The sequence below is a fragment of the Rhodococcus sp. ACT016 genome, assembly GCF_050477185.1.
In the GTDB taxonomy this organism is placed as follows: domain Bacteria; phylum Actinomycetota; class Actinomycetes; order Mycobacteriales; family Mycobacteriaceae; genus Prescottella.
On record NZ_JBEAET010000001.1, the window covers coordinates 794,452 to 907,190 of the forward strand.

At 68.6% G+C, this 112,739-nt stretch carries 113 protein-coding genes and 2 tRNA genes (2 of these 115 only partly in view); 64 read left to right on the top strand and 51 right to left on the bottom strand.

Annotated features, from left to right (window positions below; genetic code table 11):
• Both ACQ5DX_RS03745 and ACQ5DX_RS03750 read left to right on the top strand, forming a co-directional pair.
• A protein-coding gene (locus ACQ5DX_RS03745) for an amidase (protein WP_430331342.1) crosses the window boundary here: on the top strand, nt 1-638 show its end. It extends 781 nt beyond the left edge of the window; only the last 638 of its 1,419 coding nucleotides appear in the window; the start codon falls outside the window, past its left edge; its stop codon occupies nt 636-638.
• A gap of 20 nt (nt 639-658) precedes the next feature.
• A complete protein-coding gene (locus tag ACQ5DX_RS03750; RefSeq protein WP_430331343.1) occupies nt 659-1,354 on the top strand; it encodes a response regulator transcription factor in 696 nt (231 codons plus the stop codon).
• A 10-nt stretch (nt 1,355-1,364) separates the two neighbouring features.
• Here the strand turns inward: ACQ5DX_RS03750 and ACQ5DX_RS03755 are convergent, their stop codons facing one another.
• The 8 genes from ACQ5DX_RS03755 to rpmB form a co-directional block, all read right to left on the bottom strand.
• Nucleotides 1,365-2,291, bottom strand: coding sequence for an AEC family transporter (locus ACQ5DX_RS03755; RefSeq protein WP_430331344.1), 927 nt, complete (start codon nt 2,289-2,291; stop codon nt 1,365-1,367).
• 70 nt (nt 2,292-2,361) lie between these two features.
• Nucleotides 2,362-3,138 carry an ABC transporter ATP-binding protein gene (locus ACQ5DX_RS03760; protein WP_430331345.1) on the bottom strand — a complete coding sequence of 259 codons (777 nt, stop codon included), beginning with the start codon at nt 3,136-3,138 and terminating at the stop codon, nt 2,362-2,364.
• Nucleotides 3,135-4,169 (bottom strand): iron chelate uptake ABC transporter family permease subunit, encoded by a 1,035-nt coding sequence (locus ACQ5DX_RS03765; RefSeq protein WP_430331346.1) that lies wholly within the window; start codon nt 4,167-4,169, stop codon nt 3,135-3,137. Before ACQ5DX_RS03765 ends, ACQ5DX_RS03760 begins: the two co-directional genes overlap by 4 nt.
• Nucleotides 4,166-5,353 carry an ABC transporter substrate-binding protein gene (locus ACQ5DX_RS03770; protein ID WP_430331347.1) on the bottom strand — a complete coding sequence of 396 codons (1,188 nt, stop codon included), beginning with the start codon at nt 5,351-5,353 and terminating at the stop codon, nt 4,166-4,168. Before ACQ5DX_RS03770 ends, ACQ5DX_RS03765 begins: the two co-directional genes overlap by 4 nt.
• A 103-nt stretch (nt 5,354-5,456) precedes the next feature.
• Nucleotides 5,457-5,717 (bottom strand): 30S ribosomal protein S18, encoded by a 261-nt coding sequence (rpsR, locus tag ACQ5DX_RS03775; protein WP_430331348.1) that lies wholly within the window; start codon nt 5,715-5,717, stop codon nt 5,457-5,459.
• Nucleotides 5,718-5,726: 9 nt separating this feature from the next.
• Nucleotides 5,727-6,032: a 30S ribosomal protein S14 gene (gene rpsN / locus ACQ5DX_RS03780; protein WP_430331349.1), complete on the bottom strand. Its 306-nt coding sequence runs from the start codon at nt 6,030-6,032 to the stop codon at nt 5,727-5,729.
• Between the two features lie 4 nt (nt 6,033-6,036).
• Nucleotides 6,037-6,201 (bottom strand): 50S ribosomal protein L33, encoded by a 165-nt coding sequence (gene rpmG / locus ACQ5DX_RS03785; protein ID WP_430331350.1) that lies wholly within the window; start codon nt 6,199-6,201, stop codon nt 6,037-6,039.
• A 5-nt stretch (nt 6,202-6,206) separates the two neighbouring features.
• Nucleotides 6,207-6,443 (bottom strand): 50S ribosomal protein L28, encoded by a 237-nt coding sequence (gene rpmB, locus ACQ5DX_RS03790; protein WP_430331351.1) that lies wholly within the window; start codon nt 6,441-6,443, stop codon nt 6,207-6,209.
• Between the two features lie 85 nt (nt 6,444-6,528).
• On the opposite strand from rpmB, the gene mrf reads away from it, so the two are divergent.
• The 9 genes from mrf (at nt 6,529) to ACQ5DX_RS03835 (ending at nt 13,513) form a co-directional block, all read left to right on the top strand.
• On the top strand, nt 6,529-7,794 hold the full coding sequence (gene mrf, locus ACQ5DX_RS03795; RefSeq protein WP_430331352.1) for a ribosome hibernation factor-recruiting GTPase MRF: 1,266 nt from the start codon (nt 6,529-6,531) through the stop codon (nt 7,792-7,794).
• Nucleotides 7,791-8,060, top strand: coding sequence for a type B 50S ribosomal protein L31 (locus tag ACQ5DX_RS03800; RefSeq protein ID WP_430331353.1), 270 nt, complete (start codon nt 7,791-7,793; stop codon nt 8,058-8,060). The genes mrf and ACQ5DX_RS03800 overlap by 4 nt, the downstream gene beginning before the upstream one ends.
• Nucleotides 8,061-8,063: 3 nt before the next feature.
• On the top strand, nt 8,064-8,237 hold the full coding sequence (rpmF, locus tag ACQ5DX_RS03805; RefSeq protein ID WP_430331354.1) for a 50S ribosomal protein L32: 174 nt from the start codon (nt 8,064-8,066) through the stop codon (nt 8,235-8,237).
• A gap of 33 nt (nt 8,238-8,270) precedes the next feature.
• Nucleotides 8,271-8,882, top strand: coding sequence for a trimeric intracellular cation channel family protein (locus ACQ5DX_RS03810; protein ID WP_430331355.1), 612 nt, complete (start codon nt 8,271-8,273; stop codon nt 8,880-8,882).
• A gap of 67 nt (nt 8,883-8,949) precedes the next feature.
• Complete coding sequence (locus ACQ5DX_RS03815) at nt 8,950-9,636, top strand: response regulator transcription factor (RefSeq protein WP_430331356.1); 687 nt, start codon at nt 8,950-8,952, stop codon at nt 9,634-9,636.
• Nucleotides 9,636-11,099: an ATP-binding protein gene (locus tag ACQ5DX_RS03820; protein WP_430335535.1), complete on the top strand. Its 1,464-nt coding sequence runs from the start codon at nt 9,636-9,638 to the stop codon at nt 11,097-11,099. The genes ACQ5DX_RS03815 and ACQ5DX_RS03820 overlap by 1 nt, the downstream gene beginning before the upstream one ends.
• Nucleotides 11,100-11,262: 163 nt before the next feature.
• Nucleotides 11,263-12,678 (top strand): trypsin-like peptidase domain-containing protein, encoded by a 1,416-nt coding sequence (locus ACQ5DX_RS03825; protein ID WP_430331357.1) that lies wholly within the window; start codon nt 11,263-11,265, stop codon nt 12,676-12,678.
• Nucleotides 12,679-12,773: 95 nt separating this feature from the next.
• Nucleotides 12,774-13,268: a MogA/MoaB family molybdenum cofactor biosynthesis protein gene (locus ACQ5DX_RS03830; protein WP_280762657.1), complete on the top strand. Its 495-nt coding sequence runs from the start codon at nt 12,774-12,776 to the stop codon at nt 13,266-13,268.
• Nucleotides 13,269-13,297: 29 nt separating this feature from the next.
• Nucleotides 13,298-13,513, top strand: coding sequence for a hypothetical protein (locus ACQ5DX_RS03835; RefSeq protein WP_430331358.1), 216 nt, complete (start codon nt 13,298-13,300; stop codon nt 13,511-13,513).
• Between the two features lie 25 nt (nt 13,514-13,538).
• On the opposite strand, the gene mscL is transcribed toward ACQ5DX_RS03835, so the two are convergent.
• The 4 genes from mscL to ACQ5DX_RS03855 all read right to left on the bottom strand — a co-directional run bounded on the left by mscL (nt 13,539) and on the right by ACQ5DX_RS03855 (nt 15,830).
• Nucleotides 13,539-13,976, bottom strand: a complete 438-nt coding sequence (gene mscL, locus ACQ5DX_RS03840; protein WP_430331359.1) for a large conductance mechanosensitive channel protein MscL — start codon at nt 13,974-13,976, stop codon at nt 13,539-13,541.
• A 38-nt stretch (nt 13,977-14,014) separates the two neighbouring features.
• Nucleotides 14,015-14,719: an RcpC/CpaB family pilus assembly protein gene (locus ACQ5DX_RS03845; RefSeq protein WP_430331360.1), complete on the bottom strand. Its 705-nt coding sequence runs from the start codon at nt 14,717-14,719 to the stop codon at nt 14,015-14,017.
• Between the two features lie 102 nt (nt 14,720-14,821).
• The gene (locus ACQ5DX_RS03850) at nt 14,822-15,112 is read right to left on the bottom strand and encodes an FmdB family zinc ribbon protein (protein WP_430331361.1); all 291 of its coding nucleotides are present in this window, start codon (nt 15,110-15,112) and stop codon (nt 14,822-14,824) included.
• Between the two features lie 121 nt (nt 15,113-15,233).
• On the bottom strand, nt 15,234-15,830 hold the full coding sequence (locus tag ACQ5DX_RS03855) for a 5-formyltetrahydrofolate cyclo-ligase (protein WP_430331362.1): 597 nt from the start codon (nt 15,828-15,830) through the stop codon (nt 15,234-15,236).
• Nucleotides 15,831-15,890: 60 nt separating this feature from the next.
• Between ACQ5DX_RS03855 and ACQ5DX_RS03860 the strand changes: the two genes are divergently transcribed.
• From ACQ5DX_RS03860 to ACQ5DX_RS03880, 5 genes are all read left to right on the top strand, one after another.
• Nucleotides 15,891-16,814 (top strand): UTP--glucose-1-phosphate uridylyltransferase, encoded by a 924-nt coding sequence (locus ACQ5DX_RS03860; RefSeq protein ID WP_430331363.1) that lies wholly within the window; start codon nt 15,891-15,893, stop codon nt 16,812-16,814.
• 51 nt (nt 16,815-16,865) lie between these two features.
• Nucleotides 16,866-18,125, top strand: a complete 1,260-nt coding sequence (glp, locus tag ACQ5DX_RS03865) for a molybdotransferase-like divisome protein Glp (RefSeq protein ID WP_430331364.1) — start codon at nt 16,866-16,868, stop codon at nt 18,123-18,125.
• A gap of 7 nt (nt 18,126-18,132) precedes the next feature.
• The gene (locus ACQ5DX_RS03870) at nt 18,133-18,768 is read left to right on the top strand and encodes a GNAT family N-acetyltransferase (protein WP_430331365.1); all 636 of its coding nucleotides are present in this window, start codon (nt 18,133-18,135) and stop codon (nt 18,766-18,768) included.
• 439 nt (nt 18,769-19,207) lie between these two features.
• Complete coding sequence (sepX, locus tag ACQ5DX_RS03875; protein ID WP_430331366.1) at nt 19,208-20,029, top strand: divisome protein SepX/GlpR; 822 nt, start codon at nt 19,208-19,210, stop codon at nt 20,027-20,029.
• 188 nt (nt 20,030-20,217) lie between these two features.
• Nucleotides 20,218-20,290 (top strand) — tRNA-Ala (locus tag ACQ5DX_RS03880).
• Between the two features lie 144 nt (nt 20,291-20,434).
• On the opposite strand, the gene ACQ5DX_RS03885 is transcribed toward ACQ5DX_RS03880, so the two are convergent.
• The gene (locus ACQ5DX_RS03885; protein WP_430331367.1) at nt 20,435-20,851 is read right to left on the bottom strand and encodes a helix-turn-helix domain-containing protein; all 417 of its coding nucleotides are present in this window, start codon (nt 20,849-20,851) and stop codon (nt 20,435-20,437) included.
• Nucleotides 20,852-21,084: 233 nt separating this feature from the next.
• Here ACQ5DX_RS03885 and ACQ5DX_RS03890 point away from each other — a divergent pair, with 233 nt between their 5' ends.
• Both ACQ5DX_RS03890 and ACQ5DX_RS03895 read left to right on the top strand, forming a co-directional pair.
• Nucleotides 21,085-21,228, top strand: a complete 144-nt coding sequence (locus ACQ5DX_RS03890) for a hypothetical protein (protein WP_164877481.1) — start codon at nt 21,085-21,087, stop codon at nt 21,226-21,228.
• Between the two features lie 126 nt (nt 21,229-21,354).
• Nucleotides 21,355-22,194: an SDR family oxidoreductase gene (locus ACQ5DX_RS03895; RefSeq protein ID WP_430331368.1), complete on the top strand. Its 840-nt coding sequence runs from the start codon at nt 21,355-21,357 to the stop codon at nt 22,192-22,194.
• Here the strand turns inward: ACQ5DX_RS03895 and ACQ5DX_RS03900 are convergent.
• Together ACQ5DX_RS03900 and ACQ5DX_RS03905 are read right to left on the bottom strand one after the other, a co-directional pair.
• Entirely contained in the window at nt 22,178-22,897 is a 720-nt protein-coding gene (locus ACQ5DX_RS03900) for an ABC transporter ATP-binding protein (protein WP_430331369.1), read from the bottom strand. The two genes, ACQ5DX_RS03895 and ACQ5DX_RS03900, sit on opposite strands and share 17 nt — an antisense overlap.
• 31 nt (nt 22,898-22,928) lie before the next feature.
• Nucleotides 22,929-23,996, bottom strand: a complete 1,068-nt coding sequence (locus ACQ5DX_RS03905) for an ABC transporter permease (RefSeq protein ID WP_430331370.1) — start codon at nt 23,994-23,996, stop codon at nt 22,929-22,931.
• Nucleotides 23,997-24,125: 129 nt separating this feature from the next.
• Between ACQ5DX_RS03905 and ACQ5DX_RS03910 the strand changes: the two genes are divergently transcribed.
• The 3 genes from ACQ5DX_RS03910 to ACQ5DX_RS03920 are packed head-to-tail and all read left to right on the top strand — an operon-like array spanning nt 24,126 to nt 26,492.
• Complete coding sequence (locus ACQ5DX_RS03910; protein WP_430331371.1) at nt 24,126-25,334, top strand: sensor histidine kinase; 1,209 nt, start codon at nt 24,126-24,128, stop codon at nt 25,332-25,334.
• Nucleotides 25,331-25,957, top strand: coding sequence for a response regulator (locus tag ACQ5DX_RS03915; protein WP_430331372.1), 627 nt, complete (start codon nt 25,331-25,333; stop codon nt 25,955-25,957). Before ACQ5DX_RS03910 ends, ACQ5DX_RS03915 begins: the two co-directional genes overlap by 4 nt.
• 22 nt (nt 25,958-25,979) lie before the next feature.
• Nucleotides 25,980-26,492, top strand: coding sequence for a DUF2505 domain-containing protein (locus ACQ5DX_RS03920; protein WP_430331373.1), 513 nt, complete (start codon nt 25,980-25,982; stop codon nt 26,490-26,492).
• 2 nt (nt 26,493-26,494) lie between these two features.
• Here ACQ5DX_RS03920 and soxR read toward each other — a convergent pair whose 3' ends face one another.
• Entirely contained in the window at nt 26,495-26,956 is a 462-nt protein-coding gene (gene soxR, locus ACQ5DX_RS03925; RefSeq protein ID WP_430335536.1) for a redox-sensitive transcriptional activator SoxR, read from the bottom strand.
• An 87-nt stretch (nt 26,957-27,043) separates the two neighbouring features.
• On the opposite strand from soxR, the gene ACQ5DX_RS03930 reads away from it, so the two are divergent.
• Entirely contained in the window at nt 27,044-28,270 is a 1,227-nt protein-coding gene (locus ACQ5DX_RS03930; protein WP_430331374.1) for an arginine deiminase, read from the top strand.
• A gap of 8 nt (nt 28,271-28,278) precedes the next feature.
• Here ACQ5DX_RS03930 and arsC read toward each other — a convergent pair whose 3' ends face one another.
• On the bottom strand, nt 28,279-28,635 hold the full coding sequence (arsC, locus tag ACQ5DX_RS03935) for an arsenate reductase (glutaredoxin) (protein WP_430335537.1): 357 nt from the start codon (nt 28,633-28,635) through the stop codon (nt 28,279-28,281).
• An 81-nt stretch (nt 28,636-28,716) separates the two neighbouring features.
• Between arsC and ACQ5DX_RS03940 the strand changes: the two genes are divergently transcribed.
• The 3 genes from ACQ5DX_RS03940 (at nt 28,717) to ACQ5DX_RS03950 (ending at nt 30,324) form a co-directional block, all read left to right on the top strand.
• Complete coding sequence (locus ACQ5DX_RS03940; RefSeq protein ID WP_430331375.1) at nt 28,717-29,403, top strand: NAD(P)-binding oxidoreductase; 687 nt, start codon at nt 28,717-28,719, stop codon at nt 29,401-29,403.
• A gap of 96 nt (nt 29,404-29,499) precedes the next feature.
• Entirely contained in the window at nt 29,500-29,805 is a 306-nt protein-coding gene (locus ACQ5DX_RS03945; protein WP_430335538.1) for a GntR family transcriptional regulator, read from the top strand.
• Nucleotides 29,806-29,895: 90 nt separating this feature from the next.
• Nucleotides 29,896-30,324, top strand: coding sequence for a DoxX family protein (locus ACQ5DX_RS03950; RefSeq protein WP_430331376.1), 429 nt, complete (start codon nt 29,896-29,898; stop codon nt 30,322-30,324).
• Between the two features lie 173 nt (nt 30,325-30,497).
• On the opposite strand, the gene ACQ5DX_RS03955 is transcribed toward ACQ5DX_RS03950, so the two are convergent.
• A complete protein-coding gene (locus tag ACQ5DX_RS03955) occupies nt 30,498-32,057 on the bottom strand; it encodes a dolichyl-phosphate-mannose--protein mannosyltransferase (RefSeq protein WP_430331377.1) in 1,560 nt (519 codons plus the stop codon).
• Between the two features lie 23 nt (nt 32,058-32,080).
• Here ACQ5DX_RS03955 and rsmI point away from each other — a divergent pair, with 23 nt between their 5' ends.
• The gene (gene rsmI / locus ACQ5DX_RS03960; RefSeq protein WP_430331378.1) at nt 32,081-32,920 is read left to right on the top strand and encodes a 16S rRNA (cytidine(1402)-2'-O)-methyltransferase; all 840 of its coding nucleotides are present in this window, start codon (nt 32,081-32,083) and stop codon (nt 32,918-32,920) included.
• Nucleotides 32,921-32,981: 61 nt separating this feature from the next.
• Here rsmI and ACQ5DX_RS03965 read toward each other — a convergent pair whose 3' ends face one another.
• Nucleotides 32,982-33,155: a hypothetical protein gene (locus ACQ5DX_RS03965; protein ID WP_430331379.1), complete on the bottom strand. Its 174-nt coding sequence runs from the start codon at nt 33,153-33,155 to the stop codon at nt 32,982-32,984.
• 293 nt (nt 33,156-33,448) lie between these two features.
• Between ACQ5DX_RS03965 and ACQ5DX_RS03970 the strand changes: the two genes are divergently transcribed.
• Nucleotides 33,449-37,513 (top strand): NACHT and WD repeat domain-containing protein, encoded by a 4,065-nt coding sequence (locus tag ACQ5DX_RS03970; protein ID WP_430331380.1) that lies wholly within the window; start codon nt 33,449-33,451, stop codon nt 37,511-37,513.
• Here ACQ5DX_RS03970 and ACQ5DX_RS03975 read toward each other — a convergent pair.
• The 3 genes from ACQ5DX_RS03975 to metG all read right to left on the bottom strand — a co-directional run bounded on the left by ACQ5DX_RS03975 (nt 37,434) and on the right by metG (nt 41,658).
• Nucleotides 37,434-38,729 (bottom strand): aminodeoxychorismate synthase component I, encoded by a 1,296-nt coding sequence (locus tag ACQ5DX_RS03975; RefSeq protein WP_430331381.1) that lies wholly within the window; start codon nt 38,727-38,729, stop codon nt 37,434-37,436. The genes ACQ5DX_RS03970 and ACQ5DX_RS03975 overlap by 80 nt on opposite strands.
• A gap of 88 nt (nt 38,730-38,817) precedes the next feature.
• A complete protein-coding gene (locus ACQ5DX_RS03980; RefSeq protein WP_430331382.1) occupies nt 38,818-40,014 on the bottom strand; it encodes a DUF2786 domain-containing protein in 1,197 nt (398 codons plus the stop codon).
• A gap of 48 nt (nt 40,015-40,062) precedes the next feature.
• Entirely contained in the window at nt 40,063-41,658 is a 1,596-nt protein-coding gene (gene metG / locus ACQ5DX_RS03985; protein ID WP_430331383.1) for a methionine--tRNA ligase, read from the bottom strand.
• Nucleotides 41,659-41,678: 20 nt separating this feature from the next.
• Between metG and ACQ5DX_RS03990 the strand changes: the two genes are divergently transcribed.
• Nucleotides 41,679-42,518 (top strand): TatD family hydrolase, encoded by an 840-nt coding sequence (locus ACQ5DX_RS03990; RefSeq protein ID WP_430331384.1) that lies wholly within the window; start codon nt 41,679-41,681, stop codon nt 42,516-42,518.
• A gap of 64 nt (nt 42,519-42,582) precedes the next feature.
• Here the strand turns inward: ACQ5DX_RS03990 and ACQ5DX_RS03995 are convergent, their stop codons facing one another.
• Nucleotides 42,583-43,575 carry a pirin family protein gene (locus tag ACQ5DX_RS03995; RefSeq protein WP_430331385.1) on the bottom strand — a complete coding sequence of 331 codons (993 nt, stop codon included), beginning with the start codon at nt 43,573-43,575 and terminating at the stop codon, nt 42,583-42,585.
• Between the two features lie 201 nt (nt 43,576-43,776).
• Here ACQ5DX_RS03995 and ACQ5DX_RS04000 point away from each other — a divergent pair, with 201 nt between their 5' ends.
• From ACQ5DX_RS04000 to ACQ5DX_RS04020, 5 genes are all read left to right on the top strand, one after another.
• On the top strand, nt 43,777-44,904 hold the full coding sequence (locus tag ACQ5DX_RS04000) for a transglycosylase family protein (protein WP_430331386.1): 1,128 nt from the start codon (nt 43,777-43,779) through the stop codon (nt 44,902-44,904).
• 9 nt (nt 44,905-44,913) lie between these two features.
• Nucleotides 44,914-46,041: a transglycosylase family protein gene (locus ACQ5DX_RS04005; protein ID WP_430331387.1), complete on the top strand. Its 1,128-nt coding sequence runs from the start codon at nt 44,914-44,916 to the stop codon at nt 46,039-46,041.
• Nucleotides 46,042-46,070: 29 nt separating this feature from the next.
• A complete protein-coding gene (gene rsmA / locus ACQ5DX_RS04010; protein ID WP_430331388.1) occupies nt 46,071-46,970 on the top strand; it encodes a 16S rRNA (adenine(1518)-N(6)/adenine(1519)-N(6))-dimethyltransferase RsmA in 900 nt (299 codons plus the stop codon).
• Nucleotides 46,971-47,148: 178 nt separating this feature from the next.
• Nucleotides 47,149-47,763 (top strand): LppU family putative lipoprotein, encoded by a 615-nt coding sequence (lppU, locus tag ACQ5DX_RS04015; RefSeq protein WP_430335539.1) that lies wholly within the window; start codon nt 47,149-47,151, stop codon nt 47,761-47,763.
• A gap of 183 nt (nt 47,764-47,946) precedes the next feature.
• A complete protein-coding gene (locus ACQ5DX_RS04020) occupies nt 47,947-49,545 on the top strand; it encodes an ABC transporter substrate-binding protein (protein WP_430331389.1) in 1,599 nt (532 codons plus the stop codon).
• 67 nt (nt 49,546-49,612) lie between these two features.
• On the opposite strand, the gene ACQ5DX_RS04025 is transcribed toward ACQ5DX_RS04020, so the two are convergent.
• The 3 genes from ACQ5DX_RS04025 to ACQ5DX_RS04035 are packed head-to-tail and all read right to left on the bottom strand — an operon-like array spanning nt 49,613 to nt 53,021.
• Nucleotides 49,613-51,868 carry a heavy metal translocating P-type ATPase gene (locus tag ACQ5DX_RS04025; protein ID WP_430331390.1) on the bottom strand — a complete coding sequence of 752 codons (2,256 nt, stop codon included), beginning with the start codon at nt 51,866-51,868 and terminating at the stop codon, nt 49,613-49,615.
• On the bottom strand, nt 51,868-52,803 hold the full coding sequence (locus ACQ5DX_RS04030; protein WP_430331391.1) for a hypothetical protein: 936 nt from the start codon (nt 52,801-52,803) through the stop codon (nt 51,868-51,870). Before ACQ5DX_RS04030 ends, ACQ5DX_RS04025 begins: the two co-directional genes overlap by 1 nt.
• 8 nt (nt 52,804-52,811) lie before the next feature.
• Nucleotides 52,812-53,021, bottom strand: coding sequence for a heavy-metal-associated domain-containing protein (locus ACQ5DX_RS04035; RefSeq protein WP_430331392.1), 210 nt, complete (start codon nt 53,019-53,021; stop codon nt 52,812-52,814).
• A 333-nt stretch (nt 53,022-53,354) separates the two neighbouring features.
• Between ACQ5DX_RS04035 and cspE the strand changes: the two genes are divergently transcribed.
• Nucleotides 53,355-53,558, top strand: a complete 204-nt coding sequence (gene cspE, locus ACQ5DX_RS04040) for a transcription antiterminator/RNA stability regulator CspE (protein ID WP_005514750.1) — start codon at nt 53,355-53,357, stop codon at nt 53,556-53,558.
• 78 nt (nt 53,559-53,636) lie between these two features.
• Complete coding sequence (locus tag ACQ5DX_RS04045; RefSeq protein WP_430331393.1) at nt 53,637-54,191, top strand: nuclear transport factor 2 family protein; 555 nt, start codon at nt 53,637-53,639, stop codon at nt 54,189-54,191.
• On the opposite strand, the gene ACQ5DX_RS04050 is transcribed toward ACQ5DX_RS04045, so the two are convergent.
• Nucleotides 54,176-55,144, bottom strand: coding sequence for a helix-turn-helix transcriptional regulator (locus tag ACQ5DX_RS04050; RefSeq protein ID WP_430331394.1), 969 nt, complete (start codon nt 55,142-55,144; stop codon nt 54,176-54,178). The genes ACQ5DX_RS04045 and ACQ5DX_RS04050 overlap by 16 nt on opposite strands.
• A 108-nt stretch (nt 55,145-55,252) precedes the next feature.
• Between ACQ5DX_RS04050 and ACQ5DX_RS04055 the strand changes: the two genes are divergently transcribed.
• From ACQ5DX_RS04055 to ACQ5DX_RS04090, 8 genes are all read left to right on the top strand, one after another.
• A complete protein-coding gene (locus tag ACQ5DX_RS04055; protein ID WP_430331395.1) occupies nt 55,253-56,212 on the top strand; it encodes an ATP-binding cassette domain-containing protein in 960 nt (319 codons plus the stop codon).
• A 53-nt stretch (nt 56,213-56,265) separates the two neighbouring features.
• Nucleotides 56,266-57,009, top strand: a complete 744-nt coding sequence (locus ACQ5DX_RS04060; protein WP_430331396.1) for an ABC transporter permease — start codon at nt 56,266-56,268, stop codon at nt 57,007-57,009.
• 73 nt (nt 57,010-57,082) lie between these two features.
• Nucleotides 57,083-58,018, top strand: a complete 936-nt coding sequence (locus ACQ5DX_RS04065) for a 4-(cytidine 5'-diphospho)-2-C-methyl-D-erythritol kinase (RefSeq protein ID WP_430331397.1) — start codon at nt 57,083-57,085, stop codon at nt 58,016-58,018.
• Complete coding sequence (locus ACQ5DX_RS04070) at nt 58,018-59,808, top strand: ABC-F family ATP-binding cassette domain-containing protein (protein WP_430331398.1); 1,791 nt, start codon at nt 58,018-58,020, stop codon at nt 59,806-59,808. Before ACQ5DX_RS04065 ends, ACQ5DX_RS04070 begins: the two co-directional genes overlap by 1 nt.
• A 131-nt stretch (nt 59,809-59,939) precedes the next feature.
• On the top strand, nt 59,940-60,434 hold the full coding sequence (locus tag ACQ5DX_RS04075) for a nuclear transport factor 2 family protein (protein WP_430331399.1): 495 nt from the start codon (nt 59,940-59,942) through the stop codon (nt 60,432-60,434).
• Nucleotides 60,431-60,841: a VOC family protein gene (locus ACQ5DX_RS04080; protein WP_430331400.1), complete on the top strand. Its 411-nt coding sequence runs from the start codon at nt 60,431-60,433 to the stop codon at nt 60,839-60,841. Before ACQ5DX_RS04075 ends, ACQ5DX_RS04080 begins: the two co-directional genes overlap by 4 nt.
• Before the next feature lie 9 nt (nt 60,842-60,850).
• Nucleotides 60,851-61,555: a pyridoxine/pyridoxamine 5'-phosphate oxidase gene (locus ACQ5DX_RS04085; RefSeq protein WP_430331401.1), complete on the top strand. Its 705-nt coding sequence runs from the start codon at nt 60,851-60,853 to the stop codon at nt 61,553-61,555.
• Nucleotides 61,556-61,581: 26 nt separating this feature from the next.
• Entirely contained in the window at nt 61,582-62,616 is a 1,035-nt protein-coding gene (locus tag ACQ5DX_RS04090) for an enoyl-CoA hydratase/isomerase family protein (protein ID WP_430331402.1), read from the top strand.
• A gap of 56 nt (nt 62,617-62,672) precedes the next feature.
• On the opposite strand, the gene ACQ5DX_RS04095 is transcribed toward ACQ5DX_RS04090, so the two are convergent.
• Complete coding sequence (locus ACQ5DX_RS04095; RefSeq protein WP_430331403.1) at nt 62,673-63,968, bottom strand: hypothetical protein; 1,296 nt, start codon at nt 63,966-63,968, stop codon at nt 62,673-62,675.
• A gap of 85 nt (nt 63,969-64,053) precedes the next feature.
• Here ACQ5DX_RS04095 and ACQ5DX_RS04100 point away from each other — a divergent pair, with 85 nt between their 5' ends.
• Nucleotides 64,054-64,695, top strand: coding sequence for a TetR/AcrR family transcriptional regulator (locus ACQ5DX_RS04100; RefSeq protein WP_430331404.1), 642 nt, complete (start codon nt 64,054-64,056; stop codon nt 64,693-64,695).
• A 21-nt stretch (nt 64,696-64,716) separates the two neighbouring features.
• Here ACQ5DX_RS04100 and ACQ5DX_RS04105 read toward each other — a convergent pair whose 3' ends face one another.
• From ACQ5DX_RS04105 to ACQ5DX_RS04130, 6 genes are all read right to left on the bottom strand, one after another.
• Nucleotides 64,717-66,006, bottom strand: a complete 1,290-nt coding sequence (locus tag ACQ5DX_RS04105) for a sensor histidine kinase (RefSeq protein ID WP_430331405.1) — start codon at nt 66,004-66,006, stop codon at nt 64,717-64,719.
• Complete coding sequence (locus ACQ5DX_RS04110; protein WP_430331406.1) at nt 66,006-66,707, bottom strand: response regulator transcription factor; 702 nt, start codon at nt 66,705-66,707, stop codon at nt 66,006-66,008. Before ACQ5DX_RS04110 ends, ACQ5DX_RS04105 begins: the two co-directional genes overlap by 1 nt.
• Nucleotides 66,708-66,729: 22 nt before the next feature.
• Entirely contained in the window at nt 66,730-67,185 is a 456-nt protein-coding gene (locus ACQ5DX_RS04115) for a hypothetical protein (RefSeq protein ID WP_430331407.1), read from the bottom strand.
• 347 nt (nt 67,186-67,532) lie between these two features.
• Nucleotides 67,533-68,405 carry an LLM class F420-dependent oxidoreductase gene (locus ACQ5DX_RS04120; RefSeq protein ID WP_430331408.1) on the bottom strand — a complete coding sequence of 291 codons (873 nt, stop codon included), beginning with the start codon at nt 68,403-68,405 and terminating at the stop codon, nt 67,533-67,535.
• A gap of 28 nt (nt 68,406-68,433) precedes the next feature.
• Nucleotides 68,434-69,102 (bottom strand): nicotinamide riboside transporter PnuC, encoded by a 669-nt coding sequence (pnuC, locus tag ACQ5DX_RS04125; protein ID WP_430331409.1) that lies wholly within the window; start codon nt 69,100-69,102, stop codon nt 68,434-68,436.
• A complete protein-coding gene (locus tag ACQ5DX_RS04130; protein WP_430331410.1) occupies nt 69,099-70,781 on the bottom strand; it encodes a peptide chain release factor 3 in 1,683 nt (560 codons plus the stop codon). The genes pnuC and ACQ5DX_RS04130 overlap by 4 nt, the downstream gene beginning before the upstream one ends.
• A 164-nt stretch (nt 70,782-70,945) precedes the next feature.
• Here ACQ5DX_RS04130 and ACQ5DX_RS04135 point away from each other — a divergent pair, with 164 nt between their 5' ends.
• The gene (locus tag ACQ5DX_RS04135) at nt 70,946-72,574 is read left to right on the top strand and encodes a fatty acyl-AMP ligase (protein WP_430331411.1); all 1,629 of its coding nucleotides are present in this window, start codon (nt 70,946-70,948) and stop codon (nt 72,572-72,574) included.
• Nucleotides 72,575-72,592: 18 nt separating this feature from the next.
• On the opposite strand, the gene ACQ5DX_RS04140 is transcribed toward ACQ5DX_RS04135, so the two are convergent.
• Together ACQ5DX_RS04140 and ACQ5DX_RS04145 are read right to left on the bottom strand one after the other, a co-directional pair.
• A complete protein-coding gene (locus ACQ5DX_RS04140) occupies nt 72,593-73,084 on the bottom strand; it encodes a YfbM family protein (RefSeq protein WP_430331412.1) in 492 nt (163 codons plus the stop codon).
• 172 nt (nt 73,085-73,256) lie between these two features.
• Nucleotides 73,257-74,024 (bottom strand): ribonuclease H family protein, encoded by a 768-nt coding sequence (locus ACQ5DX_RS04145; protein WP_430331413.1) that lies wholly within the window; start codon nt 74,022-74,024, stop codon nt 73,257-73,259.
• 300 nt (nt 74,025-74,324) lie between these two features.
• On the opposite strand from ACQ5DX_RS04145, the gene ACQ5DX_RS04150 reads away from it, so the two are divergent.
• The 11 genes from ACQ5DX_RS04150 (at nt 74,325) to ACQ5DX_RS04200 (ending at nt 85,375) form a co-directional block, all read left to right on the top strand.
• A complete protein-coding gene (locus ACQ5DX_RS04150) occupies nt 74,325-76,403 on the top strand; it encodes a hypothetical protein (RefSeq protein WP_430331414.1) in 2,079 nt (692 codons plus the stop codon).
• 2 nt (nt 76,404-76,405) lie between these two features.
• The gene (locus tag ACQ5DX_RS04155; protein WP_430331415.1) at nt 76,406-78,022 is read left to right on the top strand and encodes a type I restriction-modification system subunit M; all 1,617 of its coding nucleotides are present in this window, start codon (nt 76,406-76,408) and stop codon (nt 78,020-78,022) included.
• Nucleotides 78,019-79,260 carry a restriction endonuclease subunit S gene (locus ACQ5DX_RS04160; protein ID WP_430331416.1) on the top strand — a complete coding sequence of 414 codons (1,242 nt, stop codon included), beginning with the start codon at nt 78,019-78,021 and terminating at the stop codon, nt 79,258-79,260. The genes ACQ5DX_RS04155 and ACQ5DX_RS04160 overlap by 4 nt, the downstream gene beginning before the upstream one ends.
• Nucleotides 79,257-79,727 (top strand): DUF6508 domain-containing protein, encoded by a 471-nt coding sequence (locus ACQ5DX_RS04165; protein ID WP_430331417.1) that lies wholly within the window; start codon nt 79,257-79,259, stop codon nt 79,725-79,727. Before ACQ5DX_RS04160 ends, ACQ5DX_RS04165 begins: the two co-directional genes overlap by 4 nt.
• Nucleotide 79,728: 1 nt before the next feature.
• A complete protein-coding gene (locus tag ACQ5DX_RS04170; RefSeq protein ID WP_430331418.1) occupies nt 79,729-80,568 on the top strand; it encodes a phospholipase D family protein in 840 nt (279 codons plus the stop codon).
• 45 nt (nt 80,569-80,613) lie between these two features.
• Nucleotides 80,614-80,772 carry a hypothetical protein gene (locus tag ACQ5DX_RS04175; protein WP_430331419.1) on the top strand — a complete coding sequence of 53 codons (159 nt, stop codon included), beginning with the start codon at nt 80,614-80,616 and terminating at the stop codon, nt 80,770-80,772.
• Between the two features lie 22 nt (nt 80,773-80,794).
• Nucleotides 80,795-81,250 carry a DUF6508 domain-containing protein gene (locus tag ACQ5DX_RS04180; protein ID WP_430331420.1) on the top strand — a complete coding sequence of 152 codons (456 nt, stop codon included), beginning with the start codon at nt 80,795-80,797 and terminating at the stop codon, nt 81,248-81,250.
• A 90-nt stretch (nt 81,251-81,340) separates the two neighbouring features.
• Nucleotides 81,341-82,105: a PASTA domain-containing protein gene (locus ACQ5DX_RS04185; protein WP_430331421.1), complete on the top strand. Its 765-nt coding sequence runs from the start codon at nt 81,341-81,343 to the stop codon at nt 82,103-82,105.
• 39 nt (nt 82,106-82,144) lie between these two features.
• Nucleotides 82,145-83,032, top strand: coding sequence for a hypothetical protein (locus ACQ5DX_RS04190; protein ID WP_430331422.1), 888 nt, complete (start codon nt 82,145-82,147; stop codon nt 83,030-83,032).
• 65 nt (nt 83,033-83,097) lie between these two features.
• Nucleotides 83,098-84,690, top strand: coding sequence for a DUF222 domain-containing protein (locus ACQ5DX_RS04195; RefSeq protein WP_430331423.1), 1,593 nt, complete (start codon nt 83,098-83,100; stop codon nt 84,688-84,690).
• A gap of 76 nt (nt 84,691-84,766) precedes the next feature.
• The gene (locus tag ACQ5DX_RS04200; protein ID WP_430331424.1) at nt 84,767-85,375 is read left to right on the top strand and encodes a DUF6642 family protein; all 609 of its coding nucleotides are present in this window, start codon (nt 84,767-84,769) and stop codon (nt 85,373-85,375) included.
• A 400-nt stretch (nt 85,376-85,775) separates the two neighbouring features.
• On the opposite strand, the gene ACQ5DX_RS04205 is transcribed toward ACQ5DX_RS04200, so the two are convergent.
• The 3 genes from ACQ5DX_RS04205 to ACQ5DX_RS04215 all read right to left on the bottom strand — a co-directional run bounded on the left by ACQ5DX_RS04205 (nt 85,776) and on the right by ACQ5DX_RS04215 (nt 88,767).
• On the bottom strand, nt 85,776-87,458 hold the full coding sequence (locus tag ACQ5DX_RS04205) for a hypothetical protein (RefSeq protein WP_430331425.1): 1,683 nt from the start codon (nt 87,456-87,458) through the stop codon (nt 85,776-85,778).
• A 235-nt stretch (nt 87,459-87,693) separates the two neighbouring features.
• A complete protein-coding gene (locus tag ACQ5DX_RS04210) occupies nt 87,694-88,365 on the bottom strand; it encodes a DUF4352 domain-containing protein (RefSeq protein WP_430331426.1) in 672 nt (223 codons plus the stop codon).
• Nucleotides 88,366-88,407: 42 nt separating this feature from the next.
• Nucleotides 88,408-88,767 (bottom strand): hypothetical protein, encoded by a 360-nt coding sequence (locus tag ACQ5DX_RS04215; protein ID WP_430331427.1) that lies wholly within the window; start codon nt 88,765-88,767, stop codon nt 88,408-88,410.
• Between the two features lie 315 nt (nt 88,768-89,082).
• Between ACQ5DX_RS04215 and ACQ5DX_RS04220 the strand changes: the two genes are divergently transcribed.
• On the top strand, nt 89,083-92,280 hold the full coding sequence (locus tag ACQ5DX_RS04220) for a type I restriction endonuclease subunit R (RefSeq protein ID WP_430331428.1): 3,198 nt from the start codon (nt 89,083-89,085) through the stop codon (nt 92,278-92,280).
• Nucleotides 92,281-92,301: 21 nt separating this feature from the next.
• On the opposite strand, the gene pth is transcribed toward ACQ5DX_RS04220, so the two are convergent.
• The 5 genes from pth to ACQ5DX_RS04245 form a co-directional block, all read right to left on the bottom strand.
• Entirely contained in the window at nt 92,302-92,880 is a 579-nt protein-coding gene (gene pth / locus ACQ5DX_RS04225; RefSeq protein ID WP_430331429.1) for an aminoacyl-tRNA hydrolase, read from the bottom strand.
• Nucleotides 92,881-92,980: 100 nt separating this feature from the next.
• Complete coding sequence (locus tag ACQ5DX_RS04230; protein ID WP_430331430.1) at nt 92,981-93,577, bottom strand: 50S ribosomal protein L25/general stress protein Ctc; 597 nt, start codon at nt 93,575-93,577, stop codon at nt 92,981-92,983.
• 253 nt (nt 93,578-93,830) lie between these two features.
• A complete protein-coding gene (locus tag ACQ5DX_RS04235; protein WP_430331431.1) occupies nt 93,831-95,306 on the bottom strand; it encodes an FAD-dependent oxidoreductase in 1,476 nt (491 codons plus the stop codon).
• A gap of 154 nt (nt 95,307-95,460) precedes the next feature.
• Nucleotides 95,461-95,985, bottom strand: coding sequence for a hypothetical protein (locus ACQ5DX_RS04240; RefSeq protein WP_430331432.1), 525 nt, complete (start codon nt 95,983-95,985; stop codon nt 95,461-95,463).
• A 127-nt stretch (nt 95,986-96,112) separates the two neighbouring features.
• Nucleotides 96,113-97,285, bottom strand: a complete 1,173-nt coding sequence (locus tag ACQ5DX_RS04245) for an aminotransferase class V-fold PLP-dependent enzyme (protein WP_430335540.1) — start codon at nt 97,283-97,285, stop codon at nt 96,113-96,115.
• Between the two features lie 87 nt (nt 97,286-97,372).
• On the opposite strand from ACQ5DX_RS04245, the gene egtA reads away from it, so the two are divergent.
• From egtA to egtD, 4 genes are read left to right on the top strand one after another with little or no spacing between them, the layout of a single operon-like run.
• Nucleotides 97,373-98,599 carry an ergothioneine biosynthesis glutamate--cysteine ligase EgtA gene (gene egtA, locus ACQ5DX_RS04250; protein ID WP_430331433.1) on the top strand — a complete coding sequence of 409 codons (1,227 nt, stop codon included), beginning with the start codon at nt 97,373-97,375 and terminating at the stop codon, nt 98,597-98,599.
• A complete protein-coding gene (gene egtB, locus ACQ5DX_RS04255; protein ID WP_430331434.1) occupies nt 98,596-99,888 on the top strand; it encodes an ergothioneine biosynthesis protein EgtB in 1,293 nt (430 codons plus the stop codon). Before egtA ends, egtB begins: the two co-directional genes overlap by 4 nt.
• Nucleotides 99,888-100,616 carry an ergothioneine biosynthesis protein EgtC gene (egtC, locus tag ACQ5DX_RS04260; protein ID WP_430331435.1) on the top strand — a complete coding sequence of 243 codons (729 nt, stop codon included), beginning with the start codon at nt 99,888-99,890 and terminating at the stop codon, nt 100,614-100,616. Before egtB ends, egtC begins: the two co-directional genes overlap by 1 nt.
• A gap of 50 nt (nt 100,617-100,666) precedes the next feature.
• The gene (egtD, locus tag ACQ5DX_RS04265) at nt 100,667-101,638 is read left to right on the top strand and encodes an L-histidine N(alpha)-methyltransferase (protein ID WP_430331436.1); all 972 of its coding nucleotides are present in this window, start codon (nt 100,667-100,669) and stop codon (nt 101,636-101,638) included.
• Here the strand turns inward: egtD and ACQ5DX_RS04270 are convergent, their stop codons facing one another.
• From ACQ5DX_RS04270 to ACQ5DX_RS04295, 6 genes are all read right to left on the bottom strand, one after another.
• Nucleotides 101,639-102,148: an N-acetyltransferase family protein gene (locus ACQ5DX_RS04270; protein ID WP_430331437.1), complete on the bottom strand. Its 510-nt coding sequence runs from the start codon at nt 102,146-102,148 to the stop codon at nt 101,639-101,641. It abuts the gene before it with no gap.
• 16 nt (nt 102,149-102,164) lie between these two features.
• Nucleotides 102,165-102,698, bottom strand: coding sequence for a hypothetical protein (locus ACQ5DX_RS04275; RefSeq protein WP_430331438.1), 534 nt, complete (start codon nt 102,696-102,698; stop codon nt 102,165-102,167).
• A 297-nt stretch (nt 102,699-102,995) separates the two neighbouring features.
• Nucleotides 102,996-103,622 carry a DUF2461 domain-containing protein gene (locus ACQ5DX_RS04280; protein ID WP_430331439.1) on the bottom strand — a complete coding sequence of 209 codons (627 nt, stop codon included), beginning with the start codon at nt 103,620-103,622 and terminating at the stop codon, nt 102,996-102,998.
• 65 nt (nt 103,623-103,687) lie between these two features.
• Entirely contained in the window at nt 103,688-104,668 is a 981-nt protein-coding gene (locus ACQ5DX_RS04285) for a ribose-phosphate diphosphokinase (RefSeq protein WP_430331440.1), read from the bottom strand.
• Nucleotides 104,665-106,143, bottom strand: coding sequence for a bifunctional UDP-N-acetylglucosamine diphosphorylase/glucosamine-1-phosphate N-acetyltransferase GlmU (gene glmU / locus ACQ5DX_RS04290; RefSeq protein ID WP_430331441.1), 1,479 nt, complete (start codon nt 106,141-106,143; stop codon nt 104,665-104,667). Before glmU ends, ACQ5DX_RS04285 begins: the two co-directional genes overlap by 4 nt.
• Nucleotides 106,144-106,407: 264 nt before the next feature.
• Nucleotides 106,408-106,478, bottom strand: a tRNA-Gln gene (locus ACQ5DX_RS04295).
• 173 nt (nt 106,479-106,651) lie between these two features.
• Between ACQ5DX_RS04295 and ACQ5DX_RS04300 the strand changes: the two genes are divergently transcribed.
• The 3 genes from ACQ5DX_RS04300 to ACQ5DX_RS04310 all read left to right on the top strand — a co-directional run bounded on the left by ACQ5DX_RS04300 (nt 106,652) and on the right by ACQ5DX_RS04310 (nt 111,712).
• Entirely contained in the window at nt 106,652-107,242 is a 591-nt protein-coding gene (locus ACQ5DX_RS04300; protein ID WP_430335541.1) for a TetR/AcrR family transcriptional regulator, read from the top strand.
• Nucleotides 107,243-107,384: 142 nt separating this feature from the next.
• Complete coding sequence (gene mfd, locus ACQ5DX_RS04305; RefSeq protein ID WP_430331442.1) at nt 107,385-111,026, top strand: transcription-repair coupling factor; 3,642 nt, start codon at nt 107,385-107,387, stop codon at nt 111,024-111,026.
• Nucleotides 111,026-111,712, top strand: coding sequence for a MazG family protein (locus ACQ5DX_RS04310; protein ID WP_430331443.1), 687 nt, complete (start codon nt 111,026-111,028; stop codon nt 111,710-111,712). Before mfd ends, ACQ5DX_RS04310 begins: the two co-directional genes overlap by 1 nt.
• A gap of 7 nt (nt 111,713-111,719) precedes the next feature.
• Here ACQ5DX_RS04310 and ACQ5DX_RS04315 read toward each other — a convergent pair whose 3' ends face one another.
• Nucleotides 111,720-112,739, bottom strand: partial view of an ATP-binding cassette domain-containing protein gene (locus tag ACQ5DX_RS04315; protein ID WP_430331444.1) — the 3' portion only. It continues 591 nt past the right edge of the window; 1,020 of the gene's 1,611 nt are visible here — the last part of the coding sequence; its start codon lies off the right edge, out of view — the gene reads right to left on this strand; its stop codon occupies nt 111,720-111,722.

The following is a 112,739-nucleotide window of genomic DNA, read 5'->3' on the forward strand; positions in this document are numbered from 1 at the left end:
GTCTGCGGGTCGCGTGGTCGCCGAACCTCGGCCTCGGCCACGTCGAACCGGACGTCGCGGCGGTGTGCGCCGAGGCGGTCGCGTGCTTCGAGGAGATGGGCGCCAAGGTCGTCGAGGCCACGCCCGACTGGGGCGATCCGTCGGAGGCGATGTGGCACGGCATCTGGGTGCCCGGCTTCGCCGGTGAGCACGACATGCTCGACTGGGACTCGCTGCACGGCCAGGTCGACGACAATCTGATCGAGCTCATCCACGAGGGGCGGCGACTGACCGGCGTCGACTACGGTCGCGCCGACGCCTTCCGGGGACGCATGTGGGACACCTGGACCGAGTTCATGAACGACTACGACGTCCTGATCTCGCCGACCCTCTCGTCCGCGACCTTCCCGTTGACCCAGTTCGCGCCCGACTGGCTGCAGGGCAAGTCGCTGCGCGAGCAGTTGCTCGACTGGCTGCTGACCTACCCCTACAACATGCTGAACAATCCGGCGATCACGGTGCCGGCCGGCTTCACTCCGGACGGCCGACCCGTCGGTCTGCAGATCGCGGCGCGGCACCGTCAGGATTCGCTCGTGTTGCGGGTCGCGGCCAACCTCGAGCAGGCGCGACCGTGGGCCGAGCGGCGCCCGGTGGCGTAGGTCACAGGTACATTCGGGCCATGAACGAGTGGTGCGAGACGGTGGCCGCGGATCAGGACCTGCTGGCGTCCCGAGCCCCGGTCACCGTCGCGCACGGCCTGCTCTCGCGGTGGTCCGCCGAACTCGGCTACGTCGCTGCGGCGATCACGTACCGCCGCCGCGGCGATCGGGCGCATCAGGTGCTCGCCAACGGCGGCTATGCGGCGCCGGTCGCGGAGTACCTCGCCGGCGAGTTCGTCGATGACGCCCGAATCTTCGACCACATCCGGGTGGCGTCCGGCAGGCCCGTGTGCTGGGAGGACGTCCCTGACTTCGAGCGCACGCCCGCGGTGGAGGACGTGCTGCGTCCCTCCGGATTCCGTGAGGGCTCGTCGGTGGCACTGGGTCTGGACCGCGGCCGAGTCACGAGCGTTCTGCACGTGAGCTTCGCCCGCCCACAGGTGGATTCGACGGCCCGCGCCGGAATCGAGGCACTCGCGCGCCAATGCCGCCGCATCGTCACGGATCAGGGCGATCGCGAGGCGTTCCGGCTCAGCAGCCGTGAACACGAGATCCTCGCGCTCGTCGCGCAGGGCGCGAGCAATGCCGAGATCGCGGCGGAACTACTGATCAGCAGGCGCACCGTGGCGACCCACCTGGAGAACATCTTCGCCAAGACCGGGACGCGGTCCCGGGTCCGGCTGGCGGTGCGCGCCACCGAACTGGGCATTCTGTGAGCCGAGCGGCTCAGGTCAGCAGCGTCGTGACGAGCGCGATCGCGGGGATCGAGGCGAGTGTCGTGACGAAGGCAGCGTCGCGCGAGAGGACCATGCCGCGCTGGTAGCGGCTGGCGTAGACGAACACGTTCTGTGCGGTGGGGAGCGTCGCCACGACCACGACGGCGAACAACTCGTGGCCGTCGAGGCCCAGCAGGAAGCGGGCCATCAGGTACGCGAGGACCGGCTGGACGCAGATCTTGAGGACCGATGCGAGCGCGACGTCGCGGCGCGGGCTCGCGCCCTTCTCGAGCACCCGGACCCCGTACAGCGACAGGCCGAACGCGAGGAGCGCGCCGGGAACCGAGGCGCCGCCGATCAGCCGGAACGGCTGCATGAGCGCCTCGGGTGGCGTCCACCCCGACACGGCCACAGCCAGTCCGGCGGCGCCCGCCAGCACGATCGGGTTCTTGAACGGCGCGGTGATCGTCTCGAGCCGGGAGGCGCCCTGGCGCATCGTGCTGACGTCGAGCACGGTCAGCGCGATCGGCGAGAAGATCATGATCTGGAACAGCAGCAGCGGCGCGACGAACGACGCGTCACCCAGCACGAACACCGCGATGGGGATACCGAGATTCGCCGAGTTGACGTACGACGACGCGAGCGCGCCGATCATCAGCTCGGGTAGCGGTCGTCGCAACCAGACCCTGGCGACGGCCAAGTAGATGCCGGCGACCGCGAAGGCGGTGGCCGCGGCGACCACGAGGGTCGGGGAGAAGACCACCGACAGGTCGGAGTTCGCGAGGGTGTCGAACAGCAGCGCCGGCGTCGCGACGAAGAACACCAGGCGGCTCAGGACGAACTGGCCGTGCTCGCCGAGGGTGCCCGTGCGACCGAGGAAGAACCCGATCGCGATGACGACGAAGATGACTGTGAAACCCGCGACTACACCCGACACGCCGCGGGGCACCTCCAAAAACCGAACCGAAACTCGGCGGAAAGTCTAGACCCGACCCTTGACCGGGAATTCAGGGAGTGTCGAGTCGGAAGATGCCGTCGTCCGGGTCGAAGCGGACGCGACGCGAGTCGAAGGCCTGCCGGATCGCGCCTGCCGCGACGAGGGACGCGGGGGTGCCGTCCACGACGGTGCCGTCCCCGGCGGCCAGCCACACGTGCCGCGAGGTGCGCAGCACCAGTTCCACGTCGTGGGTCGAGAGCAGCACGGTGATGCCCGCGTCGTCGGCGATCTCCTCGAGCAGCGCCAGGAGTTCGACGCGGGCGGCGACGTCGAGGAACGCGCTGGGCTCGTCCAACACCAGCAGCGACGGCTGCTGCACCAGTGCCCGCGCGATCAAGACCCGCTGGCGCTGGCCGTCGGACATCTGGTGCAGCCGGACGTCGGCGAGGTTCGTGGCGCCCATCCGCTCGAGGCTGTCGGCGATCAACTTCTTCTCGTCGGCGCTCAGACGGGACGCGAATCCCTGGTGTGGCAGTCGGCCGAGCGCGGCCACCTCGCCACCGGTGAGGAGGCCGCCGTCGACGCGGTCGGTGAGGACCACCGCGATCCGGCGGGCCCGCTGTGCCGGCGGCAGGGACGTGACGTCGGCGCCGTCGAGCAGTACCTTCCCGCCGAGCACCCGCTGCAGCCCGGCGACCGACCGGAGCAGCGTCGACTTGCCGGCGCCGTTGGGGCCGAGCAGAGCCGTCACCTGCCCGGCGTGCGCAGTCAGGTGCAGGTCGGTGAGCACCTCACGCGGCGGGCGGCCCGGGTAGCCGACCGTCACGCCGTCGAGCACGAGCGTCATGCCATACCCGCCTTGGCTCGGCGCGAGCGCAGCAGTACCAGGATCACGACCGGGGCGCCGACCAGCGCGGTCACGACGTTCAGTGGCAGCACGCCGTCGCGTCCGGGCAGCTGCGCCACCACCGAGCACAGCAGCGACACCGCCGCCCCCATCAGGACCGCCCCGGGCAACAGCAGCCGGTGATCCGACGTGCCCAACGCCAGCCGTGCCAGGTGCGGGACCGCGATGCCGAGGAACGCGATGGGTCCGCAGAACGCGGTGACGGCGCCCGCGAGCAGGGCCGACGCGGTGATCGCGACCGCTCGGGTGCGCAGCAGGTGCACGCCCATCGAGTTCGCGTAGTCCTCGCCGAGCAGCATCGCGTTGAGCGGACGCACGAGCGTCGCCGCGAGGACGACACCGACCAGCACCACCGGCACCAGCACCCGCAGGTCCGACCACGACGCGCCCGAGTACGAGCCCAGGCCCCAGAGAATGAACTGCTGCATCTGCGCAGGCTGGGAGAACGCGACCAGCAGCGACACCACGGCGCTCGTGACCGAGCCGACCATGACGCCGACGATCAGCAGCGTCACCACCGATTGGACCCACCGCGAGATCGCGAGCACCAGCAGCAGCACCGCGAGCGCGCCCACCGCGGCGGCGGCCGCGACGCCGAAGCGGCCGGTGCCGGCGACGGCCGCGAACACCCCCGCCCCGGCGCCCGACCCGAGCACGACCAGGGCCACGCCCAGGCTCGCACCCGACGACACCCCGAGGATGTACGGGTCGGCGAGCGGGTTCGCGAACAGTGTCTGCATCAGCAGCCCGGCGACCGCCAGCGCGGCGCCCGCGCATGCCGCAGTGACGACGCGGGGCAGCCGGATGTCCGCGATGAGGGTGGTCCAGCGGCTGGTGCCTGCGTCGCCGGTGAACAGATAGCGGACGGTGGCGTCGAACGGGATCGTCACCGACCCCACCGACACCGCCAGCACGGTCGCCGCGACGACGAGCGCGACGAGGGCGGTGACGGCGGCAGCGGTCCGGCTCACTGCAGCTGGCGGTAGAAGGTGAACTCGTGGCCGGGCAGCAGCTCCGGATGGGCGATCGCGATGAGGTCGGCCAGCACCAGGTCGGGGCGCAGCACGCCCTGTTCGTAGATGTCGAGGGCGCCGGCATCGGTCACGCGCGCGGACGACGTCCACACCTGCCCGTCGCGGAACGCCGCGAACTCGGCCAGTCGTGGCTCGGCGGCGAGCGCCTCGGCCTTGGTGGTGTTCGACGAGGTGCTGATCGCGAGCGGGAACGCACCCGCCTTCGCGAACACCGTCTCGAGGTCGGTCTGCAGGCTGCCGGTGCCCGGTTCGGTCATCCACGGGTGGGTGATGTGGGCGGTCGAGTACAGCGCGTTGGAGTAGCTGGCCAGCGGCACGGACCAGGCGCCCTGGTAGGGCAGACCCGGGACGATCGACACGGGCGCGGTGTCCGCGGCCAGGCTCGTGTACTTGTCGTAATCCGCGACGATGCCATCGAACGTCTCGGTGGCCTGCTTCTCGGTGCCGGTCAGCGCTGCGAAGAACTTGATCCACTCGGCGCGGCCCAGCGGATCGGTCTCGAGCCAGTCGTAGTCGTCGAGGACCGGGATCTTCGATCGCTCGATCACCGCGAACGCGGGGTCGGTGAAGCCTCCGGTGACGAATGCCTGCGGAGCGTGGGCGACGACGGCCTCGGCGTCCACCTGGCCGGCGGTCGCGAACTGCACGACGTCGGCGTCGGCGATGCGCTTGCGCGCTGCGTCGCTGTAGACGTAGTCGGCGCTCGCGAAGCCGGTGAGCGCGTCGAGCTTGCCGAGCGCCTCCAGGCTGGGCAGATGCGTCGTCGACTCGGCGAACAGGTCCGTCACCGGCGTGGTGACCTGCTGCGCTCCCGCCAGGTCACCCTTCATGTCGGGCGCCGGGGCGCCGCACTTGGTGAGCACGTACGACTCGTCGGGCTGGCCGGGCTGCCGGACGGTGAGCACCTGGTACGAGTTGTGGTACTCGATGTCGAAATTCTGCGCGTACTCGATCGTCTGCTTGTCCGGGAAGTAGTCGACGCTCGGGTCGAAATCGGTGATGCAGTCCGCGCCCGCGGCACCGGACACCGATGTCGAGGAATCGGAGGAGCAGGCGGCGAGGCCGCCCACGGTCAAAGCGGTCGCAGCGAGGACGGCGACGGTACGGAGCGAAATCGACACCCGGAGAATCTAGCGCGGCCAGGTGGCATCGCCGATGCACACCCGCGATGCACGAGGGGCCGCGCTGTCGGGTAGACGGCGCGGCCCCTCGTACGTCTGTCGGCTACCGACTGGTGATGAACGGCAGCAGCGCCATTTCGCGGGCGTTCTTCACCGCGATGGCGACCTGCCGCTGCTGCTGCGGGGTCAGGCCCGTCACGCGGCGGCTGCGGATCTTGCCGCGATCGGAGATGAACGTGCGGAGCAGGTTGACGTCCTTGTAGTCGACGTACTCGATCTTGGCCGCGAACAGCGGGTTCTTCTTGGGCTTACGGCCCGCGTCCGCGCCGCGGCCCTTCTTCGACGGTGCCCTCTTGACTGCCATTGCTCTTCCTTACCAGCTCGACTTGTGTACGCCTGGCAGTTCCCCGCGGTGGGCCATCTCGCGTACCCGCACGCGGGAAAGGCCGAACTTTCGCAGGTGACCGCGCGGACGTCCATCCGCGGCGTCTCGATTGCGCAATCGTACCGGACTCGCGTCCCGCGGCAGCCCTGCCAGCCGAAACTGTGCGGCCGCACGTTCATCGGGAGTGGAGGACGGACGGCGGATGGTCGCCTTCAGTTCCGCGCGCAGCGCGGCGTAGCGCGCGACGACCACCTTGCGCTGCTCGTTCCGAACGATCTTCGACTTCTTGGCCATGCGCTCAGCGCTCCTCTCGGAAGTCGACGTGCCGACGCACCACCGGGTCGTACCGGCGCAGCGTCAGGCGGTCGGGATCGTTGCGACGGTTCTTGCGGGTGTAGTACCGGTAGCCGGTGCCCGCCGTGGAGACGAGCTTGACCAGCGGGCGGATCTCGTTGCGTGCCATGGTTTTCAGACCTTCTCTCCGGCCGCCCGCATCCGGGCGACGACGGCCTCGATGCCGTCGCGGTCGATTGTTCGAATGCCCTTCGGGGTCAGGCGCAGGGTGACCCGGCGGCCCTCGCCCGGCAGGAAGTACGTCTTGGTCTGGATGTTCGGGTTCCAGCGTCGGCTGGTCCGTCGGTGGGAGTGCGAGACGGACCGACCGAAGCCGGGTCGTCTGCCGGTCACCTGGCAGCGAGCGGACACGGGTGCTCCTTTCCGGCCGGGAGTGGCCAGTTAATGAAAACGGTTGTCGTTAGCCGACGGCTGAGTGTAGTCTCGCTAATCGTTAATGACAATCGTTTTCGAAAGGGGCTGGATTGTGGCTGCGAAGCCGGACGGCCGCACCCCGCTGATCGTCGTGAGCGGGTGGAGCGGGCCGGTTCACGAGACCGCGCACTCGTTCCTCGGCGACCGGGAGACGCCCACCGTCGTGGTGCGACACGACCTCGCTGACCTCGGCCAGGGCGTCCTGCGTCGGACCCTCACGAGCGGGCCGGCGGATGCGCCCGAGGTGACCACCGAGGTCCTCGAACTGGCCCACGGGTGCGTCTCGTGCACGCTCCGCTACGACCTGCTGCCGTTGCTGCGGCGACTGCACGCCCGCAGCTCGGTCGGCCGCATCGTCCTCGAGCTCGACCCCGCGCTCGAGCCCGAGGCGGTGTGCTGGGCGGTCGAGCACGTCCCGGTGGTCGGCGTCGTCGGACAACTCGACGGACCCGCGGGCCGTGACGTCCGGGTCGAGGCCGTCGTGACCTGCCTGGACGCCGAGGCGTGGTGGGAGGCTGCGACCGGTGACGACGATCTCGACGACGACCGGACCGTCGCGCAGGTCGCCGTCGGGCAAGTGGCGTTCGCCGACGCGCTGGTCGTCGACGACCACGTCGCCGATCCCTGGGTGACCCACCGGGTGGCGGCGGTGCTCGCGAGGCTCGCGCCCGGTAGTCCGATCTCCGCGGCGGCCGACGGTCCGGCGCTGCTGGCGCGCGTCGGCGCCGACGCCCGGCGCGGTCGCGTCGACGGAGCCCACTCGCCGCTGCTCCGAGGCCGACCGCCGCTCGACGTCGACCACGGGGTCGCGCTGGTCGAGTTCACGGCGCGGCGGCCGTTCCATCCCGGGCGCCTGCACGAGGCGATCGACGTCCTGCTCGACGGCGTCGTCACCGCCCGCGGCCGGCTCTGGCTCGCGACCCGGCCCGACGTCGCGCTGTGGCTCGAATCGGCGGGCGGGGGACTGCGGGTCGCCGCGGCCGACCGCTGGCTCGCGGACATGACCGACGACGAACAGCGCGACGTCGACGCCGAGCGGCGCGCGCTCGCCGCCCTGCGCTGGGATGACCGTTTCGGCGACCGGGACACCTCGATCGTCGTCCTCGTCCACGACGCCGAACCCACCGCGATCACCGCGGCGCTCGATTGGGCGCTGCTCACCGAACGTGAACTCGCCGACGAGGAGGCGTGGCACACCTGGGACGACCCGTTCGGCGAGTTCCACACCGACCCCTGCGCGCCGACCGCTCTCGGCGCGCTCGAGAAGAATGGAGAAACGACATCGTGAAAACCGGAATCCACCCCGACTACCGACCCGTGGTGTTCCAGGACGCCAACACCGGCACGGCGTTCCTGAGCAGGTCCACGGCCCGCAGCGAGCGCACCGTGGAATGGGAGGACGGCCGCAGCTACCCGCTCGTCGTCGTCGACGTCACCAGCGCGTCCCACCCGTTCTGGACCGGCGCGGACCGCATCGTCGACACCGAAGGCCGCGTCGAGAAGTTCGAGCGCCGGTACGGACGCCGGGTCCGTCGCGGAAGTCGGGAGGGCTGAGCGGTGGCGGTACCGAAGCGGCGCCTGTCGCGCGCCAACACCCGCAGCCGTCGCGCGCAGTGGAAGGCGACTGCCCCGGACCTGGTCACCGTCACCGTGGGTGGGGAGAGGTTCCGGGTACCGCGCCGGCTCGTGCGCGCCGTGCGACTCGGTGTGGTCGATCCGACACGCCTGTGATCGTGCGCGCCGCCTCCGTGCGACCCTGTCCGCGTGTTGCTGAAGATCCTCGAACTGGTGGGCATCGTGGCGTTCGCCGCGTCGGGAGCCCTGGTCGGGGTGAGCAAGCGCTTCGACATCTTCGGGGTGTGCGTGGTCGGCGTGTTCACCGGCATCGGCGGCGGCATCGTCCGTGACGTGCTGCTCGGGATCCATCCGCCCACGTCGCTGACCAGTTGGCCGCTGTTCGGGACGGCCGCCGCGACGTCGGTGATCGTGTTCTTCGTGCACTCCGCACTGGGGAGACTCCGGCGCGAGATCCTCGTGCTGGACGCGCTGGGCATGGGGCTGTTCGCGAGCACCGGAGCGGCGATCGCCCTCGAGGCCGACGCGGGTCCGCTCGCGTCGGCCCTGATCGGGGCGACCGCCGCGATCGGCGGCGGCGTCCTGCGCGACGTCCTGGTCAACGAGGTCCCGCTGCTGCTGCACCGGGACCTGTACGCCATTCCCGCACTGGTGGGCGCGGCGCTGGTCGTCGTGGGATCGTCGGTCGGCATGAGCCACGACGCGTCCCTCGTGCTCGGCACGGTCGTCGCCACGACGTTGCGACTGGTCGCGATGTGGCGGCGGTGGAGCCTGCCGGGGCCCCGGATGCCCCGCGAGTGAGCGACACGCCGTCTGCTCACCGGGTACCTCTCAGCGGGATCTCAGTCGGCGGGGCCAAAATGTCGGCATGCGCATTTTGGTGGTCGACGACGACCGAGCGGTCCGCGAGTCGCTGCGACGGTCTCTCAGCTTCAACGGCTACACCGTCGACCTCGCCGTGGACGGTGTCGATGCGCTCGAGAAGGTGACCGCTTCGCGCCCCGACGCGCTGGTGCTCGACGTCATGATGCCGCGCCTCGACGGGCTCGAGGTGTGCCGACGGCTACGCAGCACCGGCGACGACCTCCCCATCCTCGTGCTCACAGCGCGTGATTCGGTGTCCGAGCGGGTGGCCGGCCTCGACGCCGGCGCCGACGACTACCTGCCCAAGCCGTTTGCGCTCGAGGAACTGCTCGCGCGACTGCGTGCGCTGCTGCGCCGCGCGGCCCCCGCCCCCGGCGAGGAGTCCGAGACGATGCAGTTCGAGGACCTCACCCTCGACCCGGTCACCCGCGAGGTGACCCGCGGCGGCCGTTCGATCAGCCTCACCCGCACCGAGTTCGCGCTGCTCGAGATGCTGATGGCCAACCCGCGCCGGGTGCTCTCGCGCAGCCGCATCCTCGAGGAGGTGTGGGGGTACGACTTCCCGACGTCGGGCAATGCGCTCGAGGTGTACGTCGGCTACCTGCGCCGCAAGACCGAGGCCGACGGCGAACCCCGATTGATCCACACCGTCCGCGGAGTCGGCTACGTCCTGCGGGAGACACCCCCGTGATGGTCACGCCCTTCAACCGGGCGGGCGACCGCCCCCACGGCCCGAACGCGCCGATCGGGCCGATGCCGCCGCCCCGGCACGAGATGCGTCCGCCGATGCCGCTGACGCGGTCGGTGTCGCTGCGGTGGCGTGTGACATTGCTCGCGGCGTCGGTCGTCGCCATCGCGGTGGCCGTCATGGCCGTCGCCGCCTACGCGGTCGTCTCTCGGGCCCTGTACGCCGACGTGGACAAGCAATTGCAGTCGCGCGCGTCGGCGATCGTCGACAACGACCTCATCACCTTCGACCCGCGGTACATCGCGGGCGCGACCCTGTACACGAGCGATATCAGTGTGGCGCTGATCTTTCCCGACCTGAACAAGTACATCCCACCGGGTTCGGCGGTGCCGATCGGCGCACCCGAAGTGGCGGTGGCGCGCGGCCAGCGGGACTTCTCGCTGCGGACGGTCGAGGACAACCGCGTCCTCGCCGAACGCACCCGCGACGGCAGCACCCTGGTGATCGCGCAGCGACTGCAGCCCACCAAGGACGTTCTCGACCGCCTCGCGTGGGTGCTGTTCGTCGTCGGCGGCTGTGGTGTGGTCCTGGCGGCGGCCGCCGGAACCACCGTCGGCCGGACCGGTCTGAGACCGATCGCGAGACTCACCGCGGCGGCCGAACGCGTCGCCCGCACCGACGACCTCACACCGATCCCCGTGACCGGCAACGACGAACTGGCCCGCCTGACAGACAGTTTCAACACGATGCTGCGTGCGCTGGCCGAGTCGCGGGCGCGGCAGGGCCGGCTCGTCGCCGACGCCGGGCACGAACTGCGCACCCCGCTCACGTCGCTGCGCACCAACATGGAACTGCTCATCGCGTCGAGTCGGCCCGGGGCACCGCACATTCCGGACCAGGACATGGCCGAACTCCGCGCCGACGTCATGGCCCAGATCGAGGAATTGTCCACGCTGGTGGGTGACCTAGTGGACCTCGCCCGCGAGGACGCGCCGGAGACGATCTTCGAACTCGTCGACCTCCGCGAGGTCGTGGAGCGCTCGCTGGAGAAGGCCCGACGACGGCGCAACGAGATCGACTTCGAGGCCGTCACCACCCCGTGGTTCGTCTACGGGGACCACGCTGGTCTGTCCCGGGCGGTGCTCAACGTCCTCGACAACGCGGCGAAGTGGAGCCCGTCCGGCGAACGCGTCGACGTCACCATGCGTCAGATCGGGGACCGACTGCTCGAGCTCACCGTCGACGACGCCGGCCCCGGCATCCCGGTCGAGGAGCGTGAACTCGTCTTCGAGCGGTTCTACCGGGCCACCGCGTCGCGGTCGATGCCCGGATCGGGGCTGGGTCTGGCCATCGTCCGGCAGGTGGTCGTCAAACACGGCGGCACGATCGCCGTCGAGACGTCCGATCGCGGTGGTGCCCGGATCCGCATCGTGCTGCCGGGCGAACCCGACGCCGACGCCCGCTGAACCGGTCGTTCGGGTCGTCCGGCGGAGCCGTGGTGGTATTCGCGGCAAGGACACGGGAAACTGAAAGCGGCGTCTCAGGGGCTTCTCAGCCGTGCCGGGCAGTCTGAAGTCAACGACCGGACCAGAGCCGCCCACCCAGGCGGTCATGAACGAAGGCGGTGCGATGAGCGACGACCGTAACCCCCACGGTGGCCCCGACCAGGGTGCTTCGCAGCAGGGCAACCCCCAGCAGGGCAACCCTCAGCAGGGCAACCCCCAGACCCCCCAGCCGGGTCACCCTTACCACGCGGCCGGACACCATTCCGCACCGCAGGAACCGTGGCGTTACCAGTCCCAGACCCCCGGATACCCGGGTGCTGCGAGCCACCCCGACCAGGGCTACACGCAGCCCGGCTACCAGGCCGGATACCAGCCGACCGAGCAGTTCCCCGGGGTTGGAACCACCGGCACCCTGCCGACCACGGGCGCGCCGGTGGCTTCCGAGCCGCGCCGGGTGGGCCGGACCACGCTGATCGCCGGTGCCATCGCGCTGGCCCTGGTCAGCGGCGGAATCGGCGGTGCCGTCGGCTCCATCGCGACGTCGTCGAACGGCGGCAGCAACGCCCCGGTGTCGAACGCGCTCAACGCCCCCAAGGTCAGCACCAGCCCGGCGTCGAACGCGCCGGAGGGTTCCGTGCAGGCGGTCGCGGCCAAGGTCGTGCCGACCGTCGTCCAGATCCAGGTGGCCGGTAGTCGAGGCGAGGGCGAAGGGTCCGGCGTGATCCTGTCGTCCGACGGCCTGATCATGACCAACAACCACGTGGTGTCCGGCGGCGGCTCCGACGGCAAGCTGATGGTCGCCTTCGCCGACGGCACCACTGCTCCCGCGACACTGGTGGGGACGGACCCGACGTCCGACATCGCGGTGATCAAGGCCCAGGGCAAGTCGGACCTGACCCCGATCGAGCTCGGCTCGTCGGACGGTGTCCAGGTGGGGGAGCAGGTCGTCGCGATCGGTTCGCCGCTCGGCCTCGCCGGCACCGTCACGTCCGGCATCATCTCGGCCCTCGATCGGCCGGTGTCGACCAGCGGTGAGACGGGCAACCAGAACACCGTCATCGACGCGATCCAGACCGACGCCGCGATCAACCCCGGCAACTCGGGCGGAGCGCTGGTGAACATGAACGGGCAGTTGATCGGGATCAACACCGCGATCGCGACCGCCGGTGGTCAGGGCGGATCGATCGGTCTCGGCTTCGCGATCCCGGTCGACCAGGCCCGCCGGATCGCCGACGAACTCGTCAAGACCGGCAAGGCGACGCAGGCGATCATCGGCGTGCAGGTGTCCGCCAAGGAGACCACCGACGGTGCGGCCATCGTCGACGTCACGCCCGGTGGGCCGGCGGAGAAGGCAGGCATCCCCAAGGGTGCGATCGTCACCAAGGTCGACGACCGGATCGTCACCACCGGTGACTCGCTGATCGCGGCCATCCGGTCCCACGCCCCGGGCGACACCGTCAAGGTCACCTACAAGGACAGCGCGGGCAACGCCAAGACCGTCGACGTCCAGCTCGGCACCCAGACCCAGAGCGGGCGTTGATGGAATCTGGTCACCACCGGCCCCCGGCTCGGAATCTCACGCCGCTCCCGACACTGTCGGGCGGGCTGCCGGGGGCTGCCACTACGGTAGGGGCCATGGAACTCGAAGCACCGCTCGCCGGACGCGCGCTCGTCGTGATCGTCGATGACCGAACCGCGCACGGCGACGTCGACTCGACCGGACCGCTCGTGACCGAACTGCTCACCGAGGCCGGCTTCCTGGTCGACGCGACGGTGGCGGTGACCGCGGACGAGGTCGAGATCCGGAACGCACTCAACACCGCGGTGATCGGTGGTGTCGACCTGGTGATCTCGGTCGGCGGCACGGGTGTCTCGCCGCGCGACGTGACCCCCGACGCCACCGCCGAGGTGCTCGACCGCGAACTGCCGGGCATCAGCGAGGCACTGCGGTCCTCCGGACTCGCGGCCGGTGCGGTCGACGCCGTCATCTCGCGGGGACTCGTCGGGATCTCCGGGAGCACCTTGGTGGTCAACCTCGCGTCGTCCCGCGCCGCGGTGCGCGACGGTATGGCGACGCTCACCCCGCTGGCGAGCCACGTCATCGGGCAGCTGTCCAGCATCGACGAATAAGAGGAACAAGTAGGGCGGCAGCAACACAAATGTCGGAAGGAAAGACGGACACCGGCTCGGAGGCAGCGAGCCGGGCGTCGTCGACGTCCAGGCGGACCCGCATCGATCGGGCCCGTCTGGACGCCATTTTCGGGACCGTCCTGCCGGAGCAGACGTCCGACGAACGCTCCCGCGACGGTGCCGCGTCCTCGGACGGTGGCCAGGACGAGTGGCTGCGACGTCAGGTGCCGCCGCACCACGGCTGACCGATCGCAGCCGCCCCGGCGCCCTCTAGTCGAGGACTCGGGTGTGCTTGCCGTCCGTGTCACCACCGGCGGACTCGCCGATGCGGCCCTCGGCCAGGATGTCTCGGATCTGGATCAACAGGTCCGCCTCGCTCGCCTTCGTGTCTTCTTTCTCCGTCGCGAAGCGGGCCTTGACGGCGTTCGCGGGCACGATGAGCACGAAGTAGACGACCGCGGCAATGATGACGAAGTTGATGATCGCGGTCACCACGGCGCCGATGTTGACGAATGTCTCGGGGTTCCCGGCGATGACGTTGAAGCCCCACGCGTGATCTTCGGAGCCGCCGACCGCGGCCACCAGCGGATTGACGATGTTGCTGGTGAACGCGGTCACGATCGCGGTGAACGCGGCGCCGATGACGACCGCGACCGCGAGGTCGATGACGTTTCCTCGGAGCAGGAAGTCCTTGAATCCCTTGAGCACGTGATGTCCTATCTGTCTGTTTCCCGACCCGGGCGAGGCTAGTGCAGCGTCACCGTGATCGCGTCGGTGAGCGACGCCGCCGCGACAGCACTTGCCTCGGGCGCCGGTAGCGCGAGCATCACCACCTGGTCCCGTCGTGGACCCGACTGCTGTTCGCCGGACACGAGGACGACTGTCGCACCGGACGCGAGGATCGTTGCCGCGCGCGGCTGGGACGTATCGGCCGCGCGACTCCCGTCGACGGTGAGGACGTCGACGCGGTCGCCCTCGCGAATGAACTCGGCGAGCCCGGCGTCGGACAGGCGGACGGGAACTACACGGGCATCGACCGACCCCACGGCCGCCTCGGCGAGGCGTGGCCCGAGCAACCGAACATCGGTGAAGATCTCGCCGGCACGGACGGGGGAGGACACCGTGCGCCCCACCACTGCGGTGGGGTCGTCGACGGAGCCGTCGGGAAGGTCGGCGCGCGACCGCGCAGTGGTGCGGACGTCGTCGGACGTCACGACGTGCCCGGGAGTGAGATCGTGCGCCGCTACGACGGCAGGTTCACCGATGTCACCGCGGTTGTCGCGGACGAAGAGAACGAAGGCCACGACGACCAGTCCCGCCGCGGCGATCCGCCGTGCGGCATCGGTCCGGGCCCAGCCGGGCCGCAGCAGCCGACCGAGTCGGTCACCGAGAGTCGGAGCGAGCGATCTGCTGTGGTCGGTCGTGCGCCGCCGGAACAGGTCGTGAGGCATGGCGGGAACGGTAGGCCCGGGAAGGGTGGTCCGATCCTGTCGGAACCGCGGTTTTCAGCCCGCCTGTGGATGAAGGAGGGGCTGTGGAGAACCTGTGGTGGATCAGCTGGCGGCGGCCGGCGCCGAGGAGCTCGACGACGAGCTGGGGGTCGAGGAGGACGACGTGGTGGACGTGGACTCACTCTTCTTCGCCGGTTCGCTGGCGGTGCTCGATCCGCCGCGGCTGTCGGTGCGGTAGAAACCGCTGCCCTTGAAGACGATGCCGACCGAGTTGAACAGCTTGCGGAGCTTGCCGGAGCACTCCGGGCAGACGGTCAGGGTGTCGTCGGTGAACGACTGCACGATGTCGAATCGGTTGTCGCACTCGGTGCAGGCGTACGAGTAGGTGGGCACTGAGTCCTCCGCAGGTGTAGCGCATGGTGTAGTCAAACCGCAGGTGTTGGCACTCTACAGTCGACAGTGCCAACAGCGCGAACCAGCCGACTATTCCGACGGCATCGGGCCCACCTGGCGATTACTCCGGATCGCCCGCCCCGAGACGCACCAGCCCGCGACCGGGTGTGAGCGCGTGGGTCATCGCCACGTCGTGCGGATCACCCGGCAGGCGCGGCACCAACTCGCTGTCGCGGACGACGGCGACGAGCATCGCGCCGCGGTGCGCCATCCCCAGCGTGCGGTCGTAGAAACCGGCGCCCCGACCCAGCCGGACGCCCGTTTCGTCGACGGCCAGCGCCGGCACGAGGACCACGGAAGCGGTCCCGACCTCGGCGGACGGCAACACCGGACCGCTCGGCTCGCGCAGCCCGTAGCCGGCCGCGACGAGGTCGTCTCGGCCGGTGTACTCGGCCCACTCCAGCGGTCCGGGAACGCCGGTCACCGGCAGCAGGACCCGACGTCCCGAATCGCGCAGCGCGTCGAGCATCTCCAGCGAGCCGGGCTCGGTGCCGACCGGGACGTACGCGCAGACCGTGGTACCGACCATCGGGTCGGTCGGCACCGATGTGACGAACTCGACCAGCGCCGCCGCCTCGGCACGCCTGGTCTCGGGCGGCACCGCCTTGCGCTCGCTTAGCACACGGGTCCGCCATTCCGCTTTGGTCGGCACATTCATGATCGCCACCTTAGGATCGCTCCGACCGGCCGCGGGGGCCGGTGGATAGGGTGGTGAGTTATGACAGATGCCGTCACCAATGACAACAGGTGCTTTCGGACGGCGGTCGTTCCCGCTGCAGGTATGGGAACCCGGTTCCTACCTGCGACGAAGACCGTGCCGAAGGAGTTACTTCCGGTGGTCGACACCCCCGGTATCGAATTGGTGGCGGGAGAGGCGGCGGACTCCGGAGCCAACCGTCTGGTCATCGTGACCTCACCGGGCAAGGACGGCGTCGTCGCCCACTTCGTCGAGGACCTCGTCCTCGAGAGCAAGCTCGAAGCCAGCGGCAAGTACCACCTCCTGGAGAAGGTTCGGAAGGCCCCGGGACTGCTCGAGGTGGAGTCCGTCATCCAGGAACAGCCCCTCGGGCTCGGTCACGCCGTCAGCTGCGCCGAGGCAGTCCTCGACGCGGACGAGGACGCCATCGCGGTCCTGCTGCCCGACGACCTGGTGATGCCGCGTGGCGTGCTCGAGACGATGTCCCGCGTCCGGGCCAAGCGCGGTGGCACCGTGCTGTGTGCGATCGACGTGCCGAAGGATCAGGTCAGTGCCTACGGCGTGTTCGAGGTCGAGACCGTGCCGGACACCACCAACCCGGACGTCCTGAAGGTCACCGGCATGGTCGAGAAGCCGGCCATGGAGGACGCGCCGTCGACGTTCGCGGCGGCCGGTCGCTACCTGCTCGACCGGGCGATCTTCGACGCATTGCGCCGGATCACCCCGGGTGCCGGCGGTGAGCTCCAGCTCACCGACGCGATCGCGCTGCTGATCGAGGAGGGACACCCGGTCCACGTCGTGGTCCACCGCGGAACTCGACACGATCTGGGAAATCCCGGCGGCTACCTGCGGGCTGCGGTTGACTTTGCGTTGAACAGCGAGGAGTACGGCCCGTCTCTGCGCGAGTGGTTGACCGAGCGTCTCCAGCAGCCGTCCGGCGATTAGCAGCCGGTAGTACAGGGTCGGGTCGACACGGTCGGGAGGACGAGGAACCACATGCGCTCGGTTGAGGAGCAGCAATCGAGAGTCACTGCTGCCGCGGTCGCGCCCCGGCCCGTCCGGGTCGCGATCTCCGAGGCACAGGGATTGCTGTGCGCCGAAGAAGTGGTGACCGAACGGCCACTGCCGGGCTTCGACCAGGCCGCGATCGACGGGTACGCCGTACGCAGCGTCGACGTCCTCGCCGCGGGAACCGACATCCGCGGTGAGGACGGCGAGCCCACCGAGCTCACCCTGCCCGTCGTCGGCGAGGTGACCGCGGGCTCGCGCCAGCCGATCCGCCTACAGCCGCGTCAGGCGGTGCGGGTCGACACGGGTGCGCCGCTACCGACGTTGGCCGACGCGGTGCTGCCCATGGATCGCACGGACGGCGGGCATGCCCGGGTCAAGGTCTACAAGCCGGTCCGGTCGGGCGACTACGTCCGTCGCGCGGGCGACGACGTCCAGCCGGGCGACGTCGCGGTGCGCGCCGGCACGATCATCGGCGCCGCGCAGGTGGGACTGCTCGCCGCGGTCGGCCGGGACAAGGTCCTGGTGCACCCGCGGCCGCGCCTGTCGGTCATCTCGGTCGGCGGCGAGCTCGTCGACATCGACCGAACCCCCGGGCCGGGGCAGGTCTACGACGTCAACTCCTACGCCCTCGCGGCCGCCGCCCGTGATGCGGGCGCCGACGTCAATCGGGTCGGCATCGCGACGATGGACCCGCGCCGTCTGCGCGAGGTGGTCGAGGGGCAGCTGATCCGTTCGGAGATCGTCGTGATCGCGGGGGCCGTCGGCGGTGGCGCCTCCGACGAGGTTCGCGATGCGCTCGCCGACCTCGGGAATCTCGAGGTGGAGCGGGTGGCGATGCATCCCGGCTCGGTGCAGGGCTTCGGGCAGCTCGGACGTGACGAGGTGCCGACGTTCCTGCTGCCCTCCAACCCGGTGAGCGCACTGGTGGTCTTCGAGGTCATGGTCCGGCCGCTCATCCGCATCGCGTTGGGTCGCCGCCAGCCGATGCGCAGGATCGTCACCGCCAAGACGGTCAGCCCCATCACGTCGATCGCCGACCGCAAGGGTTTTCTGCGCGGGCAGTTGATGCGCGACGAGGGGACAGGGGAGTACCTCGTCCAGGCGCTCGGCGGGGCTCCGGGTGCGTCGTCGCATCTACTCGCGACGCTGGCCGAGGCCAACTGTCTGGTTCTGGTCGAGCCGGACGTCACCGAGATCCGGGCCGGCGAACAGGTGGAAGTCGCCTTCCTTGCGCAGCGGGGCTGAGCGCTCGATGTCGGTGCATCCGGGCTGGCCCGCTCGGGTCGGCCCCCTACGGGTACCGGCGGGACGAGTGACACTGCGGCCCATCCGACTGCGGGACGCCGCCGTCTGGAGTCGGCTGCGGATCGAGAATCAGGAACACCTCGAGCCGTGGGAGCCGACCGGGCAGGCGTCGTGGGTGGACCGGCATCACATCACCGCGTGGCCGGGTTTGTGCTCGAGTCTTCGCGCGGAGGCCCGCAAGGGGCGGATGCTGCCCATGGCCATCGAACTCGACGGCAGCTTCTGCGGCCAGATCACGGTCGGCAACATCGTGCGGGGGGCCCTGTGCTCGGCGTGGATCGGCTACTGGGTGTCCAAGGAGGTCGGCGGGCAGGGGATTGCGACGGCGGCGCTCGCGCTCGGGTTGGACCACTGCTTCGGACCGATGATGCTGCACCGGGTGGAGGCCACCGTACGGCCCGAGAATCTGGCCAGCCAGGCGGTCCTCCGGCATGCCGGATTCCGCGAGGAGGGGTTGTTGCGACGGTATCTCGACGTCGACGGCCAGTGGCGGGACCACCTGTTGGTGGCGATGACGGTCGAGGAGGTACCGGGTTCGGTGTCCGATCGGCTCGTGCGCGAGGGGCGCGCCGACTGGGTGTAGCGTGGCCCGGCTCGCACTCGGAAAGGCTCGAGTTTCGGTAGGCGCCACCGCGGTTTGCGATATTCGATCTCGATCACTCGCGCGGATTTCGGCGACTTGTTCTTCGAGAATTCGACAGGCGAAGGCCGACAATTCGGATCGGCCGCGATCTGGTACCGATTCTCGTCGATGCGTGAATCGTCGGAATTCGTTTCCGAAGGGTGGCGGGGTGCGATCCGTGCCCGGGCGGGCGATCGGGTCCGTCGGATTGACGGTGTGACGGCGTCCACGAATCTCGAGGCTGCAATTTCGTTCTCGAGAGGTGATAATCGAGTGACGGGTGTGACACCTGCGAAAGCTGAGTCGGCGCGTCTGCGGCGTTGACGGGGTGGATGCCACTACCCTGAACTGGTCAAGGGCGTCATCAGTGCTGGTAGACGAATGGGAGGAGGTCGCCGGTATGCCGAGTTCCTCGATCATCTGGATCGCGCTGGTTGCCGTCTGGCTGTTCGTCCTCGTTCCGATGCTTGTCAGTAAGCGGCCTCGGATCCGGCAGACGACGGATGCGGCGCTCGCCACTCGAGTGCTGTTCCGTGGCGGCGCGACTCGGCCGGCTCGTGGTCCGGCGGCGGGACATCGCAGTGATCCGAACTGGGAACACGGACCGACTTCGCAGAGCAGTGACACACACGGCGACGACGACACGTACGGAACACACGCGGAGGACCGAATGGATGTTCACGCCGACTCCGAGATGATGGACGACGAGATGGACCGTGAGCGCGGCGCTTCGCGGGATTTCGTGCCGAATCGGCGCGGTCGCGGAGGGTTCGACCCCGAGGCCGACGCCATCGCCCGAGCGGCCCGGTACCAGTTCCGGCAGCGTGCCGTGCTCGGTCTCGTGTTCGCGGCGATCATCACGGCGGCGCTCGCGATCGCCGTCACCCCCGTCATGTGGTGGGTGTTCGCCGCCGCTGCGCTCGGGTTCGTGGGTTACATGGCGTACCTGCGGCGTCAGGTGCACCTCGAGCAGGAGATTCGTCGTCGGCGGATGGCGCGCCTCGGCCGCTCCCGCCTGGGCGTGGAGTCCGACACCGACGAGGAACTGCGTCTGGTGCCGTCGCGGCTGCGGCGCGCCGGGGCCGTGGTGCTCGAGGTCGACGACGGAGATCCGGCGTTCGACCATCTCGAGCACTACGACGTCGAGGCCGCCGAGTACGGCGACGGGCGCGGCTACGACGGCTACCGTGACGACGGGATGCGGCGCGCGTCAGGGATGTGATGCTCTCGCGGCTCCGCGTAGCCGCCGAGAACGCAGGGCGCCCGGCCACCAGTACGGTGGCCGGGCGCCCTTTCCTTTTGCCGAGTGCTCCGTACCGAGCGCCGACTGCGCCTGACCAGGCGATTCGTTATCCGGGGTGATGTCCTGTTACAGTTTCCGAGCGGTCAGCGAAAGCAAGACCGTGGTTCGGGGCTGTGGCGCAGTTGGTAGCGCGCTTCGTTCGCATCGAAGAGGTCAGGGGTTCGATTCCCCTCAGCTCCACAATGAGAAAGGCCCCCTCCTTCGGGAGGGGGCCTTTCTCGTGTCTGGAGCTTCGTCTGGGGGCTTCGCGTCGATGTCTCGATGTCCGGCGCCAGGTACGGTGACTGCGCTCGCGCCGGATCGGTCCGGTGGGTCGTGGTTCTACTAGCGGGATGCGTCCGGCGGGATCTCGGGGAGGCCCTCGGCGGCCCGCAGCTTCTCTGCGAGCGTGGTCAGGAGCGCCTGCGAATCCTCGGACAGGTCGAAGGCGCGGGTCGTGAGTCGGCGGAGCCCGTAGCCCTGCAGTTGCGACACCAGCTCGAGATCGTGGTCGACCTTGGACGCATAGACGTCGTTGAAGAAGTACGCCGGCTTCACCTTGAAGAACTTCGCGAAAGCCGCCACGGTCTCGTCCGACGGGTTGCACCGCTGGCCCGAACGCAGCTGCGAGATGTACGGCTTGGAGATCTGGTGGCCGTCGGCGATGAGGGCGTTCGCCACCTCTGCGTTCGTGTGCGGTTTCCGGCCGGGAGGGTGGACGGTATCGAAGAGCTTGTTGAGCCGTGCGGCGAAGTCAGACATCGCGACGATAGTAGCACCGAGAATAACCGGCGGGTAGCTCGAAAGGTGCAATTGGTCGACCGTTCGGAGGACGACTTCATTGCCCCGTTCGAGACGTTGGAACAGTGCCTTGGCACGCCAATAACCTTGTGATAGCTCGTTGTGTCGGTTGGCGGTAACGATGTTGGTCCGGGATCGTCGGATCCTGGAAAATGCGGGTGCCTCCGTGGAAACTGGGACCCATGGACCGCAGAATGAGCGACAACGAATTGCGCCGGGCGATTCGCGTGCTGCGTGAGCGGGCGGACGATGCGCGCAGCCATGGTCGTCCCGAGGACGCGGACGGGATCGAGAAGACCATCCGCGACTACCAGGACGAGATGACCCAGCGCCTGTAGTGCTCGTCCCACGACCTCCGGCGCCGCCGTCGTCGGCGCCGGACTCGTCGAGCGCGTAAGTGGCGTGCGCCACGTACACTGCCGACACGGACCGAACCGATCGGCGAAGGTGGGGGACTGCACGCGATGGCGATCAAGACGCTCGACGGCAAGAAATGCCTGATCACCGGGGCTGCCAGTGGAATCGGCCGGGCGACTGCGATCGCAGCCGGCGCCCGTGGCGCCCACCTGTTCCTCACCGACGTGAACGAGGTCGGCCTCGCCGAGACAGTCGCCGTCATCGGTGGCGCCGGCGGGACCGTCAGCTTCTCGCGTGCCCTCGACATCTCCGACTTCGATGCGGTCACGGCCTTCGCGGACGAGATCGACGACCAGTTCGGCAGCCTCGACATCGTGATGAACGTCGCGGGCATCTCGGCATGGGGCACCGTCGAGAACCTCGAACACCGGCATTGGAAGTCGATGGTCGACGTCAACCTGATGGGACCCATCCACATCATCGAGCGGTTCGTGCCGCCGATGATCGCCGCCGGACGGGGCGGGCACCTGGTGAACGTGTCCTCGGCGGCCGGCTTGCTGGCATTGCCCTGGCATGCCGCTTACAGCGCCAGCAAGTTCGGGTTGCGGGGAGTTTCCGAGGTGCTGCGGTTCGACCTCAAGCGGCACGGGATCGGGGTGAGCCTCGTCGTACCCGGCGGAGTCCGCACGCCGCTCGTGGGCACCGTGCAGATCGCCGGGGTGGACCGGTCCGACCCGCGAGTGGAGAAGCTCACCCGTCGGTTCGAGAAGCGTGCGGTCACACCCGAGAAGGTGGCAGCCTGCATTCTCGCCGGCATCGAGAAGAACCGCTTCATGGTCTACACCTCTCCGGACGTCCGATTCGGGTATTGGTGGGCGCGCAAGTTCGCTCCGCCGTACGAGTTCGTCATGCAGAAGGCCAACGACCAGTTCAGCAAGCTCCTGTAGCGGAGGCGGCAACGCCGGCGGGAACGGATGCGGCCCGGGGCCGCAGCGCCCCGCTGTGCATCTCGTACGCCGCGTCCACGAGGTCGAGTTGGCTGAGGTCGTGGGTCACCATGACCGTCGCGACCGAGCGTTCCCGACTGAGGTCCGCGAGCAGCGCGACGATCTCCCGGCTGCGGTCCTCGTCCAGCGCCGAGGTCGGTTCGTCGACCAACAGCACCGCCGGGTCGTTCACGAGCGATCGGGCGATCGCCACCCGCTGACGCTGTCCGCCGGAGAGCTGGTTCGGGCGCCGGTCCAGCTGGCCCTCCAGCCCGAGGCTGCTGAGCAGGTCCCGGGCCCGCCGGCGGCTCTCGCGGACCGAGCCGCCGTTCAGGTGGGTGATCATCTGCAGCTGCTCGGTCGCGGTGAGGGACGGCAGCAGGTTCGACTGCTGGAACACGAAGCCGAGCTTCTCGCGGCGCACGTCGGTGCGGGCCGCGCGGTCGAGGCCGGTGACATCGGTCCCGTCGATGGCCACGGTGCCGGAGTCGGGCGAGGTCAGCAGCCCGGCAACCGCGAGGAGGCTCGACTTGCCCGACCCGGACGGGCCGGTGACGGCGACCAGTTCGCCGCGGTCCACGCGGAGGCTCACGTCGTCGAGGGCGCGCATTCGGGTGTCGCCGTCGGGGTAGGTGAGGACGATGTCGCGGAGGTCGATGCTCATGGGGATGTCCTTTCGGGAGTGGTCGGCCGGCTCAGCGGGCGGTCGCGAGCGCAGCCTGCGGGTCGATCGAGACGATGCGGGCCAGGGCGGCGGTGGCGCCCACCATGCCCATGACGATCAGCGCGACGAACGGGACGAGCGTGCTGGACGGCGTCAGCGTGAAGGGCACGAACTGCGACGCGACCGCGCCCAGTCCCACCGCGGCGAGGGTGCCGAGGCCGGCGCCGATCACGAGGACGATCAGCGACTGGCCGAGGGCGTCCTTGAGCAGGTACTTCGTCGACGCGCCGACGGCCTTGAGGACCGCGAGGTCCTGGCTGCGCTGGATGGTCCAGACGGTGAAGAACGCGCCGACCACGAGGGCGCTGACGGTCATCAGCATCACCTGCATGAGCAGCAAGGACCCGCGCTCGGACGTGTAGGAGCCGATCGCGTTGAGGGCGCCCTTCTCGTCGGTGATCGATGTCTTGGTCGCGGCGGCGGCGCTGTCCGCGTCGAATCCGCCCGACGTGCGCAGCGCGATCACGGTGCCGTCGCTGCCGCCTGCGGACGGCAGCTGCGTCCACATCTCGTGGTCGATCCACACCACGGGCTGGTGGCTGTACAAGGAGTCGTCCACGAGCGCGGTGATGGTGAACGTCTGTGTGCCGATGGTGATTCGGCTGCCGACGTCCCATCCGTTGTCCTTCGCGAGGTCGGCGTCGACTGCGGCCGACCCGGCGTCGAGCGGGACCGGGGCGGCGAAGGAGTGGCCGTCGACGCCGAACGCGGACGCCGCCACCTCCCGGCTCCCCACGGTGATCCGGACCGGCGCGATGCCGATGACGGCGGCCTCGTCGACGCCGGTCGTAGCGGCGAGAGTGTCTCGCTGCTGTTCGGTGACGGTGGACTCGCCGAACGAGAGCGACTGGCCTTCGGCGGGCTCGCCGAATGCGAAACGATCGGCGCCGATGTGTTTCACGGCGGCGATCGATTGGTTGCCCAGTCCTGTGGTCAGCCCTGACAGCATGACGACCATCAGAGAGATCAGGAACAGAGCCGAACTCATGAGGGTGAATCGGCCCTTGGCGAAGCGGAGATCTCGAATACTGAGGAACATGTCATCCACCCTCGCGTGGAGGAGGGGTCCGGGGCATCGCACATCGGTTGAGTTCCCTGGTCCATCGAAAGTTGGAGATGGCGGTGCGCGGGCGGCTGAGGCCGTGTCGGCGGTGTTAGCGTGAGTGAAATGCAGACCTCTGACGCGTACCACCCGGGCGGTGTCGCCCCGGTGCTGCGCGCGATGCGGATCGGCGCGCACCTCCTGTTCGTGCTCCTGCTCGCCGTCGGCGTCGGACGGGTGATCGCCTCGCAGGGTCTCCACGGCTGGTGGATCGTGGTGCTCGCGGGCGCCGAACTCGGCTGGTACGTGTGCGGGGTCTTCTTCGTCGAGCGCGGCCGGGGTGGCGGCAAGGCGGACAAGGCGTCGGGGCGGGCGTGGCTCGCGATCCTCGTCCTCGGCTGGCTGGTGCTGGTGGCCTCGAACCCCGACTTCGTGTGGGTCTCGTTCGCGCTGTTCTTCCTGTGTTTCCATCTCCTGTCGATCCCGCGGGCGCTCGGCGCGACGGCGGCGCTGACGGCGGTGTCGATCGGGGCGAGCCTGTGGCACGGCGTGTCCAACACGATGGCGTCCATCCTGGGACCCGTGATCGGAGCGGCGGTCGCCGCCGGCATGGCGATGGTGTACGAGCAGTTGGTGCGAGAGGCGAGGGAGCGGCAGGTGTTGGTCGACGAGCTCACCGAGGCTCATCGTGAGCTCCTCGGTGCGCAGGACGAACTGGTTGCGCTGCAACGGGAATCGGGCGCACTGGCCGAGCGGTCCAGGCTGGCCCGCGACATCCACGACACGCTCGCGCAGGGGTTCTCGTCGATCCTGCTGCTCGCGCGCGCGGGGCTGCGTGGCACCGAGACCGGGCCGATCTTCACGCAGATCGCCGACACCGCGCAGCAGAATCTCGTCGAGGCCCGCCGGGTGGTGGCCGCTCTCGCGCCCGCCGACCTCGAGTCGGCACCGCTCGAGTCGGCACTGCGTCGATTGCTCGACCAACTGTCCGACCAGACCGGTATCACCGGGGAACTGGTCACGGATGGCGCGCAGGCAGCACTCTCGATGGACTACGACGTGGCCCTGCTGCGGGTGGCGCAGAGCGCGCTCGCGAACGTCCGCCTGCACTCGCAGGCGCGGCGGGTGCGGCTGACGCTGAGCTACGCGGCCGACGAGGTGCGCCTCGACATCGTCGACGACGGGGTCGGCTTCGACCAGCGCGAGGCCGGCGGGTTCGGTCTGCGAGCGATGCGGGATCGGCTCGCAGAGCTGGGCGGCACGCTGGTGGTCGAGTCCGCTCCGGGTGACGGAACAGCGGTTGCCGCAACGCTTCCCGTCGGGAGGCCGGCGTGAGCGAGGTCAGGGTCCTCCTGGTCGACGACCATCCGGTGGTGCGTGCCGGACTGCGTGCGTTGCTGGCGTCGCACGACCGGGTCGAGGTGGTGGCCGAGGCGTCGTCGGGCGAGGAGGCGGTGGCGTTGGCGGCGACCGCGAAACCCGATGTGGTGCTGATGGATCTGCGACTCGGTGCCGGCATCGACGGGGCGACCGCGACGGCGAAGATCACCGCGGTGCCCGAGCCGCCGCGGGTGGTGGTGCTCACGACGTACGACACCGACGCCGACATCCTGCGGGCGGTGGAGGCGGGCGCGTCCGGCTACCTGCTCAAGGACACCGCCCCGCACGTGCTGATCGACTCGGTGTTCGCCGCCGCGCGCGGCGAGACGGTGCTCGATCCCGAGGTGGCGCAGAGGCTGTATCGGCGGATGCAGCAACCGCGTGCCGACCTGAGTGCGCGTGAGATCGAGGTGCTGGCGCTCGTGGCCCAGGGGCTGTCGAATCGGGCAATTGCGAAGCAGCTGTTCGTCAGTGAGGCGACCGTGAAGTCGCACCTGGTGCACGCGTTCACGAAACTCGACGTCGACAGTCGCACGGCCGCCGTCGCCGCAGCCCGCGAACGCGGCCTCATCGCCTGATCGATCCGGTACCGTCGGCGGCATGCCGAAGCGATTCGAGTTCTCGGCCGAGTTCGATCATCCCGTCGAGCGCGTGCATGCGCTGCTGATCGACGAGGACTACTGGCGCTCGCGCGCGGCCGAGGGGGCGCGTGCGGCGGTGCGCGTCGACGAGACGATGGACGACGACGGGCAACCGGTCGTGACGGTGACGATGACCGAAACCGTCGATACGGACAACTTTCCGGCCCTGGTGCGCAAGGTGATTCGCGGTGAGGTGCGGATGGAGCGGGTCGACGCATGGCGGCCCGTCGACGCCGGCGCCGCGAACGGGCTGGTCACCGGGCGCTCCACCGGGATCCCCGTCGCGATCGACGGGCAGTACGCGCTGCGCCCGAACGGGGCGGGGTCGGTGCTCGACGTGCGCGGCACCATCACGGTGCGCATCCCGCTGGTCGGTGGGCAGATCGAGCTGCTGGCGCGTCAGATGGTGTCCCAGATGATCGAGCGCGACCGCAGCGAGGCGCAGAGCCGCCTGGACGGCGACGGCGCGTGACCTCAGTCCACCTCGACGTCGATCACGCGGGCGCCCGGACCCTCGCTGCCCAGTTCGTCGTGCGGGTTGGCCAGCGTGCAGCTCGCGAGTGAGAGGCACCCGCAGCCGATGCAGTTGGTGAGGTCGTCGCGCAGCCGGGTCAACTGCTCGATGCGGCGGTCGAGGTCGGCGTGCCAGCGGGTCGACAGGCGCGCCCAGTCGTTGCGGGTGGGCGTGCGGCCGTCGGGCAGGGTCGAGAGGGCGTCGCGGATCTCGGCGAGGGGGATACCGACGCGCTGCGACAACCGGATGAACGCGACCCGGCGGAGCACCTCCCGCTTGTAGCGGCGCTGGTTGCCGCTGGTGCGGCGGCTCGAGATCAGGCCCTCGCGTTCGTAGAAGTGCAGTGCCGACACCGCCACGCCGCTGCGCTCGGACAGTTGTCCGGGGGTGAGCTCCTTGGTGTTCCATTCGGGCTTGTCCACGATGTCCGCCTTTCCCGAGCCCACAACCTCGACCATAGTCGAGGATTGCGGGATGCCGACGGCCGCGCGCGGGACTACCGTTTACCCATGAGCGTGCGGGAGACGTCCGGCCTCGGTGTGGACACCGAGGTCGGGGCGCTGCGGGCGGTCCTGCTCCACCGCCCCGGTGACGAGCTCCGGCGCCTGACGCCCCGCAACAACGACCAACTGCTGTTCGACGGCCTGCCGTGGGTGGATCGTGCACAGGAGGAACACGACGCGTTCGCAGACCTGCTGCGCCGCCGCGGTGTCGAGGTGCTGCTGCTCTCCGACCTGCTCGCCGAGACCCTGACGACCAGCGGCGCGGCGCGGATGCAGGGCATCTCGGCCGCGGTCGACCCGCGCAAGCTCGGCCACGCGCTCGCGCAGGATCTGGCCGCGCACCTGCGAGGAGTCCCGGGTGACGAGCTGGCCACGATCCTCACCGCGGGGATGACGTTCGACGAGCTGCCGATCGGAACGGGGGCCGCGACACCGTCGCTGGTGCGGCTGATGCACCACGGTCATGACTTCGTCATCGATCCGCTGCCCAACCTGCTCTTCACCCGGGACTCGTCGTTCTGGGTCGGCGGGCGCGTCGCGATCACGTCGCTCGCGTTGCCCGCCCGGGTGCGCGAGGCGTCGCTCACCGACCTGATCTACGCGCACCATCCGCGATTTCGTGGCGTGCGGCGCGCCTACGAATCGCACACGGCTCCGGTCGAGGGCGGTGACGTGCTGCTCCTTGCACCCGGGGTGATCGCGGTGGGAGTGGGGGAGCGGACCACGCCGGCGGGTGCGGAAGCGTTGGCGCGCAGCGTCTTCGAGGACGGTCTGGCGCATACGGTGCTTGCGGTGCCGATCGAGCAGCGGCGCGCGTCGATGCACCTGGACACCGTGCTGACCATGGTCGACTCGGACGCGGTGGTGATGTATCCGGCGGTGCGGGAGACGTTGTCGGCGTTCACGATTCGACGTGAGGACGGGGTCGTCTGCATCGGTGGCCCGGAGCCGTTCCTGGACGCGGCCGCGGCGGCGATGGGTATCGGCAAACTCCGCGTGATCGACACCGGCCTCGACCACGTCACCGCCGAACGCGAGCAGTGGGACGACGGCAACAACACACTCGCGCTGGGGCCCGGTGTGGTGGTGGCCTACGAGCGCAATGTCGAGACGAATGCCCGGATGGAGGCGTCGGGCATCGAGGTGCTGCGCATCTCCGGGTCGGAGCTGGGGTCCGGCCGGGGCGGACCGCGGTGCATGTCGTGTCCACTCGCACGCGGTCCGCTGGCCTGACCGGTGGACTACAGGATCTCGCGGGCCTTCTCGTACGGCCGCGCGAGCACGGTGCCGAGGTCGGTCACCACGATGGGGCGTTCGATCAGGATCGGATTGGCGACCATCGCGTCGAGCAGTTCGTCCTCCGACGCCGTGGCCAGCCCGAGCTCCTTGTACAGCGCCTCCTTCTTGCGGATGGCCTCGCTGGGGCGCAGGTCGGCGTCGTCGAGCAGCTTGCGCAGGCCGTCGTGCGACGGCGGCGTCTCCAGGTACTTGACGACGGTGGGCTCGATGCCGGCGTCCTCGATGAGTTTCAGGGTGTTCCGCGACGTGCTGCAGCGCGGGTTGTGGTAGATCGTTGCGGTCTTCGCGGAGTCGTTCATGCCTGCCATGTCAGTCATTGTGCACGGGGACAATGGCAGAGAGCGCGCACGTCATGTCGAAACCAGTGTGAGGAGTCCACCATGACCGATCGACGCGTCATCATCGCCGGCGGGCACGGCAAGGTTGCCCGTCACTTGATCAAATTGCTGACCGCCTCGGGGGACCGGGCGGTGGCGCTCATCCGCAACCCGGATCACGAGGGCCCGGTCCGGGCACTCGGGGCGTTTCCGGTGATCGTGGACCTCGAACACGCGACCGTCGACGAGGTCGCGGACACGCTCCGCGGCGCCGACGCCGTCGTGTTCGCGGCCGGTGCCGGACCGGGCAGTGGTGCGGCCCGCAAGGACACCGTCGACCGTGGTGCGGCGGTGCTCCTGGCCGATGCGGCCGAGCGGGCCGGGGTCAGGCGGTTCGTGCAGGTCAGCTCGTTCGGTGCGGGGGAGTCGGTTCCGGCGGGCACGGACGAGGTGTTCGCCGCGTACCTGATCGCGAAGTCGGCCGCGGAGGAGGATCTGCGCCGGCGTGACGGGCTGGACTGGACGATCCTGCGGCCCGGCGGGCTCACCGACGACGAGCCGACCGGGGAGGTGACACTCACCGAGCCGCCGCTGGAGCGCGGGACGGTTCCGCGGGCCGACGTCGCGGCGGTGATCGCGGCCCTGCTCGGATCGAGGGAGGGTGACCGCGCGCCCCGGGCGGTGGGCCGCACATTGATGCTCACGGAGGGCTCGATTCCGGTTCAGGACGCCGTCGCCGCGATACCGTGAGTTCACGGGCTGGATCGGCAGGGACGAGGAACGGGGACGCCGGTGGAGATCGAGATCGACCACGATGCTGCGACACCGCCGTTCGAACAACTGCGCATGCGCATCCTCGAACTCGTGCGCAGCGAGGAGTTGGTCGCCGGGACCAAGATCCCGACCGTGCGCAAGCTGGCCGCCGACCTGGGAATCGCGCCGAACACGGTGGCCCGCACCTATCGGGAACTTGAACAACTCGGGGTGATCGAGACGCGCGGTCGGCTCGGTTCGTTCATCGCGGCGACCGGCGATCCGACGCGGACCAAGGCGCAGCAGGCCGCGACGGAGTATGTGTCGACAGTCCGTCGTCTGGGTATGTCCGACGAGGACGCGGCGGCTTTCGTCGCGACCGCACTCAAGGGCGCGTGACACGTTTAGTTGACGCTTCAACTTAAAAGTGTCAGAGTGGGGACACTCCAGCGCGCGACTTCGCGCGTCCGATCCACCCTGAGGACTCCCATGAATTCCACGGCCTTCCGCGATGCCACCGTGCTCATCGCCCGCGTCGGCATCGGTGTCATTTTCATCGCCCACGGCTGGCAGAAGTTCTTCGACTGGGGCATCTCCGGCACCCAGGCGGCCTTCGCCGGCATGGACATTCCGCTCGCCGACGTCTCGGCGATCGTCGCCGCCACGATCGAACTCGTCGGCGGCATCTTGCTGCTCATCGGGTTCGCCACCCGCATCGCCGGTGTCCTGCTGTTCCTGAACATGGCCGGGGCGTTCTTCCTCGTCCACGTCGGCAACGGCGTCTTCGTCGGTGACGGCGGCTTCGAACTGGTGCTCGCACTCGGTGTCGGATCGCTGCTGATCGCGGGCGTCGGCGCCGGCAAGGTCAGCGTCGACGCGTTCGTCGGCAAGAACTCGCGCATCCTGTCCGCGGCGTAGGCGCGCCCGGACAGAACTGCACCGAGCACCCGGACGCCGCCGCGAGCGTCCGGGTGCTTGCGCGTCTCTCGACCGTCATCGTGATGGTCAGAGGCGTCCTGGACATCCGGTGCACGCTACCGACATCGGGTCGCACGCGGACGGGTTTCGTCCGGTTCCGCCGGCGTTCCGGCTCAGCGCCAGCTCGGCAGCCACAGTTCCTGCTGCCACATCTCCGGGGTGATCGGCACGGCCGTCATGATCGGCCACAACCACACGAAGTTCGCGACCACCAGCCCCACGTACAGGCACACCGCGAGCAGCCCGGTGCCGCGCCGCTCGGTCGAACTGCGCACGGTACCGAGGATCTCGCCGAGGATCAGCGCGATCGCCATCACGAAGAACGGCGCCAGCGCGACCGCATAGAAGTAGTACATCTGCCGGTCCAGCGTCACGAACCACGGCAGGAGCGCGGCCCCGTACCCGGTCAGCACGGTCGCGTACCGCCAGTCGCGGCTCACGAACGTCCGCCACAGCGCCCAGCCGAGCACCGGCACCGCCAGCCACCACATCGCGGGCGTGCCGATCAGCATGACCGCCTTGACGCACGTCGGTCCGCCGCAGCCGGACACGTGATCGCCCTCGGCGTAGTAGTAGAGCATCGGCCGCAGGCCCATCGGCCACGTCCACGGCTTCGACTCCCACGGATGATGGTTGCCCGCCGAATTCGTCAGCCCCGAATGGAACTCCAGCACCTTCGCGCTGTAGTACCACAGCGATCGCAGCGCGTCCGGAACGAACGCGAACGGCCCGCCGGTGCCGACCTCGTTGCCCACCGCGTGCCGGTCCACCCCGGTCTCGCTGGCGAACCATGCCGCATACGTCGCCAGGTAGACGCCGAGCGGCACCAGCACCAGGGCGTACAGCGAGGGGCCGATGTCGCGGATCGCGGTCCCGACCCACGGGCGGCGCACCCCGTACGCGCGGCGGGCCGCGATGTCGAAGCCCACGCACAGCAGCCCGAAGAACGCGATGAAGTACATGCCCGACCACTTGGTGCCGCACGCCAAACCGAGCATGATGCCGGCGCCGAACCGCCACCACCGCACGCCGAGGCGCGGACCGAAATCCGTGACATCGATCCGGCCGTCCGACCGCACCCGGGCCATGCGCTCGCGCACCTGGTCGCGGTCGACCACGAGGCAGCCCAGCGCCGCGACGGTGAACAGCGCCAGGAAGATGTCGAGCATCCCCAGTCGGGACGACACGAACGTCACGCCGTCGGCGATCAGCAGGACGCCGGCGATCGCGCCGATCAGCGTCGACCGGGCCATGCGCCGCACGATCCGGACGACCAGCAGCACCAGGACGGTCCCCGCCATCGCCGACGCGAACCGCCAGCCCCACGCGTTGTAACCGAACAGCGCCTCGCCGATCGCGATCAACTGCTTGCCGACCGGGGGATGCACCACCAGGCCATAGGCCGGGTTGTCCTCGATGCCGCCGCCCGTGAGCACCTGCCACCCCTGCGGCGCGTAGTGCTTCTCGTCGAAGACCGGCGTTCCCGCGTCGGTGGGGTAGTTCAGCATCGTGAACCGGGTGATCGCGGCGAGCGCCGTCACCAACGCCGTCACGATCCAGCCGCGCCGCCGATCGGTGGGACCGAAGTCGGGAGCAGGCGCGAGCGGCGCCGGGCTGACCAGTCGGCCACTGCCGGACGGCGGTACGGGGCGCTCGTCCGTCAGCTGGGTCACGAGTCGATCGTAGGCTGTCACCCATGACTGGTCGCCTCGTCCTCGCCGCAACTCCTATGGGTGACATCGGTGATGCTTCCGATCGGCTGCGTAGCGCGCTCGGATCCGCCGACGTCGTTGCCGCCGAGGACACCCGTCGCACCAAGGCACTCGCGGCCGCACTGGGCGTCACGATCACCGGTCGGGTGGTGAGCTTCTACGACCAGGTCGAGGTCACCAGGTTGCCAGCACTCATCACCGACATCGAGGAGGGCCGGACCGTCCTGCTGGTCACGGACGCGGGGATGCCCTCGGTGAGCGACCCCGGCTATCGACTGGTCGCCGCGTGCGTCGAGAAGGAACTGCCCGTGACATGCCTGCCGGGGCCGTCGGCGGTGACGACGGCGCTGGCGCTGTCGGGGCTGCCGGTCGAGCGGTTCTGCTTCGACGGGTTCCCGCCCCGCAAGGCGGGGCAGCGCCGAGCGTGGCTGGAGATGCTGCGGACCGAACCGCGGGCGTGTGTGTTCTTCGAGGCGCCGCACCGGCTGGCGGCCTGCCTGGCCGACGCCGTCGACGTCCTCGGCGGGGACCGGCGCGCCGCGGTCTGCCGGGAACTGACGAAGACCTACGAAGAGGTGCGCCGCGGAACGCTTGCGGAGTTGGCCGAGTGGGCGGTCGACGGCGCCCGCGGCGAGATCACAGTGGTTCTCGAGGGTGCCCAGCCGGTGTCCGCCGATCCCGAGGATCTGGTCGAGGAGGTCGAGCGTCTGGTCGCGGACGGCGTCCGACTCAAGGACGCGTGCGCTCAGGTCGCCGCGGAGAAGTCACTGGGCGTGTCGAAGCGAGAGTTGTACGAGACGGTGCTCGCGACGCGTCGGGACTGACCCCGCGGTCGTCGCGGAGCAGGAACGGTAGACCGGCCCCCGCCAACCCCCGTCGAGCGAATCACCCGCGGGTGGGGGCTTCGACCGAGATCGAAGCCCCACCCGTCGGGTTCGCGGCCGCATCGGCGGGGGCCGCACCCAACAGCACCATCAGCCCCAGCGTCGCGGCGATGACGAGAGCGGCCACTACTGCCGGTGGTGTTCTCACCGTCAACTTCGTCGCTCGTTCGATCATCGCGCGCTCCTCCTCCATGGCGTGCGGTCGGCAGGGGCTACCCCTCGTTCTAATCCAGCCCCCACCGGCTACCGCGCCGCCGGCTCTGGGGCCGTTGTGCGTCGATGTCGACTTTGCCCCGCTTGACGGAACACGGAAACCAACGAGTCTGCTCGGGGCGCTATCATCGCAGTTCGCAGGCGGTGAGGAATTAATCCGCAGCGGAATTTGAGCGGTCGTCCATGTCCTTCACAGGTGCGGAAGCGGACGCGAATCGGACCAAATGTCGGGGCTGGAGGGAGAGGACGCGGGCAATGACGTCCGACACGGATCAGACGCCGGACGCCGAGCACTCGGGCTCGCAGGCGCGCCTGTTCTTCGCCGACCAACTGCGATTGCTGTTCGCGACCGCGGGCGGGCCGCCGCTGAAGAAGGTGGTGTCCGACGCCGCGACCCTCACACGCTCGATGGGTGGGGACAAGCCGGCGTCGGTCCAGCGCGTCAGCGACTGGCGCTCGGGCAAGCGGATGCCGGCGACGTTCGAATCGGTGCGCCCGGTCCTGGCCGTGCTGATCCGGATGGCGCGACCACTCCACAGCGGTCAGCCACCCACCGACGGTCTGTTCTCGATGCGACAGTGGGAGACGTGGTGGCGCAGTGCCAACGCGGTCCCCGCCGCGCGGACCACCGGCGGCAGCGCGGAGTCGACGGCCCCGGCCCTCCCCGCCGGTGTCCGGCCCTACCGCGGGCTCGCCCCCTACCGGGAGAAGGACGAACGGCTGTTCTTCGGACGCCGGCAGAGCCTGAGCGCCCTCGTCGCCGCGGTGCTGTCGGCGCAGGGGCAGGGCTTGGTGATCGTCACCGGTGCGTCCGGGGTAGGCAAGTCCTCGCTCGTACAGGCCGGCCTCATTCCCGAGTTGCGTGGGCACGATCGCGGTGAGGGGCGGACCGCCTTCGCACCGATCGTGTTCGCGCCCGGAGCGCACCCGCTGGACGCGCTGGTCGCGGCCGTGCCGGAACTGGAAACGTGTGTCGCCGCGCCGGACCACGAGCAGATCGACCTGGCCCTTCGACAGGCGGCGACCCGACTGGGGGCCGCCCAGGTTCTGCTGGTCGTCGACCAGATCGAGGAACTCTTCACCCAGTGCACCGATCCGCGTGAGCGGGCGCGCTTCCTGACGGTGCTCGATTTCGCGGCGACGGCCCCGTTCGGCCACGAGCCGAGCGAGGCGCCGTCCGTCGTGGCGACGATGCGCTCGGACTTCTACGCGCAGGCGCTGGCCTACCCGGTGCTCGCCCGCGCACTCGAACAGCGGAGCAAGGCCGTCGCGCCCCTGCTGCGCGAGGACGTCGTCGAGGTCATCACGCAGCCGGCCCGGATGATCGGCCTGAAGCTCGAGCCCGGCCTGGTCGATCTGATCCTCAACGACCTCGGGGTGCTCACGGCGTCGTCACCCAACCCGCCGGAGGGCAGCGGCACCGTGCTGCCGCTGGTCTCGCACCTGCTCGACACGATGTGGGAGCGGCGCCGCGGCGGCCAGCTCACGATCGCGAACTATCGCGGCACGGGCGGGGTGCTCGGCTCGATCGCCGCCGCCGCCGAGCGAGCCTGGGAACAGCTCGACGAACACGGGCGGGTGCTCGCGCGGGCGATGATGGTGCACCTGGTGTACGTCACGAGCACCGGCACCGACGTCAAGATCCGCCGCACCCTCACCCAACTGGTCGCCTTCGAGGGCGCCGACATCGGCACCGGTCGGCGCGTGATCGACCACTTCGTCAGTGCCCGCGTGCTGGTCGTCGACGGCGACGACGTCGAGCTGATCCACGACGCGGTGATCGCCACCTGGCCACGGCTGGCGACCTGGATCCAGGAGGACCGGTCGTACTCGGCGCTGCGGCAGCAGGTCGAGACCGATGCCATGCATTGGGACGACGCGAAGCGCAATCAAAGCCTCCTCTATCACCGCGGGCGGCTCGACCTGCTGGCCGAGCATGCCGCGAAAAGGGCCGACAACGCCGGCGCGCCCGATCCGGCGGGGACGTCCGCGGTCGCGGCCTCGCTCACGCCGGCGGCCGGGGACTTCCTCGACGCGTCCGTCCGCCAGGTTCGGCGGCAGTCCTGGATGGAGCGGGCCGTGATGGCGGCGCTCGCGTTCTCCGCGGTGATCGCGGTCGTGATGGGTGTGATGGCGCTGGCCGCGAAGTCTCGCGCCGAGAGCGAGCGCAGCGCAGCGCAGTTCCAGCAGGTCGTGGCGCTGGCCGACGCCCTGCGCGACAACGACCCCACGACGTCGGCGCAGCTGTCGCTCGCGGCGTGGCGGATGCGCCCCGGCAGCGCCGACGCGTACTCCCGGCTGGTGGCGACCGAGAACACGCCGATCTCCCGCGCCCTGCGCGGCCATACCGGGCCCATCTACGGCGTGGCGATCTCGGCCGACGGCCGGACACTCGCCACCGCCAGCGACGACCGGACCGTGCGCCTGTGGGATTTCTCGGACCCGACGAACCCGGTCCAGTTGGGCTCGGAGCTGACGGGCTCGCAGCAGTACATGGCGTCGGTGTCGTTCAGCCACGACGGTCGGCTCCTCGCCGCGGGCAGCGGCGACGGCGCGATGTGGATCTGGGACATCAGCGACCGCGCCGCGCCGCGCGCGCTGGTGGACGGTGTGCATTCGGTGCCCGGCGCCGTGCACAACGTGCGGTTCAGCCCGGACGGACGGCTTCTCGCGGTCCCGCACGACAACGGCACCGTCACCCTGGTCGACACGTCCGACCCCGACTCCGGGAAGTTCACGACCTGGACGCTGCAGGGGCACTCCGGTGCGGTGCGGACGGTGTCGTTCCGCGGGAGCTCTGTCCTCGCCACGGCGAGCGACGACCGCACGGTCCGCGTGTGGGACATCGCGAATCCCGCGCAGCCGCTCCAGCTCGGTCGCGAACTGTCGGGCTTCGACGACGTCGTGCACTCGGTTGCGTTCAGTCCGGACGGCCGTAGCCTCGCCGCGAGCAGCGACGACGGGTTGATTCGGATGTTCGACACCACCGATCTCGGGGCCATCCGTCCGATCGACACGCCGGTCCAGGCCCACTCGGGCGGCATCTGGACCATCGCGTTCGCCCCGGACGGTGCGACCCTCGCGAGTGCGTCGTGGGACGGCACCGCGAAGCTGTGGTCGGTGGATCCGGTGACGCGCATCCTCCGCGAGTTGAAGCCCGCGCTGAGCGGCAACGGCGGGGGAGTGCCCGCGCTGGCGCTCTCCCCGGACGGCGGCGCGATCGTCACCGGTGGACAGGACTCGGTCATCCGGGTCTGGACGCTGGCGCCCGGCACGGTGCCGGTGTCGGATTCGCAGGTGACGTTGCCGTCGTTGAACCGCGCCGGTTCACTGCTGGCGACCGCCGGGTACGACTCGGCGGTGCGGTTGTGGTCGGTCGACGACCGGGGAGAACTCACGAAGGCCGGATCGATCGACGTGCCGCGCCCGCGGGGCGGCGCGAACGTCGCGGTGCTCTCGCCGGACGGCCGCATTCTCGCGACCACCCAGACCTCGGGCGGGTACGTGCAGTTGTGGGACGTGCAGGATCCGGCCCGGCCGACACCGCTGGGGTCGGAGATCGTCACCGCGACGCGGTTCACGTGGGAGATTGCGTTCAGCCCGGACGGGCGGACGCTGGCCATCGGCGACGACGACTTCAGCGTCGCGTTGTGGAACATCGAGGATCCCCGCGCACCCGTCATCCGCGGCCGCAGCCTGACCGGACCGCACAACCTGGTGCGCAGCGCCCAGTTCAGCCCGAGCGGTGACCTGCTGGTGCTGGCCAGCGCCGACGGCGACATCCACGCGTGGGACGTCCACGATCCGTCGGCGCCTTCACCGCGGAAGCTGGAAGGCGAGGGCCATGAGGGCGGCGTCAACGCTGTCGCGTTCAGCCCCGATGGTTCGACGTTGGTCACCGCGAGCGACGACCACACGCTGCTGCTGTGGGATCGGGACGACAGTGGCGGATTCACCCAGCGGCCGGAACCCCTGCAGGGCCACACCGGCACCGTCTACAGCGTCGCGTTCACCGCGGACGGCTCCCACGTCGTCAGCGGCAGCGACGACGGTTCGGTCCTGTTGTGGAGCGTCGACGACGGTCACGAGGCCGTCGGTGGTCCACTGACGACGATCGGCAGGGGGCGCTGGCAGGTGACGTTCCTGCCGCGGACCGACATGGTGATCGCTGGTGGCGGCGACGGGGTGCTGCGTACGTGGCGACTCGACCCGGACACGATCACGGGACGGATCTGCGCCGCTACCTCGGAACTGATGCAGGATCGGCCGGCGCACTTCGAGATGCCGGAGTCGGGTCGGGGTGCGTGCGAGACGGAGTGAGCGTCACGATGCTGCGGGCCTTGTCGAGGCACTCCTGCCATTCGGCGGCGGGATCGGAGTCGATCGTGATGCCGCCCCCGACGCCGAGGCCGACGCGGCCGGCCGCGTCGAACTCGACGGTGCGGATCGCGACGTTGAGTTCGAGGCCGGCGACCGGGCTGTGCATTCCGACGGTGCCGCAGTAGACGCCCCGCGGATCCGGCTCCCACTGTGCGAGTAGCTGCCGGGCTGAGTGCTTGGGGCAGCCGGTGACGGATGCGGGCGGGAAGGTGGCGTCGAGCAGTTCGGTGGCGTTCACCGTGCCGGGGACCGTGGCCGCGACTGTGGAGACCAGGTGCCAGACGCCGGGTGCCGGCTTGACCCGCAGCAGGTCGGTGACCCGTACCGATCCCGGCTCGGCGACCTGTCCGAGATCGTTGCGGACCAGGTCGACGATCATCACGTTCTCGGCGACGTCCTTTACCGAGCGTCGGAGCAGTTCCGGATTCTCGTCGAGCGGGAGGGTGCCCTTGATGGGGCTCGACGTGACGGTGTCGCCGCGCCGCGCCAGGAACAACTCGGGGGACAGCGACGCCACGGCACCCCATGCGCCCTGCACGAAGGCGGCCCGGCTGGGGCGGGTCCGGTCGACGGCGTCGGCGAAGAAGTCGGTGGGCAGACCGGAACTCGTCCCGTGGAAGCGCGCGCACACGCACGCCTGGTAGACGTCGCCGCGGGCGATGGCGTCGAGGCAGTCCTCGACGCCGCGGCGATGTGCCCGCCGGTCCGGTTCGATCCACTCGATGTGCCACGGCCGCGGCCCGGCGTCCGGATGGCGCACCGCCTGCGCGAGGTCGTCGGGGCACGGCTCGTCGAGCAGGCTCTCGAACCACCAGCAGCCCGACTCGTCCAGCCGCACAACGTGATCGGTCCAGCCGCCGGCGGCCGCAGGCAGCATCCCGGTCCGGTCGGGGTAGGCGCGGTAGCCGATCCAGCCGCCGCCGATCAGCAGGCCGTCGGGCACCTCGGTTTCACGGGGGACCGACCGCGGGAAGCCGAAAGCCGCCTCGGGTTCGCACAGCGCCGCAGCCAGGCTCGGCGCAATAACGGCGGCGGTGTCGAACCAGCGTCCGGTCAGGCCGGCCGGCGGCGGTAGCTGCCGCGACCGAGCCCGCCGAGCCAGTGCGCGGAACACGTCGGCGGCGCTGCCACCGTCTCCGAGCCGCTCGATCCGCATTGGTCCAGCTTTCCATGAGCAGCAGTCGCCCCAGGCATCGGTCCGCGGTGACGTCCGTCGGCCCGGCACCCCGTGTGTGGCCGGTGCCTCATCGCGGGATCGCCCGCGCGCCCGCCGACAGCGAGGCGTCGTCGGCGGCGGATTGCCCGGCGTGCCACCCGTCGGCGTCGACGGTGCGACTCCGCGATGCCCTCGTGGTCGGGAACAGCCGCTCGAACTCGGCGTCCACGGCCGCGGACCTCGCCGCCAGCACCGGCAGCAGGTCGTCGATCCGGACGTCGGCGTCCACCGCGGCCTCGGCGGTGGCCCGACTGTCGGTCTCCTTGAGCCGCTGCCCGATGCGCACCGCGAAGCCGAACAGGAACGCCTTGCGGAACGACGCGGTCCGGGCGGCGCCCGCGTCGCGCGATCCGGCGGCCTGCATGGCTCGGGTGGCCTGGACCAGCAGCGACGTGAACAGCAGGTCGACCTGTTCGAGATCGAGCGGGGTGCCCACGACGGTCGCGATCGCGAACCGGTCGAACCACACCGTCCGCACGCGGTTGGCCTCGCCGATCGCGGTGAGCAGATGCACCTTCTCACGCACGTACGGGTTGTCGAGGTGGATCCGTCGGCTATGGACCGCGGTGGTCGCCGCGGCGCCGCCGCTCAGGAGAGCGGTGCCGATCGCGTACCGCGTCATGAGGTCCTGCGCCTTCGCGGTGAACGTCTCGGCTTCCTCGACGTACTCGGTGGCCTCCGCCTTGGCGAGCAGTCCGCGAATGCGGCTGAGCACCTTGGGGTCCGCGGTCTCGGCGCCGGGCACGTCGTGCTGCACCGGCACGCGCGACCAGCCGGACGGGGGTTCGCACAACTGGTTGAGGCGGGGGAACTCGAGCCACAGCACGGTCAGGTCGACCCACTCGCGCACGCCGATCTGCCAGCCGGCGGTGTCGAGTGCCGCCGCGAAGTCGTCGGGGTCGCAGCGCGACGGCAATTCCTCCGCGAATCGCGCGGCATCGGGTTCGCCGTCCGCGATCCGCGCGAGCTGGGCACGCCACTCGCGCGGGGCCGGACCGGGGGTGCTCGACGCCCGGGCCTGGAACAGCACGGCCGCGGCGGCGGTGGGTACGGTCGTCGCGCCCAGCGCACGCCGGGTCACGTGCATGACGTCGGCGGGCTGCCAGCCGCGCTCGTACGCGTCGGCGAGCGCGGTCATCAGCCCCGCCGCCGACCGTTGCCGGGGCGGCACGCAGTCACCGGCGAGGCGTTCCCGTGTTCGAAAGTATGTTCTATTGCTCCCCATGCGTGCGAGTGTGCACGAGGGGACCGACAACTTTCGATCGAGCGGCTGTCAGGCCTGTTCCGCCGCCGTCTCCTCGACGTACCGCGGGAACACGCCGACCGGCTTGGGCAGTGCCGTACCGGCGACGATGCGGGTGTCGAGGTCCGCGAAGGCGCGGGCCTCGGGCGCCTGGCCCAGCAGGTCGAGGATCTTCTCGGCCGACCCCGGCATCACCGGCTGGACGAGGATGCCGACGATGCGGACCACCTCGAGGGTCACGTACAGGACCGTGGCCATGCGGGCCGGATCGGTCTTGCGCAGCACCCACGGCTCCTGCTGCGAGAAGTAGCGGTTCGTCTCGCCGAGCACGTGCCAGATCGCCTCGAGGGCGAGGTGCAGGGCCTGCACGTCGAACTCGGCACGGACCTTCCCGAGCAGCGCGTCGGCCTGCGCGAGCAGCGCCCGGTCGTCGTCGGTCAGCTCACCCGGCGTCGGGACCTGCGCGTCGCAGTTCTTGGCGACCATCGACAGCGACCGCTGTGCCAGGTTGCCCAGCTCGTTCGCCAGGTCGGTGTTCATGCGGGTGACGATCGCCTCGTGGCTGTAGCTGCCGTCCTGCCCGTACGAGATCTCGCGCAGCAGGAAGAAGCGGACGGCGTCGAGGCCGTACTGCTCCACCATCGCGAGCGGGTCGACGACGTTGCCGACCGACTTCGACATCTTCTCGCCCTTGTTGAACAGGAAGCCGTGCACGAAGACCCGCTCGGGCAGTTCGACGCCCGCCGACATCAGGAAGGCCGGCCAGTACACGGTGTGGAACCGCGTGATGTCCTTGCCGATGATGTGCAGGTTCGCGGGCCAGTAGCGCTTGAACTCCTCCGAATCGGTGTTCGGGAAGCCCGCACCGGTGAGGTAGTTGGTGAGCGCGTCCACCCACACGTACATGACGTGCGCGGGATCGCCGGGCACCGGAACGCCCCAGTCGAACGTGGTCCGCGAGATCGACAGATCCTTGAGCCCGCTCTTGACGAAGCTGAGGATCTCGTTGCGACGCGTGGCCGGCGCGATGAAGTCCGGGTTCTCCTCGTAGAACGCGAGCAGGCGGTCCTGGTACTTGGACAGCCGGAACGTGTAGTTCGACTCCTCGGTCCACTCGACCGGCGTGCCGGTCTCGGTGGCGATGCGGGTGCCGTCCTCGAGGACGGTCGTCTCCTCCTCGGCGTGGAACGCCTCGTCGCGGACCGAGTACCAACCCGAGTAGGTGTCGAGATAGATGTCGCCCGCCGCGACCATCCGCTCCCAGATCGCCTTGCTGGACTCGATGTGGTCCGCGTCGGTGGTCCGGATGAACCGGTCGTACGAGATGCCCAGGACCTTGTCCATCGCCTGGAACACGTCCGAGTTGCGCGTCGCGAGGTCGCGGACGTCGATGCCTTCCTTGGCCGCCGTCTGCTGCATCTTCAGGCCGTGCTCGTCGGTGCCCGTCATGAAGAACACGTCGAATCCGTCGAGGCGCTTGAAGCGCGCGATCGCGTCCGACGAGATGTACTCGTAGGCGTGTCCGATGTGCGGGACGCCGTTCGGGTACGCGATCGCGGTCGTCAGATAGAACGGCGGCCGGTCCGTCGGGGCAGGCATCGGGTTGGGCGAGGAAGGCACAGTCATGGTGCGCCTACTCTATCGACGTGAGCAAAGATCGTCCCGCCCCGGACCTGCCCGAGCCGCTTTTTCCGCTCGTCGACGCGCACACGCACCTCGATGCGTGCGGTGCCACCGATGCTGCGAGCGTGCGCGAGATCGTGGATCGGGCGGCGTCGGTCGGCGTCGAGCGGGTGGTCACCGTCGCCGACGATCTGTCGGCGGCACAGTTCGCTGTCGACGCCGCGAACTGGGACGACCGGGTCTTCGCGGCGGTCGCGATCCACCCGACCCGGGCCAACTCCCTCGACGACGCCACGAAGGCGGAGATCGAGCGGCTCGTGGCCGACCCCCGCGTGGTCGCGGTGGGCGAGACCGGGCTGGACCTGTACTGGCCGGGCAAGCTCGACGGCTGCGCGACGTCGGAGGAGCAGGAGGACGGCTTCCGCTGGCACATCGACCTCGCGAAGCGCCTCGGTAAGCCGCTGATGATCCACAACCGCGAGGCCGACACCGACCTGCTGCGCGTGCTGGATTCCGAGGGCGCGCCCGAGACGGTGATCTTCCACTGCTTCTCGTCCGACGCGACCATGGCGCGCGCCTGCGTCGACGCCGGCTACGTGCTGAGCTTCTCCGGCACCGTCAGCTTCAAGAACGCGAAGGCGCTGCGCGAGGCCGCGCTGCTGGTGCCGGCGGATCAGCTGCTCGTCGAGACCGACGCGCCGTATCTCACCCCGCACCCGTTCCGCGGCGCGCCCAATCAGTCGTACTGCCTGCCGTACACGCTGCGGGCGCTCGCCGAGGTGCGCGGCGAGGATCCCGTCGAACTGGCGAAGGCGTCGACGGCGACCGCCGAGCGCGTCTACCGGCTGCCCGCGCGCGGCTGAGCCTCACCGCCCATTCTCGACGGCATCGTGCGGGATCCCGCGCGGGCGAGCGAAGAATGGGCGCTCAGGCCGACGGCGGGTTCTTCCGCGGCCTGATCCGGGCGTTGGGCAGCGGCGGCGCGGGCAGCCGCTGGACCGCACCGCGGTACCCCTCCACCGCGCCGAACCGGTCCGACTCGGCCTGCCATTCGTCGCGGAACTGCGCGATCTCCTCGTGGCTGCGGCCGACGAAGTTCCACCACATCACGATCTCCTCGCCGAACGGTTCGCCGCCGAGCAGTACGACGCGGGCCGGTTCGTCGGTGAGGTTCGTCAGCGTCAGCGTCGACGCCCCGATCCCGACGTAGCCGAGGTCGGCGCGGGCGAGGTCGATGTCCTCGAGTCGGACGGCGCCGGTGTCGACGAGCGCGCCGTGTTCGAAGGTCGGGTCGACGTCCAGGCGCACCCGGGCGCGCGGGTCGAGGGTGAGTTCCGCACCGAGCAGGGGAGTGAAGGTGTGGACGGGCGACCGGGATCCGACCAGCGAGCCGAGAAACACCCGGGCAGACGCACCCTCGACCGACACGACCGGCGGCACGTAGTGCGCGAAGTCGCGCGGGGCGTCGCGGGCCGCGTCGGGCAGGGCCACCCACAACTGGACGCCGTGCAGGATCGTCGTGTCCGGTGTCGAGACCTCGGAGTGGCAGATGCCGCGGCCGCCGGTCATGAGGTTGACCTCGCCGGGCCGGACCATCGCGTGCACGCCCATGCTGTCGCGGTGCTCGATCTCTCCGGTGAACAGCCAGCTGACGGTCTGCAGGCCGGTGTGCGGATGCGGCGCGACGTCCATGCCGCCGGTGAGCGCGACGTCGTCGGGTCCGTAGTGGTCGGCGAAGCACCACGCGCCGATCAGTGACCGTTGCCGTTGCGGCAGCGTCCGGCGCACCGGCATCGCGCGCGGACCGCCCAGTGGCACCTCGCGGGACGTGATGACCTCCGTCAGGGGTCGCCCGGCGACGGGTTCGTCGGGGCCGTGCTCGCACTCGATCTCGACCGGATCGGCTTCGACATTGCTCATGGCTTCACCCTTTCACGCCCTCGCAGGGTGGGTGCTCGCGAACTCGACGACCAAGGGGCCGTGACCGATTCGTGACTGACCAGCCGCGTTGTCGAGACGTTTGTGGCAGCGTATGTGCTGATCGACACGTTGCGGTTGCCAGATCACAGCCTCACCGTTACCGTGCTGTGATCGAACCTGTCGTCGGCCCCAGGACGTGTCGTGTCGCCTCTAGCTCGGATCAACACCGCCAGGTCGCCACTGCTCTACGTCGTGATCGCTGCGCTCTTCGCGACGCTCCTCGTCGGTGGCGGACTCGTCGTCTCCAAGCACAAGACGATCACCCTCGACATCGACGGCGAGGCCATCTCGCTCAGCACGCTGCGTTCCGACGTCGGGTCCGTTCTCGACAACGCCGGCTATCCGGTCGGTGAGCACGACGCCGTCGCGCCCAGTGCCGATGCGAAGCTCTCGGACGGCGACACCGTCGTCCTGCGTCGTGGCCGCGAGATCGCACTGACGGTCGACGGCGAGCGCCGGACGGTGTGGACGACGGCGCTGACCGTCGACGACGCGATGCGTCAGATGAGCATGGCCGGCGACGCGTACGTGTCGGCGTCCCGAGGCCAGCGAATTCCGCTCGACGGCATGGAGTTCGACGTCGTGAACGCCAGGTCCGTCAAGGTGTCCGACGGCGGTGCGGCACCGGTCGAGCTGCGGGTCGCCGCCCCGACGGTCGGCGAGTTCCTGACCGTGACGAAGGCGGGGCTCGAGCAGGCCGACACCGTCACACCGGCACCGGAGACGCCGCTCACCGACGGACTCGAGATCGTCGTGACGCGCAACCGCACCGACACCCGCACCGAGACGCAGCCGATCCCGGTCCCCGAGCGCCGCGTCGACGACCCGGAACTCGAGCAGGGCAAGACCACTGTCGAGAACCCGGGTGCGCCGGGCGAGCGGACGGTGACGGTGTCGGTGACGTCGATCAACGGCGCGGAGACGCACCGGCAGGAGCTCTCGTCCGCCGTGGTCCGCGAGGCGGCCCCGACCGTCGTGCGTGTCGGGACCAAGCCGAAGCCGGCTGCGCCGTCGGTGGCGAACGGCTCGGTGTGGGATTCCATCGCGCACTGCGAGGCCACTGGCAACTGGGCGATCAACAGCGGCAATGGCTACTACGGCGGCCTCCAGTTCAACCAGGGCACGTGGGCGGCGTACGGCGGTACCCAGTACGCCCCGCGTGCGGACCTGGCCACCCGTGAGCAGCAGATCGCCGTCGCCGAGAAGGTTCAGGCGGCGCAGGGCTGGGGCGCGTGGCCGGGTTGCACCAGCAAATTGGGTCTCGGATAAGGAAAAGCGATGTCGCCCCTGTCGAAGATCAACACCAGTCGGTCGCCGCTGATGTACAGCGTGGTGGCCGCGACGCTCGCGACCCTCACCGTCGGTGGTGGGGTGGCGATCACGCAGCACAAGACCGTCACCGTCGACGTCGACGGTGAGCTGATCCAGGTCGGCACGATGTCGTCGAATGTCAATGGAGCGCTTGCCGCGGCGGGCTACTCGGTCGGTGAGCACGACGCGGTCGCGCCCGCGGCGGACTCGGATCTGCACGACGGCGACACCGTGGTGTTGCGCCGTGGCCGCGAGGTCGCGCTCACCGTGGACGGCCAGCAGCGCAGCGTGTGGACCACAGCGCTCACGGTCGACGAGGCGCTCAACCAGTTCCGGCTCGCCGGCGACGTGCACGTCTCGGCGTCCCGCTCGCAGCGTCTGCCGCTCGAGGGCGCAGACCTCGACGTCGTCAACCCACGCACCGTCCATCTGGTCGACGGTGCGAAGGCGTCGTCCGACGTCCGGTTGGCGGCACCGACGGTCGGTGAGTTCCTCGCTGCGAACGGCACCCCGCTGGAGCAGGCCGACACGGTCGTCCCGGCGGCGGATGCCCCGCTCGCCGAGGGCATGGAGATCACGGTGACCCGGGGCCGCACGGAGACCCGCGTGGTCACCGAGTCGGTGGCGCCGCCGGAGCAGCGCATCGAGGATCCGACGATGAACATGAGCCGTACGGTCGTCGAGAACGCGGGCCGCTCGGGTGTCGCGGACGTCACGTACGAGGTCACGACGGTCAACGGGGTCGAGACCGGGCGCAAGCCGGTCGGCTCCACTGTCCGGGTTGCGCCGGAGCCGCGTGTCGTGCGGGTGGGCGCCAAGCCGGGCACCGAGGTGCCGCCGGTGCAGAACGGCGCGACGTGGGACGCGCTCGCGCAGTGCGAGGCGACGGGCAACTGGGCGATCAACACCGGCAACGGCTTCTACGGCGGCGTGCAGTTCGACCAGAACACGTGGGAGCGCCAGGGCGGACTCAAGTACGCGCCGCGGGCCGACCTCGCCAGCCGCGAGGAGCAGATCGCGATCGCGAGCCGCACTCAGGAGACGCAGGGTTGGGGCGCGTGGCCGTCGTGCACCAGCAAGCTGGGCCTGCGCTGACCGTTTGCCGCGTGGGTTAGGTTCTTGAGGTGTCAGACGCCGTGCCGCCCCCCATCCATCCGCGAGGACAGGCCGCCCTGCTGGGCCCAGCCGAGGTCCGGGCTCTCGCCGAAGAGTTCGGGGTGCGCCCCACCAAGCAGCTCGGTCAGAACTTCGTGCACGACGCGAACACGGTGCGTCGCATCGTCGCGACCGCGGGTGTCGGCCCGCAGGACACGGTGCTCGAGGTCGGTCCGGGGCTCGGTTCGCTGACGTTGGCGCTGCTCGACGTCGTCGACAAGGTCGTGGCCGTCGAGATCGATCCCAAGCTGGCCGCGCGGCTGCCGGCGACGGTCGCGGACCGGGCGCCGGAACTGACGGACCGGCTGACGGTCGTGGGCGCCGACGCCATGCGGGTGATGCCCGAGGACGTCCCGGGTGAGCCGACGGCGCTGGTCGCGAATCTGCCGTACAACGTGGCGGTCCCGGTCCTGCTGCATCTGTTCGCCGAGTTCCCGAGCCTGCGCACCGCGCTGGTGATGGTGCAGTCCGAGGTCGCCGACCGGCTCGCCGCGACGCCGGGAAACAAGGTGTACGGCGTGCCAAGTGTGAAGGCCAACTTCTTCGGCGCGGTCAAGCGCGCCGGCGCAGTCGGACGCGCGGTGTTCTGGCCGGTGCCGCAGGTCGAGTCCGGTCTGGTGCGCATCGACCGGTACACCGAGGAGCCGTGGCCGATGGACGCCGCCCACCGGCGCCGGGTCTTCGGGGTCATCGACGCCGCATTCGCGCAGCGCCGCAAGACTCTTCGCGCCGCGCTCGCGGGTTGGGCCGGCTCGCCGGCCGAGGCCGAGCGCCGGCTCGTGGCCGCGGGAATCGAACCGTCGACCCGCGGCGAGAAGCTCGATGCCGCCGCCTTCGTGCGGCTCGCCGCGACCCCGGAATCGGAGTGACGCCGAATCCTTCCTCATGACAGGGGGATTCGGGTATTCGCCGGAACCCGGACATCCGCCGATTCGATCGAGCGGGAGTTCTGGACCAGAATGGACCGGGCGGTCGCTGTCGGGGGAGATCGCCGCGGAACGATCCCTTCGAGTTGTGGTTTCGAGGAAAACGGTTGTGAACAAGCGAATGTGGGCTTACCTGCGACGGTCGATCGGGGTGGCGTCGGTGGTGGCTGCGACGGCGTTGGTCGCCGGTTGCGGTGGAACGGTAGAGGGTACTGCGGCGGCAGCCGACGGCGCGGGGTCGACGACGTCGTCGAGGACCACGACCAGTGCGGCCCCCAGTACGGTGGCCGGGCAGCAGGGCTCCGACACCGGCGGCTCGGTCGACATCGACGTGGAGATCGGTGACTGCGTGCGCCTGGGCGGCACGTCGGACGCCGCGACGATCGCCGAAGCCGCTTGCGGCGGTGGCAGGTCCAACTACAAGGTTGTCGCCAAGGCGGCGGCGAACGCGCAGTGCCCGTCGGACGTCGATCAGGTCTACTACGAGACCAAGTGGGGCAGTGAGCGTGGCGCCCTGTGCCTCGACGTCGACTGGGTGATCGGCGGCTGCATGAGCCTGCCCGACGGCGAGGACGAACCGCAGCGCGTGGACTGCGGTGACCCGACCGCGCCCAACATCGAGCGGGCGGTCGAGATCATCGAGGGCGCCACGGACGTCGAGGCGTGCTCGGAGGGCGGCTTCGTCCACGACGAGCGCCGCTTCACCGTGTGCACGGAGACAGTGAGCTATTCGTAGCCCGCGGCGAACGGCCCGGAGGGATCCCCTCCGGGCCGTTCGTGTTTCTGCCCCGGCGGCGGAGTGTCGGGACGCCCTCCGATCTCACTGAACGGGACCGGGCAGTCCGTACGAACTGGACTCGACCTACCCTCTCCGCAATCTGTGGCGGAGGTCACAGTTTCTCGAGTGGTGGGAGGCTGCGTGGGCAGTAGATCGGTATTCGGCAAGGGGCTCGTCGCGGCCGTGGTCGCGAGTGCGCTGGTCCTCGCGGGCTGTGCGAACTCGGACGGCGGCAGTGACTCCGGCGACACGCGTACCCCACCGGCCGTCGGCCTCGTGGGCGACCAGGACGGCACCCCCGGCCCGGTGCCCCAGCTGACGTTCAGCGTGCAGGCGCTCGCGGCCACCCTCGATCCGGCGAAGACCGCCGCACGCGGCGGCAGCGGCGGCGACGAGCTGGCCGCGGTCTACGACGTCCTGCTGCGCTACGACGACAAGACCGGCGAATTCGTGCCCCGACTGGCGCAGTCGTTCACGGCGGACGGCAGCGGCATGGTGTGGACGCTGAAGCTCCGCCCGGGCGTCACGTTCAGCGACGGCACGCCGTTGGACGCGAACGCGGTGGTGGCCAGCATTAACCGCTACAACACCAACCGGGGCAACGGTGCCGCCGTGTGGGTGGACGCCGTCGAGTCGACGAATGCGGTCGATCCGCAGACCGTCGAGTTCCGCCTGCGCAAGCAGTGGCCGACGTTCCCGTCCATGCTGGCCCTCGGCCACGGCATGATCGTCGCGCCCAGTGCGGGCGACGGTGAGGCGTTCAAGCCGATCGGCGCCGGTCCGTTCGTGCTCGAGCGGTACGCACCGAACGAGGAGCGGGTGCTCACCGCGCGGGCCGACTACTGGAACGGCAAGCCCAACGCGGACCGCGTCCGCTTCATCGCGCTCAGCGGTTCGCGGGAGAACCTCGAATCGTTGAAGACGAACGGCATCGACATCGGCTTCATGCGCGGTAACCCGCAGGCGATCTACGACGCCCTCGACGCCGACTACCCGGGTTCGTTCAGCATTCTCAACAGCGGCGGCGCCGAGTTGGTCAACAACCGTGAGGGCCGCCCCGGTGCCGACGTCCGGGTCCGCAAGGCGATCGCGCTGGCGATCGATCCGGAGTTGGTCGGCCAGCGCGGCGACAACGGTCTCGGGTTGCCCGGCAAGGCCATGTTCGACGAGCGGTCCCGCTGGGCCACCGATGTCCAGGGCCTGCCTTACGATCCGGACGCCGCTCGCAAGCTGCTCGACGAGGCCAAGGCCGACGGCTACAACGGCACGCTGAACTACATCGTGCTGCAGGAGCCCACCGAGGCGGCGATCGGCCTGGCCGTGCAGTCTCTGCTGCAGGCGGTCGGTTTCACCGTGAACATCATCAACGCGAACAACGCCGGCGACATCGTCAAGCAGGTGTACGTCCAGCACGACTACGACATGGCGCACGCCGGTATCGGCCTGTACGAGGCGATTCCGTTCCTGGGTCTGCAGACCACCCTGGCCGGCAGTTCCACGTCGAACTTCGCCGGGTACTCGAATCCGCAGATGGACGAACTGCTCGGCAAGCTGCAGGCGGCCGACGGCGACGACCAGATCCGGGGCGTGATCTCCCAGATCCAGACGCTGTGGAACGAGACGGTGCCGAGCGTGCCGGTCAGTTCCGTGATGATCTACGTGGCCTGGCAGCAGAACGTCCGGGGCGTGGTGCCCACCGCGACGGGCATCATGTTGCTGGACAAGGCCGGTCGCATCTGACCGCGACCGGCACGGCGACGTGACGAGGGCCCGGCGACCGAACGGTCGCCGGGCCCTCGTGCATCTCCTAGGCGGACGGGCTGAACCGCCGCAGCCGCAGGCTGTTGCTGACGACGAACACGCTCGAGAACGCCATCGCCGCGCCGGCCAGCATCGGGTTCAGCAGGCCCGCCGCGGCGAGCGGGATCGCCGCCGCGTTGTAGGCGAAGGCCCAGAACAGGTTGCCCTTGATGGTGCGAAGCGTCTTGCGGGACAACTCGATCGCGTCGGCGGCCGAGCGCAGGTCGCCGCGGACCAGGGTGATGTCGGCGGCCTCGATCGCGACGTCGGTGCCGGTGCCCATCGCCAGGCCCAGGTCGGCCTGGGCGAGGGCGGCGGCGTCGTTGACGCCGTCGCCGACCATCGCGACGACCTTGCCGCGGGACTGCAGGTCCTTGACGGCGTCCACCTTGTCGCCGGGCAGTACCTCGGCGATCACGGTGTCGATGCCCACCTGCGCCGCGACGGTCCGCGCGACGGTCTCGTTGTCGCCGGTCAGCAGCACCGGGGTGAGCCCGAGCGCCTTGAACCGGCGCACCGCGTCGGCGCTGGTGTCCTTGACCGCGTCCGCGACCACGAACACCGCCCGCGCCTGCCCGTCCCAGCCGGCCGCGATCGCGGTCCGGCCCAGCTTCTCGGCCTCCTGCTTCGCCCGGGCGAGCTCGCCCGGTAGGTGGAGCGACCAGTCCGCGAGCAGGCTCTCGCGTCCGGCGACCACGGCGTGGCCGTCGACGACACCCTGCACGCCCTTGCCTTCGACGTTCACGAAATCAGCGACAGCGGGTAGGTTTCCGACGCTGTCCGCGGCGCCCGCGGCCACCGCCTGTGCGATCGGATGCTCGGACGCGTTCTCGAGCGCGCCGACCAGGCGCAGTGCCTCGTCACGGTCGACGTCCTCGGCGGTGATCACGTCGACGAGCGTCATCTTGCCGGTGGTGACGGTGCCGGTCTTGTCGAGCAGGATGGTGTCGACGCCACGCGTCGTCTCGAGAACCTCGGGACCCTTGATCAGCACGCCCAGTTGGGCGCCGCGGCCGGTGCCGACGAGCAGTGCTGTCGGGGTGGCCAGGCCCAGGGCGCACGGGCACGCGATGATCAGCACGGCGACCGCGGCGGTGAAGGCCACCTGCAGCGGGTTGCCGGTGCCGATCCAGTAGCCCAGGGCGGCAACGGAGATCGCGATCGCGATCGGGACGAACACGCCCGCGATGCGGTCGGCCAGGCGCTGCACTTCGGCCTTGCCGTTCTGTGCGTCCTCCACCAGTGCGGCCATCTGGGCCAGCTGGGTGTCGCTGCCGACCCGACGGGCCCGCACGACGAGCCGGCCGCCCGCGTTGACGGTCGCACCCACGACGTCGTCGCCGACGCTCACCTCGACCGGCACCGATTCGCCGGTCAGCATGCTCATGTCCACGGCGGAGCTGCCCTCGACGACGACGCCGTCGGTGGCGACCTTCTCGCCGGGGCGCACCACGAACAGGTCGTCGACCCGCAATTGGTCTGCGGGAATGCGCGATTCGACACCGTCACGCAGGACCGAGACCTCCTTGGCCCCGAGTTCGAGCAGCGCGCGCAGTGCCGCGCCGGCGGTGCGCTTCGACTTGGCCTCGAAGTAGCGCCCGGCGAGCACGAACGTGATGACGCCGGCCGCGACCTCGAGGTAGATGTTCGCGGCACCGTCCATGCGGTTGATGGTCAGTTCGAAGGCGTGCGTCATACCTGCGGTGCCGGCGGTGCCGAAGAACAGCGCATACAGCGACCACGCGAACGCGGCGGACGTGCCGAGCGAGATCAGCGTGTCCATCGTCGCGGTGCCGTGCCGCAGATTCGTCCACGCCGCACGATGGAACGGCAGTCCCGCCCACACGATCACGGGAGCGGCGAGTGTCAGCGAGAGCCACTGCCAGTTGGTGAACTGCAGCGCCGGGATCATGGCCATGGCGATCACCGGCACCGCCAGGACCGTCGAGACGATCAGGCGGGTGCGCAGCGACGCCAGTTCGCGGTCGCGGGGATCTTCGGCGGTGGACTCGTCGACGGTCGGGGGAGCCGGCAGGGTCGCGGTGTACCCGGCCTTCTCGACCGCGCCGACCAGGTCGTCGGTGGTGATCGAGTCGTCGAAGACGACCTTCGCCTTCTCGGTGGCGTAGTTGACGGTCGCCGAGACGCCGTCGAGTTTGTTGAGTCGCTTCTCGACCCGCGCGGCGCACGAGGCGCACGTCATCCCGCCGATCGAGAGTTCGATGGTGTCACTGCGGCCGGTTGCGAGATCGGCGGTGGTCATCAGTGTCCTCCTTCGTGTCCGTCGTGTGCGGGTGCGGATTCGGCCGTCGGCGCCGCTGTCGGGCCCACCGGAACGGTGAACTCGGCGGTGCGGACGGTGCCCTCGTGCTGGAAGTCGAGGAACAGTCGGTAGGTGCCGACGCTGGGCGCCTGGGCGTGGAACGTGACGTCCGGTCCCGGAGCGGTGACGCCGTCGCCCGGCTCGCCCTCGGGGTGGACGTGCAGGTAGGCGAGGTCGCCGGTCCGCAGCGCCACTAGGTGGCCGTACGCCCCCAGGTAGGGATCGAGCTCGGTGACCGGGACACCGTCGCGGCTGACCCGGAGCGTCAGCGGGCCGCCGACGGTCGTCAGGTCGCCGTCGAGGGTGACGGTGTAGTCGTCGACGGTCGCGGTGCGCGACGCGGCGGGCAGCGGCGCCACCTGTAGATCGCCGGCGACGTCGACGCTCCGGCCGAGCGTGAGCTGGCGGGGTGCGCCGGTCGCCTGGAAGTCGGCGAAGACGCGGTACGTGCCGCCGGTCGGCCAGGTCCAGTCGACTGACCAGGTCCCGTCCGCGCCGAGCGTGGGGTGGACGTGCCGGAACTCGCTGGTGTCGGCGCGGACGACGATGAGATGCAGTTGCTTCTCGTGCAGCGCGTCGTACTCGCGGACCGGGTTGCCCGCGGCGTCGAGGATGCGGAAGGCCAGGGCGCCGGGCCCGCCGGCCCGGGTGGGCGAGGTGATCTCGCCGAGGGTGTATCCGTCCTGCGATACCTGCAGCCCGGCCGGAACGGTCGTGTCCGTGGTGGCGGTCGTCTCGGCGGCGGCCGCATGGCTGTCGGTGTGTGTGCTCGTCATGTCTATCGGGCTTCCCGTGACGGCGCCCACGCCGAGGGCCGCGGCGAAGACGACCGCGAGACCCCCGGTGTAGGCGATGAGCGTGGTGGACGTGCGCATCGGTTTCCTCAGATCGGTCGGGCCGTGTAGCCCGCTTCCTCGACGGCCGCGGCGACCGTGGATTCCGGGAGCGGGGCGGCGGACGTGACGGTCAGGCGGCCGGACTGCAGGTCGACGGCGACGTCGGAGACGCCCGCGATCGCGCCGACCTCCTCCTTGACTGAGCCGACGCAGTGTCCGCAGGTCATCCCGGTGACGGTGTATTCGGCGGTGCTCATCTCGGTCTCCCTCTGTTGTACCACTACCCCGTGTGGGTATGGCTCGAACAATTCGAAAGGTACCCCCAGGGGGTATCGAACGCAAGGGGTTGGAAGAGATCTTCGCCACGTCGCCGGGTTTCTTGTAGGTGGGGCAAGCGCGCCCGACGGTGCTGTGGTTGACTGGTCGCGGTCGTAGTTTTTGTGTTTGTGTTAGTCCACGCTCGCAAATCCTTAAGTTGCGGGCGGGCGAGTCTCCACTCGGAGTTCGACGACACCGCCGTGTGACATCGGCCCGGGAACCCCTGACCTGGAGTTTCCCGAGTTTGCACTGCGTAAGAGAAGGAAAGAAACATGGCAGAAGGCACCGTGAAGTGGTTCAACGCTGAAAAGGGCTTCGGCTTCATCGCGCCCGACGACGGCAGCGCCGACGTCTTCGTCCACTACTCGGCGATCCAGACCAACGGCTTCCGCACCCTGGAAGAGAACCAGCGCGTGCGCTTCGAGATCGGCCAGGGCAACAAGGGCCCGCAGGCCACCGACGTCACGGCTGTCTGAGCTCACTCGGACTTGCCCGGCTGAGCCGGGCGCATGACGAAAACGGGCCCCACTCCTTCACGGAGTGGGGCCCGTTTCGTGTCTCCGGCCCGATTCGTCGCACCGGCACCGAGTTCGGCGCTAGGGTTCGGCAACCGAGCCGACGAGACGGAGGGGGCCTACGTGACGCCCGAGGAGTTGAGCGACCGCGCCGAGATCGGCGACGTGCTGCACCGCTATTTCCGGGGCGTCGACCGGCGGGACTGGGCGCTGGTGCGGGGATGCTTCTTCGACGACGCGCACAACGACTACGCGCCGTTCTACCAGGGCGGGATCGACGACTTCATGCAGTTCCTGGCCGATCCGGCCGGCTTCGGGCTGTTCGACCGAACCTTTCACTTCTCGGGCAACCAGCTGATCGATCTCGACGGCGACAGTGCCGCCACCGAGATCTACGCGATGGCGCAGCACACAAGTGCCGCGGACGCGGGTAACCCCAGCCGCAACTTCCTCGTCGTCTGGCTGCGCTACCTCGACCGCTTCGAACGGCGCGACGGGCGGTGGGCGATCGCGGACCGGCGGATCGAGGTCGAGTGGATCCGCAACGACGTCGGCGGCACCTGGATGAGCGTGCCGGGTCAGGCCTCGCCGTAGCGTCTGGCCATCGCCGCGTGACGTTGCGCGGCCTGCCTGCACTCGTCGCGCAGTCCGGGTGGGTCCAGCACGGTGAAGTCGACGTCGAATGCGCTGAGCCATCGCGCGATCGACCGCAGCGAATCGCCGCCGAGGGCAACCACGCACTGGTCGTCGGGCCCGTGCTCGAGCGTGCCCCAGGCGGCGTCGACCATCGGAGCGATGTCGTCGATGGGGGCGTGCAGCAGCACCCGCGCGCGCACCTGGGTCACCGCCCGGTTGACGCCGCGCGCGACGAACTCGGCTGCGCCGCCGGGCGGTAGATCGCGCGGTGGGAACCGCGGCCCGGTCGGGATCTTCGGTTCCATGCGGTCGACGCGGAAGGACCGCCAGTCGTCGCGCATCGTGTCCCACGCGACGAGGTACCAACGCCACCCGGACCGCACCAGCCGGTACGGCTCCACCTCCCGCCTGCTCTCGCTGCCGTCGTGGGTGCGGTAGTCGAAGCGGAGGCGCTCGTGGTTGTGGCACACCGATGCGATCGCGGCCAGCACCGCGGCGTCGACGGCGCTCGGTGCCGGTTCGCGCTGCACCACGTCCACCTGTAGCGCCTCGAGGCGGTGTCGCAGCCGCGACGGCATCACCTGCCGCAGCTTGGTGAGCGCGCGCACCGACGACTCACCGATCCCGACGACCGATCCCGTCGCGCCGGATTGCAGGCCGAGGGCGACGGCGAGGACCTCGTCGTCGTCGAGCAGTAGCGGCGGCATCTCGGCGCCCGCGCCGAGTCGGTACCCGCCGCCGACGCCGACGGTCGCGTCCACGGGGTAGCCGAGGCCGCGCAGCTTGTCGACGTCGCGCCGGACGGTGCGTGGGGTGATGTCCAGCCGCTCGGCCAGTTCGACACCCGACCAGTCGCGTCGGGTTTGGAGCAGGGAGAGCAGCCGGAGCAGCCGTGCCGAAGTTTCCCGCATGCATCGGAGCATCCCAGAAATTGCGGACGCTAGGTGTCCTCAATAGCTCCTAACTTTCGTGGTGACCGACGAAGAAACACGAAACGGGGAGGCACGACGATGCACGCGATGATCCGCACGGAGGGGTTGACCAAACAGTTCAAGCAGGGCAAGAACACCGTCGACGCGGTCGTGGACGTCGACCTCGAAGTCGCCGAGGGCGAACTGGTGGCGCTGCTCGGCCCCAACGGCGCCGGCAAGTCGACGACCCTGCGGATGCTGACCACCCTGCTGGCGCCCACCTCGGGGCGGGCGAGCGTCGCCGGATTCGACGTCACCACCGATCGGGACGAGGTGCGGCGCCGGATCGGCTACGGCGGACAGGGCAGCGGCGCCGGACACAATCAGCGGGTCCGGGACGAACTGGTGACCCAGGGACTCTGCTACGGCATGGCAAAGCCGGAGTCGTCGGCGCGGGCGGACGAACTGCTCGACGCCCTCGATCTCGCCGAGCTGGCCACACGCAAGGTGAGCACGTTGTCGGGCGGCCAACGCCGACGGCTCGACATCGCACTCGGGCTCGTCCATCGACCACCGCTGCTGTTCCTCGACGAACCGACCACCGGCATGGACCCGCAGAGCCGCGCCAACCTGTGGGAACACATCCTGCGCCTGCGCGCACAGATGGGCACGACCATCGTGCTGACCACGCACTACCTCGAGGAAGCCGACGCGATGGCCGAGCGGGTGATCGTCATCGACCGCGGCACGGTGATCGCCGACGACACGGCGTCCGCGCTCAAGTCCGAGCTGGCGGGGGATCTGCTGACGATCGGATTCGACGATGCCGCCGCGGCGGCTCGTGCGTCCGGCCTCGCGGAAACGCTCGTCACGGTGCGCGAGGTGACGGCGAGCGGTGCCGTGATCCGGGTCCGCACCGGTGAGGGCGATGCCACGCTGCCGGCGCTTCTCCGCGCGGTCGAGGGGTCGGGCCTGCGCGTCGCGACCGCGGAGATGGCACGGCCGACGCTCGACGACGTCTTTCTCGGCCTCACCGGGCGCAGCCTGCGTGAGACCGCAGCGGCGTGAGCACGCGCCCCTCCACCCGATTCGATTCCCAGACCAGACCGAGGAGACCTCTCATGACCGGCATCGTCCGCGACAGCGGCATCGTCATGGCCCGTGAACTGCGCCCCACCCTGCGCGACCCAGTGAGCGTCGTGTTCAGCCTCGCCCAACCCCTGATCCTGCTCGCGCTGTTCGGCCCGCTGTTGAAGAGCGTGCCCGGCATGGGGGAGAGCGTGTGGAACTGGTTCATTCCCGGGGTACTGGTGATGATCGCGATCTTCGGCACGTCCATGACGGGGTCGAACCTGTTGATGGAGATGCGGCAGGGCTCGCACGAACGGATGCTCGTGACGCCCCTGCATCGCTCGTCGCTTCTGATCGGGCGGGCCGCGAAGGAAATGGTTCCCCTTGCGGCACAGGCAGTTCTGATCATCCTGGTGGCGCTGCCCCTGGGGCTCGACGTCGACCCGCTCGGTGCCGTCGTGGGCATCGTGTTGCTCGGCGTGTTCGGTGTGGGCCTCGGCGCGCTGTCGTACGCGTTGGCCCTGGCCGTCCGGAACCAGGACTGGATGTTCTGGGTGGTGCAGCAGACGCTGATGTTCCCGATGCTGATCCTGTCGGGCACGATGCTGCCGCTCGACGACGCCCCCGGATGGATGCGGGCGCTCGTCGCGATCAATCCGCTCGGCTACGTGGTCGAGGCCGAGCGGGCCCTGTTCGCAGGCGATCTGGTGTCCAGGTCGGTGCTGTCGGGTGTGATCGCCGCGGTCACTGTCGCCGCGGTGGGACTCGGTGTCGGCGTCCGATCGGTGCGGTAGGCGTTCGACCGAGGTAAGTGCCGCCTGAGGTGCGTTTTCGTCACCTCGGGCGCACCGCCTATTGTTGGAACCTGTGCTCTCCGTCGTTCCTCGCCCCGTCACCGTCCGGGCGCCGTCCAAGGTCAACCTGCACCTAGCGGTCGGTGACCTCCGGGAGGACGGCTACCACGAGCTGAGGACCGTGTTCCAGGCTCTCTCACTCACCGACGACGTGTCCGTCGTTCACGCCGATTCGCTCGCGGTGCGGGTGCGCGGTGAGGGTGCCGCCTCGGTGCCCACCGACGCCTCCAACCTGGTCTGGAAGGCCGCCGAGATGCTCGCCGCCGAGGCGGGCATCGCCCCCGACGTCGAGATCTCGATCCACAAGGGCATCCCGGTCGCGGGCGGCATGGCCGGCGGCAGCGCCGACGCGGCGGCCGCGATGGTGGCCCTCAACGAACTGTGGCGACTCGGTCTGGACCGGGACGCGCTCGGCGAGTTCGCGGCCCGGCTCGGCAGCGATGTGCCGTTCAGTCTCCACGGCGGAACGGCGTTCGGGACCGGGCGTGGCGAGAAGCTGCTGCCCGTGCTGTCGCGCAACACGTTCCACTGGGTTCTCGCGCTGGCGAAGGGTGGGCTGTCCACGCCCACGGTGTTCCGCGAGCTGGATCGGTTGCGCGCCGAGGGCAATCCGCCGCGGGTCGGCGACGCCGCCGATCTCATGCACGCCCTCGCATCCGGCGACGCCGCCGCGCTGGCGCCGCTGCTCGGCAACGACCTCCAAGCGGCGGCGCTGTCGCTGGAACCGGAACTGCGCCGCACGCTCCGGGCCGGGGTGACCGCGGGAGCCCTGGCCGGCATCGTGTCGGGCTCCGGCCCGACGTGCGCGTTCCTGTGCGCGGACGCCGACTCCGCCGTCGCGGTGAGCGCGGAACTCTCGGGTGCGGGAGTGTGCCGCACCGTGCGTGTCGCGAGCGGGCCGGTGCCCGGTGCACGCGTGATCGACTCCGAGCCGGAAGGCAGCCACTGATGGCGAATTTGATCAATCTCGAACAGGTTTCGAAGTCCTTCGGCATCAAGCCGCTGCTCGACTCCGTCTCGCTCGGTGTGCAGGAGGGGGAACGCATCGGCGTCGTCGGCCTCAACGGAGGCGGCAAGACCACGATGCTCGAGGTGCTCGCCGGGATCGAGGAGCCCGACTCGGGGCGCGTGAGCCGGGTCGGCGGGCTGCGGATGGCGGTGGTGACCCAGCGTGGCGTGCTGCCGTCTGGTTCGACGGTCGGTGACGTCGTCCTCGGGCCGCTGGGCGTCGCGGACCACGAGTGGGCCGGTGACGCCCGTATCCGCGGCATCCTCGCGGGTATCGGCATCGACAACCTCGGTCTCGACGCGAAGGTCGACGGGCTGTCCGGCGGCGAGCGTCGCCGCGTCGCCCTCGCCGCCGCCCTGGTCCAGGACCTCGATCTGCTAGTGCTCGACGAGCCCACCAACCATCTCGACGTCGAGGGTGTGCAGTGGCTCGCCGAGCACCTCGTGTCGAGGCGCTCGGCGCTGGTCGTCGTCACCCACGACCGCTGGTTCCTCGACACCGTCGCGACCCGCACGTGGGAAGTGGTGGGTGGCAAGGTCGAGAGCTACGAGGGCGGCTACAACGACTGGATCTTCGCGCGCGCCGAACGCGCCCGGCAGGCCGATGCCGCCGAGGAGCGGCGACAGAACCTCGCCCGCAAGGAACTGGCGTGGCTGCGCCGCGGACCGCAGGCCCGGACCTCCAAGCCGAAGTACCGGGTCGAGGCCGCCGAGGCGCTCATCGCGGACGTCCCGGCCCCGCGCGACAGCATCGCGCTCGCGTCGTTCGCGAAGCGACGCCTGGGACGCGTCGTTATCGAGCTCGAGGAGGCGAAGCTCACGACGCCCGACGGCCGCGAACTGGTCCACGACCTCACGTGGCGGCTCGCACCGGGCGAACGGGTCGGCCTGGTCGGCGTCAACGGGTCCGGCAAGACGACGCTGCTGCGGACCCTGGCCGGCGAAGTGGAACCGGCCGCGGGCAAGCGGATCCAGGGCCAGACCGTCAAGATCGGCTGGCTGCGTCAGGAGCTCGACGACCTGCCCACCGACATGCGGGTACTCGACGCGGTCAAGGACGTCGCCGAACGGATCACGCTGGGCGACAAGGAGATCTCGGCCGGTCAGCTCGCCGAACGGCTGGGATTCGCGCCGGCCCGGCAGCGCACCCCGGTCGGTGACCTGTCCGGTGGTGAGCGGCGCCGCCTGCAGCTCACCCGGGTGCTCATGAGCGAGCCCAACGTGCTGCTGCTCGACGAGCCCACCAACGACCTCGACATCGACACCCTGCAGCAGCTCGAGGACCTGCTCGACGGCTGGGCCGGCACGATGGTGGTCATCTCCCACGACCGCTACCTCATCGAGCGGATCTGCGACACGACGTGGGCGCTGTTCGGCGACGGCAAGCTGACCAACCTGCCCGGCGGCATCGAGGAGTATCTGCGCCGCCGTGCGGTGCTGGCGCAGAAGCCCGAGAACGTGGCGCAGTCGGTCGCGTCCAGCGCCGGCGCGGTCGCTCCCAAGGTGGCCCGGGACGGTGCCGCCGACCGCGCGGCCCGCAAGGAGCTGGCCCGGCTCGAGCGCACGGTGTCGAAGCTGTCCGAGCGCGAGGAGAAGCTGCACGCGCAGCTCGCGGAGGCGGCGACGGACCCGTCCAAGCTGATGAGTCTGGACGCCGAGCTCAAGCAGGTGGTGGCCGAGAAGGAGGCCGCCGAGGAGCAGTGGATGGAGCTCGCCGCCGAGCTCGAGTGACGCTCGATCGCTCGGCGGGGGAATGCCTCGTTCGGCTGCGCGTGCAACGATAATGCCGCTACCGCCCCATAGCGCTGCGGCGACGGTTAGCCTGCACTTGTACCGTACGCGCGGGGTGGAGGGCGGGCATCGTGGATCTGGAGGCGATAGCCGAGATCAGTCGGCTCAAGTACCGGTACGTGCGCGCCCTCGACACGAAGTCGTGGGCGGAATTCGCGGACACCCTGCTGCCCGATGCGACGGCCACCTACGCCGAGCATCTGCGCTTCGACTCCCGCGACGCGTTCGTTTCCTTCATGCAGGACACGCTCGGTCCGCACGTCATCACCGAGCACCACTGCGGCCACCCGGAGATCGACGTGCACGGCGATACCGCAACGGGCATCTGGTACCTGTCCGACACCGTGGTGGTGCCCGGTGACCAGATGTACATGCACGGCGCCGCGTTCTACCAGGACCGCTACGCCAAGGACGCTGCCGGTCGGTGGAAGATCGCGCACACGGCGTACGAGCGCACCTACGAGTCCGTGTACTCGCTGGCCGACATGCCGAGCTTCCGTCTGACGTCCAATCGCTGGTCGCTGGTCGGGTCGCCGCAGTCGGGGGTGCCCGGGGTGGCTCCGTGACGGACTTCCCTCCGGCCGGCGCCCTGCCGTACCTGACGGTTCGCGGGGCACGTGAGGCGCTGGAGTGGTACCGGAGGGCGTTCGGGGCCGAATTGGTGGGGGAGCCGATCGTGCTGGACGACGGTCGCATCGGGCACGCCGAATTGCGTCTGCAGACCGGGATGATCTATGTGGCCGAGGAGTTCCCGGAAATGGGGCTCACCGCGCCCGAGTCCGGTGCGACGTCGGTCAGCCTGATGTTGCCGGTCGACGACACCGACGTGGTGCTCGCGCGGGCCCACGACGCCGGGGGCACGGTCGAGCGGTGGATCTCGGAGAACTACGGCCGCCGCAACGCGACGCTCATCGACCCCTTCGGGCACCGTTGGATGTTGTCGGGTCCGGTGAAGGGTGGCACCGGAGGATAGGGTCGGCGGGTGACTGTTCCGCCCCGCGAGTCGTTCCCCGACACCCGCGGTTGGCTGCGTGCCTTTCCGGGTGCGCCGGCCTCGCCGCCGAGCAGCGGATTGCCGATGCCTCCCGACCCCGCCCTGCCCGCCGACCCCGTCGAGCTGTTCCTGTCGTGGCTCGAGGAAGCTGCCGCGGCCGGCGTCGTCGAACCCCAGGTCGCGACGCTCGCCACGGTCGACGCGTCCGGGGCGCCCGACGCCCGAACACTGCTGCTCAAGGACGTCACCGAGCGCGGATGGTGGTTCTCGAGCGACCTGAGGTCGCCCAAGGCCGGTCAGCTCGACGCCAACCCCGCCGCAGCGCTGACGTTCTACTGGCGTGAGCAGGGTCGACAGGTCCGGGTGCGTGGCGCGGTCCGACGCGGCGACCGCGAGGTGAGCGCACGCGACTTCCTGGACCGGTCGGTGACGGCGCGAGCGGTGGCGGCTGCGAGCCTGCAGAGCGAGATCCTCACCGCCGTCGGCGATTACGACGACGCCGTCCGGGTCGCGACGGCCCAGGTGGAGGCCGACCGATCGTTCGTTTCGACAACCTGGCAGGCTTGGTGCCTGGTTCCGGTGACAGTCGAGTTCTGGCACGCAGACCCGGGCCGACGGCACCTGCGTGTCCGCTACCGGCGCATCCCTCCCGGCGAGGGAGCCGGTTGGCACATCGACGCGTTGTGGCCGTGAATCGTTCGACAGGAAAGGGAGTCGCGATGACGTCGTTCATCCAGACCCATGTGCACGGAACCGTCGCGCAGATCGTGCTCGATCGGCCCAGGGCGCTCAATGCCTTGGACAACAGCATGATTCGCGACATGTACGCCGCATTGATGCAGTGGCGCGACGACGATGCCATCACCGCGGTGCTGGTGACCAGCGCGTCGGACCGGGCGTTCTCCGCGGGCGGCGACATCAAGTCCGTGCGCCAGTCCGCGCTCGACCGGGACCACAACTCGGTCCACGAGTTCTTCTCCACCGAATACCAGCTCAATGCGTTGATCGCGAACTACCCCAAGCCGTACATCGCGCTCATCGACGGTCATGCGATGGGCGGTGGGCTCGGCATCTCGGTCCACGGATCGGTGCGCGTGGTGACCGAGAAGGCTGCCCTGGCTATGCCCGAAACGGCGATCGGCTTCTTCCCCGACATCGGCGCCAGCTACTTCCTGCCCCGCCTGACCGGAGCGACGGGGATGTACCTGGGCCTGACCGGTGCCCGCGCCTCCGCCGCCGACGCAATCGCCGCAGGACTGGCCACCCACTTCGTGCCCAGCGACAAGCTCGCTGCGCTCGCCGACGACATTCGTGCGATGCGCGACGGCGAACTCGACGACGTGCTCGCCCGCCACACCACCGACGCCCCGGCGTCGGAGCTGGCGGATCGGCAGGGTGAGATCGACCGCGTCTTCGGGTCGGGCACCGTCGCCGACATGGTGGAGAAGCTGACCGGTGACGACGAGTGGTCCAAGCAGACCCGCGAGGCCCTGACGACGGTGGCCCCGAGCAGCCTGTGGATCACCGCCGAGTTGGTGCGCCGGGGTGCGGATCTGACCCTCGAGCAGTGCCTGGACCTCGAGCTGGTCCTCGGCGCCGAGGTCACCCGCAACGCCGATTTCATCGAGGGCGTGCGCGCCGTGCTGGTCGACAAGGACCGCAACCCGTCCTGGAACCCGCCGTCGATCGACGACATCGACGCGGAGGCGATCGAGGCGCTGTTCACCGAGATCACGGCCGAACTGGCGGAGTAGACCGCCGACCGACACTCACGAATGCGCCCGCCGTGTTTGCGGCGGGCGCATTCGCATCAGCTGATCATCCTGTCGGCGACGGCGATTTGTCGCGCCGCGATGGCTTGACGGTACTGCTCGGGTGAGATGCCTGCCTGCGCGTAAAACGGCAGTTTGCGGGGAAGTTCCGAAACTTTGACGACCTCGACGGTGGGTTTGTCGACATCGGTCAGAGGTTCGGTCTGGCCCTGCCAGCGCAGATGGATGTACCCGGTGTCGTGCCCGGTTGTCTCCAGCCAGTTGGCGAGGCCGGGGTCTTGGCGTGAGACGACGAATCGGAGCTGTCCATCCGGGTCTGTGCGGGCCTGGTCGGCGGTGAGGCTGGTGCTGTGGTTGATGTAGTCGAGTGAGACGTACCAGTCGCTGCCGAGCTGAATTCCCTGATACGGCGCGGCGGAGCGTGGCACGGTGACGATGAGCGCCTCGTCGTCGGCGAGGCTGTAGGTGCCGGTCGAGGAGTACTGGGTGGGGAGTCCGCCGGCGGTGGATTTTGGCTGCGTCAGCGTGTTGGGCGGGAGGGGCCCGTACATCTGGCTGGTGAAGTCGATCCACAGGCTCACCTGCCCCGTCAGGAAGTCTGCGGCGGCACGAAATCTGGCGGCTTCCCTATCCGGAGTGGTGGGTTCCGGGGCGGCGCCGATCCGGTCGCTGCGGCGGATGGTGATGCTGCCGCGACGCTCGGTGTCCCAGTCGGAATACACCTCGCGGGTGAAGAGAACGCCGGAGCCTTGGGGGAGAGCGACGCAGTCCCGGGCGCCCGAGCAGTGCGGGCTGAGGCGGAAGCTGTAGCTGCCGTCGGGGGCGATGGTGAACGAGTTGTCGCCGAACGCAGCCAGGCTCTGGGGGAAGGGGAGTGCCAGGTAGTCGCCGCTCAGAATCTGAAATGACAGGTCCTTGACTGTGGAACGGGTTCCGGTGACGACGTACTCGGCGTCGTCCCGTAGCGGTGCGCGCATGTAGATGGCATCGGGGTTGTCCAAACCGACCTTGCCGTCCGCAGCCGTGAGTTGTTCCATTCGCGGGAAGTCCGGGTCGTCGTTCCACGCCATGCGCACTGCGTTCTTCGTCAGTCCGCGCACGTAGTCGAGCCCTTCGGCCAATTCGGTCGCGGACCCGGCGAAGGGGGCATTCCGAACGGCTCGCTCGGCGGCGGTGACAGCCTCGGCGAAAGGCGCCATGGCCGACGCCGACTCGGTTGATGCCGACGCGGTGTCCGCGCCCGCGTCGCGGTCGGTCAGGACGGCCGCGGCCACGAGCACAGCGCAGGCCAGGGGCAGTGTGACGAGCAAGATCGGTGTTCTTCGGTTTGGCATGGGTCCTCCGTAATCCTGTTTTAATCTAGGGAATTAGAACAGACGGGTGGACGATGCTCAAGACCTGGCGCAGTAGGGTGTCGGCGTGCCTCGCGACGCGACATCCACCAGAGAAAGCCTGATAGCGGCGGCTGAGAGGCTGTTCGCCCGGCGCGGCGTGGAGGGGGTCGTCCTCAGGGAGATCAACCGTGAGGCCGGACAGCGGAACATGTCCGCGATCCACTACCACTTCGAGACACGCGACAACTTGCTGGACGTGATCATCGACCGTCACTCCGCGCGAGTCGATGCTCGCCGCGTCGCGCGACTCGACGCGCTCTCCGGCAAGCCGGGCGTCCGCGCGCTGGTCGAGGCAATCGGACTGCCGCTGATCGCCGAGTTGGAGACCGAAGCAGGGCGCAACTACCTGCGCATCCTCCTGTGGGTTCGGCACCGAAACAGAGCTCGCGAGCTCGGCCCACTGCCAGTCGCCGAGCCGGCGGGCCTCGCGCGATGCTGGGACGGACTGATGGAGCACCTCGACGCACTACCTGAGCCGGTGGCTCGCGAACGTCTTGCCGCGCTCGGCGACCTCTTGTCGGCCGCCCTTGCGGACCGCGCACGCCTCATCGAGGACAAGATTCCGATGGCACTCGCCGACAAGGACTTTCCTACCGCGGTGATCGACATGCTCACCGCCCTCGTCGCGGCGCCGGACACCACCAGGGCGGTCGGTGAGTCGGCATGACGACACCCTTCAGGAATGCCGTCAGTCGGTAGCAGGTAAGTCGAGTCGCAATCGCGCACCGCCGAGCGGACTGTCGGTCAGTTCGGCGGTGCCCCCGTGTAGGGACGCCTGCTGCGCGATGAGTGCGAGTCCCAGACCGGAGCCGTCGGGATGTGCCGACGAGCCGCGTGCGAACCGTTCGAAGACCGTCGTCCGCTCGTGCTCCGGAACACCGATTCCGTTGTCGTCGAATGTGATCGTGGCGCCACCGGAGTCGGGGGAGACGGCGATCTCGATGCGATCGGCGCGGCCGTGCCTGACCGCGTTCGTGACCGCGTTGTCGAGGACCGACCGCAGCCCGGACGGAAGCCCTCGCATCGGCATGGCCGCGGGTGCGGTAAGTGCGATGGTGACGTCCGGCAGGCGCCGGGACGATTCCTGGACGCACCGGTCGGCGAGTTCCACGAGATCGACGTCCTCGTGATCGGCGGCGTCGGACAGTTCGCCCACCGCCAGGCTTTCGAGGTCGGTGAGTGTCGACTCGATCTGCCGTTCGGTGGCCCGCAGTTCGCGCAGGATCTCGGCGCGCTGGGTTTCGGTGAGGGGCATCGTAGCGAGCACCTCCAGGTCGGTGCGCATCGACGTGAGCGGGGTGCGCAGTTCGTGCGCCGAGACCGCCGCGAAGTCGCGCGCTGCGCCGAGTGCATCCTGAGTTCTACTCTGGGCCTTTCCGATTCGATCGAGCATGTGCCGGATCGCCTCGCCGAGCTCCTCGGCCTCGCGGGCCCCTCGGACGTCGGGCAGCGACGCGGGCAGTTCGTCACCGACCGTGTGCGTGGCCGCCGCGAGTCGCTGGAGTGGGCGCACGGCACGGCCGGCGAGCAGCCAGCCGAGTCCGGCGGCGACGGCGATCGCGACCACCGCGACACCGGCCACCTGCCACTGCTGATCCCGGATCGCGCGGGTGAGCGCGTCCTCGGGAACCGAGATCCCCACGAACGTACCCGCCACCCCGGTGACCGGCACGTCGCGGGCGCGGACCGTGACGCCGTCGGCGACCTCGGTGCGGACAGTCTCCGTTGCGACGGCGCTGTCGGTGAGCATCTCGGCGGGGAGGGTGGGGGAGCCCATCGGCGACAAACTGTACTGGGTAGTGATCTGAGCGGGCATGCTCAGCGACACCGAGTCGAGCGTGCGGTCGAGCTGCTCGGAGCCGTTGACCCGCAGGAACACCGCGAACGCGACGCCGATCGCGGCGATCACGCTGGTCGCCGCCAGCGCGGACACGACGGCGACACGGGCACGCAGCGACAGCGAGCGTCGTCGCGCCATCACGGCTGCTCCCGCAGCACGAATCCGACCCCACGCACGGTGTGCAACACACGCGGCATTCCGTCTGCCTCCAACTTCTTCCGCAGATACGTCACGAAGACGTCGACGACGTTGGTGTCCGCGTCGAAGTCGTAGCCCCACACCAGTTCCAGTAGACGCACCCGACTGAGCACGATGCCCGCGTTCTCGGCCAGGACGCTCAACAGATCGAATTCCCGTTTGGTGAGGTCGACCCGTCGGCCGCCCATGTGCACGCGGCGCCCCGGCAGGTCCACCTCGAGCGCGCCCACCGTGACGACGCCGGCCGGTGCCGGGGTGCGGGGCGCCCGGCGCAGCAGTGCCCGCAGCCGCGCGACCAGTTCGCCGAGCTCGAACGGCTTGGTGAGGTAGTCGTCGGCGCCGGCCTCGAGGCCCGCGATCCGATCGCCGACGGTGCTTCGCGCGCTGAGTACGCAGATCGGGACGTCGTTGCCCATCGCACGCAGCGCCGTGACCACGCTGACGCCGTCCAGCACCGGCATGTTCACGTCGAGCACGATCGCGTCCGGGCGAGCTGCGCCGACGGCCCGGAGCGCGGAGGCCCCGTCGTCGGCGGTCTCTATGTCGAAACCGGACAGTCGGAGCCCCCGCGTGAGGGAGGACAGGACCTTGGGGTCGTCGTCGACGAGCAGGATGCGGGCGCTATCGGTCACTGCATCCATAGTGCCCGCGTCCCGGGAGTGCTCAGCAGGCGAGCGCTGTGATCGTCACTGCTGCCGTCGACTCGGTCGTCTCGAGCTCGCTCATCTCCGTCGCGCCCTCGATCCGGGTGGCGGGAACCGTCTCGGTTGCGGGGACCGCCTCGGTGGACACGGTCATCGCAAAGTTCCCCTCCTCGCCCGGCGCCGCGACGGAGACGGAGTCCTTCGTCACGACGCCGTCGTCGATCAGCTTCTGCAGCTCGGCGTCCGTCAGCGGCTTCACCGACACCGCGCAGTTCGCGCCATCCGCGTCGGTACCGGCAGTCTGTGTGTCGGGCGTGGCCTGCACGACCGGCGCGACGGTCACCGGCGAACCGGCAGGGATGGCGTTCTGTGCCCAGGCGACGCCGGGTACCGCGAGTGCGCCGGCCGCGCCGAGGCCGGCTGCGGCGACGATCATCCGACGGCGAGCCTTGTTGCTGAAGCTGGTGATTCGCATGTCTGCACTCCTCGTTCGGTGTGGGCCACGGTGGCTTCCACGCCGACGAAGTTATGCCCGCAGGATTCGGCGTTCGGTTGGCGAAGTCTTAGGGGTTGGTGAGAATCCCACCCCGCCGACGCCACTGCGGTGCGGGCAGACTTCGCGAAGCTGCGATCAGGCCGGAACGTCAGCTCGAGTCGGTCGGCTGGAGAGTCCATTCGAGGGGCGTGTGCCTGCCACAGCTCGCGGGTACGGCTTGTTCACGGTGTCGACGAGCAGCGTCGGTGTCCCGTCGTACAGATCCGTCACGCCTCGTGACGTCGTCGAGCCGGGACCCTTACCGGGAGGCCCCCGACGCAGTGGGTCTACCGGCTGCCCAACCCCAGCCGGACCGCCAGTTCCCGCAACGCCGGCAGCGGATCGCCCGCCATCGGGAGCACCTGCACCGCAACGTGATCGGCGCCGGCATCGAGGTGCGCGGTCAGACGGGCCGCGATGGTGGCCACGTCGCCGTGCGCGACGAGGGTGTCGATCACGCGGTCGCTGCCGCCGTTGTCGAGTTCCTCGGTCGGGAAGCCGAGCCGCTCGAGATTGCGGCGGTAGTTCCGCAGGTGCAGGTATGGGTTCTCGACCGCCTCGCGTCCGACTGTGCGGGCGGCGTCCGTTTCGGTGGACAGGACCACCTTCTGCTCGGGTGCGAGCAGGGCGTCCGGGCCGAGCACCTCGCGGGCCTGCCGCGTGTGCTCGGGCGGCGTCAAGTAGGGGTGCGCGCCGGCGGTGCGGTCGGCCGCCAGTTTCAGCACCTTGGGGCCGAGCGCGGCCAGTACCCGACGCTGCTTCGGGACGCCCGCGTCGTCGAGGACGTCGAGGTAGCGGACCAAGGCGTCGTAGGGCTTTTCGGCACCCATGCCCGGCACCTCGGGGTGTCCGACGCCGATGCCGAGCACGAACCGCCCGGGATGGCGGGTTTCGATCCGGTGGTACGACTTCGCGATCTCGTCGGCGGGTGCGGAGAAGATGTTGACGATGCCGGTCGCGACGGTGATGTTCTCGGTGCCGGCGATCAGGTCCTCGATCACCTGGAGGTCCGCGGGCGGCGATCCGCCGGCCCAGATCGCGCCGTAGCCGAGCCGCTCGATCTCGGCGCCTACCTCGGGTTGCAGGCCGAAGGCGTGGCGCCAGACGCCGAGCCGTCCGTACGTGGGGGTGTCTGCCGTGTCGTGTGTGACCTCTGTCATACCGGGTCCAACAGGACCGGTCGGTGGATCATTCCGAGGCGGGGACGGCCTCTTGCGTCGCGGAGCGCCGCTGGATCCGCACCCACACCGCGAACCCCCACAGCACGAATGCCGCGTAGACCAGATACAGGATCGCGGACGGGTAGTAGCCGCCGCTGAACAGGAGCGGGACACCGACCACATCGACGCCGATCCAGATCAGCCAGAACTCGGTCCACCCGCGGGCCATGCCGAAGGTGGCCAGGATCGAGCCGGTGAAGATCCAGGCGTCGGGCCAGGGCCCCCAGGAGCCCAGCATCTCGAAGACCTTCGCGAACCCGACGGTGCCCACCACCATCGTCGCGATCATTCCGGCGCGCGCTCGGGGGGAGGCCCAGCGGGGGAGCACGGCCCTGCCGGAGTCGTGCCGGGACTGCAGCCACCGCGTCCACCCGTACGCGCTGACCGTGATGAACAGCAGTTGCCGGCCGGCCTGGCCGTACAGGTTGAGGTCCTGCGGGGTGTGGAACAACGCGCCCATGAACACCGTGAACAGCAGGGCGTTGCCGATGATCCCCACCGGCCACGCCCACACGACGCGCTTCATCCCACCGATCGCGGATGCGATTCCGAAGGCGTTCCCGATGATCTCGCGCCACAGGATGGTGGCGCCTCCGATGTGCAGTTCGGCGTCGAACAGGGTCTGCAGCAAACTCACTGATCGCCTGCGGCGACGAGCGGTTCGAGCGTCAGCTCCGGCATCTCCTTCTGGATGTACTGGAGGCGCCACTTGTCGCTGAACAACGCCAGCAGCACGCCGTCGGTGCGGGTGAAGACCTCGACGCCGCGCTGGCGACCGAGCTCGACCGCGGACTCCGCGTCGGTGCGTCGGGCGAGCGCGTAGCCGAGCGGCTCCATCCGCGCCTCGACGTTGAACTCGGCCTTCATACGGGCCGCGACCACCTCGAACTGCATGGGGCCGACGGCCGCCATGACGGGGGAGGCGTCGCCGCGGATGTCGTTGCGCAGGATCTGCACCACACCCTCGGACTCGAGCTGGTCGACGGCGCGACGGAACTGCTTGTACTTGCTGGCGCTCTCGGCACGCAGCACCGAGAAGTGCTCCGGCGCGAACGACGGGATCGGCGGGAACTCCACCTTCTTGTCGGTGAACAGCGTATGTCCGGGCGCGAGCGCGTTGGCGTTGACGAGGCCGACGATGTCGCCGGGGTACGCGTTCTCGACCGTGTTGCGGTCGCGGCCGAACACCGTCAGCGCGTACTTGGTGGCGAACGGCTTGCCGGTCTGCGCGTGTGTGACGACCATGCCGCGCTCGAACACGCCGGAGACGACGCGCATGAACGCCAGCCGGTCGCGGTGCGCGGTATCCATGCCGGCCTGCACCTTGAACACGACGGCGCTGAACGGGTCGGTCACCTCGCGCGGCTTCTCGGCGAGGTCCTTGCGGGCACCCGGCGCGGGCGCGAGTGCGACGAGCGTGTCGAGGATCTGTCGGACACCGAAGTTGAGCATCGCGGACGCGAAGATCACCGGCGACGTCTGACCGGCCAGGAACATCTCCTGGTCGTGGTCCTGACCGCTCGCCGAGAGCAGCTCGCTCTCCTCGGCCGCGGTCACCCACTCGTCGCCCTCACGCTCGAGGGCGGCGTCGGCGTCCATGACTTCCTCAGGGGCGATCTTGGCGCCGCCCGCGGTACGGGTGAAGCGGACGTACTCGCTCGGAATCCCGTCCTCGCCGCGGCGAAGAAGTCCCCGGAAATCACCGGCGATGCCGACCGGCCAGTACAGCGGGGTGGGGGTGAGGCCGATGCGCTCGTCGATCTCGTCGAGCAGCTCCAGAGGGGTGCGGCCCGGACGGTCCCACTTGTTGATCACGGTGATGACCGGGATTCCGCGGTGGCGGCACACCTGGAACAGCTTGAGGGTCTGCGGCTCGAGGCCCTTCGCGGCGTCGATGAGCATGACGGCGGCGTCGACCGCGGTGAGGACGCGGTACGTGTCCTCGGAGAAATCGGAGTGGCCCGGGGTGTCGACGAGGTTGACGACGTTGATCTGATCCTCGGGGGTCTCGTCCGAGTGGTAGTTGAACTGGAGAGCCGTCGACGACACCGAGATGCCGCGGGCCTTCTCCATCTCCATCCAGTCGGAGACGGTCGACTTGCGGCCCGCCTTGCCGTGCACGGCACCGGCCTCCGAGATCATCTTCGCGTGCAGCGCGAGGGCCTCGGTGAGCGTCGACTTACCGGCGTCGGGGTGAGAGATGACCGCGAACGTGCGCCGTCGGGCGGCCTCGGCCGCGAGCGACTTCGGCGCGGTACCGGTGGTCGGCGCCTTCTCGACGGTGGTGAGTGCGGCCGAGTCGGGGGCGCTGGTCAACGGTGAACCTCTCAGGAGTCGGGGCCGGTGGAGAAAACGGTGATAACCGGTACAAGGGTACGCGGGCGCTGTCCTGCAGTAACAGGTCGGCACCGCTTGCGGATATACGTACGGGAGATCCACTGTGCAGTCGTAGTGTCCGGACTGAACCGGAGGAGCTTTCGATGAGCAAGTTCACCGATGAGATGTATGCCACGGCCGCGAGTAGTTCGCGGGCCCTGATCACGGGTGAACCGGACGCGCCGGTCCGTCAGGAATGGCGCGAGGTCCATGCGATCGCGCGCCGGATGGCCGGTGCACTCGCCGACGCGGGGATCGGACACGGCGATGCCGTCGCCGTCCTCGCCGGGATGCCAGTCGACATCGCACCGGCCTGCCAGGCGATTTGGATGCGGGGTGCGTCGATCACGATGCTGCACCAACCGACCCCGCGGACGGATCTGCAGGTGTGGGCGCGGGACACCGAGACGATCATCCGGATGATCTCGGCCGCCGTGGTGATCGTGGGCGACCCCTTCGCGGCGGCGGTGCCGCTGTTGGAGGAACGCGGCATCGCCTTCGTGACGATGGATGCGCTGCGCGACGGCCACGAGATCGATCCGGTCGACACCGACGAGACCGACATTGCACTGCAGCAACTGACGTCGGGGTCCACAGGCTCGCCCAAGGCCGTGCAGCTCACACACGCGAACTTCTACGCCAACGCCTACGCGATGATCGACCGGCTCAAGGTCAGCGCCGAGCGCGACGTCATGATCAGTTGGCTTCCGCTATTCCACGACATGGGCATGATCGGGTTTCTCGCCGTGCCCATGCAGATCGGCGCCCCCGCCGTCCACGTCACCCCGATGGATTTCCTCAAGACTCCGCTGTTGTGGGCGGAACTGATGGGTAAGTACCGCGGAACCGTCACCGCCGCACCGAACTTCGCGTACTCCCTGCTCGCACGTCGGCTCGCGCAATCGCCCGACGGCGAATACGACCTGTCCTCGATGCGTTGTCTGATCAACGGTGCGGAGCCGATCGATCCCGGCACGATGGTCGAGCTCGCCGAAGCCGGCGCCCGCTTCGGTCTGGATCCCATGGCACTCGCCCCCACATATGGAATGGCGGAGGTCACTCTCGCGGTGTCGCTCCCCGAGCCGGGACAGGGGCTGGTCGTCGACCAGGTCGACCCGGATCTGCTCGAGGCCGGTGGGCTCGCGGTGCGTTCCAACCGGAGCAACGCCCGCCGCATGGCGACGCTCGGACACCTCGTTCCCGGACTCGAGGGACGAGTGGTCGCCCGCGACGGGCTGGAGCTTCCGCGGCGCGCCGTCGGGGTGATCCAGTTGCGTGGAAAGTCCGTCACGCCAGGCTATCTCACGGCCGAGGGACCTGTCCCGACACAGGACGAGGACGGCTGGATCGACACCGGCGACATCGGGTACTTCACCGAGGACGGACTCGTTGTGGTGTGTGGGCGCGTCAAGGACGTCATCATCATGGGCGGCCGCAACATCTATCCCGTCGAGATCGAACGGGCCGCCGAAACCGTTGCTGGGGTACGCCCTGGCAACGCCGTCGCGATCCGCCTCGACGCCGGCGAAAAACGCGAGAGTTTCGCAGTTGCCGTGGAGACCAATGCAATCGACGACCTGGGCGAGGTCCGGCGCATCGAGCACGAGGTTGCGCACGCCGTCGTCGCCGAAGTCGGCGTGCGACCGCGCTCGGTAGCCGTCCTCGGCCCCGGCTCCATCCCCAAGACGTCGTCCGGCAAGCTGCGGCGGTCGAGTTCGATCGGACTGTTGTGAACGTCGAGTCGACTGTCGCTACTGGTCGACCGTGAAGATCACCGCTCGACCGTTCTGTGCCGCCGTGCGGTAGAAGTCCTTCAGGTCGGGAAGGAATGCCACGGTGTATGCGATGTCGTCCGCGTCGCCGGTGCCCTCGTAATCGTCGAAGGTGAGCGCGGCGAAGCGATCGCGCAGCCACAGTCCGTCGAGCGGTTCGAGGGCCGCGGCGACCTCGGGGACCTGCTCCGCGGTGACATAGCAGATGAGGTAGTCGTCTTCCTCGTGCAGCGGCTCCCCGCCCAGGATGACGTGCGACAAGGGGAAGTCGCCATTGTCGTAGGCCAGGTCGCCGTCCGTGAGGCAGCGGTGCATCGCGTCCCAGGACTTGTCGAGTTCGCAGAGATGATCCTCTTCCCAGCGCTCCTCGATCTCTCCGACGAGCCGGCTTCGCTCGTCGTCGTCCTGGCAGGCGAGCAGACGTTCGGAGTCGTTGGCATCCAAGGCGAAGAGCACCGCGCGAGCCGTCATTCGAGTCCTTCCCAGCAGATGTCGTTCGGGTGATCCAATCACACGGTCGACGGCCGGCGCGCGGAGCCTCTGTCCTGGTTCCTCCGCTACCTCGAGCACCCGGAGGCCTGCCAGGAACCGGCCGACGGACGTCCTGTCGGCCTGCTCCACAGTGGTGCACTCGTACCCTGAATCAGGCTGCGGTGAGCAGCGGTTCGACGATTCGATCGGCGATCGACTGTCGGGTTTCGGTCGGAATCTGGGCTTCGTACGCACGTCGGGCTGCGACGGCCAGTCGGTCGGCGGTCTCGTTCAGCAGATGGCCGTTGTGCCCGCGCACCCAGGCGAACCGCACTTCTCGACCGATCAACGAGTGCCGGATTCGGTCCGCCACCGCGGTGGCCTCCCCGTTGCGGGGCAGCGGCCGATCGGGATTCGTGACTCCAAGGTACTGCAGGGCGGCCTGGCTGTCGGTGAGGATGTGCAGTCGACGGTCGATGAACCGGTCGATCGCGAGTTCGATGGCGAGCAGTTCGCCGGCCACCACGGTCTTGACGTGCGGGACCATCTTCTGGTGGCGGTTACCTTCCTCGCTCACGCAGGCCACGCCGACTCCCCGGCGGCGTGACTTGGACGCGTCGGTGGCGACGGTCAGTTCCGGCAGTGCGGCGACCCGTTCGCGCTCGCGCTCCTCCTGCGCGGCCTGACGGTCGCGGTCGTCCGCATCCAGGACGTCGAGGGCCACGAGCGTGAGGTCCATGATCGCGCCGCGAGCGACTCCGGCGATCGTCACCGAGGGGAACGCATCCACCACAGCGCTGATCTCCTTGCGGAGTGTGTTGTCGGTGACGTGGAGCAGGATGGCTTCTGAAATGGCAACTGAGATCTCCAGGAGCAGCGCGAAGGCATCGAGGCCCGCGCCGAAGTAGCACTCGTCGGTGGAATCTTCGCGGACGAACAAGTGGGAATTGGATACATCATCGGTTCGCCATGCCGCGACCGAACGCGTGAGTTCGCCTGCGCCGCCCTGGTTTCGACGGATGTGGATCACTGCGAGCAACGGTCTCTCCATTCAATTCGTGTCGATGATCGAGACGTTGGACACGATGCCCGAGATGTGTGACAAATTGCCGTGGAGAATCCGATAACCCCGGTTATCAATGCCTGGATGGATTCGATGTCGAGAGTGTTCGCTCGATCGGCTAGATTCCTCGGGCAGCCATCGATCGATAGCGAAGATTCGTGGAGGGGGGTGAAGCGAGTGCAGCGTGCTGGTTCGTCGTCGACGCTGCTCCTCACCAAGCGGGATATCGCCACCCTCGCGAAGGTGCAGCGTCCGGTCGTCACGATGTGGATGCGGCGATACCGAGGCAGCGACCGGCCGTTCCCCCGCCCGGCAGCCGTCGACGGTCGGCTCGAGAAGTTCGACGCGAACGAGATCATCGAATGGGTGCAGTCGCGCGGGCTGGGTAATAGTGCCTCGTTTGCGCGCGACACCGCGATGCACGCGCTGTTCGAGCATGCCTCCGGAGTTGATCCCGCGGTCCTCACCGACGGCATCACGGCTCTGCTGTGCCTGAAGGCCGTACTCGGAGAGCAATTGAGCGAACTCGATCCGGGGGACCTGCTCGACGAGGTCGACGAGATCGACCCGGACAACGAGTTCCTGTACTCGGAGATCGAAGCGCTGGGCGACGACCTGGTCGCGATTGCGTCGCACGTTGACCGGATGGCCGACGCCGCGTTCGCCCCGGCCTACGCGCTCGAAGCGATCATGGACCGCCGCTTCAGGGGGCAATGGTCGACGCTCGCCGACACCACCCTCAGCGGTGGCGCGCTGACGCTGTGCGCGCGGGTGAGCGTCGCGCTCGCAGAAGACGAGCATCCCCTGTTCGTCGATCCAGCTCCGGAGAGCACGGACCTCGTGATCGCCCTCCGCCGGGCGCTGCCCGAGTACCGCGATCTCGTCGTCATGACGGGAACATCGGATTCGGCGGGCGCGCGACTCGCGAGGCGTCGCCTGACAGCGCATCGCGCGCACCGGGTGCCGCCGCCGGACAGCGGCTTCGGCGCCGGCTTCAGCCTGGCGCAGCCGGCGGTCTTCCTGACGCAGTACCCGTCGCCGTCCACGCTCGACTACACCGACGCGGAAATCCTGTCGGAAATCGACAACATCGCCATGCAGATGGGCCCAGGCCAGCATGCCGTGCTCCTCGGGCCCGCGGGAGCGCTCGTCGACCGCTTGCGCGATCGTGAATGTGAATCGATCCGGTCGGGCCTGTTGCGATCGGGGCACCTCCGCGCTGCGATCCGGCTGCCGGAGGGGCTACTGCCCGCGCGCCCCGGTCTGTCCATGGCGCTGTGGGTTCTCGGCGGCGTCGACCACACCGTGCCGGCGACGGAACGCAGCACCGTGCTGGCCGATCTCGGTGCTCTCGAGTTGACCGACGACGTGATCGATGGGGTGCTGGCCGATGTCACCGCGGCGATGGGGTCGTCGCGGACGGTGCGCGCGCATGCCTTCCGCTTCGGTCACGCGCGCCTGACGTCGGAACTGCTTGCGGAATCGGCGGCGCTGACGGCTCGGCCTCGTGTCCACCGGCCGCGATCGGACGCCTCGGAAGTCGCCGCCCGGGTACTGGAGTTGGTCGGCGACGTCGACATTGCTGCGGCCGGCATTGAAGCCGGTGTGGACCTGCGCGTCGAATACCAGTCGCCTGCAGTCAAATACACGCGCACTGCCGGTGAACTGGCGGATGCGAAGGAACTGCGTGTGGTGTCGGGGAACCGGCTCGATGCGGCCGACATCGAACCGGGTGGCACCGTCCCCGTCATCGGTGTCGAGGAACTCTCGGGGCGCTGCGCGGTCGGTAGCAGGGGGATCGACCGCCTGACGTTCAGCACGAAGTACCCCAGTGGCCGGTACACCGAGCCCGGCGACATCGTTTTCTGCACGGGGTCGTCCTTCGGTGCCCTCGTCGATCACGAGGGCACCTCGGTGGCGCAGTGGCCTGCGCGGGTCCTGCGGATCACCGACCCCATCGGATCGGGTATCGTGCCCGAACTTGTTGCACGGCAGATTCGTTCGCGTGGCGCCGCTGCAAAACCGCCGGGCGCGATCCGCAGTGGCGCGGCATGGCGGCAGTGGGAGATCCCGCGAGTGCCGCCAGACCAGGTCGCCGCGGTCACCGCGGCACTGAAGGACCTACGCGCGAGGCACACGGCCGCTCGCAGGCTGCTCGACACCATCGAAGGCTTGACCACCACCCTGGTGGACGGTGTGGCGCACGGCGCCCTCACCGTTGCAACGGAACCCGAGACCGTCACAGAGAAAGGCTGACGATGCCACCGAGGAAGAGGGCTGCGGTCTCCGCCGCGCCGTCGACGATGAAGGAACTCAAGGACACTCTGTGGAAGGCCGCTGACAAGCTGCGTGGTTCCATGGATGCCTCCCAGTACAAGGACGTGATCCTGGGACTGGTGTTCCTCAAGTACGTCTCCGACGCGTTCGACGAGCGTCGTGAACAGATCCGCGAGGAACTGATTGCCGACGGCTTGAACGAGGACCAGATCGCGACGCTGATCGACGACGAGGACGAATACCTCGGCAACAGTGTGTTCTGGGTGCCGGAGACCGCGCGGTGGACCTTCCTGGCGGAGAACGCGAAGGGCATCCAGGAGACTCTGGAGGTCGAGGGGCAGACGATCGGTCAGTTGATCGATGCCGCGATGCGCGAGTTGATGAAGACCAATTCGACTCTCTCGGGCACGCTTCCGACGATCTTCAACCGTGACAGCGTCGATCAGCGCCGGCTCGGTGAGCTGATCGACCTGTTCAACGACACGCGCTTCACTGGCCACGGCGCGACGAAGGCGCGCGACCTGCTGGGCGAGGTGTACGAGTACTTCCTCGAGAAGTTCGCCCGTGCCGAGGGCAAGCGGGGTGGCGAGTTCTACACACCGGCGGGTGTGGTGCGGGTGCTAGTGGAGATGCTCGAGCCGTACAGCGGCCGCGTCTACGACCCGGCCTGTGGTTCGGGCGGCATGTTCGTGCAGACGGAGAAGTTCATCGAGCGTCACGGCGGCAACCCGACCGAGGTCGCGGTGTACGGGCAGGAGCTCAACGAGCGCACGTGGCGGATGGCGAAGATGAACCTCGCGATCCACGGCATCACCGGCAATCTGGGGGACCGGTGGGAGGACACGTTCGCGCAGGACAAACATCCGGATCTGTTGGCGGACTACGTGCTTGCCAATCCGCCCTTCAACATCAAGGACTGGACCCGCAAGGAGGACGACAAGCGCTGGAAGTTCGGCGTTCCGCCAGCCGGCAACGCGAACTACGCCTGGATTCAGCACATCGTCTCGAAGCTGTCCGAGCGGGGCAGCGCCGGTGTCGTCATGGCGAACGGGTCCATGTCGTCGAATTCCGGCGGCGAGGGCGACATCCGCGCGCGTCTGGTCGAGGCGGATTTGGTGTTGTGCATGATCGCGCTGCCGACACAGCTGTTCCGCAGCACGGGAATTCCGGTCTGCGTGTGGTTCTTCGCGAAGGACAAGGCGAAGGGCCTCAAGGGGTCCATCGATCGTCAGGGCCAGGTGTTGTTCATCGATGCGCGGAACATGGGCTACATGGTCGATCGCGCCGAGCGGGCGTTGAGTGACGACGACATCGCCAAGATCGCGGGCACGTTCCATGCCTGGCGTGGAACGGAATCTGCGAACGGCATTGAGTACGCCGACGAGCCGGGATTCTGCTACTCGGCGACGCTCGCGGAGATCAAGGAAGCGGACTACGCGCTCACGCCCGGTCGCTACGTCGGCGCCGCGCCCATCGAGGACGACGGTGAACCGATTGCGGAGAAGTTGGAGCGGTTGACGAAGGAGCTGTTCGAGCAGTTCGACGAATCGGCGCGGTTGCAGGCAGTGGTGCGCGAGCAGTTGAGGAGGGTCTTGTGAGAACGCTGGTCCTCGGTGATGCACTCGAACTGCTGGTCGACAACCGGGGGAAGAACCCTCCATTCCAAGATTCTGGAGTGCCTGTGGTGTCGGCAGGCCTGGTTTCTGATGGGATCGTCGATCTTCGGGAAGCACGCAAGGTTTCGCTCGACGTTTTTCGGTCATGGATGGAAAGCCCCATGAAAGAGGGCGACGTCATCCTCACTAGTGAGGCTCCATTGGGTCGGGTCGCTCGACTCCGATCCAACGACGCAGTCGTTCTTGCACAAAGAGTATTCGGATTGAGAGGGAAGCCGGGCGTACTGGACACCGGGTTTCTCTACTACGCCCTTCAGAGCACACAGGTACAGGCGGACCTGGCGGGACGGGCGACCGGTACGACAGTCCTAGGCATTCGGCAGACGGCACTTCTTGCGGTTAAGGTTCCGGCACCCGACTATTCGGATCAGTGTGCCATCGCCGAGGTCCTCGGCGCCCTCGACGACAAGATCGCCGCGAACCACAAGTTGGTGCAGACAAGCGACTCGCTTGCAGATGCATGCTTTGCTCAACTCTCGCAGTCTTGCTCCGGATCTCCCAGTCCTGGACAAGTTGACGGTGCACCTGAGACGACGATCGGAGAATTGGCGGCGCAAGGCGCCTTGACCTTCAGTGACGGATACAGGACGAAACGGGCAGAACTGGCGGAGAGCGGCTTTCGGATCATTCGTGTTGCGGACGTCATTGGTGGGCAAGTCGCCGCCGAAGGCTCTGACTTCGTGTCCGTGGACCGAAGGTCAGCTATCGGGGTGAAGACAGGGCAGCGTGGCGATATCCTCCTGACAACCAAGGGTACGGTCGGCCGTATTGCTGTACTCGAGGATGCTGGGGAGGAAGTCGTCTATAGTCCTCAGATTTGCTTCTTTCGCGTACATCAGAATGATGCGATTGAGTGGGTGTACCTTCGGCGATGGTTGGCTTCTGATCAGTTCAAAAGGCAAGCTCTGTACCTCAAATCGAACACTGACATGGCGGACTACATCAACCTAGCCGACATGCGATCGCTGAAGTTGGCGTTGCCTGACCTTTCGAGGCAACGTGAGCTTGCTCAGGTGCTGGAACCGTTGGAGTCACTGTCGGCATCGACCCGCAATGAATCCCGCACTCTCGCCGCCACCCGCGACGCCCTGCTCCCGCGTCTGATGTCCGGCGAACTCCGCGTCCGCGACGCGGAGCGTCAGGTCGAGGAGGTGTTGTGATCGACGAAAGTCGATCGGACACAAACCAGGCCGAGGTTGTCGAATCGCCGGCCGAGCGAGCGATTGCAGACCTCGACCAGGATGCGTGGGCGCAGCTGCGATCGATCATCGCGCGGGTCAATACGCTTTGGCCCGTCAACGGATCGAGCTTCCGCGCCCCGTGGGACCGGGAATCAGGTGCCACCGATCCGCTCGTGGAGGAAGTCGTCGGCTTCCTCTACGACCAGGGCCTGTTCGTTCCTGGTTTCGACTGGGCGGGTTGGGATCGGGGGCGAGACCTGCTGAACCTGTGCGGCATTCGGAAACTCGCCCCACAACTCGGCCCCACCGAGGTGCTCGGCATGATCGGCAGCGTCGTCGGCGGTGACCGAACAGCCACGACAGCGCTCGCGAACTCCCTCGAAAACCGTTTCCTGCCGCCGCTTCTGGAGCGGCTACTCGACTTCGAGCTGAAGGAAGGCCAGTGAAGTGTCCGACGTACTCGGTGACCGCACCGCACGAGTGATTGCCGGCCGTGACGTCTGGGATGAGCTGACCCCGTTGCTCGCGCCGTATTCCACGTCGATCACCGCTGCCGTCTCCTACGTCGGCAGCGGTGCATCGGACATCGTGAAAATCCGGCGCGGATCGTCGATCATCGTCGACGCTGACCGCCGGACGGTCCGCGCGGGATCGACGGATCCGAAGGTCCTGCTTTTCTGGATCAACTCCGGTGTCAAGGTGTACTCCCTGAAGAACCTGCACGCCAAGCTGATCCTGGCCGAAGCCGTCGACGTGAAACACGACGCGTTCGCCGTCATCGGTTCGGCGAACTTGTCGCAGTCGTCGGCCACACGCCTGTTCGAGTCCGTGGTCCTCGCCGACGGAGAGTGCTTCGACGAAGTGCGCGACGCACTGATCGAATGGAAAAGCAGGGCAACGCTACTCGAGGCAGCTGACCTCGAGGACCTCGCCGACGAGTTCGGTGCCGATCGCACCATGCCCGAGGGCGACGCCGAGGGTGACGGCGATGAAGACAGCGACGACGATGACGGCGAGCGATGGTTGCGCCCCACCGTCCTGCATCTCGCGGTCGTCGACTCGGAGAGCGAACCCACCGAGGAAGCCGAGGCCATGGCCGAGGAGCTCTCCGGCGAGTACGGGCTGGATGAGAATCCGGACTACCGCATCGACATGTTCTGGTGGGACGACGCCGAAGGGATTCGGTACGGCGACGGCGAGCAAGTCATCCTCGTCGAGGGCACCAAGTCCGGGCGTCCTCGCCGCAACGGCGCGGTCGGCGAGCCCGGCAAACTCGTGCACACCTAGCTGGATTCGTTTGCCTCACCGCCGCGCCGGTACTACTACCTCCTGGTGCAGAACTCGGACTACGAGGTGAGGGTGCCCGACGTCGAAGCGGCGTTCGGCAAGCTGGGGGAGAAGCCGGACTTCAGAGACGGGAAGTACGTCCGCAAGGCCTTCGTCGGATCGCTCCTCGATCTCTGGCCCGACGTCGAGTACCACCAAGACTGAACAGAATAGGGGGGGAACCAAAATGACCGATCCGGAGATCCGTGTCCCAGAGGACGCTCTGGCCGAGCTCGATCGGAACGAGGTGGCCGAGCTGCGGGAGCTCACCGGCCGAATCAACTCGCACGATGGTCCGTTCGGATACGCCAAGCGTCCAGAGTCGACCGACGGCCGTGTTGTGGCTCTCGGCTACACCATCGAGGATCCGTTGGTCACCGAGGCAGTGCGATGGCTACACGAACACGGACTCCTGGTTCCTTCGTTCGCGAGTTTTTCCGAAGGTTCGATCGAGAAGCTGCGTGAGCGGGATGTGGACGTCCCCGCTGTGGTCGCACGTCTCGATGCCGGCGAGGTTCTCGGTCTGATGACCAAACTTGTTCTCGCCGATCGAATCTGCGAAGGCGCACTGGTCGGGGTATTCGACAACGGAACCATGCCGGCACTGTTCGACCGTCTGCTTGAGCTCGCATCCGCGTCGTAGGCGACAGGCCATCTACCTGTCAGTGGCGTCTGTCACAATCGCATCCAGTCGGCTCCCAACGCCGACCCAATCTGGCACACCAGGAAGACCATGAACATCATCCGTCCCTATCTCCGCGTCGTAGCCGGCTTCTTCGCCGGCATGTTCACGTGGTTGGCGATCGTCAGCCTCATCCAACTCGACATCGGTTTGCTCGTGTTCGTCCTGCTCTTCGCCGCCGGCCTGTGGTACCTCGCCGTCGGCCGGCTGATCCGTGATCACTTCGCCCGCATCAAGGCCGACAAGGACGCCCTCGCGGCCAGGGCGCAGGCCGGCCACGAGGCCTTCTTGGCGGGCGACACGGATGCGGCCTTCGCGGCCCCGCCGGAGCCCCCGGCGAGGAAGCCGATCCGCAAGGGCGTCGTCGCCGCGTCCCTCGTCGCGGCGGCACTGCTCCTGATCGGCATCATCGGCGACATCAGCAACGGGTTGGACAGCACATCGTCCGGGACGACGTCCAGCACCGCGGCGACAGCGGTGCCGACAGCCCCCGGTGTGTGGCCGCCCGTCCCCGCCGAACCTGGCCCGAACACTCAGCAGCCCGCGCTTCCTCCGGTGGCAGCCGGGTCGGCAGCGCCCGCGCAGGCCCTCATGCCGAACGTTATGTGTATGAATCTGCAAACGGCGCAGGACACCATCCAGGAAGCCGGCGTCTTCTACTCCCGCAGTCAAGACGCAACCGGTAAGGGTCGCATGCAGGTGTCCGATCGCAACTGGGTCGTCGTCGGGCAGAGTCCCGCGCCGGGAACATCGATCGGTGACGGCGACGCGATGCTGTCGGTCGTCAAGCACGGAGAACCGGGCGACTGCTCGTAACACATGGTCGCGTGCATCCACAGCAGGAGACAATCTGAATTGACCACGCCCACAGACAAGCTCGACGGCCTGCTCCGGCAGGCACGGACGGCAGCAAAGACGCTGGCCGACGAACTCGAATACGCGCTCGAACTCGTGCGGGAGGACGAGTCTCTCGAGGTCGATTTGCAGCAGCTCGTCCTGGACTGGAACCGTGCCCGTACGGAACTGGCGATGGCAGTGTTCGGTGAATCCAGGCTCCCGCCTGGTGGGTTGAGTGCCTGTGAGACCGCAATCGGACAACGTCGAAGAGTCGCCGATCTCGAGGTGGAGATCGCGCGAGCGCGGTCCGAACTCCGCTACCTCGAGCAGTCGCCGGGAGGCCTGGCTGCCCAGCTCGCCGATCTACTCGGCGGCAAACGCGATCTTGTGACGGCCCTCGTAGCGGAACTCGCCGCCATCGCGCCGAAACCGATGCCGACGGCATTGCCCGCCCCAGCGGCACCGCCGATCGCGGCGAAGCCGTCCGAGTCCAGCGCGGTTGCCGCTCCGAAGGCAATGCCTGTGGCCCCGCCTGGGGGGTGCGGTGTGTGCCAATCCACGAAGGGCCGGCTCGAACAGTTCGAAGATCGATGGTGCTGTACCGAGTGCCTTTGTCTCGAGAAGGAAGTCGCCTCCGCGAATAGATCCCTCATCGCCCTCAACGCTCGTCCGCTCGAACATTCGGTTTTGTCCGCGAGCGAGGTGCCCGGGATCGCAAAGATTCGCGCCGAGGGGCGAGAGGCGATGCATGCGCTCGCCGCGCGTCGTCGGCCGACAGGAACTGTGGCGTCGCAGTCGCAGCCCCGGACTTCAGGGAAGCCACCGCGCAAGGCGACGCCGACGAAGCGCGCAGCGGCGAACCCCACAGTGGACGACCTCCGGCAACGGTGGAACTCGGACTCCTGAGCAACGTACAACGACGATTCCGATTTCCCGGGTTCTTGTCGGTGGTGGAACCTATGCTCGAAACTATGTTCGATATGGGGGTGGTGAGTGTGGCCGCGGATGCGGATGTGTCCGCGGCGCTCGTCGTGCGCCATGCCCGGATCGCGCGCGAGCAGTTCCTCGAAATCGACATGGTGACCGACCTGTACGTCACGCGCTGCGAGGAGGATGCTCGCGTCGGTCGAAACGAGGCTCATCAAGGAGAGTTCGCACATGTCGAGGTCGCCGGGATCCTCGGTCTCACCGAGGCTGCGGCCCAGCGAATGATTGGCCTCGGCTGCGATCTCCGCTGGCGTCTGCATCAGGTGCGGGACGCGTTCGCGTCAGGCCGGGTCGACCTTGCGAAGGCTCACGCCCTGTCCGCGGCCCTGGCGAACGTGTCCGATGGCGTACTCGCCGAAATCGAACGACGACTGCTCGACGGGGCGGATCGCACCAGCACGACGAGACTCAAGGATCGTGCTCGACGACTCATCGCCCGACTGGACCCGGAGGGTGCCCGCGAACGCCGTCGCCGTGCCGGCGCGGATCGTGACGTGCGGGTCATCGCCCGGGAAGACGCGATGGCCGAGGTCGACGGATTGTTGCCTGCGGAAGGCGGCCAGATCCTCGCTGGCCGACTGCGCGCGATGAGCTTCGACGTGTGCGGCCGCGATCCCCGCACCCACGCGCAACGACGGGCGGACGCGTTGGTCGCCCTCGCCTCCGGTCGCACACACCTCGAGTGCCGCTGCGGGCGCGAAGACTGCACCGCGCGAACAGATCTCACCGGTGAACCACGGGGTGTCCAGGTTCAGCTGCTCGTGGGGGTCAACGTGTCGACGCTTCTCGGCCTCGACGACGCGCCCGGCTACCTGTCCGGCCACGGCCCCATCGACGCCGCCCTCGCCCGTGAGCTCGCCGCCGACACCACGTGGAAGCGGGTGCTGACGCTGTCCGACGCTGATCGGGCCAGGCTCGACACCGGCGCCGCCGCGGGCACGATCCTCGGGATCGGCCGGGCTCTCCCCACTCCAGAAACGTGCCCGGAGGATGTCACGGCGCGGACTCGGAAACGACTGTGGGAACAAACATATCGGCCGGCGGCCCAGCTTGCAGAGACAGTGCGAATCCGGGACGGCGCGTGCCGATTCCCGAACTGCACAGTCCCGGCCGCGTCATGCGACCTCGACCACACGATTCCGTTCGACCACGACGATCCGGCGTGTGGTGGGCTCACCGTGCCCGACAACCTGGCCTGCCTGTGCCGCAAACATCACCGGCTCAAGACGCTCGGTTACTGGACCGTCCACCAGATCGGGCAGGGGCGGCTGGAATGGTCCGATCCGTCGGCCCGAACCACCATCACCGATCCGCAGGGACCGTTCGCCGATGCGGTGCCCAATGACGACCTGCGAGCCGGCATCGACGACGAACTCCTCGCCCGGCTCACCGATGCCGGCACGCTCGCACGGCTCAACTACTCGCCCGCCGAACTCGACCTCGACTACCTCCTCGAGAGTCGAATCCCGCCGCGCCAACGTAGACGCCGCGGATATTCGCCCCGGCACCTCAGTCGCGATAACGTGACCGACACGGTGCCGACGATCGGCACCGCGAACGACGCCCCACCTTTCTGACGACTTCGGTGCTAGGCAAGGATGTCTCTCGGCTGATCACACCTCAGGTTGATCGGAAGAGGGGAAGGTCCACACGTTGTCGAAGCCGCCTGGTGTCCTGTGTCTCGAGGGGGATTGGGGTGACTCGCTGGAGGAGCGGATGAGCATCGAACCAGCGCTCCGATTGCTCGAACGCAGCGACATGATCTCGCTCGTTCACAGAGACGTCGCCACAAGTCGCGAGTTGGAGTATCTCCTCGACAAGTGGCTGCGTATGCGCAGCAAGCGATACAACCTGCTGTGTCTCGCCTTCCACGGTTCCGCGCAGACACTGCATCTGGGCGCCGACGACATTACCTTGGACGACATCGCCGAAATATTAGAAGGCCGGTGCCAGAACAAGACGGTCTATCTGAGCTCGTGCAGTACGCTCGCCGCCGACGACGACGTCCTGCGTGACTTCTGCCGTCGGACGAAAGCACGGGCGATCGTGGGCTACACGAAGAACGTCGACTGGATCGAATCCGTCGCGTTCGAGCTGATCCTGATCTCGGAACTCGTGCGCCGAACCAATATGAAGCCCGCCTACGATGCGATCGTGAAGAAGCATCGCGGCATGGCCTCTCGGCTCGGTTTCCGCATGGCCCATGCAGATTGGGTGTCGGCGCGGCGAATCGATCCCGTCGAGGAACTACTCAGCGTGTAAGCCCGGCCCCTGTTACAGAGTGCCGCAACCGCAGGTGCATCCGCTCATGTGCCGGTTGCCCGTGTGCTTCCAATCGAGCGGGACGTCGGGGATCCGGTCGCCGAAGGTCAGCGGCGCAGACAGTCCGCGGTCGACGACGGACTGCCAGGCGTCGCGGTACTTCGCGACGAACTGTTCCGAGGTGAGAGAACGACGCCGAGATCGGCGAATTCCTGGACGGTCATCCCTGCGCCAGAAGGGCTGGTGTACGTCCAGACGATCGCCGCTCGCTGCCACTGCTTCGCAACGGCAAGCGTGGCGATCGCATCCTGCGGGTACGGGATGCGATCGGTCGGCGGGGAAATCAGCGTGGGGCCTCGATTCGGTCGAGCGGTCGAGATCGTGCAGGCGATAGTCGGCGTCAGCGCGGACCCCACTTGCTCTCCGGATAGTCGCGAGCCGCCAGTTCCGAGAACACTTCGACAAGTTCGTCGTTGTCGGCGTCGTCGAAGAAGCCACTGAAGATGAGCTGCGCGACGGTGCTCATGAGGTCGATCGGCAGCGCAATGCCACACGCGGTCGCCACGTGCAGGCCGGCGAGGATCGCCTCGTACGGTTCGCCGCAGGAGGCAGCGTTCCGGACCAGGCGTACCAGCTGGACCGGTGCCGAATCCACTGCCTTGCACAGGTCGTTCGCCGTCGGAATCACCAGGTTCCTCGGATAGTCGTCCGGTAGCTCGTTGAACACCACCCCGTCGCCGCTGAGCGGATATGCAGTGACCACACGTGGCTCCTCATCGAGTGGGCGTCGCCACAACACACAGACCCAGACATCGTCGAACTCGCGTTCATCGAACACCGTCCGGCCGACGACTGTCCGCGACATGGGTTCGACCGTCGTACACTCGATCCGCTCCATTACTGTTTCCGTTGACCAGGTGGCCGGAAACTCCGTCTTCCCGGGAAGTCCGACACCCGATCCATGCCCGCCGGCTGGCGGCCGGTAGAGGGTTGCAACGAACTCCTCCGCGAGTTCCCGCGATGACGGCGTCGGTATGGGCTCGGGGTTTTCCTCGGTCCAGTCCTTGACTCCGTTGTCCCGCAGCCACTTCTGGGGGCCGAGTGTGCCGATCTCGTCCGCGAACAGACTGATCACCGGCAGCGGGTGTGCATACGCCGGCGCGCCCAGCACATCGCAGAGGGTGCGAATGCGCTCGTGCGGCACCACGATGCGGTACACCGGTTCAGACAGCACCGGGACGGTGTCGGACGCGTAGGCCGCGAACTCGAACCCGTCCCTACCAGAGCCGATGAAGAGCTTCCGACCATTCGGGTCCGGGCCGATCCCGAGGAAGGCGGCGTCCGTTTCGACGGGGGAGTGCACACCGAGGGTTTCGTGTCGCGTTGTCATCGATTGGCTACCAGAGGTTCGATCCGCCTGCCAGAGAATCAGATCGAGGAACAGTTCGCGCGCCAGGCGTCGATCGTCCTCATCCAGATCCAGTGCTCGCACCTGCGCGAGGACCGGGCTCGCCGCGTCGTCGACTCCCGGCCGTCGGAACAGTGCGTCGTGGGCGGCGCACCACCCCGCGACGGTGCCCCCGGCGCTGTCGATCACGGATTGGATGGCCGCTACCCGATCGGCATCTCGAAAGTTGTTCCGGCCCAGAGGTTCGATGCAGACGGAGTCTCCAGGAATCAGTCGCCATCCCGTGTAGGGTCCGATGCTCTCGGACACTCGACGATCGGTCGCGGTGAACGGGCCCGGCGAATCGGTCCGCCCCCCGGGCTTGACGAAGTAGTCCCAGAGATCGTGCGCACTCGCCGGCGGATTCTGCAGCAGGCCGCTGAGATCGTCGAGCCTGTCGAGAAGTTCGTCCAGTACGTCACGAGCCGGGACCACGGTGTAGCGGCGCGGATCTTCTCCGCGGTGCCAGGTGCTGTCGAGGCCGGTGACGTGGTAGATCACGTCCGGGTCGGGCGAGGCCACCAGCGCATCGTCATTGATCTTTGTGATCTCGATGCGATCGGACGCCGGCTGCGCGAGATGCAGCCAGAGCGCGCAGGCGTCGGAGTAGCGGAATACCGACGCCGCAGATTCCACAGCCGCAGCATGCGATAGGGGCATCGAACTGGGCCGAACCGCCCCGTTGGTACCCCAGTACGCAGGATTGTGCGTGTGGACGATTCTGCGCCGTGGACCCACGGCGTACTCGAGCGTGGCGATGCGTTCGGCGGCCGAACCGGGCATACGTGTTCCTCCCCTGATCTGTTTGTGTGAGATATGTCGGTGCGGGCGCGGGCACCCCCCAGCGCTCGCGCCCGCTCGATCGGGCTTCCTATCCGAGGGCGACGCGAGAGCCGCCCGAGAACATCGAGTCGTGCAGCTTCATCTCGGCGGGCACGGCGTCAGCCGGCATGTCGTAGACGACCTTCATCGTCACCTGGTTGCCGGGGTTGATCTGATCCCAGACCGACACATCCGAGTCGAGGGCGATCCCGGCCGACGTGTCCGAGGTGAACTTACGGCCCTGCGCGTCGTACATCTCTTGGTCGCTCGGGCTGAGACTCTTCGGCTTGTCGGAGGTGTTCGCCACCGTCATCGTCACGATCACGAACTGCCCCTGGGCCTTCTTGGTGAGGAACGGATTGTCACCGACGGTGCTGAGTCCCGATTCGACATCGGTGACGACGAACTCGAACTTGCCGTCGCGGACCGGGGTGTTCAGCCCGGGCAAGGCCTTCTTCGGTGCGGGTGCCGGGGCTGCGGCAGGAGCGGCGGGAGCGACTGCACCCGGTGCGGCGGGAGCGGCCGCGTCCACCGCGGCGACACCGGCAGGCGGCGTCGCGTCAGCCGACTTCTTGTCGTCCTCGCCGCCGCCGGCGACCGCGCTGATCACCACGATCGCCGCGATGGCGCCGACCACCCACGGCCACTTCTTCGACTTCTTCTTCGGCGACTGGGCCGGCGGCACCGGCTGAGCGGACATGGGCTGCTGGGGGATTGTCATGGTTGGACCTTTCGGGTTGAAACGGATTGGAGGAGTGGCGTGTCAGTCGCCGAGAGTGAGTGCGAGACCGTCCTCGGCCTCCGCCTCGGTGTACGACAGACCACCGCGATGCGAGATCTCGACCTCGTAGAACTTGATGCCCCGGGGCACGTCGGTGACGGTGAAGTCGAAGATGCAGTACCCGGACCTGCCGCTGCTGCCGGTCAGATGGCCCTTCGCCAGCAGCGTCCCGGATTCGTCCGAAACTTTCACCGCCGCAGCGGGAGACAGGTCGCTGTATCCGCCGGCCCCGGCACACGCGAAGCCGGTCGGCAGACCACTCGACGTGGTCTTGCCGGTGAGCGTGATCATTCCGGTGATGTCGAACGTCTCCGGTGTGCTCGCGGCCCGGACGGCCGTCACGGCCCCGATCGTGAGGCCGGCGACGGCGACTGTGGCCGAGATTCCTACGCCCAGTCCCAGCCAGAAGAGGCGCCGGGGCGACGGCTGCTGCCTCGGTGGAGCAGGCAGAACAGGCGGAATGTGGGGCTCGGTCGGAACAGTCACAGACAGACTCCCTGGTTCGGTCGAGGTGGTGATCACATCCTGTGGACCACGGCGATGCAAAGACAAGCAGACTCTTGATAACCGGAGTTATCGGAGATGCTCCTGTGAAGAATCTGGCCGCCTGGGCTCGGCCGGTACTGTTTGCCCTGTTGCGTTGTTGTGAGGGAGGACATGGCAGTGATCGAGAGCCGAACGCCGTCCGAGAACGACTGGGAGCAGATGGCTCTCGACGTCCTTGGGGAACTGGGTTGGCGGCCCACGTCCGGAACGGAGATCGCGCCCGGCAGTGGCGAGCGTGCGTCGTTCGACGAGCTACTGATCGTTCCGCGTCTACGACAGGCCATCGCCCGGCTCAACCCGAACCTTCCCGAGCACGCGCTGGAGCAGGCCGTCGCCGCGATCGAAACGGCGGGATCGACCGACGCGATCGCGGAGAACGAGGCGATCCACGAGTTCCTCACCGAGGGGCTGCGCAAGATCTCTTACGTCGACGAGTCGGGTGAAGAGGTCACTCCCACGATCCGACTCCTGTCGACGGATCCCGACGAGAACGACTGGCTCGCCGTCAACCAGGTGACCATCGTCAAGGGCGACCACCGGCGGCGATTCGACATCGTCCTGTACATGAACGGAATGCCGGTCAGCATCATCGAACTCAAGAAGGCCGGCGCCGAGAACGCCGGGTTGGTGCAGGCGCACGCACAGCTCAGGACGTATCTGAAGGAGTTCCCGCTCGCGTTCCGATTCGCCGTCCTCAACCTGATCTCGGACGGAATCACCGCGCGCTACGGGACGCCGTTCACGCCGCTCAATCATTACTCGCCGTGGAACGTCGACGACTACGGCAAGCCTGTCACGCTCGAGACCCTCGACGGTGCGACGCCCCTCGACACCGCGCTGCACGGACTGTTCAACCAGGAACGCTTCCTCCAATTGCTCCGCAACTTCACCGCGTTCGACCACGACGAGAACGGGCTGCTGAAGCGAATCGCCAAGCCGCACCAGTACTTCGCTGTCACCAAGGCCATTGGTGAGACCGTTAAGGCAGTCGGCACCAGCGGCAAGGCCGGCGTGGTTTGGCACACCCAGGGCTCGGGCAAGTCGATGGAGATGGAGCTGTACGCGAACCAGGTGATTCGCCATCCGCAGCTCGCCAACCCGACGATCGTGGTCATCACCGACCGCAACGAACTCGACGGTCAGCTCTACGAGACGTTCCTGAGGTCCCGGCTGCTCCCGGAACGGCCGAAGCAGATCCGCAAGCGGGAGGAACTGCGACAGGAGCTGTCCGGACGCACGACCGGGGGCATCTACTTCACGACGCTGCAGAAGTTCGGGCGCACCAAGGACGAAAAGCAGTCCGGTGCGAGCCATCCCCTGTTGACGGAGCGACGGAACGTCATAGTCATGGTGGACGAGGCGCATCGCAGCCACTACGACAACCTCGACGGGTACGCGCGGCACCTGCGCGATGCGCTCCCGCACGCCACCCTGATCGCCTTCACCGGCACCCCGATCTCGGAAGCCGACCGCGACACCCGGGACGTCTTCGGCCCGGATATCGACGTCTACGACCTGACCCGAGCCGTCGAGGACGGCGCCACGGTTCCGATCTATTTCGAGAGCCGGCTCGTGAAAGTGTCCTTCGCCGAGGATGTCTCAGAGGGGGATATCGACGCGTCGGCGGACGAGGCGACGCTCGGACTCGACGACACCGAACGGGACCGGATCGAGAAGAGTGTCGCGGTCATCAACGCGGTCTACGGAGCACCGACGCGGTTGAAGAAGCTCGCGGCCGACCTGGTCGAGCACTGGGAGGTCCGGCGCGCGGCGATGACGCCGTTCGTGAGTTCGGAGGACAACCCGGTAGCGGCGGGCAAGGCGATGATCGTCGGCGCGACCCGAGAGATCTGTGCCAACCTGTACCGGGAGATCGTCGCTCTGCGTCCCGACTGGCACACCGACGACCTGTCGACCGGCCGGATCAAGGTGGTCTACTCCGGCAATCCCAGCGACGTTGCTCCCATCAGCGATCATGTGCGCCGCGACTCCGAGAACGCCGCGATCAAGAAGCGGCTCAAGGACATCGACGACGAGCTCGAACTGGTCATCGTCAAGGACATGATGCTCACGGGCTTCGACGCGCCGCCGTTGCACACCATGTACCTCGACCGGCCGCTCCGGGGCGCACTGCTGATGCAGGCGTTGGCCCGAGTGAACCGGACGTTCCGCGGCAAGCAGGACGGGCTCCTCGTCGCCTACGCGCCGGTCGCCGACAACCTCGCCCAGGCGCTCGCCGAATACACGGAGACCGACCAGCAGCGTAAGCCGATCGGCAAGGACATCGGTGCCGCGGTCGACACGGCCAAGGACCTCATCCGGATCATCGAGAACCTTCTGGACGGCCTCGATTGGCGCGAGCAGTTGTTACGGCCCGGTCCCCGAGCCTTTGCCGACGCAGCCAACGCGACCGTCAACTACCTGCGCGACCCGCGCAACCCGGAGAACCGCGTGGAGGAGGGGCGGGAGACTCTCGCGGCCCGCTACCGCAAGTTCGCATCTCAGCTCTCGCGGGTGTGGGCGATCTGCGGCAGCCAAGAGGCGCTGCGCGAGCAGGTGAAGGAGGCGCAGTTCTTCGAGGAAGTTCGGGTCTACATGGCCAAGTGGGATGCCGAGGAGCGCTACGCGCGCGGCCAGGCGGTCCCGGAGGACGTGCAGAGGGCGCTGCGCCAGCTGATGGCAGCGTCCGTGGAATCCGGTGTGGTCCTCGACATCTACGACGCCGCGGGCATGCCGAAGCCGTCACTGAAGGACATCAACGTCGACTTCATCCGGCGGGCGCAGGAGGCGAAGAATCCGAATCTGGCGATCGAGGCCCTGCGCAAGCTGATCACCGACGAGTCACGGAAGGCAGCGAAGCACAACGTCGTCCGCCAGCGCGCCTTCTCGGAGAGGCTCCAGGCGCTGATGGTCAAGTACACCAACAGTCAGCTCACCTCGGCCGAAGTGATCGCCGCGCTCGTCGAGATGGCGAAAGAGGTTGCCGCCGAGTCCGACCGCGGGAGCCGCTTCACGCCGGCACTCGACGAGAACGAACTGGCCTTCTACGACGCGGTTGCCCAGAACGAGTCGGCGGTCGAGGAGCAGGGCGAGGGCAAGCTCGCCGACATCGCCCGGGATCTCGTGGCTGTGATGCGGCGTGACGCGTCCACCGACTGGACAGTGCGCGAGGACGTCAAGGCGCGGCTCCGATCACAGATCAAGCGGCTGCTCACCCGGCACGGCTACCCGCCGGACCGGCAGCCCGCCGCGATCAAGCTCGTCATCGAGCAGATGGAGGTCATCGCGCCCACGATGGCCGCCGCGTGACCCGACGGAGCCGGCCGCACCTCAGTGCAGCCGGTTCTGCGCCGCCTCGAGTCCGAGCTGGAGGACGAGTTCGACGGCGTCGGCGGCTTCCTCGCAGACGAGGTCGAGTTCCTTGCGTTCGACGGACGAGAACGGCTTGAGGACGTAGTCGGCGGGGTCCTGTCGTCCCGGGGGTCGGCCGATGCCGACGCGGGTGCGCAGGTAGTCCTTGGTCCCGAGCGACTGCGAGATCGAGCGCAGGCCGTTGTGTCCGCCCTCGCCGCCGCCCTGCTTGAGGCGGATGGTGCCGTAGTCGAGGTCGAGTTCGTCGTGGATGACGACGATGTTCTCCGGCTTCACGGAGAAGAAGCGGGCGAGTCCGGACACCGCACCGCCCGAAAGGTTCATGTAGGAGCGCGGTTTCGCCAGGATCACCTGCCGCCCGACGAGCCGGGTCTGCACGATCTCGGCGCCACTGCGCTTGTGTGCGCTGAACTTTCCGCCCACGCGCCCGGCGAGGACGTCGGCCACCATGAATCCGATGTTGTGGCGGGTCTTCTCGTACTGCGGTCCCGGGTTACCCAGGCCGACGACCACTGCGGTGCCGGTCTCGTCACTCACTGCTCGGGCGTCCTTTCGATGCGACGGTGCTCATACGACAGCGGCGCGCCGAACCCCGAACCGGGATCGGCGCGCCGCTGGGCGTTCAGCGCGGAGCTGATCAGGCCTCTTCGGCCGCTGCCTCGGTCTCCTCGCCGGCGGCGGGCTCGGCAGCCTGGGCGGCAACGACGTTCACGAGCAGCAGCTCGGCGTCGTCGGCCAGGGTCGCACCCTTGGGCAGCGCGACCGCGCCGGCCAGGATCTGGGTGCCGACACCGGCGCCGTCGATGGAAACCTCGACGGACTCGGGGATGTGCAGGGCCTCGACCTCGAGCTTGATCGTGGTGACCTCTTCGGTGACCAGCGCGCCCGGAGCGGCGATGCCGGTGACGACGATCGGGACCTCGACTGCAACCTTCTCGCCCTTCTGGACGATCAGGAGGTCGGCGTGCTCGATGTGGCGGCGGATCGGGTGGACGACGACCGACTTGGTCAGCGCCAGCTGCTCCTTGCCGTCGATGTCCAGGTTGATGACGACGTTGGTGCCGTGCGCGCGCAGGATGGCGGCGAACTCGCGAGCCGGGAGGTTCAGGTGCTGCGGGTCGGTGCCGTGGCCGTACAGGACGGCGGGAACCTGGCCGTCGCGGCGGGCACGACGGGCAGCGCCCTTGCCGAACTCGGTGCGCAGGCCAGCTACGAGGCGATTATCGTCAGACATGAAAACGGCTCCTACAACTCACGTGAGATTTCGTTGGCGGTCGTTCGTCGCGGTGAGGGGTGGACGGACACGACCGGCCGGAGCGCACTGCTCTATCGGAGCCGTAGCCGCGTCGATCACGGTGATTCAGCGGTGTTACGCGAATCGCCCTCGCCGAGACAACTCGAAACACATTACCGGATGCCGCCGCAGAAGTGAATCGGCCCGGTCGACGCGAGTGCGGCGACCGGGACGATTCGTCGCGGGTGCGGCGTCAGCCCTTGGTGGCGTTGATGCCGGCGCGGCGGCCGAAGAAGCTGCCGTCACCGAGCGAGGTGCCGGACGCGTAGCCGCCCGCGCAGACGCCGGAGGTGCAGCGGCCGGCGGCGAACAGGCCCGGGATCGGCTCGCCGGAGACGTGCAGCACCTCGGAGTCGACGCTGGTGCGCAGGCCGCCGAGTGTGAAGCCGCCGGTCATGCCGCGCAGATCGATCGCCGCGACGGGGGATCCGATCGGCTTGTTCCATTCCGTCTTCTTGCCGAACAGCGGGTCCTCGCCGTTCTCGGCGTGACGGTTGTAGACGTCGACGGTGGCCTGCAGGGCGCCGGCGGGCAGGCCCATCTCGGCCTCGAGCTCCTCGACGGTCTCGGCGACCCACTTCGGCTGGTGGCGCAGCTGCTCCGTCGCGGTCGTGCGGGACATGCCCTCCTCGTACGCGGCCTCGTCGATGATGAGGAACGACTGGTTCTCGTTCTCGTACAGCGTGGCCTGACCGACGCGGCCCGGGTAGGTGTCCTCGTTGATGTAGCGCTGGCCGCGGCCGTTGACGAGGATGCCCCGGACGAACACCTGCGGATCGCAGAAGAACGCGACCTCGGCAGCGTCCATGTGCGCGAGGTCGGCGCCGAGTGCCTGCGCCATCCGGATCGCGCGGCCGTCGTGCTCCTCGATCGAAGCGGCCGGCCGGCCCACCATCTTCGGCGCGTACGACTCGAGCATCGTGTCGTTGTAGGCGAAGCTGCCGGTCGCGAGCACGACGCCCTTGCGGGCACGGACGGCGACGTCCTTGCCGTACTGCTTGGCCTGGATGCCCACGACGCGGCCGTCGGCGTCGACGATCAGGGCCTGCACGCGCATGTCGTACTCGGCGCGCACACCCAGCTCGGCGGCCTTGTCGGTGAGCGGCTTCATCAGCATGTAGCCGCCGCCGCGCTCGGTGCTGTCGTGCTTGCCGTCCATCTGCGGGACGTGGCCCCGCGGCGCCGGCGGGATGGTGGCGTTGAACGGGGCCGAGTTCTCGCCGCCCGAGTACATCAGGCCGTCGTCGTACGGCGGCTCCCAGCCCGGCTCGCCCCAGAAGCTCATCTTGAACGGCACGCCGCACTCGTCGACCAGCCAGTGGTAGTGGTCGACGCTGCCCTCGCAGTAGGCGTCGATCTTCGATTCGTCGGTGCCCGGACCGAGCGCGGCCTTCATGAAGGCCTTCATGTTGTCGACGGTGTCCTCGAACCCGCACGCCCTCTGCAGCGGGGTGCCACCGCCCATGTAGATGAAGCCGCCGGCCATCGCGGCGGCGCCGCCCCAGCCGCCGGTCCGCTCGAGCACCAGGACGTCGGCGCCCGCCTGGGCTGCTCCGACGGCCGCCGCGGCGCCGGCGACACCGAATCCGGCGACGACGACGTCGGCCTCGTAGGCCCAATCGGTGACCTGCTCTGCCGGGATGGGACGGATCGGTGTGGCGTCAGCCATGTGGTGTCCTCTCGCACGAATAAATGTGTGACACAGATCATTTACACGCGTGCGAGGTTCGGTGGCACACAGATCCCGCCCAGCGGGAGGCTGTTGCCGAACGGGCGGCAGACGAAAGTGGCGCACCTGTCGCGGTGCGCCACTTTCGGACCGATCATCCGTTCGACGGCGCCTCGGTCTCGGTCCCGCTGCCGTCGGTGCCGCCGGTGTCCCCGTTGTCGGTCTCCGACTCGCCACCACCGGTGCCGTCCGACTCGGTGCCGTCCGGGTCCTGCTGGTCGTCGCCCCCGGAGTTGTCCGAGTCGCCGGTGCCTTCGCCGGCGGGAGGTGTCGGATCCTTCACGTCGCCACCGGGTGCCGGTTGATCGCCGCCCGGTGCGGGTGCGGGTGCGGGTGCCGGGGCGGGGGCCGGGGCACCGCCCGCCGCGGCCTGTCCGCCGCTCCGGTTCCCGGTGCCGGCCGCCGGGGGGTTCGCGCCGTCGCCGGTGCCGGCGGCGGGCTGCTGCGCCTCATCGGCGGCCGTGGTCGGAGCGGGGCTGGTCGTGCTCGGTGTGGTGGTGGTCGAGGTGGTGGTCGTCGTCTCGGAGACCGCCGTTCCGTCCTCGTCGTTGCATCCGGTCAATAGCAGGCCTGCGGCGATGATGCCCGCCCCGACGACGGTGGTTCTGGTGCGTCGCATAACTCAATTCCTCCCCAGTGATTGGTACATGCAGGACAAATGGGTACCACTGGAGCCGGATCTATTACGTGAGCCTTGCGAATTAATTGTCCGAATCGTTACTGGAGAGTCGGATGTGGCGGAAGGGTCATTCGAGGTCCGCGACCGCCGTCAGGAATCTGTCGATGTCGCTGTCGGACACGAAGTAGTGTGCCGATGCGCGCACGACGCCGTCGAGACCACGGGCCTGCATGTCCAGCAACGTCGACGACCGTCCGCTCACGGTGACCGTTATCTGCTTGCGCGCCAGCTGTTCTCGAACCTCGTGCGGATCGCTGCCGTCGACGGTGAAGGTCACGATCCCGCTGCGGTCGGTACCGAGATCGCGGAGGGTCACGCCGCGGAGATCGCTCAGGTCGCTACGCATCCTCTCGGCGCGATCGGCGATTGCGCCTGCGGCGTAGTCGATCCCGATGCCGAGGAGGTACTCGGCGGCGGCGCCGAGTCCGAGCCGCGCCGCGACGTCGCACTCGAACAACTCGAACCGCGTAGCGTCGGGCGCCGGCCGGTACTCGCCGGGCGCAGTCCATTCGGCGCTGTGTAGGTCGAGTGCGGACGGCTCGATCGATCTCACGAGTTCCTCACGTACATAGAGGAATCCGGTTCCGCGGGGTGCGCGCAGCCACTTCCGTCCGGTCGTCGAAAGGGCGTCGACCCCCAGCATCGAGACATCGATCGGAATCTGGCCCACCGACTGACACGCGTCCAGCAGCACCAGCGCGCCGTGGCGGTGTGCGAGTTCGACGACCTCCCGGATCGGATTGATCAACCCGCCGTTGGTCGGCACGTGGACCAGCGAGACGAGCCGGACCCGCTCGTCGAGCATCCGATCCAGGGCCTCGAGATCGATGCGGCCCTTGGGATCGCTCGGCACCGCCTCGACGGTTGCGCCCGTCGCGCGGGCGCGGTGCAGCGCGGTGATGGCGTTGCTGGCGTACTCCACCTGCGAGATCAGGATCCGATCGCCCGACCCGAAGCCGATTGCGGACACGAACTCGGACCATGCCCTGGTGGCGCTGTCCATCAGCGCGATCTGCCCAGGCGAAGCGCCGATCAGCCGCGCCAGGGACACGCGTACCGCGGCGAGGTCGTCTGCGCGTTCGGCGGCGGCGACGTACCCGCCCACCTGGGCCTCGCGCCGCAGATGCCCGATCACGGTCGCGAGCACCGGTTGCGGCGGCAGCGAGGACCCTGCGCTGTCGAGAAACACCCGTTCCAGACATCCCGGAGTGTCCCGTCGGAGGTGTTCGAGGTCGAGCATCGGCAATTCCTCCCGATCGGTAGCCACGATGGAGAGCGGGCTCTACCCTCGAGGAGGACGCTCGACCGCTCCCGAGGGGAGGATGGCATGGTTGTCGCAGTCGAGTCCACCGGTTTCACCTCACGTCCCGCGGCCGAGTCCTACGTCGGCGGGGTGTGTTTCAAGCTGGGTCCGCCGCGGCTGATCGGTGCCGAACTCGAATGGCTCACCGACCGCGACAGCCCCTCGTCCGTCCGCCCCGAGCTGGCATCCATCGCCGCAGCTCTCGGGCCACATGCCCCGCGATCGCTCGTCCCCGATTCCCCCGCGTTCCCCCTGCCGTCCGGCAGTCTCGTCACCGTCGAACCCGGCGGCCAGATCGAACTCTCCAGCGCGCCCCGCGACAACGCCGCAACACTCTGCGACGCCCTCGCCTCCGACGAACTCACTCTGCGCGCACTTCTCGCCACCCGCTCCATCACCATGCACGCGCACGCGGCCGACACCCGCCGGGACGCGGAGCGGCTGCTGCAGCTGCCTCGATATCGGGCGATGGAGGAGAGATTCGAGAGCATCGGCCCGTTCGGCAAGCTCATGATGTGCAACACCGCGGCCGTCCAGGTGAGCGTCGACGCCGGGGAGGACCGAGCCGAGGTGGCGCAGCGCTGGGACCTCCTGCACACCGTCGGGCCCGCCCTCGTCGCAGCCTTCTCCTGCTCGCCGCGGCTGTGCGGCGTGCCCCCGGGAGAGTGGGCGTCGCAGCGGATGCGGACGTGGCTCGAGCTCGATCGCTCCCGCACGATGGGGCCGTCGGTGTCCGGGGAGTTCTCGGTGGACCCGATCGGCGAGTATGCACGTTGGGTGCTCGACGTCCCGCTGCTGTGCGTCATGCGCGACGGGCCTTGCTGGACGGCACCCCCCGGCGCGACGTTCGCCGACTGGATCGACGGTGCGCTCGACGACGAACTGGGCCGCCGTCCGACGCACGCCGACCTCGACTACCACCTGACAACGGTGTTTCCGCCGGTGCGTGCCGTCGGCCACCTCGAGGTGCGGTACATCGACACGCAGCCGGGGGACCGGTGGCGGTTGCCGGTGGCGGCGCTCGAGGCGCTGCTGATCGCGCCGGAGGCCGTCGACGTCGCGATGTCGACGCGCGGCCGGTGGTGGGATGCCGCCCGTGACGGGCTCGCCGATGCCGAACTCCGCGCCGATGCGACGGCGCTGCTCGAACTGGCCGCCGAGTACGCGCCGGACGGCGCACTGGCCGCGGAACTCGCCGCGGCGGCGCGCCGGTGTCGCGGGGGCGCGCGCCCGAGCGGGGAAGCGTCGTGAGCGGGCTGCGTGACCAGCTCTCATCGGCGCTGTCGCGCGCCCGTCGGCGCACCGACGCGCTCACCGAGTGCGTCGACGACGCGGACCTCGTTGCGCAGCACTCACCGTTGATGAGCCCTCTCGTGTGGGACCTGGCCCACATCGGGAACCAGGAGGAGCTGTGGCTGGTCCGCGACGTCGGCGGTCGCGACGCGGTCCGGAGCGACATCGACGAGCTGTACGACGCGTTCAAGCACGCCCGGTCCACGCGTCCGTCGCTTCCGCTGCTGGCACCGAACGAGGCCCGGCGCTACGTCGGGGAGGTTCGTGAGAAGGCATGGGACGTGTTGGACGCGAGCAGGTTTCGTGGACGTCGTCTCGAGGAGAACGGGTTCGCGTTCGCGATGATCGCGCAGCACGAACAACAGCACGACGAGACGATGCTCGCGACCCATCAGCTGCGTGGCGGACCGGCCGTGCTGACCGCGCTGCCGGTCCCCGCCGCGGTCACTCCCGTTCGAGAGCGCGAAGTCGTCATCCCCGCAGGTGAATTCGTGATGGGTACCTCGGACGACCCGTGGGCGCTCGACAACGAGCGGCCCGCGCACCGCGTGTTCGTCGACGAGTTCGCGATCGACACCGTCCCGGTGAGCAACGCCGACTACGTGGAGTTCGTCGAGGACGGCGGTTACCGACGTCGTGAACTGTGGAGCGAATGTGGATGGCGGCATCGTGTCGAATCTCGGCTCGAGGCTCCGCAGTTCTGGCTCGACGACGGCAGTGGGCACTGGTGGCGGCACCGCTTCGGGGTGCTCGAGCCGGTGCCGCCGGACGAACCGGTGATGCACGTCTGCTGGTTCGAGGCGCAGGCCTTCGCACGATGGGCCGGCAAGCGGCTACCCACCGAGGCCGAGTGGGAGAAGGCGGCGCGCTGGCATCCGGCCAGCGGTCGCTCGCGCCGGTTCCCCTGGGGCGACGACGAACCCGACCACAGACGAGCGAACCTCGGACAGCGGCATCTCGGCCCCGCCCCGGTCGGGTCCTACCCCAAGGGGGCGTCCCCGGCGGGCGTGCGCCAGTTGATCGGCGACGTGTGGGAATGGACGTCCTCGCCGTTCACCGGGTACCCGGGCTTCGCGGCCTTCCCGTACCGGGAGTACTCGGAGGTGTTCTTCGGTGGTGACTATCGCGTTCTGCGCGGTGGGTCGTTCGGCACCGACCCCGTGGCGTGCCGGGGCACCTTCCGGAACTGGGACCACCCGATCCGCCGCCAGATCTTCGTCGGCTTCCGCTGTGCGAGGGACACGTGATGTGTCGACATCTCGGCTACGTCGGTCCGACGCGCTCGGTGCGCGAGGTGATCACGGCGGGCGAGTTCTCGCTGCTGCGGCAGTCGTGGGATCCGCGCGACATGCGCGGCGGCGGCACCATCAACGCCGACGGGTTCGGTGCGGCGTGGTGGGGGCCGACACTCTCGCGCTACCGCAGCGCGATGCCGATCTGGTCGGACCCCGCTCTGCCCGAGATGCTTTCGCGGGTGCGCTCGCATGCCGTCCTTGCGGCGATCCGGTCGGCGACCGTGGGAATGCCGGTCGAACGCAGCGCGTGTGCACCTTTCGTCTCAGGGCACTGGGCGTTCAGCCTCAACGGGCGGATCGTCGGCTGGCCCGAGTCGATGGTCGAGCCCGCCCGGAGTGTCCCCACCGTCGATCTGCTGGGACTGGAAGCGCCCACCGACTCGGCCCTGCTGTGGTTGCTCGTGCGAGACGCGCTGCGCGACAACAGCCCGGAGGTCGCGCTGATGCAGGTCACCGCGCTGGTGACCGAGGCCGCACCCGGATCGAAACTGAACATGCTGGTCGGGGACGGGCGACAGCTGTGGGCCACGACGTGGGACCACTCGCTGTCGGCCCTCGTCGACGACGACCGCGCGATCCTGAGCTCCGAGCCGTACGACCGCAACCACAACTGGAAGGAGATACCCGACGGCCACATCGTCACCGCTCGACCCGGTCACCTGATAGCGACCCCGATGTGACATTCGAACCGACTTCCCGAACCGACATCCGGAACAGAAAAGGAGAACCGGTGAGCGCACCGACCCTGGAGGTTCACATCGCACCCGAGCAGCTGACCGCGGCGCTGCGGACGGACGCCGCGCGCGGGCTGACGTCGTCGCCCAAGTGGTTGCCACCCAAGTGGTTCTACGACGCGCGTGGCAGCGAGCTGTTCGAGCGGATCACGCGGCTGCCGGAGTACTACCCGACGCGGACCGAACGGGCGCTGCTCGAGGCCCACGCACGCGAGATCGCCGACGTTGCGGTACCGGAGATCCTGGTCGAACTCGGGTCGGGGTCGTCGGAGAAGACGCGGCTGCTGCTCGGGGAACTGGGGGTGGGGGGCTCGCTGGAACGGTACGTCCCACAGGACGTCTCGGAGAGCGCGTTGCGCGAAGCCACGTGGCGCATCGCGAAGGAGTTCCCCGAGATCCGAGTGCACGGGGTCGTCGGGGACTTCACCGAGTCACTGCACCATCTGCCCCGTGGGGGACGCCGGATGATCGCGTTCCTCGGCGGCACGCTCGGCAACCTGGTGCCCGACGAGCGCCGCGCGTTCCTCGCCGGTATCTCCGACGTCCTCGAATCCGGCGAGCACCTGTTGCTCGGTGTCGCGTTGGTGACCGACCCGGCGGTATTGGTTCCGGCGTACGACGACGCGGCCGGGGTGACCGCGCAGTTCGACCTCAACGTGCTCTCGGTGTTGAACAAACAGTTGGGGGCCGACTTCGAGCTGGAACGGTTCCGGCACCTCGCGGTGTGGGACCCGGACAACGAGTGGATCGAGATGCGGCTCGAGGCGACGGCCGAGATGACCGTGCGCGTAGCGGATCTCGGCCTCACCGTGCCGTTCGGCTCGGGAGAGCAGATGCGCACCGAGATCTCCGCCAAGTTCCGGGAGGACGGTATCCGCGCCGAACTCGCGGCCGCCGGATTCGACGACGTCCTCACCTGGACCGACTCGGACCGGCGTTTCGCGCTGGTCTGTGCCCGCCGTGGCTGACTAGGCGTCCACGTAGGGATCGGCCAGCGTCAACTGCATGTAGGTCATGTCCAGCCAGCGGCCGAACTTGCGACCGACCTCCGGCATCTGGGCGACCACCCGGAAGCCGAAGCGCTCGTGCAGCGCGATGGACGTGGTGTTCGTCGACTCGACACTCGCGACGATCACGTGGACGCCGCCGGCGCGGGCCCGCTCGATCAGCTCGGTCATCAGAGCCGTCGCGATGCCGCGACGGTGGAAGTCGACGTGCACGTACACCGAGTTCTCGACGGTGTGCCGGTAACCGCTCTTCGGTCGCCACACGCCGTAGGACGCGTAACCCGCGACGCGGCCATCGATGTCGGCCACCAGGATCGGGAACCCGTGGCGGCGGCGGTCGTCGAACCACGACCGCCGCTCGTCGAGGTCGGCGGGAGTCTCGTCCCAGATCGCCGTCGAGTTGGCGACGGCTTCGTTATGGATCTCGAGGATCTCGGGGAGATCGCTGTCGACGGCGTCACGGACGAGCATGTGAATCGTGTGTCTCCTACGCGCCCGCGCTGCGGCGCGCCTTCTCCAGGGCGGCGAGCGTGCGGAGGATGGTCGCCTTCTGGCTGTTGAGGTCGTTGAGGCGGGCACGCGCCGCCAGCCCCTGCGCGGACTCGGCGAGCCCGATCTGCGCATCGACCTTGGTGAGCTGCTCCAACAGGCCGGTCACGCGCTCCTCGAGCGCCGCGACGTCGAGCTTCTTCGCCGGTGCGACGGCCGCGGTGGGTGTCGGAGCCGGAGCGGACGGCGTCGTGCGGGGACGGGCGGGCGCCTTACGGGCCGGCGCGGACTCGGCGTCGAAGGCGCTGACGATGCGAGCGGCCTTGGGACGCATCGACTTGCGGACGAGGGCCGGGTCCGGCGGCTCGGCCAGACGGATCCCGTTCAGCGCGGCACGGGCGTCGCGTGCGGCGACGCGCCACTCACGCTCTTCCTCGTCGTCGGACTGCAACGTGCCGCCGATCGGGCGCAGACCGTACATGCCCATGAACTTGCGGGCCTCGTCGATGATGCCCTCGTGCTCGCGGCACACACCGCAACGCGGCTCGTTGCGGAACTCCTCGATCGAATCGTCGCTTCCACACCACACACAAGACCCGGGAGTCCATCGGCGAACCGGTTGGCTGTTGGAGATTTCAGGGCTTGCGGCTGGGCTTTCCAGGGTCTGCGCGTCGATCACGACGAGCCACAATAAGGCACCGCTTCGCGCCCGGCTACACCGAGGTCCACTTTTCTCTCTGCGCGTGACCAAACTCATGTTCGACAGGGACCCGGGGCGGCAAAGTCTTGTGCCACACGAGTTCTCCGCTCGAGCGTCACGTCGCTTCCATCAGCCGAATACTCCGGTGAACCAATCCACGAGGGGGCGCATCGCGCGCCAGGATTGCCGCACGTGATCGGCCGCGTCGGGCGTGCCCAGCCAGTCCGGGCAGCCCGGATTCGACCCGGCGGTGAGGGAGCGGTGCCGGAGCAGTTCGATGCGTGGATGGTCGGCGGCGACACCGCGTGGCCTCGTCGCGAGGCAGTCACCGCCGATGTCGAATCCCGACGACTCGAGTTTGCGCACGACCCGCTGCAGGGCGCGGCCGTGCCGCTCGTCGTCGACGGCCTCGCGGTAGCGCGCGAGTTGCTCGGAGGTGTGCGAGTAGTAGCCGCCGGCCACGAACAACCCGGACGCGTCGACCTGTACGTAGAAACCGACACCGGGGCACGCCTCGACGAACCCACCCTGATGGGTCTTGTACGGCGACTTGTCCTTCGAGAACCGGACGTCGCGGTAGGGCCGGAAGACCTTGCCGGACCCGAATTCCGGTTCGAGTTCGGCAAGCAACTCGACCATGGGTGCGCGCACGTCGGTGTCGTAGATCGACTTGTGGGAGGTCCAGAAGGCCTTGCTGTTGTCGGCCTCGAGGTCCTCGTAGAAATCCAGTGCGGTGGTCGGGAAGCCGGAGAACACACCGGAAACACTACGCCCGTGCCCGGTCCGCCAGCAGCGAACCGGGCACGGGCGAGGAAACGGATCTAGGCGATGCCGTTGAAGAGGGACGTCACCGAGCCGTTCTCGAAGACCTCCTGGATGGTCCGCGCGAGCAGCGGAGCAATCGAGAGGACCGTGAGCGTCGGGAACCGCTTCTCCTCGGGGATCGGCAGCGTGTTGGTCGCGATGACCTCCTTGGCGCCGCAGTTCGCGAGACGCTCGGCGGCCGGGTCCGAGAACACACCGTGCGTGGTGGCGATGATGACGTCGCCGGCGCCCGAGTTCTTCAGGACCTCGACGGCGCCCGCGATGGTGCCGCCGGTGTCGATCATGTCGTCGATCAGCACGCAGGTGCGGCCGCTCACGTCACCGACAACGCGGTTGGACTTCACCTGGTTCGGCACCAGCGGGTCACGGGTCTTGTGGACGAACGCCAGCGGCGCGCCGTCGAGGGCGTCGGCCCACTTCTCGGCGACCTTCACGCGGCCCGCGTCGGGGGACACGACGCAGATGTTCTCGGTGCCGTAGTTGTCGCGCACGTAGTCGGCCAGCTGACCGAGAGCGTGCATGTGGTCGACCGGTCCGTCGAAGAAGCCCTGGATCTGGTCGGTGTGCAGGTCGACCGTGATGATGCGGTCGGCGCCGGCGGTCTTGAGCAGGTCGGCGATCAGGCGAGCGGAGATGGGCTCGCGACCGCGGTGCTTCTTGTCCTGGCGCGCATACGGGTAGAACGGCAGGATCGCGGTGATGCGCTTGGCGGATCCACGCTTGAGGGCGTCGATCATGATCAGCTGTTCGACGAGCCACTGGTTGAGCGGGGCGGGGAAGCTCTGCAGCACGAAGGCATCCGAGCCTCGCACCGACTCCTCGAACCGGACGAAGATCTCGCCGTTGGCGAAGTCACGAGCCGTCTGCGGCGTGATCTTGATGTCCAGTTCCTTGGCCACCTGCTCCGCCAGTTCGGGGTGTGCGCGGCCCGAGAAGAGCATCAAGTTCTTCTGCACGTCGCTGGATATCGCGCTCACTGGTCTTCGCCATCCTTTGGTTCTTGCCGATCGGTATCTTGCTGGAGTGCTAGTGCCGCCGCCTCCGCGGCGGGAGTGCCGGGCCTGTTGCGCTCGACCCAACCCTCGATGTTGCGTTGCTTTCCGCCCGAGACGGCGAGCGCCCCCGGCGGAACATTGTTGCGCAGGACGGTACCCGCGCCCGTGTAGGCGCCGTCCCCGACCTGAACCGGGGCGACGAACATCGTGTCGGATCCGGTGCGTACATGCGAACCGACGACGGTGCGGCTCTTGTTCACACCGTCGTAGTTCACGAAAACGCTGGATGCTCCGATGTTGCTGTGCTCGCCGACAGTCGCGTCCCCGACATACGTGAGGTGCGGCACCTTCGAGTGCGCGCCGATGTCGGCGTTCTTGGTCTCGACGAAGGCGCCGAGCTTTCCGGACGCGCCCAGGACGGTGCCGGGGCGCAGGTACGTGTAGGGGCCGACGGTCGCGTCGGGGCCGATCACCGCATCGTCGCCGTGCGTCCGGATCACCGACGCACCCTTGCCGACGGTGACGTCGGTGAGCGTGGTGTCGGGGCCGATCACGGCGTCCTCGCCGATGTCGGTGGAGCCGCGGAGCTGCACGCCCGGGCGCAGGGTCACGTCCCGGTCCATCGTCACGTCGACGTCGACCCACGTGCTGGACGGGTCCTCGACGGTGACGCCGGCGCGCATGTGCCGCTCGAGGATCCGTCTGTTCAGTTCCTTTGCGAGAGTGGCGAGCTGGACGCGGTCGTTCGCGCCGGCCACCAGCTGGCTGTCTGCGATGTGCTGCCCCCGAACGGTTTTCCCGGCCTGTCGGGCGATCGCGATGACGTCCGTCAGGTACAGCTCGCCCTGCGCGTTGTCCGCACTCAGGGACGCCAGCGCGCCGCGGAGCGTGGCCGCGTCGAAGGCGTAGACCCCGGAGTTGACCTCGGTGATCGCGCGCTGTGCCTCGGTGGCGTCGGCCTGCTCGACGATCGCGGCGACCTCGCCGTCCGTGGTCCGCAGGATGCGTCCGTAACCGGTGGGATCGGGTGCCGTCGAGGTGAGGACGGTCACCGCGGCCGCCGGCTCGGCGGTATGGGTCCCGAGCAGGGCGCGGAGCGTGTCGGCATCGAGTAGTGGGACGTCCGCGGCGGTCACCAGCACGGTGCCGTCGAAGTCGTCGGGCAGCGCGGTCAGTCCGCAGCCGACGGCGTGACCGGTGCCGTTCTGCTCGTGCTGGACGGCGGTCGCGACGGCTCGTCCGAGGTCCTTGGCGACCGCGTCCACGGCGGCACCGACCGCCTCCCGATCGTGCCCGATCACAGTCACGAGTTCGGTGGGGTCGACCGCGGCGGCGGCATGGAGCGAGTGGGCGAGCATCGATCGACCTGCCAGGGTGTGCAGCACCTTGGGGGTCTTCGACCGCATTCGAGTCCCTGCACCGGCGGCGAGGACGATGACAGCGGTCTGCGATGGCATGAAGCTCCCTCGAAGTCGATCTACGCTTAGCCGCCGGGGCGGCCGGACTCGTCGCACACGTTCCGGAAAAGAATATCGCGAGCGGTTCACACCACAGCAACGTGCCCGAGCGTAGCGGTGCGTGAGCGCGGTCGCCGGTGGATCTGCGCGCGCCGGATCGGGCCAGTCGCCGCACGAGTTAGCGGGAAGGTAACGCGATAGGACCGCACGGTCGGATCGGGGTGTCCGGAATCACAGCCGGGTGGGGCCGGGTGGGTTGATGGGCTCCGCCGCCAGGACTCGAACCTGAACTATCTGAACCAAAATCAGAGGTGCTGCCATTACACTACGGCGGATTACCGCGCGGGCGAGCTGGCGCTCGCAGCGCGGGAACGATCCTCGCATGCCGACGCGCCGCGCGTCGAACTGCTCGAAAAATTCGCCCGCGGCGTGTCGGAAAGGACGGTTACCTCGAGTGTCGCGACCAGCACGGGAGTCCTCGAACCCCGAGCGTGCACCGCGGACCCGGATGACGGGGACGCAACGTCGGGAACAGTTGATCGAGATCGGCCGGACGCTCTTCGCGGAACGCGGGTACGAGGCATCCTCGATTGAGGAGATCGCGGCCCGCGCGCAGGTGTCCAAGCCCGTGGTCTACGAACACTTCGGGGGCAAGGAAGGTCTCTACGCGGTCGTCGTGGACCGGGAGATGTCGAAGCTGCTCGAGATGGTCACGTCGTCGCTGACACAGAACCGCTCACGGGTCCGGATCGAGCGGGTGGCGCTGGCGCTGCTGACCTATGTCGAAGAGCGCACCGACGGGTTCCGGATCCTCGTGCGCGACTCGCCGGTCGCGGCCCCCGAGGGAACGTACTCGAGTCTGCTCAACGAGGCCGTCCGACAGGTCGGACACATACTGGCCGGGGATTTCGCCCGCCGGGGCTTCGACCCCGAACTCGCGCCGTTGTACGCCCAGGCCCTCGTCGGCATGGTCTCGACGACCGCGACGTGGTGGCTCGACGAGCGGGCCCCGTCGAAGGAGGTCGTCGCCGCGCACCTGGTGAATCTGTGCTGGAACGGGTTGACGAACCTCGAGGCGGATCCGCAGCTCGGGGAGTGATCCGTCCGTACGGGACCGTGCCGGGTGCCGGGCTCCGTGTCGGTCCGCGCGCCTAGAATCGAAAAGTCTGCATTTCACGACATCAGGAGCGCCGTCGTTGTCTTCCGTGTCCTCTTCAGCTCCGTCCGTGGCCCCTGCCGGTGTGCCCACACCGCTAGCCGGGCTCGCGCGGACAGCCCTCGCGGACGCCGCGATCGGTCGGGTGCTCGACAGTGTGGGTCGCGCGGCCGTCGACATCGTCGCACCCAACCCGGTGCGCCCGTTCGTCGCGACGGCGCTCGCCGAGAAGACGCAGCTGCTGCTGGTCACCGCGACCGGGCGGGAGGCCGACGACCTCACCGTCGAGCTGCGGGAGATCATCGGTGACGCCGTCGCGCAGTTCCCGTCGTGGGAGACCCTCCCGCACGAGCGGCTCTCTCCGAGCGCCGACACCGTCGGACGCCGGCTGCAGGTGCTGCGTCGGTTGACGCGTCCCGACGACTCCGAGTACGGCCCGCCGCTGCGGGTGATCGTCACCACGGTGCGCTCGCTCGTACAGCCCATGGCGCCGGGGTTGGGTGACATCGAGCCGGTCATCCTGCGGGTCGGTGCCGAACACGACTTCGACACCCTGATCTCCCGCCTGGTCGAGCTCGCGTACACCCGCGTCGACATGGTCGGCAAGCGCGGCGAGTTCGCGGTCCGCGGCGGCATCCTCGACATCTTCCCGCCCACCGCGGACCATCCGGTGCGTGTCGAGTTCTGGGGTGACGAGGTCACCGAGCTGCGCGCGTTCTCGGTCGCCGACCAGCGTTCGCTGCCCGAACTCGAGCTCGCCACGGTCATCGCGCCGCCGTGCCGGGAACTGCTGCTCACCGAGTCGGTGCGCGACCGTGCCGCGCAGCTCGCGGCCGACAACCCGGCCGACGCGGCGCTGGTCGAGATGCTCGACAAGCTCTCGGCCGGCATCCCGGTCGAGGGCATGGAGGCCCTGCTGCCGCTGCTGCAGCCGGGTGAGCTGCAGCTGCTCACCGAGGTGCTGCCGCGCGACACCCACGTCCTGTTGTGTGATCCGGAGAAGATCCGCACCCGCGCAACGGATCTCGTGCGCACCGGTCAGGAGTTCCTGGAGGCGTCGTGGACGGCGGCCTCGATCGGCGGCGCCGCGCCGATCGACACGTCGGTCCTCGGCGGCGGCATCGATCTCGGAGCATCGGCGTATCGGTCGCTGCGGCAGGTGCGGGAGACCGCGGAGGCGCAGGGACGCCCGTGGTGGACCATCAGTCCGCTCGCGTCCGGCCGCGACGACGAGATGGTGCTGCCGGTGCAGTCGGCGCCCGAGGTGCGCGGGTCCGACGAGCTGCTGTCGATGCTGTTCGTGAACCTGCGCGCGCACGTGACGACGGGTGGCCGAGCGGTGGTCGTCGTCGCGGGCTCGGGCACCGCGCACCGGGTGCTGGAACGACTGCGCGACGCCGACGTCCCCGCGGGTGAACTCGCGCCGGGCGCCGAACCGGCGCGCGGGCTTGTCGGGGTGCTGTGCGGATCGCTGCACGAGGGGTTGGTGCTGCCGGGCGACGAGGCCGCCGGGATCCCCGGCCTGGTGATCGTCACCGAGGCCGACCTGACCGGCAATCGGGTCGCGGCGGCCGGTGACGGCAAGAAGATGCCCGCCAAGCGGCGCAACCAGGTCGACCCGCTGGCGCTGACCGCCGGCGACATGGTGGTCCACGATCAGCACGGCATCGGCCGGTTCGTCGAGATGGTCGAGCGCACCATCGGCGGCGCTCGCCGCGAGTACCTCGTCATCGAGTACGCGGCCAGCAAGCGCGGGCACCCGGGCGACCGGCTGTTCGTCCCGATGGAGTCGCTCGACCAGCTCTCGCGCTACGTGGGCGGCGAGATGCCCGCCCTGTCCAAGCTGGGCGGGTCCGACTGGCAGAACACGAAGCGCAAGGCGCGCAAGGCAGTTCGCGAAATTGCGGGCGAGCTCGTGCAGCTGTACGCGGCCCGGCAGGCGGCGCCCGGTCACGCCTTCGGTCCCGACACCCCGTGGCAGAAGGAGATGGAGGACGCGTTCGCGTTCACCGAGACGCACGACCAGCTCACCGTCATCGACGAGGTCAAGGCCGACATGGAGAAGCCGGTCCCGATGGACCGCGTCGTGATCGGTGACGTCGGCTACGGCAAGACCGAGGTCGCGGTCCGGGCCGCGTTCAAGGCCGTTCAGGACGGCAAGCAGGTTGCGGTGCTGGTGCCGACGACGCTGCTCGCGCAGCAGCATCTGCAGACGTTCTCCGAGCGGATGGCGTCGTTCCCGGTGAAGGTGCGCGGACTGTCCCGGTTCACCGATGCCGCCGAGTCCAAGGAGATCATCGCGCAGCTCGCGGAGGGCGAGATCGACGTCGTCGTCGGCACCCACCGCCTGCTGCAGACCGGCGTCCGCTGGAAGGACCTCGGCCTGGTGATCGTCGACGAGGAACAGCGCTTCGGTGTGGAGCACAAGGAACACATCAAGGCGCTGCGCACGCACGTCGACGTGCTGACCATGTCGGCCACGCCGATCCCGCGCACGCTCGAGATGAGCATGGCCGGCATCCGTGAGATGTCGACCATCCTGACCCCGCCCGAGGAGCGGCATCCGATCCTCACGTACGTGGGCGGGTACGCGGACAAGCAGGTGGCCGCCGCGATCCGCCGTGAACTTCTGCGCGACGGTCAGGTCTTCTACGTGCACAACCGGGTCAGCTCGATCGACAAGGCCGCGAAGCGAATCCGCGATCTCGTCCCCGAGGCGCGGGTGGTGGTCGCACACGGTCAGATGAACGAGGAGACGCTCGAGAAGACCGTGCAGGGCTTCTGGGAGCGCGAGTTCGACGTACTGGTCTGCACCACGATCATCGAGACCGGCCTCGACATCTCCAATGCCAACACCCTCATCGTCGAGCGGGCCGATTCGCTCGGTCTGTCGCAGCTGCACCAGCTGCGCGGTCGCGTCGGCCGCAGCCGTGAGCGTGGCTACGCGTACTTCCTGTACCCGTCGGAGAAGCCGCTCACCGAGACCGCCTACGACCGGCTCGCCACCATCTCGCAGAACTCCGACCTGGGTGCCGGCATGGCCGTGGCGATGAAGGACCTCGAGATCCGCGGCGCCGGAAACGTCCTCGGCGCAGAGCAGTCCGGTCACGTCGCGGGCGTCGGTTTCGACCTGTACGTGCGCCTGGTCGGCGAGGCCGTCGAGGCGTACCGCGCGATCGCCGACGGCCGACCCGTCACGACCGAGCCGGAGACGAAGGAGGTGCGGATCGACCTGCCGGTCGACGCGCACATCCCGCCCGACTACGTCACCAGTGACCGCCTCCGGCTCGAGGGCTACCGCAAGCTCGCGGCGGCCACCGACACCGACGCCATCGCGGCGGTCGTCGAGGAACTCGTCGACCGGTACGGTCCGCTGCCCGAGGAGGTGGGCCGGTTGGTGTCGGTCGCGAAACTGCGGCTGCTGTGCCGCGAGTACGGGATCGAGGAGGTCGCCGTCACCGGCACTCAACTCAAGGTCTCGCCGATGCAGCTGCCCGACTCGAAGCAACTGCGGCTCAAGCGGATCTACGCGAGCGCGCAGTACCGTGCCACCACCGGGATGGTGCAGATGCCGTTGCCGCGCACCGGCTCCGGAGGTGTGGGAGCCGAGCGGGTGCGCGACGTGGAACTGCTGCAGTACATCGCGGACTTCCTGCTCGCGATGGACGGCAAGGCCGCCGGTTCGGTCGACGTGAGCACGCCGACCGGTGTCCAGGCCGGGGTCTGATGAGCCAGGACGGCGAGCGCCGCGACGAGTGGCGCACCGGTGACGCCCTGATCGAGGCGGTCGAGGTCATGGACCGCCTGTGGAGCTTCGGCGGCTGGGAGGTGACGCAGACCCACGACTCGCTGCGTCCGTACCTGCTCGAGGAGACCTACGAACTGCTCGACGCGATCCAGAGCGGCGATCCGGTCTCGATCCGGGAGGAGCTCGGTGATCTGTTGCTGCAGGTGCTGTTCCACTCCCGGATCGCGGAGGCGGCGGGCGAGTTCACCGTCGACGACGTCGCCGCCACGCTCGTGACCAAGTTGGCGCACCGCAGCCCGCACCTGGCCGACGACATCGTCGGGCCGGTGGACATCGCCGAGCAGGAACGGGTGTGGGAGGTGCGCAAGGCGGCCGAGAAGGCGCGCGAATCCTGCATCGACGGCATCGCGCTCGAACAGCCCGCCCTCGCGCTCGCCGAGAAGGTGATCTCGCGGGCGCGCAAGGCGGGGTTGCCGGACGAACTCGTTCCCGACGAACTGCGGGTGGTGCGGTTGGGTGGGCAGACCAGCGCCGAGGACGAACTACGGAAGGTGACACTGCGATTCGTCGCCCGGATCCGCGCCGCCGAGTCCGCCGCGCACGCGGACGGGGTCCCGTGGGGCGGACTCGGAGCGGAGAGCTGGCTGGCCTACTGGCGGCCGTAGCCGCGCATCAGCTGGGGGACTCGTTGTGGTGCTTCACGATTCGTCCCTTCTCGTCGAGCTCTACAGTGACGTCGATCCTGACCTTGCGCAGGAACTCGTAGTCGTGACTGACGATCAGCATCGCGCCGCCGTAGGCGTCGAGCGCCTCGGCGAGTTGCTCGACGCCGGTGACGTCGAGGTTGTTGGTCGGCTCGTCGAGGATCAGCAGCTGTGCCGGAGGATCGGCCAGCAGCAGCTTGGCCAGTGAGACGCGGAAGCGCTCGCCACCGGACAGCGTCGCCACGGGTCGATCGGCGGAGCTTCCGCGGATCAGCAGACGGGCGAGTTGGTTTCGGATCGTGCCGGCGGGCGTGCCGGATGCGACCGCCTGCACGTTCTCGAGCGCACTCGCCGCTTCGTCGAGGTTGTCGAGTCGCTGCGGCAGGTAGCCGACGCGTTCGGTGAGCAACACACCGCTCACGCGGTCCGGGTCGCCGGTGGTGCCGTCGACGAGGTGCTCGACGAGCGTCGATTTGCCGGCACCGTTGGGGCCGACGAGCGCGACGCGTTCCGGGCCCTGGACGACGACGGTGCGCTCCCCGTCGCGGAACTCGGCGAGGCGCCGGCTCCGCGGCACGTCCGGGTCCGGGAGCACGAGGTGGATGTGTTCGTCTTCGCGCACGCGCCGGGACGCGGCGTCGACGGCAGCCTGGGCACTCTCGACCTTGTCGTCGAGCGTCGAGCGCATCGCCCCCGCGGACGCCTGTGCTCGGCTCGCCCGATTTCCCGCGAGGATCTTGGGGATTCCGCCGTCCTTCTGGGTCTTCTTCGCCGTGCGTTCGCGTCGCGCCAGTTTGGTCTCGGCCTCGATGCGCTGGCGCTGCTCGACCTTGAGCGCCTGCTGGGCCGCCCGCGCCGCCTGGGCGGCCGCCGCCTGTTCCTGCTCGAGGTGTTCCTTCCAGGCGCTGTACGGGCCGCCGAAGACCTCGAGGCGGCTGCCGTACAACTCGGCGGTGTTGTCCATGTGTTCGAGCAGTTCCAGGTCGTG

Coding starts and splice junctions, on each gene's coding strand:
- ACQ5DX_RS04060 (WP_430331396.1), top strand. CDS start 56,266: ATGACCGGCATCGTCCGCGACAGCGGCATCGTCATGGCCCGTGAACTG.
- ACQ5DX_RS04025 (WP_430331390.1), bottom strand. CDS start 51,868: ATGACCACCGCCGATCTCGCAACCGGCCGCAGTGACACCATCGAACTC.
- ACQ5DX_RS04180 (WP_430331420.1), top strand. CDS start 80,795: ATGACCGATCCGGAGATCCGTGTCCCAGAGGACGCTCTGGCCGAGCTC.
- ACQ5DX_RS04135 (WP_430331411.1), top strand. CDS start 70,946: ATGAGCAAGTTCACCGATGAGATGTATGCCACGGCCGCGAGTAGTTCG.
- ACQ5DX_RS03910 (WP_430331371.1), top strand. CDS start 24,126: ATGCAGACCTCTGACGCGTACCACCCGGGCGGTGTCGCCCCGGTGCTG.
- ACQ5DX_RS03980 (WP_430331382.1), bottom strand. CDS start 40,014: ATGGGGAGCAATAGAACATACTTTCGAACACGGGAACGCCTCGCCGGT.
- glmU (WP_430331441.1), bottom strand. CDS start 106,143: ATGCCATCGCAGACCGCTGTCATCGTCCTCGCCGCCGGTGCAGGGACT.
- ACQ5DX_RS04030 (WP_430331391.1), bottom strand. CDS start 52,803: ATGCGCACGTCCACCACGCTCATCGCCTACACCGGGGGTCTCGCGGTC.
- ACQ5DX_RS03870 (WP_430331365.1), top strand. CDS start 18,133: ATGTCGGTGCATCCGGGCTGGCCCGCTCGGGTCGGCCCCCTACGGGTA.
- glp (WP_430331364.1), top strand. CDS start 16,866: ATGCGCTCGGTTGAGGAGCAGCAATCGAGAGTCACTGCTGCCGCGGTC.
- ACQ5DX_RS03950 (WP_430331376.1), top strand. CDS start 29,896: ATGAATTCCACGGCCTTCCGCGATGCCACCGTGCTCATCGCCCGCGTC.
- ACQ5DX_RS03995 (WP_430331385.1), bottom strand. CDS start 43,575: ATGAGCAATGTCGAAGCCGATCCGGTCGAGATCGAGTGCGAGCACGGC.
- ACQ5DX_RS04240 (WP_430331432.1), bottom strand. CDS start 95,985: ATGCGACGCACCAGAACCACCGTCGTCGGGGCGGGCATCATCGCCGCA.
- ACQ5DX_RS03825 (WP_430331357.1), top strand. CDS start 11,263: ATGAGCGACGACCGTAACCCCCACGGTGGCCCCGACCAGGGTGCTTCG.
- ACQ5DX_RS04195 (WP_430331423.1), top strand. CDS start 83,098: ATGTTCGATATGGGGGTGGTGAGTGTGGCCGCGGATGCGGATGTGTCC.
- ACQ5DX_RS04055 (WP_430331395.1), top strand. CDS start 55,253: ATGATCCGCACGGAGGGGTTGACCAAACAGTTCAAGCAGGGCAAGAAC.
- rsmI (WP_430331378.1), top strand. CDS start 32,081: ATGACTGGTCGCCTCGTCCTCGCCGCAACTCCTATGGGTGACATCGGT.
- ACQ5DX_RS04035 (WP_430331392.1), bottom strand. CDS start 53,021: ATGAGCACCGCCGAATACACCGTCACCGGGATGACCTGCGGACACTGC.
- ACQ5DX_RS03820 (WP_430335535.1), top strand. CDS start 9,636: ATGGTCACGCCCTTCAACCGGGCGGGCGACCGCCCCCACGGCCCGAAC.
- ACQ5DX_RS03835 (WP_430331358.1), top strand. CDS start 13,298: ATGTCGGAAGGAAAGACGGACACCGGCTCGGAGGCAGCGAGCCGGGCG.
- ACQ5DX_RS03945 (WP_430335538.1), top strand. CDS start 29,500: ATGCGCATCCTCGAACTCGTGCGCAGCGAGGAGTTGGTCGCCGGGACC.
- ACQ5DX_RS03890 (WP_164877481.1), top strand. CDS start 21,085: ATGAGCGACAACGAATTGCGCCGGGCGATTCGCGTGCTGCGTGAGCGG.
- ACQ5DX_RS03905 (WP_430331370.1), bottom strand. CDS start 23,996: ATGTTCCTCAGTATTCGAGATCTCCGCTTCGCCAAGGGCCGATTCACC.
- ACQ5DX_RS04050 (WP_430331394.1), bottom strand. CDS start 55,144: ATGCGGGAAACTTCGGCACGGCTGCTCCGGCTGCTCTCCCTGCTCCAA.
- ACQ5DX_RS03965 (WP_430331379.1), bottom strand. CDS start 33,155: ATGATCGAACGAGCGACGAAGTTGACGGTGAGAACACCACCGGCAGTA.
- ACQ5DX_RS04095 (WP_430331403.1), bottom strand. CDS start 63,968: ATGCCAAACCGAAGAACACCGATCTTGCTCGTCACACTGCCCCTGGCC.
- ACQ5DX_RS04155 (WP_430331415.1), top strand. CDS start 76,406: ATGCCACCGAGGAAGAGGGCTGCGGTCTCCGCCGCGCCGTCGACGATG.
- rpmG (WP_430331350.1), bottom strand. CDS start 6,201: ATGGCACGCAACGAGATCCGCCCGCTGGTCAAGCTCGTCTCCACGGCG.
- ACQ5DX_RS03760 (WP_430331345.1), bottom strand. CDS start 3,138: ATGACGCTCGTGCTCGACGGCGTGACGGTCGGCTACCCGGGCCGCCCG.
- ACQ5DX_RS04235 (WP_430331431.1), bottom strand. CDS start 95,306: ATGGCTGACGCCACACCGATCCGTCCCATCCCGGCAGAGCAGGTCACC.
- ACQ5DX_RS04300 (WP_430335541.1), top strand. CDS start 106,652: ATGACGGGGACGCAACGTCGGGAACAGTTGATCGAGATCGGCCGGACG.
- cspE (WP_005514750.1), top strand. CDS start 53,355: ATGGCAGAAGGCACCGTGAAGTGGTTCAACGCTGAAAAGGGCTTCGGC.
- egtC (WP_430331435.1), top strand. CDS start 99,888: ATGTGTCGACATCTCGGCTACGTCGGTCCGACGCGCTCGGTGCGCGAG.
- rpsN (WP_430331349.1), bottom strand. CDS start 6,032: ATGGCCAAGAAGTCGAAGATCGTTCGGAACGAGCAGCGCAAGGTGGTC.
- ACQ5DX_RS04005 (WP_430331387.1), top strand. CDS start 44,914: ATGTCGCCCCTGTCGAAGATCAACACCAGTCGGTCGCCGCTGATGTAC.
- ACQ5DX_RS04230 (WP_430331430.1), bottom strand. CDS start 93,577: ATGTCTGACGATAATCGCCTCGTAGCTGGCCTGCGCACCGAGTTCGGC.
- ACQ5DX_RS03930 (WP_430331374.1), top strand. CDS start 27,044: ATGAGCGTGCGGGAGACGTCCGGCCTCGGTGTGGACACCGAGGTCGGG.
- ACQ5DX_RS03845 (WP_430331360.1), bottom strand. CDS start 14,719: ATGCCTCACGACCTGTTCCGGCGGCGCACGACCGACCACAGCAGATCG.
- rpsR (WP_430331348.1), bottom strand. CDS start 5,717: ATGGCAGTCAAGAGGGCACCGTCGAAGAAGGGCCGCGGCGCGGACGCG.
- ACQ5DX_RS04120 (WP_430331408.1), bottom strand. CDS start 68,405: ATGACAGAGGTCACACACGACACGGCAGACACCCCCACGTACGGACGG.
- ACQ5DX_RS04140 (WP_430331412.1), bottom strand. CDS start 73,084: ATGACGGCTCGCGCGGTGCTCTTCGCCTTGGATGCCAACGACTCCGAA.
- metG (WP_430331383.1), bottom strand. CDS start 41,658: ATGACTGTGCCTTCCTCGCCCAACCCGATGCCTGCCCCGACGGACCGG.
- ACQ5DX_RS04090 (WP_430331402.1), top strand. CDS start 61,582: ATGACGTCGTTCATCCAGACCCATGTGCACGGAACCGTCGCGCAGATC.
- ACQ5DX_RS04210 (WP_430331426.1), bottom strand. CDS start 88,365: ATGACAATCCCCCAGCAGCCCATGTCCGCTCAGCCGGTGCCGCCGGCC.
- ACQ5DX_RS03920 (WP_430331373.1), top strand. CDS start 25,980: ATGCCGAAGCGATTCGAGTTCTCGGCCGAGTTCGATCATCCCGTCGAG.
- mrf (WP_430331352.1), top strand. CDS start 6,529: ATGACAATCGTTTTCGAAAGGGGCTGGATTGTGGCTGCGAAGCCGGAC.
- ACQ5DX_RS03860 (WP_430331363.1), top strand. CDS start 15,891: ATGACAGATGCCGTCACCAATGACAACAGGTGCTTTCGGACGGCGGTC.
- ACQ5DX_RS03900 (WP_430331369.1), bottom strand. CDS start 22,897: ATGAGCATCGACCTCCGCGACATCGTCCTCACCTACCCCGACGGCGAC.
- arsC (WP_430335537.1), bottom strand. CDS start 28,635: ATGAACGACTCCGCGAAGACCGCAACGATCTACCACAACCCGCGCTGC.
- ACQ5DX_RS04310 (WP_430331443.1), top strand. CDS start 111,026: ATGAGCCAGGACGGCGAGCGCCGCGACGAGTGGCGCACCGGTGACGCC.
- ACQ5DX_RS04110 (WP_430331406.1), bottom strand. CDS start 66,707: ATGGATGCAGTGACCGATAGCGCCCGCATCCTGCTCGTCGACGACGAC.
- ACQ5DX_RS04070 (WP_430331398.1), top strand. CDS start 58,018: ATGGCGAATTTGATCAATCTCGAACAGGTTTCGAAGTCCTTCGGCATC.
- ACQ5DX_RS04245 (WP_430335540.1), bottom strand. CDS start 97,285: ATGCTCGACCTCGAACACCTCCGACGGGACACTCCGGGATGTCTGGAA.
- sepX (WP_430331366.1), top strand. CDS start 19,208: ATGCCGAGTTCCTCGATCATCTGGATCGCGCTGGTTGCCGTCTGGCTG.
- ACQ5DX_RS03830 (WP_280762657.1), top strand. CDS start 12,774: ATGGAACTCGAAGCACCGCTCGCCGGACGCGCGCTCGTCGTGATCGTC.
- ACQ5DX_RS04270 (WP_430331437.1), bottom strand. CDS start 102,148: ATGCTCGTCCGTGACGCCGTCGACAGCGATCTCCCCGAGATCCTCGAG.
- ACQ5DX_RS03975 (WP_430331381.1), bottom strand. CDS start 38,729: ATGCGGATCGAGCGGCTCGGAGACGGTGGCAGCGCCGCCGACGTGTTC.
- ACQ5DX_RS03885 (WP_430331367.1), bottom strand. CDS start 20,851: ATGTCTGACTTCGCCGCACGGCTCAACAAGCTCTTCGATACCGTCCAC.
- egtA (WP_430331433.1), top strand. CDS start 97,373: ATGGTTGTCGCAGTCGAGTCCACCGGTTTCACCTCACGTCCCGCGGCC.
- ACQ5DX_RS04115 (WP_430331407.1), bottom strand. CDS start 67,185: ATGCGAATCACCAGCTTCAGCAACAAGGCTCGCCGTCGGATGATCGTC.
- ACQ5DX_RS04185 (WP_430331421.1), top strand. CDS start 81,341: ATGAACATCATCCGTCCCTATCTCCGCGTCGTAGCCGGCTTCTTCGCC.
- lppU (WP_430335539.1), top strand. CDS start 47,149: ATGTGGGCTTACCTGCGACGGTCGATCGGGGTGGCGTCGGTGGTGGCT.
- ACQ5DX_RS04105 (WP_430331405.1), bottom strand. CDS start 66,006: ATGGCGCGACGACGCTCGCTGTCGCTGCGTGCCCGTGTCGCCGTCGTG.
- ACQ5DX_RS03895 (WP_430331368.1), top strand. CDS start 21,355: ATGGCGATCAAGACGCTCGACGGCAAGAAATGCCTGATCACCGGGGCT.
- ACQ5DX_RS03815 (WP_430331356.1), top strand. CDS start 8,950: ATGCGCATTTTGGTGGTCGACGACGACCGAGCGGTCCGCGAGTCGCTG.
- ACQ5DX_RS03750 (WP_430331343.1), top strand. CDS start 659: ATGAACGAGTGGTGCGAGACGGTGGCCGCGGATCAGGACCTGCTGGCG.
- ACQ5DX_RS04220 (WP_430331428.1), top strand. CDS start 89,083: ATGGCAGTGATCGAGAGCCGAACGCCGTCCGAGAACGACTGGGAGCAG.
- ACQ5DX_RS03970 (WP_430331380.1), top strand. CDS start 33,449: ATGACGTCCGACACGGATCAGACGCCGGACGCCGAGCACTCGGGCTCG.
- ACQ5DX_RS03940 (WP_430331375.1), top strand. CDS start 28,717: ATGACCGATCGACGCGTCATCATCGCCGGCGGGCACGGCAAGGTTGCC.
- ACQ5DX_RS03855 (WP_430331362.1), bottom strand. CDS start 15,830: ATGAATGTGCCGACCAAAGCGGAATGGCGGACCCGTGTGCTAAGCGAG.